The organism is Amycolatopsis sp. cmx-8-4 (assembly GCF_046548675.1).
Taxonomy (GTDB): Bacteria; Actinomycetota; Actinomycetes; order Mycobacteriales; family Pseudonocardiaceae; genus Amycolatopsis.
The window spans coordinates 339,372-453,902 of sequence record NZ_JAEBDZ010000007.1 but is presented as its reverse complement, the minus strand read 5'-3'; the positions used below and the strand labels follow the sequence as shown (position 1 = coordinate 453,902).

Below are 114,531 nucleotides of genomic sequence, written 5' to 3'. Positions count from 1 at the left end.
GATGCCGGCGAACCTGACCGAGGCCGAGCAGGCCGAGCTGGACGCGGCCCGGGAAGCCTGGAAGGCCCGGCGGGGCTACCTGGACCTGCAGTCCCACACGCCCGAGACGATCGCCGCCGGGCTCACCGACTCGCCGGTCGGGCAGCTGGCGTGGATCGCCGAGAAGTTCGAGGCGTGGACGAACCCCAACGGCGGGATCGGCCGCGACCGGCTGCTGACGACGGTCAGCCTGTACTGGTTCACCCGCAGCGGCGCGACGGCGGCCCGGTTCCTCTACGAGGCCGCCCACTCCGGCCACGGCTGGCTGGCGCCGGCCGACGTCCCGGCGGGCTGGGCCGTGTTCGACAGCTCGCCCGTGGTCCGGCGGATCATGGACCCCGAGGGGAAGATCGAGCACTGGTCGGACTTCGCCGAGGGCGGCCACTTCGCGGCGATGGAGGCGGGTGAGCTGCTCGTGGCCGACATCCGCGCGTTCTTCCGCGAGCTGCGCCTGTGAGTGGCCATACTCGGCGGCGTGCAGTTCGCCATCCTCGGGCCGGTCGAAGCCCACGGTCCCGACGGGACGCCGGTCGCCCTCGGTGGGCCGCAGCTGCGCGGGCTGCTCGCGTTGCTGGCCCTCGACGCCGGGCGCGTCATCAGTGCCGAGCGGCTCATCGACGGCCTGCACGGCGAGCACCCGCCGGAGGGCGCCGCCGAGGCCCTGCAGTCCCAGGTCTCCCGGCTTCGACGGCGGCTGCGCGACGGCGGCGCGCCCGACGGCCTGGTCGAGTTCACCCCCGCCGGGTACCGGCTCGCCGTCGACCCCCAGGACGTCGACGTCCACCGCTTCGAGCGGTTCACCGCCCAGGCCCGGGAGACGGCGGATCCGGCGGCCAAGCTGGCGCTGTTCGGCGACGCGCTCGCGCTGTGGCGCGGCCCGGCGCTCGACGGGCTCGCGGACCCGCCGCGCGCGGCCCGGCTGGCGGAGCTGCGTGTGGCCGCGACCGAGGACCGGATCGAGGCCGGGCTGGCCCTCGGTCACCACGACCGGCTCGTCGCGGAGCTGCGGGAGCTGACTCGCGAACACCCGCTGCGGGAACGGCTCGCGGCCCAGCTGATGCGCGCGCTGCACGGCGGTGGCCGCTCCGCCGAGGCCTTGGCCGTGTTCGCCGAGACCCGGGAACGGCTGGCCGACGAGCTGGGCGCGGACCCGTCACCGGAGCTGGCGGACGCGCACGTCGCGGTCCTGCGGGCCGCCGCGCCCGCCCCGGCGCGCCGGGTTCCGGTGCCACTCAGCGGGTTCGTCGCGCGCGCCGAGCTCGACCGGCTGCGCACGACCCTGCGGGCCGCCCGGCTCGTCACGCTCACCGGGCCGGGTGGTGCGGGCAAGACCCGGCTCGCCGTCGAAGCCGCGTCGCGCGAGGCCGGCGAGGTGTGTTTCGTCGAACTGGCGGCGACGACCGAAGTCCCGCAGGCCGTGCTCGCCGCGTTGGGCCTGCGCGAACAGGGCGTGCTGTCTTCGGCCGCGGCGGCCGACCCGGCGGACCGGCTGGCCGCCGGCCTCGCCGACCGGCCACTGCTGCTGGTCCTCGACAACTGTGAGCACGTCGTCGCCGAGGCCGCGCGGCTGGTCCGGCGGCTGCTCGGCGCGTGCCCCGGCCTGCGGGTGCTGGCCACCAGCCGGGAGGCCCTCGGCCTGACCGGCGAGACGCTGGTGCCGGTCGGCGCGCTGGCCGCCGGCGCCGCCGAGCGGCTCTTCGGTGACCGGGCGGCGGCCGTGGTCCCCGGCGCGGTCCTCGATCCCGCGACCGTGGCCCGGATCTGCGCCGCGCTCGACGGCCTGCCCCTGGCGATCGAACTCGCCGCCGCACGGCTGCGGTCGCTGACCGCCGAAGACGTCGCCGCCCGCCTCGACGACCGCTTCCGGCTGCTGTCCCGCGGCGAACGCACCGCCGAACCGCGGCACCGCACGCTGCGCGGCGTCGTCGAGTGGAGCTGGGACCTCCTGGAGCCCGACGAACAGCGGCTGGCCGGGCGGTTCGCGGTGTTCGCCGGCGGCGCGCGCCTCGACGCGGTCGAGCGCGTCTGCGCCGTCCCGGACGCCGACGGCCTGCTCACCGGGCTCGTCGAGAAGTCGCTCGTCGAGTACGACGGCGGCCGCTACCGGATGCTGGAGACGATCCGGGCGTTCTGCGCGGAGCAGGGCACCGGCGACCACGCGGCGCACGCGAAGTACTTCCTCGACCTCGCCTGCGCGGCCGAGCCGAAACTGCGGGGCGCGGACCAGCTCACGGTCCTGGCGGAGCTGACCGCCGAGCACGCCGACCTGCACGCGGCGCTGCGCTGGAGCGTCGCCGAGGCGCCGGACGTCGCGTTGCGGCTGGTCGCGGCCCTGACGTGGTACTGGTGGCTGCGCGGACTGCGCAGTGAGGCCCGGCCGTTCGCGGACGCCGTGCTCGCCGCCGTCGGCCCCGAACCGCCGCCCGGGCTCGACGAGGAGTACATCGTCTGCCTGATCCACGCGTCGGCCACCGACGTCGAGATCGAGCCGATCCTGCGCCGGCTCACGGGATCGCTGCGGTACCCGTACCTGTTCCTGCTGTGGGCGTTTTCCCCGCGCACCAAGGCATCGGACGGCGAACGCCTCGCGGCGCTGATCGGCCCGGACACCTGGTCACGGGCGTTCGCGCGGATCGGCGACGGCCTGGGCGCGCAGTACCGCGGCCGGATCGACGAGGCCGAAGCGCACTTTTCGGCGTCCCTGCAAGGGTTCCGCGACCTCGGCGACCGCTGGGGGCAGGCGAGCGCGCTGGAGAAGCTCGCGGAGTTCGCCGACTGGCGCGGCGACCACACGCGGTTCCGCGAGCTGATGGACGAGTCCGTCCGGCTGGCCGGCGAACTGGGGGCGGGCGAGGACGCCGCCGACCTGCTGTGCCGCCGCGCGGACGGGATGCTGCGGGCCGGGGACACCGCGGCCGCGCGGGCCGACTACGAAGCCGCCGCCGAGCAGGCGTGGGCGGTGGGCACGACGTTGACGCTCGCGCGGGCCCGCGGCGGGCTCGGCGAGATCGCGCGGCACGCGGGCGACCTCGCCGCGGCCCGGCGCTGGTACGCCTCGGCCGTCGGCCTGGCCGTCGACCCGGTGACCGGCGGCGAGACGCGGATCGGGCTGTACACCGGTTTCGGTTGGACGGCCGCGGCCGAAGGCAACCTCGACGAGGCGACCGAGCTGCACCAGGAGGCTTTGGCGACGGCGTTGGAGCACGCGAACCTGCCGGGCGCGGCGCAGGCCGTCGAAGGGCTGGCCGGCGTGCTCGCCGCGCGGGCCGAGGACGAGCGGGCGGCGTTCCTGCTCGGCGTCGCCGTCGGGCTGCGCGGCACGGAGGTGACCGGAGACGCCGACGTCGCCGCGGTGACCGGGGCCGTCCGGACCCGCATCGGCGGTGACGCCTACGTCAAGGCCTTCGAGCAAGGCCGGGAAATGCCGCCTGACCAGGCACTTCAGGACTTCGGTCAGGCGCGGTTCGCGCTCGGTTCGTGAGCGGTCAGCGGCCGCGCCCACGCTGCTGAGCATGACGAACAACCGAGAAATCCTGATCTCCGGCGCCAGCGTCGCCGGCCCCGCCCTCGCCTGGTGGCTGCACCACGGCTTCCGCCCGACGATCGTCGAGCGTGCCCCGAGCCTGCGCGAAGGCGGCTACAAGGTCGACATCCGCGGTACCGCCGTCGACGTCGTCCGCCGGATGGGCCTGCTGGAGCAGGTGCACGCCGTCGCCACCGACATGCGCGGCGCGGGGTTCGTCAACAAGCGCGGCAAGCAGGTCGCGAAGCTGGACGCCGACACGTTCGGCTTCCGCGACGGCGACGACACCGAGATCCTGCGCGGCGACCTGGCGAAGATCCTCTACGAGCACACCCGCGACGACGTCGAGTACGTCTTCGGCGACTGGATCACCGGCCTCGACGAGCGCGCGGACGGCGTCCACGTCACCTTCGCCCACGGCGCGCCTCGCCGCTTCGACCTGGTCGTCGGCGCCGACGGCCTGCACTCCGGCGTCCGCGCGCTGGCGTTCGGCCCGGAGGAGCGGTTCCTGAAGCGGTTCGACGCCTACATCTCGATCTCGACCGTGCCCAACAGCTTCGACCTCGACCGCTGGGAGCTGCTGCACTCGGCGGCGCCGGGCAAGATGGTCAACGTCTACAGCACGGCCCGCGCCGCCGACGCGAAGGCCGCGTTCTGGTTCAGCGGCACGGACCTGCCCTACGACCGGCGCGACGTCGGCGGCCAGAAGAACCTCGTCGCGGACCAGTTCGCCGGCCTCGGCTGGCAGGTCCCGGAGCTGCTGGAGTCGATGCGCGCGGCCGACGACTTCTACTTCGACCCGGTGTGCCAGATCCTGATGGACCGGGTGTCGGCCGGGCGCGTGACGCTGGTCGGCGACGCGGGCTACTGCCCGTCCCCGGCTTCGGGCCAGGGAACGAGCCTGGCCCTGGCGGGCGCGTACGTCCTGGCGGGCGAACTGGCCGCGGCCGCGGGTGACTACGAAGTGGCGTTCGAGCGGTACGAGGCCGAAATGCGGCCGTACGTCGAGAAGAACCAGGCCCTGGCGCAGTCCGCGCTGCGCGGCATCATCCCGCAGTCCCGCGCGTTCGCTTGGTTCAACACCCGGATGATCAAGCTGATGCCCTACATGCCGGGCCGCAACCGCATCCTGGAGCAGATCGCCGGCCCCATCCGCCAGGCCGCGAACGCCTTGGTGCTGAAGGATTACGCGGTCGCGGCCTGACTTCAGAGCGCCGCGCGAACCTGCTTTCCGACCTCCTCCAGCTCGGCCCGCTCCCGCACCCGCCAGTCCGCGCTCAGGACGAAGCCGTCGTCCGCGTGGCGGGGGATCACGTGCAGGTGGACGTGGGGGATCTCCTGGCCCGCGGCGGTGCCGTCGGCCAGGAACAGGTTGATCCCCTCGGTCCGGATCTCCGTGCGGCGCAACGCGGCCGCGAGCGTCTGCGCGAGGGTGAACATCCGGGCCCCCGCCGCCGCGGGGAGGTCGGCCAGGCCCTCGTGGTGGGCCCGGGGGAGCACCAGCAGGTGGCCCGTCGACACCGGGCGCAGGTCGACGACGGCGATGAACTCGTCGTCCTCGTGCACGAGGGTCGCCGGGGCTTGCCCGGTGGCGATCGCGCAGAAGATGCACTTGCCGCCGGGCGTGGTCGCGGGGAGGTGGGGAGGCTTGGCCATGCCGCCGACCGTAGCGGGAAGATCAGCCCGCTGTCAGGTGCGCATCCGCCCAGTCCGCGAAGGACGTCAGCGGGATGCCGAGGGCCCGCGCGAACTCCGGGCGCGCGGGGTGGCCGATCTCGTTCGTCCACTCGTGCCGCACGGTGAACGCGGGCGCGCCGGCCGCGACGGCTTCCGCCGAGGTCATGTCGGGCGCGGTGATCTTCACGCCGTAGACGCGGGAGAGCACCTCCGCGACGCCCGCCATCGTCCGGCGCTCACTGGCGAGTTCCAGCTCGACGCCGTCGAAGCGCGCCGGGTCGGCGAAGGCCGCCGCGGCCGCGGCACCGATGTCGGCGACGGCGACGAGCGAGAGTTCCGTGCCCGGCTTGATGGTCGTCACCAGCCCGCCGCCGACGCCGTGGGGGAGCAGGAACGACGGCGGCAGGAAGTTCTCCATGAAGAACCCGGGCTTGAGCAACGTCCAGTGCGCGAAACCGGCTTCGCGGACGCGGTCCTGGATCGCGGTCTTCGTCTCCAGGTAGTGCTCCATCGACTTCCAGCGGCCCTCGGCCCAGCCCGGCGCCGAGCGGTGCTGCCCGGCCCCGGAGACCGACGCGTGCACGAACTGGGCCACCCCCGCGTCCCGGGCGGCGTCGATCAGGTTGCGGGCCTGGACCAGCTCGGAGTCGCCGTCGAGGTCGGTCAGGTCGGGCAGCTGCACGGAGAACACGCCCCGGACGCCCTTGAGCACCGGGCCGAGCGAACCGGGGTCGTAGAGGTCGCCAGTGACGAGCTCGGCGCCGAGCGCCCGGACGGCGTCGGCTCGTTCGGTGCCGGGATCGCGGACGAGGGCGCGGACTTCGGTGCCCGCGGCGAGCAGCGCGCGGGCGGTGGCGCCACCCTGCTTGCCGGTGGCTCCGGTGACGAGGACGGGGGACATGGGAGCTCCTTCGGACAGCTAAGTGGCGGGGCCCGCCACTTCGTGTCCGCTACGATAACCATGAAGTGGCGGCCCCCGCCACTTAATCTTCCGGAGGTCCTCATGAGGCGGTCCGACGCCCAGCGCAACTACGCGCTGATCCTCGCCGTCGCCGAGCGGGAGGTCGCCGAGCACGGCGCGGAAGCGTCCCTCGAGCAGATCGCCCGCACGGCCGGCGTCGGCTCGGCCACCGTGCGCCGGCACTTCCCGAGCCGGCGCGCTCTGCTGGACGCCGTGTTCCGCGAACGCGTCGACGCGCTGGACGGCCGGGCCCTCGCCCTCGCCGATGCCGCGGACCCGCGGGCCGCGCTGCTCGACTGGCTCACGGCGTTGACGGAGTACGCCGCCTCCGCGCGGGGCATGGCCGCGGCGCTGATCCCGGACGAGGATTCCGGCGGCGAGCACGTCTGCGGCCGCCTCACCGACGCCGGCGAACCGGTGCTGCGCCGCGCGATCGAGGCGGGCGCGGTGCCGGCCGGGGTGACGTCGGCGGACCTGGTCGCGGTGGTCACGGGCATCGTGCTGGCGACCGAGCACGGCCGTGACCCGGCGGGGGAAGCGTTGCGGTTGCTGGGGTTGGCGGTGCGGGGGATCAGCCCGTCATGAGAAGTCGTAGGCCGCGGTCAGCCAGCCGCGGACCTCGTCGTCCACATCGGACACTTCCCGCAGGCTCACCCGGTGCCCGACCCGCGGCCCGGCGGTGCCCCACGCCGGGCGGATCCGCGCCGTCTCGACCGGGCTCGGCAGGAACAGGTACAGCAGGACGTCGCGCGAGCGCGGCCGCACCTCGGCGAGCTTGCGCTCCCGCTTGAGGAACACGCCGATCTTGACCGCGTCCTCGTGGAAGCCGCCGAGGGTGCGCAGGTGGGCGGCGATCGCGTCGTACACCGCGCGCTGTGCCGGGGAACGCGCGGCGAACGTCTCGTCGACCGTGCACCCCGGCACGCACGTGTGCCCCTGACCGGCGCGCGCGAACTCGCGGTCGCACTGCGGGCACGTCCAGCGGGTCGGCACGCCGTCCAGGATGGCACTCACCGCGCGCCGGGACGACCCGTTGCCGGAGACGGGGTGCGCTGGTGCGCCGAGCCGCCGGCCAGGTACCGCTGGACCGTCGGCGCGATCTGTTCGACGAGATCTTCCTGGGTCAGCGCGACCACCGGCGGCAGGCGCAGGACGTACCGGGTCAGCGCCAGGCCGAACAGCTGCGTGACGACCAGCCCGGCGCGGCGGGGCGCGTCGGCCGGGTCGCCGAAGCGCAGCACCGCCGGGGTGACCTGGCCGGCGAACACCTCCCGGATCTTCTCGACCACGGCGTCGTCGGCCACCGCCGACCGCAGCAGCGTCAGCAGGATCTCGTCGGTCGGCGGCTGCTCCCAGAGCGCGAGGAACTGCCGCGTCAGCAGCTCGCCGACGGTGTCCGGATCGGCTTCGGCGAGGTCCGGCAGGTCCAGTTCGACGTCCACGGCCGCCGCGAACAGGCCGTCCTTGCTGCCGTAGTAGCGCATCACCATCGACGGGTCGATGTCCGCGTCGGCGGCGATCGAGCGGATGGTCGCGCGGCGGAAGCCGTCGGCGGCGAACCGGCGGCGCGCGGCGTCGAGGATGGCCGCGCGGGTGGCGTCCGACCGGCGGGGAGAGGGCTCGTCAACCATGCCAACAAGTGTAGGCCAACACTTGTTGACAAGCTAGCCCGGCGGTGCTTACGTGGATGCCAACAGTTGTTGGCAAAACTTGAGGAGACTGTCGTGAACCTGCCGAGCCGTACCGATGTGGTCATCGCCGGAGCCGGCCCCGCCGGCCTCGCCGCCGCGATCGCGCTGGCCGAGGCCGGCGTCGATTACGTGCTGCTGGACCGCCAGGCCGAGGGCGCGAACACGTCCCGGGCCTGCGTGATCCACGCCCGGACGCTGGAAGTGCTCGCCGAGCTGGGTGTCACCGAGCGGCTGGAGGAGCTGGGCGTCGTGGTCCCGACGTTCACGGTCCGCGACGGCGCCGCGGTGCTCGCGCGAGTGCCGTTCGGCGGGCTGCCGACGGCGTACCCGTACACGCTGATGGTGCCGCAGGACGTGACCGAAGCGGTGCTGCTGGCGCGGCTGCGCGAGGCCGGCGGCGACGCCCAGCGGCCGTACGAGGTCACCGCGGTCGCGGGCGACGACACCGGCGTCACGGTCACGGCCGGGACCTACACGATCCGGGCGCGGTACGTCATCGGCGCCGACGGCATGCACAGCGTGGTGCGCGAGCAGGCCGGGATCGGGTTCACCGGCGCCAGCTACCCCGAGTCGTTCGTGCTCGCCGACGTCCGGATGAGCTGGCCCCTGGCCCGTGAGGAGGTCAGCCTGCACCTGTCGCCGGAAGGGGTGACGGTGGTCGCCCCGCTGCCCGGCGCCGACGACCACTACCGGGTGGTCGCGACCGTCGCCGAGGCGCCCGAACACCCGGGCACCGCGGACATCCAGTCCATTGTGGACAAGCGTGGGCCGGAGGGGGCGCGGTCGCGGGTGACCGAAGTGCTGTGGAGCTCGCGGTTCCGGGTGCACCACCGGGTGGCCGACCACTACCGCGCGGGCCGGGTCCTGCTGGCCGGCGACGCGGCTCACGTGCACAGCCCGGCCGGCGGCCAGGGGATGAACACGGGCATCCAGGACGCCGTGGCGCTGGGCCGCCTGCTGGCCCGGGTGCTCGCCGGCGAGCCGGACGCGCTCCTGGACACCTACGAGCGGACGCGCCGCCCGGTCGCCACGGGCGTGGTGGCGTTCACGGACCGCATGACCCGCATGGCCACGCTCCGCCCCCGCCCGGCGCGCCTGCTGCGCAACACGGTGCTCAAGCTGGCCTTCGGCCTCCCGCCGGTCCGCGCGAAGATGGCCTACCAGCTGGCAGAGCTGGCCGCCCGCTGATCCGCTCCGCCCTGGCCGTGTTGGCCGTTCCGGTCAGTGTGTTGGCTACTCCGGTCGCCGTGTTGGCCACTCCGGGCGCCGTGAGGACCGAAGAGGCAGTCCGGCGCCACCGGGAGTGGCCAACTCAGCGACGGGAGTGGCCAACACGGCGACGGGAGTGGCCAACTCAGCGACCGGAGTGGCCAACACGGCGACGGGAGTGGCCAACTCAGCGACCGGAGTGGCCAACTCAGCGACCGGCGTGGCCAACTCAGCGACGGGGAGTGGCCAACACGGCGACGGGAGTGGCCACCACGGCGCGATCCGGCTCAGCGGGTCGGGGGAACGATCCCGTATTCGTGGATCTTCCGGTAAATCGTCGCCCGGGAGATCCCGAGGAGCTTGGCCGCGCGGACCTTGTTGCCGTCCGCGTCCTCCAGGCAGCGGACGATCGCGTCCCGCTCTATCGACTCGAAGCGGTTCAACGGCCTGCGCGTCACCGCGTGGAACTCGGCCGGGAGGTCGCCAGGGCGGATGGTGCCCGCTCGGCGGCGCTGGGCCACCGTGCGCAGCACCTGGCACAGCTGCCCGGTGTTGCCCGGCCACTCCGCCCGCATCAACAGGTGCAGCGCCGCCGCCGAGCAGGTGAGGCGGCCGCCGTAACCGAGTTTGCTCAGCACCAGCGGGACCAAGTCCGCCAGGTCCTCGACGTGGTGGCGCAGCGGGGGTACGCGCACCGTGCGCGGGAAGAACTTCAGCAGCTCGGCGAGCGCCGGCTTGGTCTCGGCCCCGGGCGCGAGCGTCGCCACCACCCACGGCGCGTCGTCGCGCTCGCGCAGTTCGCGCAAAGCCCCCGCCAACGCCGTCGCCGCGGAGACCGACAGGCGGTCGGCGTGGCAGATCACCAGCGTGCGGATCGGCGTCTGGGCGTGCTCGCGCAGCAACGCGGCCGTCCAGTCCGGGCCGGTCGCGGCCGCCGCGTCCACCGTGAGCAGCCGGGCCGCCGGGTGGTGGCGCTGGTGCAGGCCCTTGGCGAGCGTCAGCTTGCCCGTGCCGGGCTCGCCTTCGAGGGCGACCCACTCGCCGCGCTCGTGGCCGGCGTCGAGTTCGTGCCCGCAGCGCAGCCACAAGGGTGCCGAGCCGACGACGCCCGGCAGGTACATCGGCAGCATCGGGATCGACGCGGCGAGCGTCTCCTCGGCTTCGATCAGCTTCACCGACAGCACGCCGCCCGCGGTGTCGGTCTCGCGCTGGCCCGGCACGCGGCGGCAGTACACGCGCACGCGCAGGCCGCTCGACAGCGCGAGCATCGCCGACGTCCGCTGGCCGTCGGCCAGCGCCTCGGTGGCGTAGCCCAGCAGCAGCGACTGGTCGGCCGGGTCGAGCAGCTGGCGCGCCCGGTCGTTCATCATCACGATGTCCTCGTTGAACGCCAGCACGATGCCGGTCCAGCGGCGGCACGTCTGCAGGTAGGCCTGGAAGAGGATCATCTCGCGCAGGTCGCTGTGGCGCAGCAGGGCCTGGCGGATCTGCTCGGCGGTCGAGCGGGCCAGCGCGATGAGCAGGCCGCCCGCGTCCTTGTACCAGCAGGTCAGGTCGACGGCGCCGATCTTCTTGCCGGAGATCGGGTGGTGGATCGGGACGCCGGCGCAGGCGAGGTTCTCGAGGTGCTCGGCGTAGTGCTCGTGGCCGAACACGGTGGTCGCGCGGCCGTCCTCCAGCGCGGTGCCGATGCCGTTGGTGCCGACGGACTGCTCGCCGTAGCTGAACCCGGGCACCAGCTCGACGCGCTCCAGGTGCCGGCGCAGGTCGGCGTCGCCGGTGCGCTGGGTCAGGACGACGCCGCTGGCGTCGGTCAGGATCAGGCTGATGGGCTGCCCGTCGAACTGCTCGGTGAGCTTGCCCAGCACCGGTTCCGCGCCGCGCATCAGCGGGATGTCGAGGTTCTGGTCGCCGAGGAAGAGCGGGTCGATCCGGTCGGCTTCGACCTGGAAGTCCCGTGAACGCCGCCACGAGGCGAGGATGGTCTGCCGGACGGTGCCGGCCGGGACCTGTTCGGCGGTGAGGAACCGCACCCGCGTCCGGGCGAGCTCGTCGTCGGCGAGCAGCATGCCGGGCACCTTGTCGTCCACGTGACCTCCTGAATCCCGCGGCCCCGTGGGTGCGGGCACACCCATGTGCCGCCCGTCCAGCCTAAGCGCGTTAGGCCTTTCACGGTGTCTCAAATTGAGACGCTCCGGCCTCCCCGGCGGCGGTGCGATGAGGGGGCCGGGGACTTCGTGTCCGCCCATCCACCAGGAGGTGTGCCAGTGGCCGCCGATTCCGGGGAGACCTACAACCCGTGGACGATCGTGAACCTGGTTTTCACGCATCTGGCCGAACAGGGCCTGCACCCCGTGTTCGGCGGTGAGGGCCACCCCGGCGATCCGGCGGCGGCCCTGCTGCGCGCGCTCGGCATCACGCCGACCGTCGAGGGAGACGCGCGCGTGCGGAACGGTGTCCAGACCGAGCTCGCCGAACTGCGCGCCCGGATGTTCAGCGAGCGTGAAGCGCCCTGAGCAGCGGTTCTGTCTCAGATTGAGACCCGCGTCACGACGGGGCACCCCTTGAATGGTGAACGCAGGACGTGCGCCCCGACACCCGGCCGGGAAGGGAGCCGCTCGGCCGCCGTAGGCAGGAGCCACGGATAAGGAGTGATCTATGAGCCGCCAGAGTGTGGCGAAAGCCCACCAAAAGATCCAGGAACTGTCGTGGGAACCGGCGTACCACACCCCGGTTTCGCACTACGGGACCGACTACACCTTCCAGAAGGCCAAGAAGAAGGACCCGCTGAAGCAGGTCCTCCGTTCGTACTTCCCGATGCAGGAAGAAAAGGACCACCGGGTCTACGGTGCCGAAGACGGCGCGATCCGCGGCAACATGTTCCGCCAGGTGCAGGAACGCTGGCTGGAATGGCAGAAGCTGTTCCTGAGCATCATCCCGCTGCCGGAGATCTCCGCGGCGCGGGCGATGCCGCTGCTGTTCCGCACGGTGCCGAACCCGGAACTGCACAACGGCCAGGCGATCCAGATGATCGACGAGGTCCGGCACTCGACGATCCAGCAGAACCTCAAGCGCCTGTACATGCAGAACTACATCGACCCGGCGGGCTTCAACTCGAGCCTGCGCAACTTCCAGAACGACTACTGCGGCACCATCGGCCGCCAGTTCGCCGAAGGCTTCATCACCGGTGACGCGATCACCGCGGCCAGCATCTACCTCACCATCGTGGCGGAGACGGCGTTCACCAACACGCTGTTCGTCGCGATGCCGGCCGAAGCCGCCGCCAACGGCGACTACCTGCTGCCGACGGTGTTCCACTCGGTGCAGTCGGACGAGTCCCGGCACATCAGCAACGGGTACGCGACGCTGCTGATGGCGTTGTCGGACGAGAGCAACCACCAGCTGCTCGAGCGCGACCTGCGGTACGCGTGGTGGAACAACCACGCCGTGGTCGACGCCGCGATCGGCACGTTCATCGAGTACGGCACCAAGGACCGCCGCAAGGACCGGGAAAGCTACGCGGAGATGTGGCGCCGCTGGATCTACGACGACTACTACCGCAGCTACCTCGTCCCGCTCGAGAAGTACGGGCTGGTCATCCCGCACGACCTCATCGAGGAGGCGTGGAACCGGATCTGGAACAAGGGCTACGTCCACGAGGTCGCGCAGTTCTTCGCCACCGGGTGGCTCGCCAACTACTGGCGCATCGACCCGATGACCGACGAGGACTTCGAGTGGTTCGAGTACAAGTACCCCGGGTGGTACGACAAGTACGGCGCCTGGTGGGAGAACTACAGCCGGCTCGCGACGCCGAACGGGCACCACCCGATCGTCGCCGAGGACGTCAACTACGTTTACCCGCACCGCTGCTGGACGTGCATGGTGCCGTGCCTCATCCGCGAGGACATGGTGGTCGACGAGGTCGACGGCCAGCACCGCACCTACTGCTCGGAGACGTGCCGCTGGACCGACGCCGAGGCGTTCCGGCCCACCTACCAGGGCCGCAACACCCCGAACATGGGCAAGCTGGTCGGGGCCCGCGAGTGGGAGACGCTCTACCACGGCTGGAACTGGGCCGACGTCGTCACCGACATGGGCTTCGTGCGCGACGACGGCAAGACCATGGTCGCGCAGCCGCACCTCGACCTCGACCCCAAGAAGATGTGGACGCTCGACCACCTGCGCCGGATGCCCGAGGTGCAGTCGCCGAACGTGCTGCTCAACCAGATGAACGACGCGGAGCGGGCCGCGTTCCAGGCCGACTACAACCGCCAGGGCCCGGCCGGGCGCCCGGCGCCGCAGAAGGCCTGACGCGCCACGGGTCGTGAGTGTTTAGGGCGGTTCTAACCGCCCTAAACACTCACGACCCCCGACTCAGGGACGGGGCTGGCATGGCAGAGAAACATCGCGTGCGGTTCGAGCCCGTCGGGATCGAGGTCGACGTCGCCGAGGAGCAGACGATCCTGCGCGCCGCCGCCGAGCAGGGCGTGATGCTCATGCACGGCTGCAAGGAAGGGCAGTGCGCGGCCTGCAAGTCGTTCATCCTCGACGGCGAGGACGTCGAACACGACAAGTACTCGACCTTCGCGTTGCCCGACTACGAAAAGGAGGAAGGGTTCACCCTGCTGTGCCGGGCCCACGCCTATGAGGACCTCACGATCGAGCTGCTCAACTACGACGAGGAGATGATCCAGTCGGGGCTGCCGATCCAGGAGGCGGAGGTCGAGGTCGTGTCGAACGACAACGTCACCCACGACCTGCGCCACCTCGTCGTCAAGCTGACGGATCCGGAGCAGCCGCTGAAGTTCTTCCCTGGCCAGTACATGGACTTCGCGATCCCGGACACCGAGGAGTCGAGGTCGTTCTCGATGGCCAACACCTCGGCGCGCGACGGGCTGCTCGAGTTCGTCGTCAAGATCTACCCCGACGGGCTGTTCTCCACGTTCCTGGACACCCGGGTCGCGGTCGGGGACCGGCTGCGGATCACCGGCCCGTTCGGAGTGTTCACGTTGCGGGACAACCCGAGCGCGGATCTGGTCTTCGTCGGCGGCGGGGCCGGGATGGCGCCGATCCTGTCACTGCTGCGGACCATGGCCGAACGCGGCATCGAGCGGAAGGCGACCTTCTACTACGGTGCCCGGCGGCAGCAGGACCTCTGCTTCGACGCCGAACTGCGGGAGCTGCAGGAGAAACTCCCGGACTTCCGCTACGTGCCGGCGCTTTCGGAGCCGGGTGACGACGACTGGGACGGCGAAACCGGCTTCGTCACCGACGTCCTGCGCGCGGCCGGACTCGACCTGAAGGGCGCCGACGCCTACGTCTGCGGCCCGCCGCCGATGGTCGAAGCCGCGCTGGAACTGCTGCCCACGCTCGGCGTCGCCGACAAGCGCGTCTTCTACGACAAGTTCACCACCACGGGCGAATCCGACGCCTGACACCCGAGGACGGATCCCATGACAGCCACTTCCGAACGCAGTGTGCCGAAGCCGACGTTCACCGACGCCGAGGCGGGCGCCAAGGTCTTCCCGGACTCCACCGCTCGCCAGTACAACTACTTCACCCCGGCCAAGCGCAAGCAGAGCCACTACGAAGACGTCACCGTCGAGGTCCAGCCCGACCCGCGGCACTACCTCTCGCAGGGCTGGCTCTACGCCTTCGCCGACGGCAAGGCGGGTTACCCGCTGGAGTGGACCGCGATGAAGGCGTGGGGATCCGACCGCCCGGTGCCCGTGCGCAGCCCCGGCTCCGGCGGCAAGGGCTACGACTGGCCCGCCCACGGCTGGCACGAGTTCCGCGACCCCAACGAGGAGTGGGAGCTCACCCTCTACCGGTACAACGCGAACGTCGTGCGCCAGCTCAACCAGAACATCGACGCGGCGCGCCAGGCCAAGGCGTTCGAGCAGTGGAACCCCAACTGGGTCGACTTCGTCGCCAAGCACGTCGGCGCGTGGATGCACGTCGACCACGGCCTCGGCCTGTACCTCTACGCCAACGCCAACCGCCGCGCCCCGACGAACATGCACAACAACGCGATCTCGGTGAACAGCATGCACCGGATCCGCGCGGCGCAGGACCTGGCGCTGTACACGCTGGCGCTCACCGAAGAGGTTCCCGGCTTCGACGGCGGCGCGCACCTGACGACGTGGAACGAAGACCCGGCTTGGCAGGGCGTGCGGGAGACCGCCGAGCAGCTGACCGGGATCTGGGACTGGTGCGAGGCGATCTTCGCCTCGAACATCGTCTTCGAGCCGCTCGTCGGCGAGCTGTTCCGCAGCAACCTGGTGCAGCAGGCCGCGCCGGCGAACGGCGACTTCGTCACCCCGACGCTGATCGGGGCCGAGGAGTTCGACTTCTCCGAACGCGACCTCCGGTACACCAAGGCGATGTTCGACCTGCTGATCAACGACAAGGAGTTCGGCGACCAGAACAAGGCGCTGGCGCAGAAGTGGCTCGAGGACTGGGTCCCGCGGTGCATCTCCGCCGCGCGCGCCCTGCAGCCGTTGTGGTCGCAGCCCGACGCCAAGCCGATCCGGTTCGAGGACGGCCTCGACCGCGTCAAGAGCCGGTTCGCCGGCATCCTGTCCGATTTGGGTCTCAAAGCACCGGAGGAGCTGGGCCAGTGACCGTCTTCAAAACCTCGGAAAGCCCGTACAAGGTCAACAACACGGCCTCGAACATGTGCGGCTTCACCCTGATGAACAACCAGGTCGGCGCGATCATCGCGGAAGTCATGTCCGCCAAGGACAACGTGACCGTGACGCCGTTGCCGTCGATGATCCGCGTCGACGCGAAGGGCCGGACCGACCTGGTCTACGCCGAGGTCGACGAGGCCGCCGGCGAGGAAGAGGGCTGGTTCAACGCGGCCGAGTTCGAGGAGAGCATGTCCACCCACTACGGGCGGATGATCCACGAGGACGACCGCACGATCATGTTCGCCAACCCCGAGGACGCGGCCGAGTACCTCGACTTCGATCTCAAGGTCATCAACAAGTAGTTCGCACCAAGCAGCAGGCAGCGAAGCACTCGATCCGCTCAGGAGGGTCACCCGTGTACGAAAAAGATGGCGAAAAGTATTTCGTAGTTGACGCCCACACCCATTTCTGGGACGCCAGCCCGGACAACTGGGTCAAGGGGCAGGAGGAATACGCCAAGGGGTGGATCGAGTGCTTCCACGCCTACCAGGGCCTCGGCCCGAAGGAGACGCACTGGCCGATCGACCGCTTCCAGAAGTACTCGGAAGAGCTGATGATGCACGACCTGTTCGAGGTCGGGCACGTCGACACGGCCATCTTCCAGCCGACCAACCTGCGGCAGTGGTACAAGAACGGGTTCAACACGACCGAGGCCGACGGCGCGATGGCCGAACGGCACCCGGGCCAGTTCCTGGTGAACACGACCTTCGACCCGCGTGAAGGCGACGAAGGCATGAAGGCGTTCGAGGAACGCGTCAAGCGCTACGGCTGCAAGGGCGTCAAGCTCTACACGGCCGAGTGGCGCGGGGACTCCCGCGGCTGGAGCCTGAAGGACCCGGAAGCGGCGAAGTACCTCGAGAAGTGCGAGGAACTGGGCGTCAAGAACGTCCACATCCACAAGGGTCCGACGATCTGGCCGCTGGACAAGGACGCCTTCGACGTGTCCGATGTGGACCACGTGGCGACCAACTTCCAGGGCCTCAACTTCATCGTCGAGCACGTCGGCCTGCCGCGCATCGAGGACTTCTGCTTCATGGCCACCCAAGAGCGGAACGTCTACGCGGGGCTGGCTGTCGTCATCGGCGGCCTGATGCACGCCCGGCCGAAGTTCTTCGCGAAGGTCATGGGCGAGCTGATGTTCTGGATCGGCGAGGACAAGCTGATCTTCGGCGCGGACTACGCCATCTGGGAACCGAAGTGGCAGGTCGAGGGCTTCGTCGACTGGAACATGCCGCCCGACGACGAGCTGTCGGACTTCGCGCCGCTGACGGTCGACCAGAAGCGGAAGATCCTCGGGCTCAACGCGGCCCGGCTGTACGGCATCGACGTGCCGGAGGAACTGCGGATCAAGGACCCGGAGAACGTCGAGCCCGTCGGTGTGCCGAACTCATGACGGCACTCGACGATCGGGGTGTGCGGGCCGGCCACGCCGAGGTGTGGTCGGCCCTGGGCACCGTCCGGGATCCCGAACTGGACGAACCCCTCACCGACCTGGGTTTCGTGGCCCGCTGCGAGGTGAGCGCGGCGGGCCACGCCGTCATCCGGCTGCGGCTGCCGACCTACTTCTGCGCGCCCAACTTCGCGTTCCTGATGGTCGCGGACACCTACGACGCCGTCGCCGGGGTGCCCGGCCTGACCGGGCTCGACATCCGGCTCGACGACCACTTCGCCTCCGACGTCATCAACCGCGGGGTGGCGGCCCGGCAGGGGTTCGTCGCGTCGTTCGAGGGCGAGGCCGTCGACGAGCTCGACACGCTGCGCTACGACTTCGTGCGCAAGGCCGTGCTGGCCGGCACCGACCGGGTCTGCCGGACCCTGTCGGGCACCGGGCTGAACCCGGCGGAGCTGACGCTCGGCGAGGTCCCGCCCGGACCGGACCTCGACCGGCTGCGGGCCCGCCGCCGCGAGCTCGGCCTGCCCGCCGGCGACGGCGACCCGTTGCTGCTCGACCCGGCGACCGGCCGGCGGGTCGAGCCGGGCGACGCCCAGCGGCACCTGGCCTTCGCCCGGTTGACCCGCACGAGCATGGAGGCCAACTCCGGCGTCTGCCGGGGCATGCTGCGGGCCCGGTATTCGCTGACCGCAGAAGAGGAGGGCACGGGATGAAGGCCGTGCGGCTGCAGAAGTACCACCAGCAACCGGTGATCGAAGAGGTACCGGAGCCGCGCGCCACCGGGCCCTTCGACGTCGTGGTGAAGATCGGCGGCGCCGGCGTGTGCCGCACCGATCTGCACATCATCGAGGAGCAGTGGGCCGAGAAGTCCGGCGTCGCGCTGCCCTACACGATCGGGCACGAGAACGCGGGCTGGGTGCACGAGGTCGGCCCGGCCGTGACCAACGTGGAAGTCGGCGACACCGTCATCCTGCACCCGACGCCGACGTGCGGGCTCTGCCACGCCTGCCGCGCGGGCGACGACATGCACTGCCCGAACGGGAGCTTCCCGGGCATCGACAGCGACGGCGGCATGGCCGAGTACCTGCTGACGTCGGCGCGGGCGTGCATCAAGCTCGACCCGGCGACGCAGCCCTCGGACGTCGCGGCGCTGGCCGACGCGGGCATCACCGCCTACCACGCGGTGCGCAAGGCCGTCCCGCTGCTGTACCCGGGCACCACCTGCGTCGTCAACGGCGCCGGCGGCCTCGGGCACATCGGCATCCAGTCGCTGAAGGCGCTGACCGCGACCCGCGTGGTCGTGGTCGACCGCAACGCCGACGCGCTGGAGCTGGCGGCCACCCTGGGCGCCGACGAGACGGTGCTGGGCGACGGCAAGCAGGTCGACGCCGTGCTCGACCTGACCGGCGGCAACGGCGCGGAGGTCGTGCTCGACTTCGTCGCCGAGCAGGGTGCCCAGCAGGACGCGTTCGCGATGACCCGGCGCGCCGGGTCGCACTTCGTCATCGGCTACGGCAGCAACATCGACATCCCGACCATCGACATCATCTCCACCGAGCGCAACGTCATCGGCAACCTGGTCGGCACGTACAACGACCTGGTGGAGCTGATGGTCCTCGCGCAGGCCGGGAAGGTCACCCTCCACACGAAGAAGTACCCGCTGGACGCGGCTCTCGACGCACTGGCCGACCTCGATGCCGGACGCGTGCGCGGTCGGGCCATCCTCACACCCTAGGAGCAGGAAACATGGCGAAGGAACTTCGGTTCGGCTCGGACGCCCGCGACCTGCTTCTCGCGGGCGTCGACAAGCTGGCGGAAGCGGTCAAGTCCACCCTCGGTCCCAAGGGCCGCAACGTGATCATCGAGAAGATCACCGGTTCGCCGGTGGTCACCAACGACGGCGTCACCATCGCCCGCGAGATCCACCTGAAGAACCAGTTCGAGAACATGGGCGCGCAGCTGGTCAAGGAAGCGGCGATCAAGACCAACGACGTCGTCGGCGACGGCACCACCACGGCCACCGTGCTCGCCCAGGCGATCGTCCACGAAGGGATGCGGGCGATCACCGCCGGCGGCAACCCGGTGCTCGTCAAGCGCGGCATCGACCACGCCGTCGGGTTGCTGGTGGCCTACCTGGAGAAGCAGGCGCACCCGGTGGTGTCCGAAGCGGACTACGCGCGGGTCGCGGCGATCTCGGCGAACGACGACGACACGGTCGGCGCCGTCATCGCGAAGGCCCTGCACACCGTCGGCGACGGCGGCGTGGTGACGGTCGAAGAGTCGCCGATGATCGGGATGAGCGTCGACTTCGTCGAGGGCTTCGAGTTCGACAACGGCTACCTCTCGCCGTACCTGGTCACTGACCCGGGCCGGCTGGAAGCGGTGCTCGACGACCCGTACATCCTGATGTCCGCGGAGAAGATCACCAAGGTGCAGCAGCTGATGCCGTTGCTGGACAAGGTGATGCGGGCCCCGCGGCCCCTGGTGATCATCGCCGAGTCGATCGAGGGCACGGCGCTGTCCATGCTGGTGCACAACCACGTGAACGGCACGTTCCAGTCGGTGGCCGTCCGCGCGCCGGGGTTCGGCGACCGGCGGCTGCACAAGCTGGAGGACCTCGCCGCGATCGTCGGCGGCGCGGTGCTCTCGCGGACGTCCGGCTTCAGCATGGAGACGATGACGCTGGAGCACCTCGGCCGGGCCAAGCAGGTCCGGGTCACCGCGAACACCACCACGATCGTCGGTGGCGGCGGTACCTCCGACGCCGTCGAGTTCCGGGTCGGGCAGCTGCGGGCGGAGCTGGAGCGCGCGCAGTTCGGCATCGACGAGGACGTGCTGACCGAGCGGATCGGCGCGCTGACCGGCAAGGTCGCGGTCGTGCGCGTCGGGGCGGCGACCCCGGCCGAGCTCAAGGAACTGCAGCACCGGGTCGAGGACGCGCTGTCCGCGACGCGGGCGGCGATGGCCGAGGGCATCGTGGCCGGCGGGGGAGCGGCGCTCCTGCACGCCGAGAAGGCCCTGGAAGGCCTGGGGCTGGAAGGCGACCAGGCGATCGGGGTCGAGATCGTCCGCCGCGCCCTGGCGGAACCGGCGTTCCTCATCGCCCACAACGCCGGGCACCCGGCGCACGAGATCGTCGCGCGCACCCGGGAGCTCGGTTCGGACGAGGGCTTCGACGCCCTGAACGACCAGTTCGGCGACATGATCGCCCTGGGCGTCGTCGACCCGCTGCGGGTGTGCCGCTCGGCGATCCAGAACGGCGCTTCGGTGGCCGGGCTGCTGCTGACGACGAACTCGCTGATCGCCGAGGAGCAGACGCCGTGGGGCGGCAGCGCGGCGCTGATGACCGAGTTCGGCCCGCTGGACGAGGGCCTGCACCAGCCCTCGCCCGACGCGAGCACGCCGCAGTCCCTCGGGATGGGCCCCTCCGTCGGCTGATCTCGGGCCTGCGGAGTGTTGGGGGTCTCCCCGTCGGTGTCCTGAGCGCCGGCGGGGGACCTTCGCGTCGTGCGGGGCGCGCCGGATGCTGTCACCCTGGTGATCATGACGCATTACACGCTCGTCCAGACCCTCGCGACGGTCCAGGAGTTCGAGGCGAAGGGCTTCCTCGGCACGGTGGGCAAGATCGCCGCGGCGACGGTCATCTTCTTCATCGTGATCGGCCTGATCGTGGGCTTGCTGCTGGGGTTCTTCATCGGCCGCTCGGTGGGCCGCAGGCAGGGCCCGCGCTGAGCCTCAGGCCGACGCCGTGTCGTCCCTTCGATCACGGGTGATGGCTCTCCAATCACGGGTGATGGCTCTCCAATCACGAGTGATGCCCCTTGAATCACGGGAGATGTCCGGCTGAGCACGAGCCCGCAGCGGGGCGGCCAGCCCGAGGCGCGGTCCCGGAATGGCCACCACGGCGCCCGGAATGGCCAACATGGCGCCCGGAATGGCCAACATGGCGACGGGAGTGGCCAACATGGCGACGGGAGTGGCCAACATGGCGACGGGAGTGGCCAACACGGCGACGGGAGTGGCCAACACGGCTGTGGTGAGCCTCAGGTGACCAGGCCGTGTCGCGCGAGTTCGTGGCCGGCCAGGACCGCGATGACGTCCTTGTCCCGGGCGCGCCAGCCGGTCGCGATCTCGCCGGACTTCGCGAGGCGGCGCAGGGGTTGGGTGGTCAACGCCCGCAGCGCCAGCAGGTCCAGGCCCTCGTCGCCGAGCGCGCGCAGCTGGGCGGCCGCGGAGGCGCGGCGGGCGAAGTGCCAGCGCATCGGGAGCCACGTCGCGAGCAGCGTCAGCACCGGCAGGGCGATGATGATCGCCGCCATCCACCACGCCAGGTTCTCGACGGCTTCGATCTGCCAGCGGCCGGCGTCGGCGAACTGGGTGCCGACGTTCGAACCGCCGTGCAGCGCCTTGGCGAGCGCGTCGCCGATGAGCGGGATGCCGTCGGCGGAGTTCGCGGCCGAGTCGAACGTCCCGGTCAGCCCGGTGCCGGCACTGACGAGCCCGTCACCCGGCGCCCGCAGCTTCATGACCTCGTCGTACACCGTCGTTCCCAGCCACACCGCGAAGACGACGAGCAGCAACGCCAGCAGGTCGCTGACGAGCTGGGCGGTACGGCGGATCGGCCGTTCGGCGTAGAGCTGCATCGGGGACGCCTTTCGCGGTGGGGGAGCGCGGCCACGGCAACGTACCCGCGCACCCCCGGAGCGAACCGCGGGCCTAACGCCGGACGACCTCCGCGAGCCCGGTCAACGCCTGCGGCAACGGCTCCCGGTGCAGCACGCCGAGCCGTTGCGTCGCCCGGGTGAGCGCGACGTAGAGGTCGGCCGCGCTGTCGGCGAGGATCTTCGCCGGCTCCACGACCAGGACGGCGTCGAACTCCAGGCCCTTGGTCTCCGACGCCGGCACCGTGCCCGGGACCCCCGGCGGCCCGATGACGACGCTGGTGCCTTCGCGGCCGGCTTCGTCCCGGGCGAACTGTTCGATCACCGTGGCCAGTTCGTCGTCGGTGACCTGCCTCGACCACGGCCGGACGCCGCACGCGCGGACCGACTCCGGGGGCCGAACGCCGGGGGCGAAGTCCGCGAGCACCGCGGCGGCGACCTCCATGATCTCCGCCGGGGTGCGGTAGTTCACCGTCAGCGAACGGTAGACCCAGCGGCCCGGCACGTACGGCGCCAGCACCGCGTCCCACGACCGCGCCCCGGCCGCCGAGCGGCGCTGCGCGAGGTCGCCGACGACCGTGAACGACCGGCCCGGGCAGCGCCGCATCAGCACTCGCCAGTCCATTTCGGACAGTTCCTGGGCTTCGTCCACGACGACGTGGCGGTAGGTCCAGTCCCGGTCCGCCGACGCCCGCTCGACGAGGCTGCGCGTGTCCACCTCGACGAACCGGTCGGCCAGGTCCTCGGCGAACAGCAGGTTCTCGGCGGACAGCATGACGTCCTCGTCCATCTCCTCACGATCGAGCTTCATCGTCTCGAAGACGCCTTCGGCGTACTCGGCCTCGGCCTTCCGCTCCCGGGCCACGACCGCGGCAGCCGCCTTCTCGGCCGTCTTGTCGCGGCCCAGCAGGTCGACCAGCTCGTCGAGCAGCGGCACGTCCGACACCGTCCAGGCGTCGCCCCGGGCCCGGAACAGCGCCGAGCCGGCCGGGGCGGTCTCGTACAGCCGCGCCAGCAGCGTTTCCGGCGTCAGGACCGGCCAGAGCCGCTCCAGCGCGGCGGTGAACTTCTCGTCGGCCGCCAGCTCGGCGATCAGGTCCTTCCGCAGCGCCTCCCACTCCGCTTTGTCGTCACGGGACAGCCAGCCGCGGCCGATCCGGCCCATCGCCCGCTCGGTCAGCACGTATGTGACGATCTCCGTGAACACCGCGCGGGCCTCGTTGTGCGGCTGCCCGCTGTCGCGCGCTTCCTGCCGGGCCCACTCCGCCGTCTCGGCGTCGATCCGGACCGTGACGTCCCGCAGTTCGATGGGCAGCGGCTCTTCCGGCAGCCGCTGCCGATCGGCGACGGCGGCCGCGAGGACGTCGAGGATCTTCAGGGATCCCTTGAGCCGCACGGCTTCCGGCGTGTCCTCGGCAGTGACGTCCAGGCCGGGCACAAAACCGCCGGTGGTCGTGAACACGACGTCGGTCTCGCCCAGCGACGGCAGGACGCGGCCGATGTGGCTCAGGAACGCCGGGTTGGGCCCGACGACGAGCGCGCCGTGGCGTTCCATCCGCTCCCGCTGGGTGTAGAGCAGGTACGCGACGCGGTGCAGGGCGACCACCGTCTTCCCGGTGCCAGGGCCACCTTCGATCACCAGCACGCCCGGGTGGTCGAGCCGGATGATCTCGTCCTGTTCGGCCTGGATCGTCGCGACGATGTCGCGCATCCCCTCGCCGCGCGGCGCGTTGATCGCCGCGAGCAGCGCCGCGTCCCCCTCGTCGCCCTCGGCCGGCCGCCCGAGCACCTCGTCGGTGTACCCGAGCACGTGCCGCCCGCGCGTGCGGAACTGGCGGCGCCGGCGCATGTCCTCCGGGTTCGCGCCGGTGGCCGTGTAGAACGCGCGCGCCGCCGGCGCCCGCCAGTCGAGCAGCACCGGCCGGTAGTCGTCCTCCTCGTCGAACAGGCCGATCCGGCCGATGTAGGAGCGCTCGCCCGCGACGGCGTCCATCCGGCCGAAGCACAGCCCGTTGTCCACCACCTCCAGCCGCTTCGTCTCCCGGCCCAGCGCGCGCACGCCGACGTCGCGCTCCATGGCGCCGAGGCCCTTCCCGCCCAGCGCCGCGTCGTACTCGCCCTTCACCCGCGCGCGCTCGGCGTCGAGCCGCGTGTAGAGATCGGCCACGTACGCGCGTTCGGACCGCAGTTCTTCTTCGTACCCTTGTGCAGCCACATTCCCTCTTCGATCGGAAACTTCCCCGGCGGTCAGGCCGCGGGCCCGCCGAACCACTTCCGCAACGCGCCGGGCAGCGCCGCCGCGTCCTCCCCGGCCCAGACCACGTGCCCGTCCGGGCGCAGCAGCACCGCGGGCACGTCCAGCTCCTCGCTGACGTCGACGACGTGGTCGACCCGGTCTTCCCAGCCCGTGGCGGAAAGCCCGCCGGTCTGGTCGAGCAGCAGCCCGCGACCTTCGTGCATCAGGTCGTAGAGCCGCCCGCTCTTCAGCTGCACGTCGCGCAGGCGCCGGCCGAGCAGGTCGGGCCCGTCGCCGAAGTCGTAGCGGATGTCGACGGCGATGAGCTGCTCGGTCAGGTAGCGGCTCACGTCCTCGAAGTCCATCAGCTTCGTCAGGAGCTGACGCACGGCCTGGGGGCCGGGCTCCAGCGACGTCAGCTGCATCTGCGCGCGGGTGTTGACCAGCACCTGGGCGGCGACCGGGTGCCGCTCGGCCTCGTAGCTGTCCAGCAGGTCCGCCGGCGCCCAGCCGTCGACCTCGGCGGCCAGCTTCCAGCCGAGGTTGAACGCGTCCTGGAGGCCGAGGTTGAGGCCCTGCCCGCCCATCGGCGGGTGGATGTGCGCGGCGTCGCCGGCCAGCAGGACCCGGCCGACCCGGTACCGCTCGGCCTGCCGGGTGGCGTCGCCGAAGCGGGAGAGCCAGCGCGGCGAGTGCACCCCGAAGTCGGTACCGGCGGTGGACCGCAGCTGTCGCTTGAACTCCTCGAAGTCCGGTGGCGTCGAGCGGTCTTCGGCGACGCTGTCGGCGGGGACGACGAGGCGGTACAGGCCGTCCCCGATGGGCCCGACCCCGAACCGCTTCTGGGTCTTGCGGACTTCGGTCATCACGGCGGTCAGCGTCTCGGGGTCCTCGGTCAGCTCCATCTCGCCCAGCAGCGTGTCGACCCGGGTGGGCTCGCCGGGGAAGCCGACGCCGAGCAGCTTGCGCACCGTGCTGCGGCCGCCGTCGCAGCCGACGACGTAGCGCGCCCGCAGCTGCGTGCCGTCGGCCAGGTCGACGGTCACGCCGTGGTCGTCCTGGGCCAGTCCGGTCACTTCGGTGCCACGCCGGATCTCGACGTCCAGTTCGCCGGCGTGCTCGGTCAGCAGGCGTTCGGTCACGGGCTGCAGGATGCTGAGGACGTACGGGTGCGAGGTGTCCAGGTGGGCGGGCTGCGGCTTGCTGATGCCGGCGAAGAACCCGTTGAGCGGGTACTTCTTGCCGGCCGTGAGGAACCGCTCCAGCAGCCCGCGCTGGTCCAGCACCTCGATGGTGCGCGCGTGGATGCCGAGCGCGCGCACGACGGGCGAGGGCTGCGGCTCCTTCTCCAGCACGAGCACGTCCACGCCCTGCAGCCGCAGTTCGCTGGCCAGCATGACGCCGGTCGGTCCGCCGCCGGCCACGATCACGTCGAGCACAAAATCCCCTGTCCGTTCGAAGAAAGTCCTGGTCAGTACAGCGCCGGGGAACGTCCCCGGCACGAAGATCACCGGTGGTTCACACGGTCGTGGGCCTCGCGGCCCGTGCGAAGAGCAGGTCGGCGGCCACCGCCGTCCCGTCGGCGCGGATCGTGACGGCTTGTGCGCGGGCCCGGGTTTCGGGCGCCAGCGCGATCCCGAGCGCGGCCGACAGGGATTCGACGGTCGGCGCCGGGCCATCGTGCGCCACCCCGATGCCCAGGGCGGCGACCCGGCTCGCCCAGTACGGCTGGTCCGTCGCCTGCGGGACCACGACCTGGGGCACGCCGGCCCGGGCGGCCGTCGTGGTGGTGCCCGCGCCGCCGTGGTGCACGACGGCGGCGCACCGGCCGAACAGCGCCTGGTGGTTGACCTCGCCGAGCACGAAGCAGTCGTCCAGGTCGTCGGCCAGGCCCAGGTCGGCCCAGCCCTGGAGCACGAGGACCCGGCGCCCGTGCGCACGGACGGCATCGACGGCGACCTGCGCGACGTCCGCCGCCGCGTGCATGGGCATGCTGCCGAAGCCGACGTAGACCGGCGGCGGGCCCGCGGCCAGGAACGCCGCCAGCTCGGCCGGGAGCGCACGGTCGTCCGGCACGACCCACGCGCCGGTCTGCACGACGTCGAGGTCCGTGGCCCGCCACGGGTCCAGGACCGGGTCCGTCGCCAGCCACGGCCGCGCGCCGACGACGTAGTCCCGGACGTGGTCCACCGGCGGCAGGCCGTGCGCCACCCGGCTGGTGTTGAGCGCCGCCCCGAACAGCGCGTTCACGCTCTCGGCGTCCAGGTCCCACAACGCCCGGTTGCCGGTCAACCCGGCCGGGTGGGGCCGGCCCGCGTACGCCAGCGGCGCGTGGTGCGGGGACGGCAGCGTGGAGCTCTGGAAGGCCACGAACACCGAGCGGACGCCCAGCAGCTCGGCGATGGACAGCGCGCCGGCCGCGGTCGGCAGCATCCCGGTCGCCACCAGGACGTCGCAGCCCTCGGCGGCTTCGGTCACCACGTCGAACTGGGCGGCGATCAGCTGCGCCGCCCGCTCGGGCAGCGACGACGGCGCCGGCGCCGCCTGGGTCAGCTCCTTCGCCGACGGCCCGACCGGCACGTACGCCACGTCGACGTCGGCCAGCCGGCGCGCGAAATCCTCGTCGGCGGGTGCGCACACCCGCACCTCCGCGCCGCGGGCGCGCAGCGTCAGCGCGAGCCCCACCAGCGGTTCGACGTCCCCTCGTGACCCGTACGTCGACAACAACACACGCACTCGCAAACCCCCGTTTGTGGTCGAATCCAGCCACAGATCCCGGCTGAGGCCGATGATTCTGCGGCACGACCTGGGTCTTGCGGCAAGCCCCGGGGTGCGGTATACGTTAGTAGTGGAAGGGAGTGGTTACTCCTCCTTCCGGTCTCGCGGGTATCTCCGCAGCTCCAGCTTGTCTCCCTCCGCGGTCGTTCGTCGAGAGCCGTTCGCGCGAACCTGATCTATGACGGCCGTCATAGTGTGGGCTCGGGTGGTTTCGTGCTCTCATGGCACTATGACAGCTGTCATAAAAATCCGAGAGCTGGGCGATCGTCCGGCGGACCGGGAGTGCGTGGCCGCGCTGGTCGCGGCCTGTTCGCCGGGCAGTCTCCGGCGGCGCTTCATGATGGGCGGCCCGGCCGAGCCGGGCGAGATCTTCCGGCGCTACCACCGGTTCCTGCTCGCCGGCCCGCCCGGCGGCGTCGCGCTGCTGGCGACGTCCGGCGGGATTCCGGTGGGGCTGCTCAACTTCGTCGCGGAGACCCCCGGGGCGGCCGAGCTCGGCATCCTGGTCGCCGACGCGTGGCAGCGGCAGGGGGTCGGGAGTGCGCTGAGCCGCTGGCCGCAGGCGTCCGGGCGGTGGCCGGGGTGGACGGTGCGGGCGACCGTGCAGGCCGGGAACGCCGGCGCCGAGACGCTGCTGCTGCGGCAGGGCTTCCGCCCGGTGCCCGCTTACGAACGCGGCGAGCGCGACTTCGCGCTGGTCGTGCCCGGCTGGGCTACCATGACGAGTGTCATGAAGGAGGCCGTCGATGACGAGGACACCACGCGAGCGGATCGTGCTGAGCGCCGCGCAGCTGGTGCGGATCCAGGGCGTCGGGGCGACGGGTATGCGGGACGTGGTCGCGCACGCCGAGGCGCCGCGGGGGTCCCTGCAGCACTACTTCCCGGGCGGTAAGGACCAGCTGATGGCCGAAGCCGTCGCCTGGGCGGGCGGGTACGCCGCCCGCCGCGTCGCCCGGATCGCGGCCAAGCTCGAGGACCCGACGCCGGGCAAGCTGTTCGCGGCCATGGCCGCCCAGTGGCGCGACGAGTTCACCGCGACGGGCTTCGACGCGGGCTGCCCCCTGGTCGCGACGGTCGCCGACGCGGCGGCGACGAGCGAAAGCCTGCGCGACGCCGTCGGCAAGGCTTTCGACGGCTGGCAACGACCTTTGGCCGAGACGCTGTCGCAGTTCGGCGTCCCCACGGCTCGTAGCGCGTCCCTGGCGGTGCTCATGCTGAGCACATTGGAGGGCGCGATCGTCCTGGCGCGGGCACACCAGGACGTCGCCCCACTGGACACGGTGGTGGAGGAACTGCGGCCCCTGCTCGACGGCGCAGTGTCCACTGTGGACTAAAGCTCGCGGAAGAACTCGCGGATGTCTTGCACCAGCAGCTCCGGCGCCTGCAGGGATGCGAAGTGGCCGCCGGTGTCGTGCTCCGTCCAGCGGGTGATGTTGTTGGACAGTGCGGCCAGGCCGCGGATCGCGTGGTCGCCGCGGAAGTTCGCCACCGCCGTCGGCACGCCTGATGGCTGCGGGCGCTCGCCCCAGCCGTCCTGGCCCGCCTCCAGGTAGAGGCGCGCGGCCGAACCCGCGGTGCCGGTGAGCCAGAAGGTCGTGACGCTCGTCAGGATCGCGTCGCGTGACACCGGCGTCTGCCGTGTTGCCGTCGGGTCCCAGTCGACGAACCACTCGAGGTTCCACGCGAGCTGGCCGGCAGGGGAGTCGTTGAGCGCGTAGGCCAGCGTTTGCGGCCGGGTCGCCATCTGTGTGGCGTAGCCGGAATGCGCGTACCACCAGACTTGGTTCTCCTGGGCCCGCTTGCGGTCCTCTTCGGACAGTCGGTCGAGGTCGCCGGGCGCGGTCGGGACACCGGCGTTGGCGACGGCGTTGACGTGCACGCCGAGCACCGCCTCCGGAGCCGTCCGGCCGAGTTCGGGGGAGACGATGCTGCCGAAGTCACCGCCCTGGGCGCCGTAACGCTCGTACCCCAGCCGCCGCATCAGCTCGGCCCACGCCCGCGCGATGCGGCGGGTGTTCCAGCCCGGCTCGGTCGTCGGCCCGGAGAACCCGAAGCCGGGCACCGACGGCGCGACGACGTGGAACGCGTCGGCCGGGTCGGCGCCGTGGGCGCGCGGGTCGGTGAGCGGGCCGAGGACGTCCAGGAAGTCGGCCACCGTGCTCGGCCAGCCGTGGGTGAGGATCAGCGGCGTCGCGTCCGGCTCGGGCGAGCGGACGTGCAAGAAGTGCACCCGCTGGCCGTCGATCGTGGTCGTGAATTGCGGGAACGCGTTGAGCTGGGCCTCCTGCGCGCGCCAGTCGAAGCTCGTCTGCCAGTACTCCACCAGCTCGGCCAGGTAGGGCTCGCTGACGCCGTAGGCCCAGCCGGCGCCGGGCAGCTCGCCGGGCCAGCGGGTGCGGGCGAGCCGGTGGTGCAGCTCGTCCAGGTCGGCCTGCGGGACGTCGATGCGGAAGGGTTCCATGGCTGTAGCGTTCCGCGCGTGTAGGACAGGATCGGTCCTAGTCGTCTGGCATTCTCGGACGCATGCGGGAAACCCCTGGCCGGCTGCTCCGGTTGCTGTCGCTGCTGCAGATGCACCGGGACTGGTCCGGCACCGAGCTGGCGCAGCGCCTGAGCGTGACGACGCGGACGGTCCGCCGCGACGTCGACCGCCTGCGCGAGCTGGGCTACCCGGTGCACGCGGCGATGGGCCCGGTCGGCGGCTACCGCCTCGGCGCGGGTGCCGAGCTGCCGCCGCTGCTGCTGGACGACGACGAGGCCGTCGCGGTCGCGGTCGGCCTGCACGGCGCCACGTCCGGCGGCGTCGCCGGGCTGGAGGAGGCGTCGCTGCGGGCGCTGAACAAGCTGGAGCAGGTGCTGCCGTCCCGGTTGCGGCACCGCGTCTCGGCGTTCGACGAGGCTTCGGTCGCGCTCCCGGTGCGCGGCCCGGTGGTCGAGGCGGCCGTGCTGACCGCCGTGTCGGCGGCGATCCGCGCGGCGGAGACGCTCCGCTTCGACTACGTCAGCCACGACGGCACCGAGTCCCGCCGCGACGTCGAGCCGCACCGGCTCGTCTCGTGGGGACGCCGCTGGTACCTGGTCGGCTGGGACACCGGCCGCGCGGCCTGGCGCACCTTCCGCGCCGACCGGCTGACCCTGCACACCCCGAACGGCCCGCGCTTCACCCACCGCGAGCCCCCGGACGGCGACCTCACGGCGTACCTGACCCGCACGATGGGCCGCGAGCTGTGGCCCTACCGCGCCCGGCTTGTCGTGGCGGCTCCAGCCGAAGAAATCCGCGGCCGGGTCGACGGCGACGTCACGCCGATCGACGACCGGAGCTGCCGGCTGGAGCTGGCTTCGGACTCCTTCGACCTCATCGCGTTCGTGGTGTCCACCTTGGACGTCCCGTTCAAGGTGGAGTCACCACCCGAGCTGGTCGAACGCCTGCGGACGCTGTCGGCGCGCTACGCCGACGCCGTCACACCAGGCTAGGCACCCGCTCCGCCTCCAGCGGCGGTCCCGGCGGTGTGCCGTCCCCGAACGGGTGGCCGCCCAGGTGCTCCCGGCCGTGCGGGGTGAGGAAGCCCGACAGGTCCGGGCCCAGCGGGACGATGCCGCTCGGGTTGATGTTCCGATGCACCACGTAGTAGTGCTCCTTCGTCTGCGCGAAGTCGATCGTGTCGCCGAAGCCGGGCGTCTGGAACAGGTCGCGGGTGTAGGCCCACAGCACCGGCAGCTCGGTCAGCTTCTGGCGGTTGCACTTGAAGTGGCCGTGGTAGACCGCGTCGAAGCGGACCAGCGTGGTGAACAGGCGGACGTCGGCCTCGGTGATCGTGTCGCCGACCAGGTAGCGCTGGTCCGCGAGGCGCTCGGACAGCCAGTCCAAGCGGGCGAACAGCTTGTTGTACGAATGCTCGTACGCCTCCTGCGACCGGGCGAAACCGCACTGGTACACCGCGTTGTTGACGTCGGTGAACACCTTCTGCGCCACGTCGTCGATCTCGTCGCGCAGCTTGTCCGGGTACAGCTCGGGCGCGCCGTCGCGGTGGTACGCCGTCCACTCGGTGGACATGTCCAGGGTCATCTGCGCGAAGTCGTTCGTGACGACCTGGCCGGTCGGGACGTCGACGAACGCGGGCACCGTGATGCCGCGTGGGTACTCCGGGTCGCGCTTGAAGAACGCCTCCTGCAGGCGCTCGATGCCGAGCACCGGGTCGCGCCCGCCGGGATCGAGGTCGAAGCTCCAGCTCCGCTCGTCGTGGACCGGCCCGGCCATGCCCATGGACAGCGCGGGTTCCAGGCCGAGCAGCCGCCGCACGATCACCGCGCGGTTCGCCCACGGGCACGCCCGCGCCACGACCAGCCGGTAGCGGCCGGCCTCGACCGGCCAGCCGTCGCGGCCGTCGGCGGTGATCCGGTCGGGGATGTAGTTGAGGTCGCGCTTGAACTCGCCGTCTGTCATCTGTTCCTCAGCAGTCGTCGGTCGGGGGAGTGACGTCCAGCGCCGCGGCCAGCCGGGCCAGTACCGGCCCGGCGGTCCGGATGTCTTCGACGCTCAGGTGGTCGAACACCGACGCCCGGGCGCGGGCGAGGTGGGCCGGGTAGGCCGCCTCCAGTCTGGCCAATCCGGCGTCGGTCAGCACGGCGTTGGACGCGCGGCCGTCCTCCGCGCACTTGCGCTTCTCGACCAGGCCGCGGCGGGTGAGGTCGTCGACGACCCGGCTGATCCGGCTCAGCGAAAGACCGGTGGCCGCGGCCAGCGCGGAGATGCGGAGCAGGCGGTCCGGCGCCTCGGACAGCGCGACCAGCACGCCGTAGTCGGTCATCGCGAGGCCGGTCTCGGGCAGGAACTGGTCTTCGAGCGCCCGCGGCAGCGCGGTCGTGATGCGCATCAGGGACCGCCAGAACGGGGCCTCGTCGTGGTCGAGCGCGGACTGTTCACCCATACCGGCGAGTCTAGCGAAAGCTTGCTTGCGCAACCAGTAAAAATGAGTACAGTGTCGTTGAGCCCTCAATCACTGGGGGGCGCCACCACGAGGAGAGAAGACAGCATGACCAGCGCGACCACCTACCCCCAGCTGACCGGTGAGTACACCCTGGACGCCGCCCACTCGCGGATCGGGTTCAACGCCCGGCACGCCATGGTGACCAAGGTGCGCGGCAGCTTCAACGAGTTCACCGGCACCGCCACGATCGATGGTGACGCCCCGGAGAAGTCGTCCGCCCAGGTGACCATCCAGGCGACCAGCATCGACACCCGCAACGCGGACCGCGACGGGCACCTGAAGAGCAACGACTTCCTGTCGATGGACGAGTACCCGACCATCACCTTCACCACCACCGAGATCAAGCAGACCGGTGAGACCACCTTCGACGTGACCGGTGACCTGACCGTCAAGGACGTCACCCGTTCGGTGACCATCCCGTTCTCGTTCGAGGGCTCCGCCAAGGACCCGTTCGGCAACGACCGCGTCGGCTTCGAGGGCTCCACCACGATCAGCCGCAAGGACTACGGCATCACCTGGAACGCCGCCCTCGAGACCGGTGGCGTGCTGGTGAGCGACAAGGTCACCCTCGAGTTCGAGATCTCGGCGATCAAGAACGCCTGACCCGTGCTTTGAAAGCCGTGAATGGCCCATTGAGGGACTTAGAGTCCCTCAATGGGCCATTCACGGCTTTCGGCTACCTGGGGACATTCGTCGCGCGCAGGTTCTCGATGCCGACGTCGAGCGCCGCTTCGAGGTGGTCGATGCGGCCGGTCGACAGCATCACCACCACGCCGCCCTGGATGCCGGCCAGCAGGGCGGCCGCGGTGCGTTCCGCGTCGACGTCCGGCGCCACCTCGCCCGCGTCACGCAGGTGGCGGATGCCGGCCGCGATCTCGTCCTGCCACTGGCGCAGCATCTCGCCGACCACCGCCTGCGCCCCCGGCGTGGCGCGGCCCAGCTGGGAGATCAGCACGTTCAGCGGGCAGTGCTGCCCCCGCCCGCGGTAGTGCGAGACGACCGTGTCGCGCCAGCGCCGCCACGCGGCCCACGACGTCAGCCGGCCCAGCTGCGGCTGCTGCACGGACAGCACCTGGTCCGCCTCGAACCGGGCCACGGCCAGCAGCAGCTCGTCCTTGCCGCCGGGGAAGTAGTGGAACAGCTGGCTCTTGCTGGTGCCCGTCCGCGCCCGGACGTCGTCGAGGGTCGTGACGGCGACCCCGCGCTCGCGGATCTCGGCCGCCGCGCCTTCGATGATCCGCTGCCGCGTCGCGACGCCCTTCGCGGTCAGGGGCTTCGCCTGGGTTGGACTCACGGGTCCACTTTAATCCGCTGTCGCCGTCGCGGCCAGGCGGTCACACACTGGGTCGACGAGGTGTGCACGCACCTGCGCGACACCTCGAACCGGGCCGAGCTGTGGCAGCTCCTGGCGTCGCACCTGCGGCCGGGCACGCCGGGCTTCTGGCCGGGGCGGATCTGCGAGGTGCGAGGGTGCGCGACGCGTTGTTCCGGGAGGTGCGATTCCGGGGCGGCGCGCGGTTCTCGGCCACCCGCTTCAGCAGCCACGCCGACTTCGCCGGCGCGACGGCGGGTGCGTTCCGCTTCGCCGGGGCGAGCGCTCGCACCGAGGTCCGCGCGGTCCGGACGTGGGCCCGCGGGCGTGAGCCTGGGGGAGCCGCAGCGGCCCGGGCACTGGGCCGCGGTGCGTAGGACGGGTCGGAGCCGCGCAGGGCGGCCCACCAGAAGCCGAACGCCGCGACCAGGACGGTCACCGCCAGCCAGCCCGCCACCCCGGTGCCGTCGACCAGCGCCCAGAACACGCCGACCACCGGGGCGACGGCCAGTACCGGCAGGTCGGCCCGCAGCTGGCGGCGCAGGGTGACCGGGCGACGGGCCGCCGCCGCCCGTTCCTCGTCCGGCTCGGCCGGGTTGTCGAGGCGACGGCCGCGGGGCTCGGTGGTGCGGAGGCCGCCCGCGGGGTGGAACGTCGTGCCGCCGGCGCGCACCAGCACCCGGCGGTCGCCGCTACTGCCCTTCATGAGTCATTACGCCCGTCGTCGGCGCAGCATAAGGGGAGTTGACGGTTCATTTCGCGCTCGGCAAACAATCCGATAGTTACGATCCGGCGTTGAGCGTGAGCGTCTCGTTATCTTTCGCCGGATACCCGACGTAGGTATGTTGCGCGCCTCGCGGGAGCGGGTGTATCAGGGTTTCCTGATCGGCAGCCGCGCGTTGTCGCGCAGGAACAAGGGGATGCGGTCCGCCGGGGCGGCCGCCTCGACACTCGTCCCGCCCGGGTGCCGGTCCCCGGTGACGGCGTCCGTCCACAGTCCGCCCCCGGGCAGGTACACCGGCCGGCCGGTGGCGCCGGCTTCGAGCACCGGTGCCACCAGCAGGTCCGGGCCCAGCAGGAACTGGTCGTCGGCGTCCCACGCGCCGGCGTCGGCGGGGAAGTCCACGAACAGCGGCCGCATCGGCGGCACACCCTGCTCGTGCGCCACCCGCATCTGCGCCATCAGGTAGGGCCGCAGCCGTTCCCGCAGCCGCAGCGCGTCCTCGATGGCGGCCAGCGCTTCCGGACCGTACGACCAGGCCTCGTTGGGGCCGCCGGTCATCTCCGGCCCGAACGGCGGGCGCGGGTCGCGGAAGCCGTGCAGCCGCAGCAGCGGGCAGCAGACGCCGTACTGGAACCACCGGACCAGCAGTTCCCGGTACGCCGGCGCGTCCGGGTCGCCGCCGTGGAAACCGCCGATGTCCGTGGTCCACCACGGGATCCCGGACAGCGCGACGTTCAGGCCGGCCCGCACCTGCGCCCGCAGCGACGCCCAGGTGGCCGGGACGTCACCGGACCACAGGGCGGCGCCGAAGCGCTGGCTGCCGGCCCACACCGAGCGGCTGAGCAGCACGACCTCGTCGTCGCCCTCGCCGCGGATGCCGTCGTGGAACGCCTGCGCGTGGACCTGCGGGTAGAGGTTGACGACCTCCGAGCCGGGCCCGGCGTGGAAGGCGAGGTTGTGCGGGTGGCCGGGCCGGATCTCCGGCTCGTCCCCGTCCAGCCACCACGCGCGCACGCCCAGGTCGTAGTAGTTCTCCTTGACCTTCTCCCACAGGAACCACCGGGCCGCCGGGTTCGTCGGGTCGTAGAACGCCACCGGCAGCTCGACGTCGAAGCCCTTGTCCTTCCACGGCGCGTGGGCCGCGACCCCGCTCTCGGTGGCGACGAGCAGGCCGTTCTCGTGCATCTCGGAGTGGTTCTCCGACAGCGGGCTGACCGACGGCCAGACCGACACCATCAGCTTGACGCCGAGGGTTTCCAGCTCCCGCACCAGCCCGGCCGGGTCGGGCCACTCGGCCGGGTCGAACCTCCAGTCGCCGAGGTGCGTCCAGTGGAAGAAGTCCGCGACGATCACCGACAGGGGCAGGCCGCGGTCGTGGTACTCGCGGGCCACGGCCAGCAGCTCGTCCTGGGTGCGGTAGCGCAGCTTCGACTGCCAGAACCCGGCCGCCCACGCCGGCAGCATCGGCGCGTGCCCGGTGGCGTCGGCGTAGTGGCCGAGGATCTGCCGCGGGCCCTCGCCGGTGGTGACCCAGTAGTCGAGCTGGCGGGCGTCGTCGGCGACCCAGCGGGTGCCGTTGCCGGCCAGTTCGACCCGGCCGGCGGCGGGGCTGTTCCAGAGGAACCCGTAGCCGCGGCTGGACAGCAGGAACGGCACCGACACCTCGCCGTTGCGCTGCACCAGGTCCAGGACCAGGCCCTTCTGGTCGAGCCGGCCGTGCGGGTGCTGGCCGAGGCCGTAGAGCCGTTCGTCGTCGTAGGCGGTGAAGCGCTGTTCGAGCCGGCCGTAACCGTTGCCCGACGGCGTGAAGACCCGGGCGCCGGGCCACCAGAAGTGCGCGCGCTGCTCGGACAGCAGCTCTTCGCCGGTGTCCGTGCGGACGAACCGCAGCTGCGCGTCGGCCCCGGTGTCGGTCTCGGCGATCTCGACGAGCGCGGTGAGCGCGCCGTTCACCACCCAGGCGGACCGCCCGCCCGCGCCCGCGGTGCCGGCGGACGGCTTCGCGGGCAGGAGCGCGCCGGGGACGTCGTCGAGGATCCGGTGCCGGCCCACCCGCACGCGCAGGCTGTCGGCGCCCCACGGTTCGATGAGCAGCACCTCGTGCCGGACGCGGACTTCGAGCGAGCGGCCGTCTTCGGTCGTGGCGATCACGGGGGCCTCCTCAATCCTTGACGGCGCCGCTGGTCAGGCCGGCGACGACGTAGCGCTGGGCGACGACGAGCAGGACGGCCGCCGGGATCGCGGCGAGGACGGCGGTGGCCATGACGCCGTTCCAGTCGGCGGACTGGTTGCCGACGAACCGGTAGATGCCCACGGTGATCGGCTCGAACGTCCGCCCGGTGGTGAGGGTGACGGCGAACAGGAAGTCCGCCCAGGCGAACAGGAACGCGAACAGCCCGGCGGTGACCAGCGCGTTGCGGCTGACCGGGAGGATGATCGAGAAGAACGTCCGCCAGTAGCCGGCACCGTCCACCCGGGACGCCTCGGTCAGCTCCTTCGGCACCGAGATCATGAAGGCGCGCAACAGGAGTACCGCGAACGGGATGGTCGCGGTGGCGTCCGCCAGCACCAGCCCGGGGTAGCTGTCGATGAGCCCGAGGTTGCCGAACACCGTGTAGAGCGCGTTCGCCATCACGATGCCCGGGATCAGCTGCACGATGAGCAGCACGAACACCAGCACCGGCCCGCCGCGGACCTTCAGCTGCGCCAGCGCGTACGCCGCGGGTGCCGCCACCACCAGCGACACGGCCACGGTGCCGAGCGCGACGACGACGCTGGAGACGAGGTTCGGTCCCTGCGTCGCGAGGGCCTTGCGGTAGCCGTCGAGCGTGCCGCCGGCCGGGAAGAACGCCGGGTCCGGCCGCAGGAGCGCGCCGCTGGGCTGCAGGGACGCGTTGAGCATCCAGTACAGCGGGAACAGCAGCACCGCGACGATCACCACGCCGGCCGCGGTCTTCACGCCGCAGCCTCGGCCAGGGTCGCTTTCGCCGAGCGCAGGTAGAGCAGGCCGAACGCGGTCGCCACCAGGATCAGCAGGTTGCCGACGGCGGCGCCCTGCCCGAACGCGAAGTCGTGGAAGGACAGCCGGTAGGACCACGTGGTGAGCGTCTGGGTCGCGTCGGCCGGTCCGCCGCCGGTGACGACCATGATGACGTCGAACACCTTGATCGTGTAGACCAGCCCGAGCATCAGCACGATCCCGGTGACCGGGCGCAGCAGCGGCCAGGTGACGTACCGGAACCGCTGCCACGCGCCGGCGCCGTCGAGCGCGGCGGCTTCGTGCAGCGACGCCGGGATCGCGCGCAGCCCGCCGTGCAGGATCACCAGGTTGAACGGGATGCCGATCCAGATGTTGGTGAGGATCACCGCGGGCAGCGCCCAGGTCGTGCTGCTCAGCCACGGCACCGCGCCGACGCCGATCAGCCGCAGCCCGGCGTTGAGCACGCCGTGGTCCTGGTCGAACATCCACCGCCACACCGCGCCGCTGACCACGAGCGGCAGCAGCCAGGGCAGCAGGAGCAGCGACCGCAGCAGCGCGCTGCCGAGGAACCGGCCGGCGAAGAACACGGCCAGCGCGAGGCCGACGCCGAACTGGAAGACGAGCGAGCCGGCCGTGAACAGGACCGTGTCGAGCACCGCCGTCGAGAAGAGCGGGGCGGTCAGCACGGCGGCGTAGTTGGCCAGGCCGACGAAGGGCGCTTCGCCGGTGTAGAACGACTTGACCGTGTAGTCCTGCGTGCTCATCACCAGGTTCGCGACCAGCGGGTACCCGAAGAACACCACGACGTAGGCCACGGCGGGCAGCAGGAACGCCCACGCGGTCAACGGGCTTTCCCGCCGCGGTCTTCGCCGGGCCGCGAGCGTCACGACCCGGCCGCCTGCTGCGCGGTCTTCAGCGCCTGGTCGGCGGGCAGCTTCCCGGTCAGCGACGCCTGGATCGCGTCGGCCAGCGCCTGCGAGACCTTCGGGTACTTCTCGCCGAGCTCGGCGGTGCGGGAGCGGGCCGAGCCGACCTCGTCGACGAACGCCCGCATCTCCGGCTGCTCCGCGCCGAACTTCGCGGCCACGGCCGTCTTCGACGGGACATAGGCGTGGGCCTTGCTCCACTGCAGCATGGCCGGCTCGGCGACGATGCAGGTCAGCACCTTCCCGGCGGCCTGCTGGGTCGGGCCGCCGGTCACCGGCACCGCGCCGGCCTCGCCGCCGAGGGCGACCACCGGCTTGGTGCCCGCCGTCGGCACCGGGATCGGCACGACGCCGTAGTGCAGCGACTTCTCGCCGTCGAGCCGGGCGAGGTTCCACGAGCCGTTGACCATCATCGCCGCGTTGCCCGCCACGAACTGGTCGGCGACGTCGTTCTGGTTCCACGTCACCACGGACTTCGACGCCGTCCCGCTCGTCACGAGGCCGGTGACGTAGGCCAGCGCCTGCGTGCTCCGCGGCGAGTCCAGCTGGGACAGTTCGGCGCCGTTGCTCCAGAAGAATGGGAGGAACTGCCAGGTGCCCTCCTCCGACGGGATCGCGGAGAAGGCGAGGCCGTACTTGCCGTCCTTGGTCAGCTTCGCCGCCGCGGTCTTCAGGTCGTCCCAGGTGGACGGAGGCCGCACGCCGGCCGCGGCGAGGAGGTCCTTGTTGTAGATCAGCGCCAGGCCGTTGACGCCGGGCGCGACGCCGTAGATCTTGCCCTGGTAGGTGCCGGCCTTGACGATGCCCGGGTAGTAGCCGTCCGCGGAGATGCCGTAGTCGGCCAGCGGGGTCAGCGCGCCGGTGGCGGCGACCTGCTGCACCGTCGGGTTGTCCGTGAAGAGCAGATCCGGCAGCGTCTTCGAGCTCGCGCCCTGCAGGATCTTCGGCAGCATCTGCGCGGTCGGCACCGTCTGCCGCTCGATCCTGATCCCGGTCTGCGCGGCGCAGGCGTCGAGGACCTGCTGCCACGCCGCGGATCCCTGCTCGTCGGCGTAGTAGTCGAGCTCGGTGACCGACGTCGCGGCCGGGGCGGCCGACGGCCGCGGGGCGGGGCTGGGGCTGCAGGCGGCGAGGAGCGCGGCGCTCGCGACCAGGAAAAGGGCGCGACGGGCTACGGACATGGTGATTCTCCTTCGACGGCGGAGCAGAGCCGGGTCAGGTGCGCGGCGCGTCCGTGCTCTCGCGCCGGGTCAGCCGCGGGTCGAGCAGCCGGATCTCCGGCGTGGTGTGACCGCCGAGCCGGCGCATGGTCATCTCCACGGCCTGGGCGCCGACCTCGTCGGCCGGGATGGCCACGGAGGTCAGCGTGACCGGGTGCTGCTCGGCCATGCTGTCCGGGCAGACGGCGATCACCGAAATGTCCTGCGGGACGCGGAGACCGCGCTGCCGCAGGTGCGTGAGGAGTCCCGGCAGGACGGCTTCGTTGTGCACGACGAGGCCGGTCAGGCCGGGGTCGGCGGCGAGCAGGTCGTCCACGCAGGCGCTCACGGCTTCGTAGGAGTGCGCGCACGGCCGGTTCGTCGCACGGATACCCCGGTTCCGCGCGGTTTCGTCGAAGCCCCGCAGGAACCGCGTCGCGTAGCTGGTGCCACGCCGGTAGACGGCGGGGGAGGGGCCGATGAGCGCGACCGAGCGGTGGCCGAGGTCGGCCAGGTGCGCCACGCAGGCCGAACCGGCGGCGGTGAAGTCGAGGTCGACGCAGCTCAGCCCGGCCGGGTGGTCGGGCACGCCGATGAGCACCACCGGCAGGTCGAGCGCGATGAGCATCGGCACCCGCGGGTCGGCGGCCTCGACGTCCATCACCATCAGCGCGTCCGCGATCGCCGACGACGCGACCCGCTGCAGCGCGGCGGGTCCCTCGTCCTTGGTGAGCAGCAACAGGTCCTGGTCGTGGGCACGGGCCGCGGTGACCGCCGCGGCGACGAACTCCATCACGACGGCGACGTTGAGGTCCGTGCGCAGCGGCACGACCAGGGCCAGCACGTTCGTCTTGCTGCTCGCGAGCGCGCGGGCACCCGCGTGCGGGTGGTACCCGAGCTTGCGGATGCTTTCTTCGACCAGCCTGCGGGTCTTCGGCGAGATCGAGCGCTTGCCGCTGATCACGTACGACACCGTGCTGGGGGCCACCCCCGCGGCATTGGCGACGTCGTTGATCGTGACCACGGGCGGCCTCCTGGAGACATGGGGCAGGGGAAGAGCGAGTCGAAGCGCATCGACGATGGGACGAAGGTAGGGGAGACCCGCCCGGAACACAAGGACTATTGCCAGTCGGCCAACAATTCGATTCACCTTCGACGTGGATGTCACACGTCGAATTCGTCGAACACTCTTGATACTCGCTGTTTCAGCAGGTCGAGGCGGGGTTCTTTAGGAAATTGAGATTACCTGGGAGCGTGTCCAGGAAGACTTGACCTTGTCCGGATCGGGTGCTTATGGCGGCCGCCGATCGAATCGTTTCGACGAATCCTCAGGCGGGTCCGCCTTACCGGGAATCCGGTTTTCGGCCTACTCCCGCGTAAGGCAGGACGTTGATCGCGGGATCGTCGGACATGTCGCCGGCGCCCTCGGGGTGCCACATCGCGCAGCCGACCAGGCCCGGTTCGACCAGGTCGAAGCCGTCGAAGAAGCGCAGGACCTGGTCGTGGGTGCGCGGGAACGGCTGGTTCTGCGGGTTCTGCCGGGTGGTGTAGACCTGCACCGCCTCGTCGAGGCGGGTCGACTCGGTATCCGCCGCGACGTGCGTCAGGGCCAGGAAGCTGCCGGGCGCCAGCCGTTCGCGGTAGCGGGCGAGGATGCTCACCGGGTCCCACTCGTCGGGCACGAAGTGCAGCAGCAGCAACATGAACAGGCCGGTCGGCTGGTCCGGGTCGAGCAGCTTGCCCGCGCCCGCGAAGATCTCGTCGACGTCGCGCAGGTCCGCCTGGAGCACCGCGCAGCGGTCGTTGTCCTGCAGCAGCAGCTCGCTGTGCGCCACCGCGACCGGCTCCCGGTCGACGTAGACCACGCGGCACGACGGATCGGCCTGCTGAACGATCTCGTGCAGGTTCCCCACGGTCGGGATGCCCGCGCCGACGTCGAGGAACTGCCGGATCCCGGCGTCGACCATGTACTTCGCCGCGCGCCGCAGGAACGCGCGGTTGAGGCGTGCCGCGTCGCGGATGCCCGGCATGATCTCGAGGATCTGCTCCCCGAGCGCGCGGTCGGCGGCGAAGTTGTGGTCGCCGTCGAGCCAGAAGTCGTACACCCGCGCGGGGTTCGGCACCGTGGTGTCGACCTCCGACGGTACCCAGCCCAGTTCCCCGGTCACCTGACCTCCACCCCTCGCGGATCCGTTGCGGCATCGATGACGGCATTCGGTTGGGGGCGGAGTGTAGCCCCGCTCAGCCGTTCGTGTGGCGGCACTGCCGGTGTCCCGGTCGCCGGTCCTAGGGTGTCCCCGGTGACGAACGACCCGCGCGCCGTCCCCGGTCGCCGGCCGGTGCTCGGGCACACCGTGGCGCTGCTCCGCGATCCGTTGAAGCTCTTCACTTCCCTTCCCGCGTACGGAGACGTCGTCGAGCTGCGGCTCGGGCCGCTGCCCGTGCACGTCGTCACCACCCCCGAACTGGCCTGGCGGGTGCTGGCCACCGACGCGGACAAGTTCGACAAGGGCCTGGTCTTCGACAAGATGCGCCCGCTCTTCGGCGACGGCCTGGCCACGTCGAACGGCGAGCACAACCGCCGGCAGCGCCGGATGGTCATGCCCGCCTTCGGCCGGACGCGGATCGCGGGCTACGCCGAGAACACGATGACGGCGCTGGCCGACGAGCTGGCCGGGTCCTGGCGGCCGGGCGAGGTCGTCGAGTTCGACCAGCGGATGCAGGACCTGGTGCTGACCATCGCCGGGCAGACGCTGTTCTCGACGGCCCTCGGCGACGACGTGCTCGCCGAGATCCGCCGCTCGATCCCGGTCATGCTGAAGTACGTGCTGGTCCGCGCGTTCTCGCCGAAGTTCGTGGAGCGGCTGCCGATCCCGGCCAACCGCCGGTTCGACGCCGCCGCGGCCCGGCTGCGCGAGGTGATCGGCGCGACCGTCGTCGCCGCGCGGAAGGAGGGCGCCGACCACGGCGACCTGCTGTCGATGCTGCTGGCGGCGCGCGACGAGGACACCGGCGAGGCCATGTCCGACCGGCAGGTGCACGACGAGGTCATCACGATCCTCACCACCGGCGCCGAAACGACCGCCGTGGCGCTGGCCTGGTTCTTCCACGAGCTCGGGCAGCACCCGGACGTGGAGCGCCGGTTCCACGCGGAGGTCGACGAGGTCCTCGACGGCCGTCCCGCGCGCTTCGACGACCTGCCGGAACTGGTCTACACGCATCAGATCGTCAACGAGATCGTCCGGCGCACCCCGCCGCTGATCCTCATGCGCCGGGCCCGCGAAGACGTCGAACTCGGCGGCGTCGTCATCCGCGCGGGCAGCGAGGTCGCGGTCAGCCAGCACACGCTGCACCGGGATCCGCGCTGGTTCCCCGATCCCGGCCGGTTCGACCCCGATCGGTGGACGCCCGGACAGACCGCGGAACTGCCGAAGGGCGCGTACATCCCGTTCGGCGCCGGGGCGCGGCTGTGCCCCGGGCACGTGTTCGCGCCGACCGAGATCGGCATCGTCGCCGCGACCATCGGCGCGCGCTGGCGGCTGGTCCCGGTGCCGGGCAAGAAGGTCCACGCGCAGCTCAAGGCCACGATGCAGCCGAACCGGCTGCCGATGACGGTCGTGCCCCGGCGGACCTGACGGTGCCCGATCGGCTACCTGCTGTAGTGTTTCGGGGTCCTCAGCTCGTCACCCGTCCGGAGGGAAGAACGGCGTGAGACTGCCGGTCAAGCTGACGTCGGCGTTGTTCGCCTGCGTCGTCCTGCTCGGGTCCCTGACCGCCGCGGTACCCGCCGAAGCGGCCGCGATCTCCTGCACCGACACGGATCTGCCGGTCACCGGGCCCGGGCTGCCGCCGCTCGTGCCGGGCGCGCCGGCGTCGGTGCACGGTCGGTTGTGCCTGCCCGCCGGTGCCGTGCCGGACGCCGTCCAGCTGCTCGTGCACGGCGGCACGTACAACAGCGCGTACTGGGACCTGCCGTACCAGCCGGAGCGCTACTCCTACCAGCGCGACATGGCCTCGCACGGCTACGCGACGTTCGCCGCGGACCAGCTCGGCGCCGGCGGCAGCAGCCGCCCGCTCAGCCTGCCGCTGACGGTGCAGGCCGAGGCGGAGGCACTGCACGAGGTGGTCGGCCACCTGCGCGCCGGGCACGCCGGCGGCGCCGCGTTCGCGAAGGTCGTCATCGTCGGGCACTCGGTCGGGTCCGGGGTCGTCGCCGTCGAGGCGGGGACGTACCACGACGTCGACGGCGTGATCCTCACCGGCATCACGCACCTGCCCGCGCTGCCGGTGCTGGCCCTGGGCGCGGCGCTCGGGCTGCAGCCGGCGTTGCTCGACGGCCAGCTGGCGCACCTGGGCAGCGACCCGCTGTACTTCACGACGCGGCCGGGCGCGCGGGCCGGGCTGTTCTACGCGGCCGGCGACGCCGACCCGGGCGTGATCGCGGCCGACGAAGCCACGAAGGACCAGGTCTCGGTGCCGGGGATGGGCACGGTGGCGTTGTTCGGCATCGTGCTGCCCGCCACGTGGGGCATCACCGTGCCGGTTTTCCAGGTGGTCGGCGAAAAGGACGCGCTTTTCTGCGGGCTGCTCGCGCTTCGCGACTGTTCGAGCGCGGCGACACTGCGGCCCCAGGAGGCGCCGTATTACCGGGATCCGTCGAAACTGTCGATGTTCGTGCTCCCGGGCGCGGGGCATTCCGTTGCCCTGCACCAAAACGTCGGACTGTACCGGGACGCCACCCGATCGTGGCTGCGTGACCGGATCGGCGTAACCGCACAGGGTTATCACTCGATTGGATGAACACTGATCAGTGCGCGTGACGCCTTTTCGCGCCAAGATATATCGGTTCCCCGAGCCGGAGTGCGCACTAGACCCTTGGACAGGCTGAAGTGACTGCTCCCCATCCCCGCGGCGGCGCCCCGCGCGCGAAGCCGTCCGCCGAACGAGCGGCCGGACGGCTCCGTACCCTCGCGCGCAAGTGGGGCTACCTGGTCAGCACCACGGCGTACCTGCCGCACACGCCCGACGAGATCGAGCAGGAGCTGTCGATCCTCACCGGCCGGCTCTTCGAGGCGGTCGCGAGCGACCCGCCGGGTGCCGGCGAAGCCGCGGCGGCGGGCGGGCGCCTGGTCGAGCTGCGCTGCGTCGGCCCGGAAAGCCTGCGCCGCAGCATGGAGGTGCTCGGCAAGGGCCTGCTGCGCGAGCCGGAGCTGCACGGCGTCGCCAAGCTGCCCGAGCGGGTCGTGCTGGTGCTCGGCGCGCTGAGCTCCGGCTACAGCGAAGCGCTGCGCGAGGACATCCAGAAGCGGCAGGAAGGCCTGAGCCGCGCGTTGCTGAAGGTGGAGCAGGAGACCCGGCGCAAGCAGGTCGTCACGCGCGCGCAGTTCGAGGAGGTCTTCGCCGGCTCGGCCAGCGGCGTCGCGGTCTCCGACCTGGACGGCCGGGTGCTGCGCGCCAACCCGGCGCTCGCCAAGACGCTCGGCCGCGCGCCGGCCGAGCTCGCCGGGCGGACCCTGTTCGAGTTCGTCCACCCCGACGACGTCGAGGTGCTGCGCGAGGGCTACGCGGACCTGCTGTCCGGCCGGCTGCACCGGCTGCGGGCGGGCCGCCGGCTGGTCGGCCGGGACGGCGAGCCGATGTGGGCCACGTTCGTCGCGGCGGTGGTCCGCGACGCCGTCGGCGAAGCCCAGCAGCTGATCACCCTCGTCGACGACGACACCGAAGTGGCGCTGCTGCAACGGCGGCTCAGCCACCAGGCCCTGCACGACGTCCTCACCGGGCTGCCCAACCGGCAGTTCTTCGGCACCCGCCTGGAGAACGCGCTGCGCGAGGCCGACCAGGCCCGCGGCGTCACGCTGTTCCACCTCGACCTCGACGGCTTCTCGCTGATCACCGGCGGGCTCGGCCAGGACCTCGGCGACAAGCTCCTGCGCGGCGTCGCGGCGAAGCTGGAAGTGGTGTTCGAGGCCGAGGACGCGCTCATCGCGCGGATCGGCGGCGACGAGTTCGGCGTGGTGGTGCGCAACGGCGAGGACACCCCGGACGTCGGGACCATGGTCCGCCGGATCAACCACGAGCTCGCCGAGCCCGACTACGTCGACGGCCGCCACGGCGTCGCCCTCTCGGCCAGCATCGGCGTCGTGCACCGGCCGCCGCGCGACATCGCGCCGGCCGAGCTGCTCCGCGCGTCGGACCTGACACTGCGCCGCGCCCAGCGCGCGGGCAACCAGTGGGGCCTGTTCGACCGCGAGCTGGATCACCGTGACCGCCACGAGTTCGGCCTCGCGGCGTCGATGGCGGGTGCCTGGGAGAACGGCGACGTCGAGATCGCGTACCGCGCGCTGGTGAACCTGGCCGACGAGGACGAGCCGGCCGCGATCGAGGCGCGGCTGCGCTGGACCCACCCGGTCGAAGGCGAGCTGTCGCACGAGACGTGCGTGCGGCTGGCCGGGGAGACCGGGCTGGCGCTGCCGCTGGGCACGTGGCTGCTGCGCACGGCGGCCGAGCACCTGACGGCGGCGGGCATCGAGGTGCCGCTGGTCGTCGAGCTCGGCCCGCACCAGGCCGCGGACCCCGACCTGGTCGGCGAGGTCCGCGGCGTGCTGGCCGACACGGGCATGCCGGCGGACCGCCTCCGCCCCGGCTTCCCGGCGTCGACGTTGCTCGCCGAGACGGGCGACGCGGTCGACAACCTGAAGGTGCTCGCGGAGATCGGCATCCCCGCCGAGATCCACGCCTTCGGCGCGGCGGGCGACGTCACGTTCCTGGCGGACCTCCCGATCCGCACGGTCCGCGTCGCGCCGTCCCTGGCGGCGCGCCGGAACCACCCGCTGGTGGAGCGGTCGCTGGCCTCCCTGATCGAGGTGGCCCACCTGACGGGCGCGAAGGTGACGGTGGCCGGGGTGGAGACGCGCGAGCAGGCGGCGTGGTGGCGGGAGCGGGGCGTGGACTACGCGTCGGGCCCGGCGTTCGCGGACCTGCCGGACGGCTTGGCCGACTGAACGATGTCGCGGGTACGACCAGCCCTGGCGGGGACTTGCGCGGTGGCGCGGGTGGTCGTGAGTGGTAATTCGGGTTAGAACCCTCATTGCCACTCACGAGCAGCGGGCGCGACGGTGGCGGGGGTGGAGACCGCGCGGACCTGCTACCCGGCCTGCGCCCTCAGATCCGCACCAGCACCTCGTCCAGGGACTTGCGGCGCAGGTCCGGGACCACGCAGTCGTCCGCCGGGTAGCCGACCGGGATCACCGCGAACGCCCGTTCGTTGCGGGGGCGGCCCAGCAGGTCGCCCAGGAAGCGCATCGGGGACGGCGTGTGCGTGAGCGCGGCCAGCCCGGCCACCTGCAACGCCGTCAGCAGCATGCCGACCGCGATGCCCACCGACTCGTCGACGTAGTAGTGCTTGTGGACGCCGCCGTCCTCGTCGACGGCGAACCGCTGCTGGAACACGACGATCAGGTACGGCGCGTCGGTCAGGTGCGGCTTCACCGCGTCCGTACCCAGGGGCCGCAACGCGTCCAGCCACGCCTCGCCGAGCCGGCCGTCGTAGGAGATCTTCTCTTCGGCTTCCGCGGCCTCGCGAATCCGCCGGCGCACCGCGGGGTCCGACACGAGGACGAACGTCCACGGCTGCTGGTGCGCGCCGCTGGGGGCGGTGGAGGCCACGGCGATCGCGTCGAGCACGGCGCCTTCGGGGACCGGATCGGGGGAGAACATCCGGACCGAGCGGCGCTGCTCCATGCGCTGCCGGAGTTCGGCAACGTTCGACGTGGCTTCGGCGGCGGGCAGGCGGGCGGGCCGGTAGGGGACCGGGTGATAGGTCATGCCCGGAATTGTGGCGGGGAACACCCTCGGCGCAGCAGGGCCGAACGTACGATTTCCGGCCCAGCGACGTTCGACCAGCGGACAGTTAGGGCGGCCTTGCCTTCGATATTACGCCGAAGAGCGCAAGGTAAGTAGGCCGTTCGGTCCTGTCGCGTGAAGTGACCCCGTCATTACTCTCCAGTAGAACGAAGTGGTGCCGATCACAGCCGTTCACAGTCGCCGGAGGAGGCCCCATGGCGTCGCGCGTCCGACAACCGGTCTCCGAAGACCGGCGCGATCCGCGGCTCAGGCACATCACCGGCTGTCTCACCTGCACCCTCAAATGCGCGTACTGCGGTCTCCCGGTCCGGCTTGCCGGGCCGGGCGACCACCCCGGCTACGGCGTCGTCGAACAGATCGCCGGCGACGGGCCCACCCCGGACCTGGTGCTGCTGCACCGGTTCTGCCGCAGCGCACTCGGCCGCTGCCGGACGCGGGGGTGCGTGCTGCGGCGCGCCCACCTCGGCCGCGCGACCGAACAGTACGAAACCGGCCGCCGCCGCCCCGGGCGCTACCAGCGCCTCGGCGTCCGCCGGTCGCCCGACCTCGATCTGTACCGGAAACACTGGCGGGTCGCGAAGATGCGGTACGCGTGCAAAGCGTGCCGCTACTACACCGGCTCGCACTGAGCCGTCCCCCAGCGCCTTCCCGCCACGCACGTCACGGAGGACTCGTGCTCGTTCGCCTCATCCTCGGTCTGCTCATGACCGTCGTCGGTCTCGCCGTCGCCGGCAAGCGGGTGGTCTTCCTGTACCACCTGATCAAGGCGGGCCAGCCCGACACCAAACGCTCCGACGACCTGGGGGCCCGCGTCTTCGCGCAGGTGCGCGAGGTGTTCGGCCAGCGCAAGCTCCTGAAGTGGTCGGTGCCCGGCCTGGCGCACCTGTTCACGTTCTGGGGCTTCGTGATCCTCGCCTCGGTGTACCTCGAGGCGTACGGCGCGCTGTTCGACGAGCGGTTCGCCATCCCGTGGATCGGCCACTGGGCGGTGCTCGGCTTCCTGCAGGACTTCATCGCCGTGATGGTGGCCGTCTCGCTGGGCGTGTTCGCGGTGATCCGGATCCGGCAGGCGCCCGAGCGCAAGGACCGGGCGTCGCGCTTCTACGGCTCGCACACCGGTGGCGCGTGGCTGATCCTGATCATGATCTTCAACGTCGTCTGGACGATGTTCTTCTTCCGCGGCTCCTCGTCGGCGTCCGGCAACTTCCCGTACGACTCGGGCGCGTACGTCTCGCTCGGCGTCGGGAACCTCCTCGAGCCGCTCGGGCACGCGACGACCGAGGTGCTCGAGACGCTCGGCCTGCTGCTGCACATCGGCGTCATGCTGGTGTTCCTGTCGATCGTGCTCTACTCCAAGCACCTGCACATCTTCGTGGCGCCGATCAACGTCTCGGCCAAGCGGCTGCCGGACGCGCTCGGCCCGCTGCTGCCGATGGAGTCGGCGGGCAAGCCGATCGACTTCGAGGACCCGGGCGAGGACGACACGTTCGGCCGCGGCAAGATCGGCGACTTCACGTGGAAGGGCCTGCTGGACTTCTCGACGTGCACCGAGTGCGGCCGCTGCCAGTCGCAGTGCCCGGCGTGGAACACCGGGAAGCCGTTGTCCCCCAAGCTGCTCATCATGGGCCTGCGCGACAACATGTTCGAGGAGGCGCCCTACATCCTCAGCGGCGAGGAGCACGCGGACGCCCGCCCGCTGGTCGGGACCGAGGCCGACAACGGCGTCATCGACCCGGACGTCCTCTGGTCCTGCACCACCTGCGGCGCCTGTGTCGAGCAGTGCCCGGTGGACATCGAGCACGTCGACCACATCGTCGACATGCGCCGCTACCAGGTGATGATCGAGTCGGCGTTCCCGACCGAGCTCGGCGGCCTCTTCAAGAACCTGGAGACCAAGGGCAACCCCTGGGGCCAGAACAACTCCGAGCGGCTGACCTGGACGAAGGACCTCCCGTTCGACGTCCCGGTGTTCGACGGCGAGCTGGCCGACGACGTCGAGTACGTCTACTGGGTCGGCTGCGCGGGCGCGTTCGACGACAACGCCCGCAAGACCGTCCGCGCCACGGCGGAGCTGCTGCACATCGCCGGCGTGAAATACACCGTGCTGGGCAAGGAGGAGTCCTGCACCGGCGACCCGGCGCGGCGCGCGGGCAACGAGTTCCTGTTCCAGATGATGGCCCAGCAGACGGCGGAGACGCTCAACGCCGTGTTCGAGGGCCGGGAGCCGCGGCTGCGCAAGATCGTCACGACGTGCCCGCACTGCCTCAACACGCTCAGCCGCGAGTACCCGGACCTGGACGGGCACTACGAGGTCGTCCACCACACCCAGCTGCTCAACCGCCTGGTCCGCGGCGGCCAGCTGACGCCCGTCAAGGCCGCCGAGGACGGCCCCAAGGTGACCTACCACGACCCGTGTTACCTCGGGCGGCACAACAAGGTCTACACACCGCCGCGCGAGCTGGTCGGCGCGACGGGCGCCACGCTCGAGGAGATGCCCCGCCACGCCGACCGCGCGCTGTGCTGCGGCGCGGGCGGCGCGCGGATGTGGATGGAAGAGCAGATCGGCAAGCGCATCAACCTCGAGCGCGTCGACGAGGCCATCGCCACCGACGCCGAGACGATCGTGACCGGCTGCCCGTTCTGCCGCTCCATGCTCACCGACGGGCTGGTCCAGCGCCAGAGCGAGCAGAAAGCGGAGAACGTCGACGTCCGCGACGTCGCCCAGCTGCTGCTGGAGCGGGTCAAGGCGCCGGAGGCCGCGCCGAAACCCTGACCTTCGCGTATCTTCCGCCCGTTTCCCGGCTCTGTCCGGAGTCGGGAAACGGTGGGAGGGGCGATGGGACAACGGGAAGCGGCGACGGTCGAGACCGTCGGCGGCGCCGTGGCGAGACTGGCGGTGCGCCGCGGCTCGTGGCTGGTCGGGCGCGGGCCGGACGCGCACCTGAGGCTGTATTCGGACCGGGTGAGCCCGCGGCACGCCTGGCTCCGCCGCGACGCGCGCGGCACGTGGGTGGCCGACGCGGGGTCGCGGGCCGGGACCCGGGTCAACGGGGACGCGCTGGCCCCGGGCCGGGCCCGGCTGCTGCGCGACGGCGACCGGCTGGAGTTCGGGCCGATCACCGCCGTCTACAGCGACACTGCGCCGGCGGACGAGGCCGCGCCGCCGGTGTTCTCCAAGGTGGTCCGGACAGCGGGGACCGGCCGGGTGGCGCTGGTGCTCGGTCCGGTCCTGGTGGTGACCGGGTTCGGGCTGGGTGCGTCCAGGCTGCTCCGGTACTTCGCGGCCGGACCGGAGGTGGGCCTGGGCGGCACCCTGCTGACCGTGGGCGTAGTGGTGACAGTGCTCGGGCTGGTGCTGGCTAACCGTCCACAGTGGAAGTGACCACCGCGGGCTTCGTGGTGTCCGCCGGGGTCTTGCTCCCGAGTTCCGCCGTCGGCACCCGGTAGGTCTCGCGGGCCGTCGCGGCGGCGATCGCGGCCACCACGCAGACCGCCGCGGTGAAGATGGAGACGCCCAGCCAGTCCGACTTGCCGGAGCCGATCGCCGCCACCACGCTCGGGGCGAAACCCGCGACCGCGAAGCCGATCTGGGTGCCGATCGCCATGCCCGACAGGCGGACGCGGGCGCTGAACATCTCGCCGTACAGCGACGGCCAGACGCCGTTGACGCCCGAGTACGCGACGCCGAACAGGACGATGCCGAGCACGAACAGCAGCGCGTACGAGCCGATCGAGATCGACCACAGGTACGGGAAGATCAGCACGCCGCAGGCGAGGCAGCCGGTGATGAACACCGGCTTGCGGCCGACCCGGTCGGCGAGCCGCGCCAGCAGCGGGATCGCCGCCAGGGCCACAATGTTCGCGAGCACACCCACCCACAGCATGGGGGTGCGCGCCAGGCCGATCGTGTTGACCGCGTAGCTCAGCGCGAAGACGGTGAAGATCGTGCTGACCGAGGCGATCGTCGCCGCGACGATCACGCGCAGGACGTCGGCCCAGTGGGTGCGGAAGAGGACCGCCACCGGCAGCTTCGCGACGTCGGTGCGGGCGAACACCGGGGTCTCGTCGAGCTTGCGGCGGATGACGAACCCGACGACCACGACGGCCGCGCTGCACCAGAACGGGATCCGCCAGCCCCACGTCAGCAGGTCGGCCTGGGGGAGGGCGGCGACCGGCAGGAAGATCGCGGTGGCCAGGATCTGCCCGGCCTGCGTGCCGCTCAGGGTGAAGCTGGTGAAGTACGCGCGACGTCGCTCCGGGGCGTGTTCGAGCGACATCGAGTTCGCGCCGGCCTGCTCGCCGGCCGCGGAAAGTCCCTGCAGCAGGCGGAGAACGACCAGCAGGATCGGCGCGAGCACGCCCACGGTGGCGTAGGTCGGCAGGCAGCCGACGGCGAACGTCGAGAAGCCCATCAGGAGCAGGGTGAACACCAGGACGCGCTTGCGGCCGAAGCGGTCGCCGACGTGCCCGAGGATGAACGCGCCGACCGGGCGGGCGGCGTAGCCGACGCCGAACGTGGCCAGCGCGAGCAGGGTGCCGGTCGCGGGGGAGGAGGCGGGGAAGAAGACCTTGTTGAACACCAGTGCGGCGGCGGTGCCGTAGATGAAGAAGTCGTAGTACTCGAGCGCACTGCCGATCCAGGCGGCCAGCGCCGCCTTGCGGGGCATCGATGCGGTCACGGGGTGCTCCTGACGTCCGTGCTTCGTTGCTCAGAGTCGGCGGGGAAGCGGTGCCAATGTACGATCTGGTTAGTTAACACAGAGTGCGAGAAGGCGCCCTGAGTGTCAAGAGATCCTTTTCGGGCGGCTCGTCGCCCGGGCCGGCATGTCGCGGCCGAAGATCGCCTGGAAGCAGTGGCGGCTCGCCGACCGGATCACGCAGGACGAGCTGACCGGCAGGTGGATGTCCAGCGGGTCTGCCTACGCGCGGAACTGGCCGGTAACTGTGAACTCACTGGTTCGTACACTGACCCGGAGGAGTGCTCTCGTCCGAGGCATGGTCGTGCTGCAGGCCGCCCGGAATGCCGCGTCACGCGCGAACTCGGTGCCGCACGACCGTGACGAACACGGCCGGTTCCCGCATTTCTTCCGCGCTCGCGGGCGCGCGCGTGTTCTTCGACGTGGTCCGGCGGAGCAGTGGCCGGCGCGGTTTCGGCGTCGTCGACGCGCCGGTGCGGACGGCCGCGCGCCGCGCCCACCGGCACCCGGTCCCACCAGTCGAAACGCTCGTCGAACCGCCGCCCCGGGACGCTCCCGGGCCGGATTTCTTTCGCCCGTGCCGGGATATTCCGGCGTGTCGGAATACCCGTTCGGGCCGGTGAAAAACGTCCGGGACGCCTTCCTATTCGGACGACTTCCGCCACCTTTCTCACCGGCGCCGGTAACGGTGCGACTACTCCCCGTCAGAGTGCCTGGAGCGATTACAACGTCTTGGCAACCGCCTTGACAGGGCCTGTGGTACGTACCACTCTAACCCCAACATTGGTCTACACCATTTGGGGCGCCTGGCCACCGTGGCCGGGCATCGAAAGGACGGCAACGAGTGAAACGCTGGCTCAAGCTGGCGGCGGGCGCCGCCGCACTGACCCTCGTGACCGCGGGCTGCGCGGGTTCCAGCGGCACTGACACCGCCGCTTCGTCGAGCGGTGCTCCCGCGCAGATCACCGGGGACGTCACGGTCTGGCTGATGACGGGTTCCGCGCCGGCCACGCTGACCGACGCGCTCAACAAGGAATTCGAGGCCGCCCACCCGGGCGCCAAGGTCAAGTACGAAGTCCAGCAGTGGGACGGCATCCAGCAGAAGCTGACCACCGCGCTGGCCAGCGGTGCGCCGCCGGACGTGATCGAGATCGGCAACACCCAGACGGCGGCGTTCGCCTCGCAGGACGGCGTGCTGACCGACCTGACCGCCGACAAGGACAGCTTCAACGGTGCGCAGTGGCTGAAGGGCCTCGCGGACTCGGGTGCCTACGACGGCAAGACCTACGGCGTCCCGTTCTACGCGGCCAACCGTGAGGTCATCTACCGCAAGGACATGTTCGAGCAGGCCGGCATCACCAAGACGCCGACGTCGAACGACGAGTGGATCGACGCGATCACCAAGCTGAAGACGAAGTTCGGGTCCGACCCCGACTTCCAGCCCTTGTACATGCCGGGCCAGAACTGGTATGCGCTGCTCTCGTTCATCTGGGACAACGGTGGCGACATCGCCCAGGCCGACGGCAAGAACTTCAAGGCGACGCTGGACAGCGCCGGCGCGAAGGCGGGCCTGGACTTCTACAAGAAGCTCGTCGACACCTCCGGCACCAAGGCGCCGAAGGACGCCGACGAGGCCAAGCCGCAGCAGGCGACCGTCTACGGTGCCGGCAAGGTGGCCATGATGATCGGTCTTCCGTGGGAGCTGCCGACCGCGGCCAAGACGGACCCGAGCCTGACCGCCAAGACCGGCGCGTTCGCGATCCCGAGCAAGACCGCCGGCCAGAGCGCCCCGGTCTTCCTGGGCGGCTCCAACCTGGCGATCCCGGCCAACAGCAAGAACGTGGCCGCCGCCAAGGAGTACATCAAGCTGCTCTCCAGCCCGAAGTACCAGAGCCAGCTGGCCGCCGCGGGCGTCGTGCCCGGCACGTCGACCGACCTGACCGGCCTGGACAAGGACCCGCTGGGCACCGTGATGGCGAAGGCCTCCACCAACGGCAAGGCCGTGCCGGCCAGCCCGAAGTGGGGTGACGTGGAGTCCGGCCAGAATCCGGTCAAGGACATGCTGACCGCGTACCTGACCGGCAAGAAGACGCTCGACCAGGCGACCGCCGACGCCAACGCAGCGCTGAACAAGCTCATCGGCGGATGACAGCGACCGCCAATGTGACGATGCCGGCGGGGGCGACCCCGCCGGCATCGCCGCGCGCCACGCGGGCCAAGAAGCGCAGGAAGGGCCGGTTCGGCGACCGGATCCTCCCGTACCTGCTGCTCCTGCCCGCGCTCGCCGCGATCCTCGTGCTGCTCGCCTGGCCGCTGGTCCAGGTGCTCGCGATCAGTTTCCGCAAGCTCGACATCGGCCAGCTGATCTCCGGCAAGACCGTGTGGATCGGCTTCGACAACTACACCAACACGCTGTCGGACCCGGAGTTCTGGACCATCACGGTCCGGACGCTGGTGTTCACCGTGTCCATCGTGGCCGCCACCATCCTCGGTGGCCTGCTGCTGGCCGTGCTGATGCGCCACCTCGACCCGGTCGTGCGGATCATCGTGCAGGTGACGCTCGTGCTGGCCTGGGCGACCCCGGTGATCGCGACGACCACGGTGTTCCAGTGGATCTTCGACGAGCAGTACGGCATCCTCAACAAGACCCTCGACCGGCTGGGGTTCCACAGCTTCATCGGGTTCTCCTGGTTCTCCAGCGGCCCGAGCACGCTGTCGGTGATCGGGCTGCTCATCGTCTGGCAGGCCGTGCCGTTCGTGACGTTCTCGCTCTACGCGGGGCTCATCGGCGTCCCGCGCGAGCAGTACGAGGCCGCCGGCATCGACGGCGCCGGGCCGTGGCAGACGTTCCGCGCGGTCACCTGGCCCGCCATCCGGCCGATCACCACCATGGTGACCTTCCTGTCGGTGTTGTGGGACTTCAACGCCTTCGCCCAGATCTGGGCGATCCGCGAGGGCGGCCCGGACGGCGGGAGCACCACGCTGGCCGTCGTGCTGTACCTCAAGGGCATCGCGGGCAACCACTTCGGCGCGGCGGGCGCGATCGCGACCCTGATGCTGATCGTGCTGGCGCTCATCACCGGCCGGTACATCCAGCTGCTCACCCGGACCAAGGAAGGTGATCTGGCGTGAAGAAGCCGCTGTCACAGCGAATCGTGCTCTCGGTCGTCGGCCTCCTCGTGGCGCTGGCGGTCGTGTTCCCGACGTACTGGATGTTCGTCACGTCGCTGCGCACGCCCGGTGAGATCCTCTCGCCCAAGTACGACCTGATCCCGACGTCGTTCTCCTTCGGCAACTTCGCCACCGCGCTGACCAAGGACAACTTCCCGACCTACCTGCTCAACAGCCTGATCGTCACGGTCGGGTCGGTGCTGTGCGCGCTGGTCGCGGGAACACTGGCGGCCATCCCGCTCTCGCGGCTGCGGTTCACCGGCCGCAAGGGCTTCCTGGTCCTGGTCATGGTGGCGCAGCTGGCGCCGGTGTCGGCGCTGTTCATCCCGCTGTTCCTGCTGATGCGGGACGCCGGGCTGCTCAACACCCTGCCGTCGCTGCTGCTGATCTACTTCGCCACCACGCTGCCGTTCACGGTCTGGATGCTCTACGGCTTCGTCAACGGGATCCCGTACGAGCTGGAAGAGGCCGCGATGATCGACGGCTGCAGCCAGACCGGCGCGTTCCGCCGGGTGACACTGCCGCTGCTCGGGCCGGGGCTGGTCACGACGTCGGTGTTCAGCTTCATCACCGCGTGGAACGAGTACCTGTTCGCCCTCGTGTTCATCAGGGACAAGCAGAAGGAGACGCTGCCGGTGTGGCTGGCGTCGTTCCGCACGGCGTTCGCCACCGACTGGGGCGGCGTGATGGCCGCGTCGGTGATCTACGCGATCCCGGCGCTGGTGTTCTTCCTGATCGTGCAGCGCAAGCTCGTGTCCGGCGTGACCGCCGGCGCCGTGAAGGGGTAGCTGTTGTCTTCACCCGAGAAACTCGCCGAGGCCGTCCTCCTGCCCGGGTTCGCCGGGACCACCGCACCCGGCTGGCTGCGCAGACGCGTCGCCGACGGGCTCGGCGGGGTGATCCTGTTCGGCCGCAACGTCGTCGACGACGAGCAGGTCGCCGCGCTCACCGCTCAGCTGCGGGGCGAGCGTGACGGCGTCGTGGTCGGGATCGACGAGGAGGGCGGCGACGTCACCCGCCTCGACGTCGGCACCGGGTCGTTCGTGCCGGGGCCGCTGGCCCTCGGCGCGGCCGACGACCCGGAGCTGACCACGGCGGTCGCCGCCGCGCTGGGCGAACGGCTCGCGGCCTGCGGCGTCACGATCAACCTGGCGCCGTGCGCGGACCTGACCCTGGCGGCCGAGGACCCGATCATCGGCGTCCGGGCGTTCGGGTCCGATCCGGTGAAGGCGTCGCCGCATGTCGCGGCGTACGTCACCGGCCTGCAGAAGTACGGCGTCGCGGCGTGCGCGAAGCACTTCCCGGGCCACGGCGCGGCGACCGAGGACTCGCACGTCGCGCTGCCGGTGCTGCCGCGCACGCCGGAAGAGCTGCGCGAGATCGAGCTGGTCCCGTTCGCCGCGGCGATCCGGGCCGGCGTGCGCGCGGTGATGACCGGTCACCTGGTCGTTCGGGCCTGGGGCGACGAACCGGCCACGCTCAACCGGGTGGCGCTCACCGGCGTCCTGCGCGGCGAGCTGGGCTTCACCGGCGCGATCATCACCGACGCGCTGGAGATGGGCGCGGTGTCCGGCGCGTACGGCCGCCACGACGGCCTCGGCCACTCGGCGGTCCGGGCGCTGATCGCCGGCGCGGACGCGCTCTGCATCGGCGGCGCGGCCTTCGAGGCCGACGCCCTGGACGCCATCAACGCGGCGATCGTGGCCGCGGTGGCGTCGGGGGAGCTGCCCCTCGAACGGCTGGCGGACGCGGCGTCGCGGACCGCCGCGCTGGGCACGGACCCCGCGCCGGCGACGGTCGGCCCGGTCGACCGCCGGCTCGGCCTGGAAGCGGCCCGCAAGGCCCTGCGCGTCACCGGTGAACCGCGGCTGGACGGCCCGCCCCTGGTGGTGGACGTCCAGACCGAGCCGACCATCGCGGCCGGCCCGATGCCGTGGGGCCTCGGCGCGCACCTGGCCGAGCTGGTGCCGGGGACGCGGGCGATCACCGCCGGCCCGGACGACCTCGACGCGATCCTCGAAGCCGCGCAAGGGTTCTCGAGCGTCGTCGTCGTGACGCGCGAGGCGCACCGGCACCCGCGGGTGCGGGAGCTGCTGGCGGCGTTGTCCACTGTGGACTTCATCCGCGTCGAGACGGGCGCGCCGGGACCGGTCACCGGGGACGGCCCGCGGCTCGACACGTTCAGCGGCTCGTACGTCAGCCTGCGCGCGGCGGCCGAGTACCTGGCCTGAGGTTCGGAACGGCCAACACAGCAACCGGAACGGCCAACACGCCGACCGGAACGGCCAACACAGCAACCGGAACGGCCAACACAGCAACCGGAACGGCCAACACAGCAACCGGAGCGGCCAACACGCCGGCAGGCGGTTCGCCGACGGGCCCCGCGTGCCGTGTTGGCCACTCCGGGCGGCGTGTTGGCCGCTCCCGTCATCGTGTTGGCTGTTCCGGGCGGTGTGTTGGCCGTTCCGGAAGGGGAGTGCCGAACGCTGGGACCGACGCCGGGGCCTGTCCTTTTTGCCGCATCTCCATGAGCCGCCCGGGCGTTTGTACGAGGCTTGTACCGGCGCTCGTCACTCTGTCGTCACAACGAAAACGACGGAGGACGGACTCATGAGAATTCGCATCGGCAAGCGGGCGGCCGGGGTGGTCGGCCTCGCCGCGGCGATCGTGCTGGTCGGCGCCACCCCGGCGCTCGCGGCCACCGGCATGGTGCACACCGACTCGGGCGCGCCGCTGACCGTGCGCTCGGCGCCGAGCACGGGCGCGAGCTCGACCGGCACGGTCGCCGACGGCACCGCCGTCGACATCGACTGCCAGACCACCGGCGAGTCGGTCACCGGCAAGTACGGCACCAGCACCGTCTGGGATCACGTTCCCGGCGGCTACATCACCGACACGTACGTCTACACCGGATCCGACGGGCGGATCGCGCCGGACTGCACCGACGTCCCGACCCCGCCGGCCTCGACCTGCTCGACCGCCGGACTGGGCGACGCGAACACGTGCGCCCAGGCCGTCACCAAGGCGAAGTCGCGGGTGCACACCACCAACGACCCGGCCTACGACGGCTGGTGCGACCGCATCAACGCCCAGAACTACGGCTTCTCCGCGAGCGGCTCGACCACGGCTTACGTGCACTGGACGCAGATCCCCGGTCAGTACAAGCACGCGGGCAGCACCGACGTCCCGGCCGGCGGCCTGGCGTTCTTCTCCAACGGCGGCTCGGGCCACACGATGATCTCCATCGGCGGCGGCAAGTTCCTGTCGAACGACATCAACGGCGCGGGCACCTACACCGAGACCACGATCGCGCAGATCAAGAGCAAGTGGGGCCAGACCTACCTCGGCTGGTCGCAGCCGTGGTTCAAGGTGAACCACTGACCTCGGTGACCACCTGACGCGCGCTGCGGGCAAAGCCGTGAATGGCACATCGAGGGACTCAGAGTCCCTCGATGTGCCATTCACGGCTTCCGGGTGGAAGCGGGTCAGCTGCCGGGGTTCACGTAGTGCAGCACGAAGATCCCGCCCAGGGCCGGGCGGTCCAGGCGTTCGTGGTCGGTCGCCACGTACTCGTCCAGGACCGCCAGGATGCGGCGGTCCAGTTCCCGGACCTCGCCGGGGGACAGGTGCAGCAGGAACTTCTCGTGCACCGCCACCGACTCCGGGCCCGACGCCCGCAGCTCCTCCTGGAAGATCTCGATCGGCGCGAACCGCGTCTCGAGGTCGGCGCCGGCCAGCGGGCCGTCGAGCCACCACGTCTCGTTGTTCGACCGGTACGGCTTCTCCAGGGCGCCGCTGGTCCCCGTGCGGACCGGGGCCGGCTCCAGCAGTCCGGCGGCGACCAGCTGGCGCACGTGGTGCAGGACCGTGCCGGGATCGCGGTCGAGACGGTCGGCGAGCTGCTTGTTCGTCAGCTCCTCGACCAGGCACATCCGCATGATCCGCAGACGCAGCGGGTGGCCGAGGGCCTTCGCCTCCTGCGGGGTCGCCGGCCGCCGCCGGCGGGGTTCGGTCATGAACGCAGCGTAGTCCATCGATCGAGTTCCGGCACATCGATGGAGAATTCCCCATTGATGTGCAATCCTCCACCACATGGAGATGAAGGGCCTGGGCGGCACCTATTGGCGGCTGTGGACGGCGGCCGGGCTGTCGAGCCTCGCCGATGGCGTCCTGAAGGTCGCGTTGCCGCTGGTGGCCGTCGGCTACACGCGGTCGCCGGCGCTGATCGCCGGGCTGGCCTTCGCCTTCACCCTGCCGTGGCTGCTCTTCGCGCTGCCCGCCGGCGCGCTGGTCGACCGGCTCGACCGCCGGCGGGCGATGCTCGGCGCGAACCTGGTGCGCGGCGGGCTGCTCGCCGTCGTCACGCTCATGACCGTCTTCGGCGGCGGCTCGATCTGGGCCCTGTACGTCGTCGCCGCGGGGGTCGGGTTCGCCGAGACCGTCTACGACACCGCCGCGCAGTCGATCGTCCCGCAGGTCGTCGGGCGGGAGCGGCTCTCGGCCGCCAACGGCCGGATGTACGCCGCCGAGCAGACGGCCAACGAGTTCGCCGGCCCGCCGCTGGCCGGGCTCCTCGTCGCGGCCGGGGTGCTCGCCGCGTTCGTGACGCCGATGGCGTTGTGGGCGGTGGCCGTGGCCGCGCTGCTGCTGGTGCGCGGGACCTACCGGATCGAGCGGCCCGGGCACACCACCCTGCGCGCGGACATCGCCGAAGGTCTCCGGTTCCTGGTGCGGCACAAGGTGCTGCGGACGTTCTCGGTCATGGTCGGCACGTTCAACTTCGCCACCGGCGCGACCTTCGCGGTGTTCGTGCTCTACGCGGTCGGCCCGGGCTCGGCGATGGGCCTGTCCGAGCCGGCCTTCGGGCTGGTGATGGCCACCAACGCGGCGGGCGGCCTCGCCGGGTCGTTCCTCGCCGAACCGGTGGAGCGCCGGCTCGGCCGGATCGGCACGCTCTGGGTGTCCTGGCTCGCCGGCGGCCTCACGATCGGCGTGCTCGCGGTGACGACGAACGCCGTCGCCGTCGCCGCCGGGTTCTTCCTCGGCGGCCTGGGGATCGTGATGTCGAACGTCGTCATGGTGTCGCTGCGCCAGCGCCTCACGCCCGACCGCCTGCTCGGCCGGCTCAACAGCAGCTACCGCCTGGTGGCGTGGGGCACCAAGTCCCTCGGCGCCCTCGCGGCCGGCGTGCTCGCCCAGGCCCTCGGCCTGCACGCGGTGTTCACCGTGATGGCCGTGCCGGCTTTCGCCGTCGTGGCCGGGCTCTTCGTGGTGACGGAGGACGCGCTCACGGCCGCGGAACGCGAAGCCGTACGCGCGTGACCGTCACGCGTGCGGGAACGGGAAGACGTTCAGCCGCTCTTCGGGCAGCGGAGTCGGCCGCCAGCCGAGGTCGACGGCGGCGCGCCGGATCCGCCCGTCGCCCCAGTACGGCGAGCCGGCCGGGAAGCGGGGCACCAGTCCCGGCACGATCGTGTGCGCGGCGTGGAACCCGGCGCTCGCGACGTCCCGCGTGGTCAGGTCGACGCTGATCACCTCGAAGCCCCGGTCCTCGACGCGTTCCCGGTAGGCCTTGAGCCCCCGCTCGCCCACCGACGGCAGCCCCTCCCACCGGCGCACCGGCAGGTCGAGCACCCACGGCGCCACCCGGGTCACGGCCCGCGGGTCGAGGGCCGCGTCGGCGTGCTGCCGCGCGAACCCGTCGGCGAGCGCCTGCTTGGCCGCCTCGAACGCGTCGGGCCGGGTGGCGGCGCCGATGGACAGCCGGCGCCGGGCCCGGTCGAGCACGGCCGCCGCGACGACCGGGACGCCGAACTCGTTGTCCAGCGGGATCAGCGTGACGTCATGGGTGCCGGCGGTGTCGGCGATCAGCGCGCGGAGCTCGGCCGGGACCGGCAGCCGGCGCAACCGCGGCGTGTTGGCCCACCAGAGCATCGTCGTGTCCTGCTCGAGCACCGTTTCCAGGCCCGAGGTCACGGCGTGTTCCCTGCTCGTACCACCGGCGAGGCCGGCGAGCAGGGGATCGGTGAACCGGGCGCCGTCGGGCTCGGGCCGGTCGGAGACGAGGCACGCGGGGACCCACAACGCCTCCCGCGTCGTGTGGGAAAAGGCTTCGATCCACGCGCATTCGGTGTCGGGCGTGAGCGGCGCGAAGGGAAACCCGGGGATGGCGTACTGCCGCGGCGAGTACAGGTTCAGGCGACGCGGGTCGAGCGCGGGCACGCCCTGGCGGCACAGCCGCAGGTAGCTGGCGTGCCGGAGCTCGCGGTCCGCGGGCAGCCAGCTGCCGCAGTAGCGTTCGACGGCCTTGCCGATCGCGGCGTCGCGGGCGACGTCGAAGTCGTGCCACGACGTGCCGACCGCCCGGCGGTCGTTGGCCCAGTCGGCGACCCGGTGCATGTCGGCGACGTCCACGGCGCACACCTTCAGGCGGGCGGGCAGTCCCGGCGCGGGCGGGATCTCGTGGACGGCGGTCACGATGCCGGTCCGGTCGTCGACGAGCAGGTCCGGGCGCGGGCCGTGCGCCGGGATCGCGCGGGTGCGATCCGGGAACGGCAGGACGGGCCGGGAGAGCACGCTCAGCCGGACGGGGTCGAGCTCGAGCTCGCCGGTGGTCGTCTCGGCGGGTTCGCCGGCGAGCCAGCGCTCCAGCTGGACGGCGAGCACGGTCAGCATCCAGCGGGCGTCGATCGGGCGGAACCGCCGCCCGGGCGGCGGGTCGGCGGTGGCGAAGGCGTCGATCACGCGCGGGTCGGGGGCCGCGGACCGCCGCCGGTCGAGCACGTCGGCGAAGTCGGGGCCGGGGCCGCCGGGGGTGATCGCGGGCCCGGCGATGCCCTGGCCGCGTTCGCAGCGGAAGGGCAGCAGCCGTACCCCGCGGTCGGCGCAGAACGCGTCGAGGGCGGTGAGCTCGGAATACGCCGGGTGGGTGAACGCGGCGACGACGACGGCGTCGGCCGGGTTGATGGGGAAAGGACCGTCGACGTCGGAGAGCGTCTGGACCCGCGCGTACCCCGCCGGGGCGAGGATCTGCGCGAGGGGCGCGGTCAGCTCGGGCGTCCCGGCGATGAGGACGGTGGTCGCGGCGACGCGGCTCGCGCCGTCCGTCGCGGGGCGGAGGCCGCCGTCGTCGGTGAGGACGTCGAGCAGGTCCGCGTAGCCGGGGTTCACCCCGGCGAGCAGCTCGGCCCGGGTGCGGGTGCCGTCGCAGCGCGCGATCCACGCGCGGACCTCCGCGGCCGGCACCGGGATCGGGTACTGGCCGCCGTTCGGTGTGATGAGCAGGCACAGGGCCGGCTCGAGGTCGTGGACCTCGACCCCGGTCAGTTCCGGGCGGAAGTCGTCGGAAAGCATGGCGGATCCCTTGTCGGAACGGAGCGTGCCGCGGCCCCGGGAGCGGGGGCCGCGGCACCGGGGATGCTGGGCTGTGACTGCGTTCCCTTCTGTGCGGTTGTGCTGTTGGTGCCAGTTTCGGCCGCGGGCGTGCGCGGTGACGTCTCCTGGAGTGCGATCCGCACGTCCCGGCCCGTGCGGAATCCACGGTCTTCGCGTGCGGGGCGCACGCGAAAGCGCCCCGCCACCCGGAGCGGGCGGCGGGGCGCTTCAGTCTGTCCTTTGTGGTCTGTCCGCTGTGGTCAGGCCCGGCAGGTCCGGCCGCGGTTGACGCAGTTGACCAGGCCGCTCATGATCCGCTGCGACATCACGTTCGCGAAGTCGTCGTGGTCGGAGAGCGGGTTGTGGTGCTCCTGCGGGAACGAGTCCACTTTGTACTGCTTCTTGACCTGGATGTCGTGCGGGATGTCGTAGGTCAGCGTGATCTGCAGCTGCGGCACGGCCTTGAAGCCCTTCGGGCACCAGCCGGCCTGGTCCGGGAACACGATGTGCGTGCGGTGGTTGGCACTGTCGATGTTCTGCCCGTCCCAGCAGCTCGGGAACGTGTGGATGCGCTTGACCTTGCTGTTCTGCGGGCAGATCGGGTACTTGTCGGTGACGCGGTTCTCGAAGCCGCTGCACGTCCAGCTCGCGCGGGCGTTGGCCGGCCCGTTGGTCGACACCTTCGCGTCGCCGTAGAGCACGCGCAGGAACTTCGGCATGGCCACGACCTTGCCCGTCGGGCTGCCCCGGAAGGTGAGCTGGACCTTCTGCGGCCGCTGGATCACGCCGTCGTTCTCGGGCAGCTCGTTGTTCTCGTCCTGGCCCGGCAGCGCGCCGCCCGCGGTGGTGCTCGGCGGGGGAGTCGCGCCGGTGCCCGGGTCCTTGCCCGGCTTCGGCGCGCACGGCGCGAGCCCGCCCAGGTCGCGCGGCTTCTGCGTGAAGCGGCCGATCGCGATGGCGATGCGCTCCAGGATCGCGGCGCGCCGGTCCTTGAGCGGCGTCAGGATCGCGTTGCGCACGAAGTCCGCGCCACCCTGGCCCTGCGTCGAGGCGACGCGCTGGTTGGCCTCGTCGGTCTGGCCGTCGAGCTGGTCCAGGTTGCTCTCGACCTCGGCCATCGCCTGGTCGGGGACGTCCGGCAGCTTGCTGGCGACGTCGGGGCAGGCGACCTGGACGGTCTTCGCCTCCTGGTCGGCCTGGGCCCGGTCGCCGTCCGGCGCCTTCGCGGGCTCGTTCTTCGCCTCTTCCTCGCCGGTGTCGATGCGCACGACCGGCCAGTAGTAGGCGGACTTGTCGCCGTTGCGGCAGGTGGTGCCGGCCTTGACGAGGCTCTTGTTGTTCGAGTCGGCGTTGGTCGACAGGTTGCCGACGTAGTCGTGCAGGTGCTGGGCGCCGTTGCGGACGCCGGGCTGGGCGATGAAGTTGTCGGGGTTGAAGTGGCCGTTCTCGTTGCGGCCGCAGTCGACGGTGAACGTGCCCGTCGCCGCGCCGCTGACCGGCCGCGGGTCGAACTGGTTCGGCGCCACCTTCAGGATGTCGACGAAGAGCGCGGGATCGACCTCGTCGGCGCTGGCCTGTCCGGTGTTGCCGGTCGTGGTGGCGACGACGATGCCGCCGACGGCCATCGCGAGGGCGAGACCGCCGGTGGCGATCTTCGTTCTGCGCGAAAGCCGATGCCGTCCTTGGGTGCGGGACATGGATCCTCCGGGTGTCGGGCTGGCGGGAAACGCGACACTGACCGGTACGAGCCCAGGGGCGTACCAGTCAGGAAAGGCGTCTGCAGGGAGGAACGACGCCCGGCCGCCCACTGACCCGACATCAGTGGGACGTGTGGTCACCTGCCCGTGACCACGCCGTCGACCGGGTGGTTATCGTTCCGTTATGGACGCTACACCGGGGTTTGACACCGGGCAAGAAGGTGTTTCCGACCATCACGAACCGTCAGGTCCGGTTTCCGTTTCCGTAGTCGGACGTGGTCGTGAATGGTCCCCGGAAATGCGCGAAGAATGGCGTGCGCGAATAGCGCCGTGCGCAAACCGCGCTCGCGGCGGCCCGCGGGTGCGTCACGCTGGGTAGCCGTCCGTGTACGCTGGTTGCGCTCTCAAGTAGTTGGTGACGGCGGTCATCCTGGGGCCTGGACCGGGTGGTTGTCCAGCTTCCGGGGGTGTGGCGAAACCCGCGGAAAATTCTTTGAACCGATCCGAACCGGCAGCCGTATCCCTCAGTGAAGCACCTCGAATGCCCACCGGTCGCCGCCCCGGCGATATCCATGGTGTACGCCCGGGACGCGCGATCAACGGGCGTCGCCGCATTCGGTGACGCCGCGACACGCTCTTTGTTCGTCGCCGCCCGGGAATTCAGCGCGGCGCGGCCGGAACCGCGGCAATCGACGTCAAGGCCGCACAGCCGCCTCGATGAGCGCGGCCGCCTCGGCGGCCGACCGCTCGGCGGTGTCGACGACGAGGCGGTCGCGCGTCCAGGGCTCGTACTCCCGGTTCACGATCTGCGGCCACGTCGGCGGCACGTGGCCGGGGATGCCGGTGTCGCGGGTTTCCGCGCGGCGCCGGTGTTCCACCGGGTCCGAGCAGACGATCTCGGTCTCCAGCACCCGCGCCCCGTGCGCCGTTCCGGTGTCGCGCCAGGCGTCCCGGGTGATCTCGAGGGAGTTCACGCACTCGGCGATCACGCTGACGCCGGTCCGCAGCAGGTCCGCGGCGACGTCGTAGGCGACGACGTACCCGACCGGCCCGAGCGGGTTGCCCAGCGGCGTGCTGCGGACGATCGCCTGCTCGATCGTGTCGACGCGCAGGTAGGAGAACCCGGTGCGGCGGGCCAGTTCGGTCGCCACGGTGGTCTTCCCGGACGCCGGCAGCCCGCCGACGACGATCAGCACTGGAGGCACCCGGGCATGATCGCACGGGGCGGCCGGTCAGTCCGGGTATCGCCCGCCGAGCCGTCGCCAGTGCTCGGCCAGCGCCGGCCGCACGGGAGCCGCCAGCACCTCGGCGAGCTGCGCGTCGGCTTCCCGGGCGGTGTTTTCGGTCGCCTTCCGCAGCTTCTCGTCGAGCTGGGCGGCCAGCTCGACCGATCCCGGGTAGGCCTGCTCGATCAGCCGCATCGCGACGCTCTCCCGGAGGCCCGTCTGGGCGTCGTCGATGGCGAGCTGATCGCTGCGCAGGCCGTCGGCCCGGCCCAGGTCGTCGGTGTGCCGGGCGTCGAGGACCAGCCCGGCCGGCGACGCCACCCCGTGGCGGACCGCGATCCGCAGCAGGTCGGCACCGAAGGCCAGGTCCGCGGGCGCCCACGGCAGCCCGTCCAGCTCGGCCGGGGCGCGCGAGACCGCGTCGCCGGGCGCGGCGCACCAGGACACGGTGCCCGGCGGGCACAAGCGGTAGAGCATCCGGGGTCCCGTCACGAAGTGGATTCGGCGCTCTTCTTCGCCCGCAGGTTCCGCCGCAGGGTCGTGAGCGCCCGGTGCTGGGCCACGCGGACCGCGCCCGCGCTGGTCAACCCCACCGCCACCGCCGTCTCCTCCGCGGTCATGCCCAGGATGATGCGCAGCACCAGGATCTCGCGCTGGCGCGGCGGGAGCGTGTCGAGCAGGCCGGACGACCAGTCGAGCGCGGCCGCGCGCTGGACCTCCTCGCCCGTCGGATCCGTGCCTTCCGCGCCCTCCGAACGGCCGGCGGGCGGGTCCGCGACCGGGCTGGTGCGGTCGCGGGAGCGGCGGCGGTGGAAGTCGGCGACCTTGTGCGCGGCGATGCCGAAGACGAACGGCAGGAACCCGTCGAGCTCGTACCGGTAGCCGGGCAGCGCGCGCACGACCGCGAGCAGCACCTCCTGGGCGCAGTCCTCGGCGTCGGACGAGCCGTCCTGCCACGAGCCGAGCCGGCCGAGGCAGTAGCGGAAGACGATCGGCCGCAGGTCGCGCAGCAGCCCCGCCACCGCGGCCCGGTTGCCGGCGACGGCCTGCCGGACGAGCGCGGTGTCGAGCGACAACGTCGCCGCGGGCGGGGAGTCACCCCCGGCGGAATGCGGCGGCATCGGCCTCACCTCTCCTCTCGGACGCACGCCGGCAACGGACGGTCACGACGGTAGGTCGCGACGCGTGTCCGCCACACCGGCCGGGCGCCCGTGCGGACCCGGGTCTTTCGGCACTGGCGGACGGCGCCGTCGTGTGGGTTCGTAGCCGGGCCGCGCGTGGCCGGGTCGAACGGCCCTACCGGCGACCCTCGGCAACGGATCACGCTGGTGGCCGGGAATATTCACAGGAGAAGCACAGGGACGAGATGGCTGACGATGTGGGCTTCGGGCTCTTGCTCGACCGGGCGCAGTGCCTCGCGCTGCTCCGGACGGCGAGCCTCGGCCGGGTGATCTTCACCCACCGGGCGATGCCGGCCGTCCGCCCGGTGCGGTTCACCGTCGTCGGGGAGAGCGTCGTGTTCGCCGTGCCCGAAGGCAGCCCCCTCTACGCCGGCGCGCGCGACGCCGTCGTCGCGTTCGAGGCCGACGACTTCGCCGCCGACCTCGGCGCGGGCTGGTTCGTCAGCCTGCTCGGCCGGGCCGGCGAGTTCCGGGACTCCTCGGCCGCGGAAATCGCCTGCCTCTGCCCGTGTCCGTCCCAGGCCGGGCGGCGGTTCCTGCAGATCCCGGTCGAGGCGATAACCGGTCACCGCATGGCCTGCCCGGCCGAGTAACAACGCCGTGGCACCGAACGACCCACCGGATGGACGAACCGGCTTGGGCCGACACGGGCAGTGACCTGTGGCACCCTTGACGGCCCGGGGAGACCCCCGGGAGTGGGCGACGCCAGCGGAGTCAACTGGAAGTGGCGGACCAAATCGGCATGCCGGCGATCCTCGCCGCGGTGGCCGGGATCGCGCGGGAGCTGGAGATGCCGGCGTTGCTGGAACGCGCGGTGACGACGGTGTGCGAGCTGGTCGGGGCGCGCCACGGCCGCGTCGAGGTGACCGGACCCGAGGGCGGCGTGGCCGAGTACGGCCGGCCCGGCACGAGCGACGGCGCGGTCGAAATCCCCGTGCGCGCCGGGCCGAAGATCTTCGGCACGTTCCGGATCGAGCCCGGCGAAGGCGGCTTCGCCGGCCGCCGGCGCGAAGTGCTGGGCGCGCTCACCGCGGCGACCGGGATGGCCGTCGAGAAGGCGCTGCTCGTCGACGGGATGCGCCGCCGCGAACGCTGGCTCGAGGCCTCCTACGACGTCACCAAGGCCCTGCTCGGCACGCAAGGCCTGCGCGCCACCCTGCGGCTGATCGCCGAACGCGCCCGCGTCGTGGCCGGCGGCACCGGCGGCGCGATCGCGCTGCCCGCGGGGCCGGGCCTGCTGGTGTTCGACGTCGTCGAGCCGCCGGGGGAGGACTCCGACCGCCTCACCGGGCTGACCATCCCGACCGAGGGCACCGCGACCGGGATCGCGTTCACCACGCGCCGGCCGATCGTCGTGCGGGACTACGGCGAGCACGTCCAGAACGAGCAGCGCGACCGCACCGGGCCGATGCCCGCGATGATCAAGGACCTGGACTCGGCGATCTCGGTGCCGCTGATCGTCGGCGAGGAGACCCTCGGGGTGCTGCTCGTGGCGAAGTTCCGCGACCGCTCGCCCTTCACCGACTCCGACGTCCAGCTGGCCGAGACGTTCGCCGGGCACGCCGCGCTCGCCGTCGAGTTCTCCCGGGCGCAGGAGGCCCGCCAGCAGCTCGCGGTCTTCGAGGACCGCGACCGGATCGCCCGCGACCTGCACGACCTGGTGATCCAGCGGCTGTTCGCGACCGGGCTCGGGCTCGAAGGCGTCAGCAGGCTGATCTCGGACCCGGGGGTCGGCGCGCGCGTCGCCGGGTTCGCCCACGACCTCGACGGCACGATCCGCGAGATCCGCAACAGCATCTTCTCCTTGCAGGCGCCCGCGCAGGCGCAGGGCAGCCTCCGGGCCGAGCTGCTGCGGGTGGCGGTCGACGCCCGGGACACGCTGGGCTTCGAACCGCGCGTCGGCTTCGACGGTCCGCTCGACGCCGCCGTGCCGGACGCGGTCCGCTCCGATCTGACCGCGTCGCTGCGGGAAGCCCTGACGAACGTCGCCCGCCACGCCGGCGCGACGTCGTGCTCGGTCGAGGTCACCGTGGACGGTCTCGGCACGCGGCTGGGCCTGGTGGTGCGCGACGACGGGATCGGGCCGCCCCCGGGCCCCGGGCGGGTCAGCGGGCTCGCCAACCTGGCGGCCCGGGCCGCGCGGTGGGGCGGGACGTGTGCGCTGGTGGCCGCCGACGACGGCGGCTCCCGGCTGGAATGGACGGCCGGGCTGCCGGCCCGGTCCGCCGGCGAACAGGGGACTGCGCGATGACGATTTCGGTGTTCCTGCTCGACGACCACGAGCTGGTCCGCACCGGGCTGAAGACCGTCTTCGAGTCCGAGACGGACATCGAAGTGGTCGGCGAGGCCGGCACGGCCGCCGAGGCCCTGGTCCGGATCCCGCAGGTCCGGCCGGACGTGGCCATCCTGGACGTCCGGCTGCCCGACGGCCAGGGCGTCGAGGTCTGCCGCGAGATCCGCTCGACGCTCGAGCCGCCGCCCGCCTGCCTGATGCTCACGTCCTATTCGGACGACGACGCCCTGTTCGGCGCCATCATGGCCGGCGCGGCCGGGTACATGCTCAAGCAGGTCTCCGGCCGGTCCCTGATCGACGCCGTGCGCACGGTGGCCGTCGGCGGCTCGCTGCTGGACGCCACGCTCACCGCGTCCGTCATGAACAGGTTGCGGGGGGAGACGGCCTCGGCCCCGGATCCGCGGTACGAGCAGCTCAGCCCGCAGGAGCGGCGGGTGCTCGACCTGGTGGCCGAAGGCCTGACCAACCGGCAGATCGCGGAACGGCTTTTCCTGGCGGAAAAGACCGTGAAGAACTACGTTTCTTCCGTGCTGCACAAGCTCGGCGTCGAGCGGCGGACGTCGGCCGCGGTCTACGTGTCGCAACGGCGCAACGAACCGGGACGATCGGGCTGATCTCGCGACCGATCGGACGAAACCGGTGGGGCGTCCGACGTATCTGGGCGCGAATGGAGTACACCTGTCGGGGTGACCGCACGGGCCGCACGGGACTCGTCGCGGGGTGGAGGGGACGGCATGTCGGGGTTTTCGAGCGGGGACTACGTCACGCAGCAGATCCACGCGCTCGCGAAAGCGGTGCGCGAGGAAGGGGCCGGCGGCGTCGGCACCCACAGCTTCCAGCTGGCCGAGCACCTGGCCGCGGAGGGCGGCGTCCACCGCGGCGACATCCTGACCGCCACGGCGACGCTGCTGGCCATGACGGCGTGGTGCGACGGCGCGGCCGACGCGGCGCTGCGGTTCGCGGAACTGGCGGGCGAGTGTGACGACGACTCCCGCGAGCTGGTGACGCACCTGCTGACGCTGGAGATCGGCGCCGATCAGGGCTGGCTGCCGGAGGCCCAGGTGGAGGCGCTGCTGGAGTACGCCCGCCGCAACCGGCGGCGCGACCTCGTGACCCGGGTGCAGGCGCTGGCCACGGGCCCGGGAGGCCGTCACCGCCGGGACTAGCTCGACCGACCCGCGGCCTCTCGGCCACCGACCTTTGTCAGACGCGCCCTACCGCTCCGGGTCCCACTCCACGAGCTGGTCGAAGAGCCGCCGGTTGCCGTCGAGCGTGAGGGAGTCCAGCGGAATCCGGCCGTAGAAGGCCAGGACCAGGTCATGGGCCGTGCCCCGGGCGGTCGCGTCCGGGGCGTCGCCGGCCGCGGGTGCCGGCAGGCGCTCGGCCCGTGCGCCGTCGGCGGCGAGCCGGTGGCGCCAGGACCGGCCCTCGGCGGCGTGGTAGTCGACGACCGCGGGCTCGTGCGGCCAGGCGACCGTCGTGGTGGAGAAGGTGGACAGGAACTCCTCGGCACCGTCGAGGGCCACCTCGTCCGGCAGCGGCCGCGGCGCGCCTGCGGTGACCTGGGCGTCGTAGGTGTGCACCGCGACTTCGTGGAGCTGGCGCCGGGCGACGGCACCGCAGGTCAGCGGCGACTGCGTCGTGCCCCACCACGCCCAGCAACCACGATCCGGCCCGGCCTCGCGCAGCGCGTCGAGCAGCTCCCGCGTCGACGCGGCCGACCAGGCCAGCAGAGCCTCGCGCTCCCGGGGCGGCGCCGAGGCGTCCCGCGGTGCGGCCTTGGCCGTGGCACCGGGCCCGGCGGCGATGGTGGCCGCCCAGGCGTTGCGGCCATCGCCCAGGTGCCGCACCAGGTCGAACAGCGTCCACTCGGGACAGGTCGGCACCCGCACGTCGAGGCCGGGCGCGGCGCCCACCGCGGCGCGGAAGGCCGCCGAGCGTTCGTCGATCAGCTGCAGCAGGTCGGGGAAGTCCAGGGTGGTGTGCACCCCGGGTGTCTAGCACCGTGCTCCGGCGCCCGGCCAGCGATTTCCGCGGCCGGCGCCCTGACCTGCGAGTTGCAGGATTCTCGCAAGGAAGCCTGCACCTCGGTCCGCCACCCTGACGCCGAGGCCCCGCCTGAACCGGGCGCGGCCCGCCGAGGGTGGAGGTTCCAAGTGGAGATCAGGAGACGGATCGCGACCGCGGTCGCGGTCATCGGGCTGGTGGCGACCACCGTGTTCGGTGGCGCGGCCACGGCGTCGGCCCAGACATTCCCGGACAAGGCGCCGCCCGGGTACGCGGGCCCGTTCCCCACCTGCAAGGGGGCCTTCCTGGAGCAGATCGACATTCCGCAGACCACCGGTTACATCAAGGTCTGGTACTCGTCCGCGGGCAGCGGCACGTTCTGCGCGATGACCTTCGACAACCTCGACGGCAACCACCACATCGAAGTAGTCCTCCAGCACGCCGGCTGGACGACCCAGTGGTACGACTCCGACGACGACTACGAAACCTACGCGGGCGGGATCTACGTCTCCGACGCGAACACCCTGTGCGCGAAGGTCTACGGGGAAGTGACCGTGAACGGGGTGCCCCACCCCAGCGGGTGGAACACGATCTGCAAACCACCGGCGGCGTGACCCGAGGGGGCGCCGGGGTCGCTGATCCCGGCGCCCCGGCGAGGCGTCAGCTGACCACCACGCAACTGGCGCGGTTCTGCCAGTTGACGCTGCCGAGCCGGAGATCGGCGCTCTGGTCGATCCACGTGCTGCGGGTGCCGCTGCTGGGGCAGTCCCGCGCGTCGTAGAGCCGGACGTCGCAGGAGTGCGCGGTGTGCACCGAGCCCGCTCGGTTGTCCCAGCCCCAGCCGTTGAGGTTGTACAGGCCCTCGGTGTCGGTGGTGGACGCCGTGCAGTTGCCGTAGCGGTAGAACGTGATGCAGCTTCCGGAGTAGCCGGTGTTGTCGTAGAGCGTGAACGCGGAGACCGTGCCGGCGGCGTTGCCGACGTTCGTGCACGCCAGTGGCGCGGCCGACGCCACCTGCTCCCCGATCGGCCCCACGACCAGCGCTCCCGCGGCGACGGCCGCCACGCCGAGCACCCGGGCCACCGCCCGCACTCCCGCTCGCTTCGTACGCATCCTCTGATCCCCTCCCCGCGCCGGCGGTCCCGGCGCAACGCTGAGGTGATCGTGGAGGGCCGATCGTGTGATTTGCTTGCGGAGTTCCTGCATTTCGCCGGTCGAGCGGCTATGCCTGGTTCGGTGGGTCCGATCCGGGGAGGGTTCGGTGACAGTTCTTCGCGTGCTCGGCGAGATCGCCGTCGAGGTCGACGGCAGGCCGGTCGACCTCGGCACCACCCGGCAGCGCTGCCTGCTCGCGGCGCTGGCCGTCGACGTCGGCCGGGTCGTTCCGGTCGACCGGCTGGTCGAGCGGATCTGGGGCCCCGACCTGCCGCGCCGGGGCCGGGCGACGCTCTACAGCTACGTCTCCCGGCTGAGGCAGGCGCTGGCCGAGGTGGACGGCCTGGACATCGTGCGGCGATCCGGCGGGTACGTCCTGACCACCGGAGACGCCGGACCGGTGCTGGACCTTCCGCTGTTCCGGACGCTGTGCGCCCGGGCCCGGGCCGAACCCGATCCGGCGGCGGCACCCGGGCTGCTGAGCAGGGCGCTGGAACTGTGGCACGGGGAGGCGCTCACCGGCCTCGACTGCGCATGGGCCGACGCGGAACGCCGGAAGCTGGGCGAGGAACGGGCCGCCGCGCAACGCGCGCTCGTCGACGCGCGGCTGCGGGCGGGCGAGGGCGACGCGCTGGTCGCCGAGCTCGCCACGCGGGTCGTCGACCATCCGCTCGACGAGCACGTCGCCGGGCAGTACATGCGCGCCCTGCACCAGGCCGGGCGCGGCGCCGACGCGCTGGAGCACTACCACCGGATCCGCACGCGCCTGGTGGAAGAGCTGGGTACCGACCCGGGCGCCGCGCTCCAGGACCTGCAGCAGGCACTGCTGAACACCACGCGCACGGCCGGGGGCACGCCGGCGGTGTGCCACCAGCTCCCGCGAGCGCCCCGGCCGTTCGTCGGCCGCGACGAGGACCTGGCCCGCCTGGACGCCCTGCTGGACCCGCGCGCGCCCGGCGGCACGGTGGTCATCTCGGCGATCGCCGGTGCGGGCGGCATCGGCAAGACGTGGCTGGCCCTGCACTGGGCGCACCGCCACACCGACCGGTTCCCCGACGGGCAGCTGTACGTGGACCTGCGCGGCTTCAGCCCCGACCACGCGCCGATGGCGCCGGCCACCGCGATCCGCGGGTTCCTCGACGCGCTCGGGGTCGAACCCCGGCAGGTGCCGATCGACCCGCACGCCGGCGCGGCGCTGTTCCGCAACCTCGTCACCGGCCGGCGCATGCTGCTCGTGCTGGACAACGCCGCGGACACCACCCAGGTCACCCCGCTGCTGCCGGGCGGGGACACCTGCACCGTCCTGGTGACCGGCCGCACCCAGCTCACCGGACTGGTCACCGGGCACGCGGCCCACCACCTCCGCCTCGACGTCCTGACCGAGCACGAAGCCCGCCTCCTGCTCACCAGCCGGCTCGGCGCCGCCCGCACGACGGCCGAACGGGCGGCGGCGGACCGGCTGATCGCCTTCTGCGGCGGGTTCCCGCTGGCGCTGGGTATCGTCGCCGCGCGCGCCCAGCTGCGGCCGGACCTCCGGCTGGACGTGCTGGCCGGCGAACTGCGGGACGCCGGGCTCCAGGCCCTCGCCGACGACGACCCCACCGCCAGCCTGCCCACCGTGCTGTCGTGGTCGCTCGACGCACTGGCGCCGGAGCAGGCGAGCGCGTTCGCCCTGCTCGGAGTCGCGCCCGGGCCCGACCTCGGGCCCGAAGCCGCCGCCGCCCTGCTCGACCGGCCCGCGGCGGACACCCAGCGGATCCTGCGCGGACTGGAACAGGCGTCACTGCTCACCCGGACCGGTCGCGGCCGCTGCCGGCTCCACGACCTGATCCGCCGGCACGCCACCCTCACGGCGGCCGGGCTTCCCGCACACGTCCGCGCCGCCGCGCAGCACCGGGTCGTCGACTTCTACCTGCACACCGCGTACCGCGCCGACCGGCTCCTGAACCCGCACCGCGAACCGGGACACCCGGCGCCGGCCGCTCCCAAGCACGCCGTGCCCGAGCTGCCCGACGACGCGGCGGCGCTGAGCTGGTTCGACACCGAGCACGCTTGCCTGCTGGCGGCCCTGGACACCGCGTCCGGGAACCGGCGCCACCGGACGACGTGGGACCTGGCCTGGGCGCTCGAGACGTTCCACCGGCGGCAGGGACACCTGCACGACCGGCTCGGCACCTGGCAGGTCGCGATGACGGCGGCCGGGCACCTCGCCGACCCGGCGACCCGGATCCTCACCCACCGCCTGCTCGGCCGCGCCCACGCCGACCTGGGCGCCCACGCGCAGGCGAACGTCCACCTGCGGGAAGCACTGACCCTGGCCGAGCGGCACGACGACACGACCAACCAGGCCCACACCCACCGGACCCTCGCCGCCGCGTGGGGCGCCCAAGGTGACCTCCACAAGGCCCGCGAGCACGCTCTGCAGGCGTTGCGCATCAGCCGGGACGTCGGCAACCCCGACTGGGAAGCCGGTGCGCTCAACGCGATCGGCTGGTACGCGGCCCAGCTCGGCGCCTACGACGAAGCCCGTGAGCACTGCGAAGCCGCCCTGGACCTGTTCCGGCGTCAAGGAAACGCCGAGGGACAGGCGACCACTTCGGACAGTCTCGGCTACATCGCGCACCGCGTCGGGCACCACGCCGAGGCGGTCGGCCACTACCGCGAGGCCATCGGCCGGCTCCGCGAAATCGGTTCCACCACCGAGGAAGCCGGTACTCTGGACCGGCTCGGCGCCGCGTACGAGGCACTCGGACGGCACAGCGAAGCCGGTGAGACGTGGCGGGATGCGCTCACGCTCTGCCGACGCCAAGGCCGCGACGAAGACGCCCGCCGCGTGCAGCGGCAACTCGACGCGCTGGAGCGGACCACGGCACCGGTGCGCTGACCGTCGCTAGGCGACGACGCCGGTCAGCGCGAAGAACTCCTGCCGCGTCTTGGGTTCTTCGCGCACCAGGCCGTGCAGCGACAAGGTGACGGTGAGCGCGCCGCTCGCCCGGACCCCGCGCAGGGACATGCAGAGGTGCTCGGCTTCGACGAGACCGGTGGCCCGGCCCGCGGGATCCTGGCGCTGCGGGCCCGGGAGCTGGGGGAGGAGCGGGGGGCCGCCGCGGCCGACCTCACGGCGGCACTCGAGGCGCACGGGTTCGAGCCCCGGACCGAGGAAGGCGAGGTGCTGCTGGGGAACTGCCCGTTCCACCGGCCGGCCCGGGCGCACCCGGAACTGGTCTGCGAGATGAACCTCGCGCTGGTGGCGGGGCTGCTGACCGGCGTGGGTGCGCCGGAGCTGACCGCGCGGCCCGACCCGCGGCCGGGGCGGTGCCGCGTGCGGCTGACGGCGTCCCAGGCGCTGACCTAGCTGCGTGCGGCCAGGACGAACAGGAACGCGCCGAAGACGACCAGTGCCGCCGACACGACGCGGTGGAGGTGCTGCTGCCGCAGCCGCTTCGCCAGCCGCGTACCGACGAGCGCGCCGGCCCCGGCGATGCCGCCGAGCAGCGTGCCGAGTCCGAAGTGGACGGAGCCGTGCGCGGCGTAGCCGAGCGTCGCGAAGCCGACGAGCGGCAGCTGGATCAGCTGCCCGGCCGCCACGGTCGTCAACGCCGGGACGCCGAGCGCCAGCAGCGCCGGGACGAGCAGCACCGGCCCGCCGGTCCCGGTCAGCGCCGAGCCGAACCCGACGACCACGCCGATCGCGACGGTCGCGGCGGCGGGCAGGTCCTCGCGCACCCGGGACGTCTTCCCTCGGAACCAGAGGTTGTACGCGCCGGAACCGGCCGTCACGACGGCGAGCACCAGCCACAGCACGGCGGCCGGGAGCAGCCCGTTCACCAGCGCGCCGGCGGCCGCGGCGGGCGCGGCGCCGAGGGTGAGCAGGCCGCCGAACCGCCACGGCATGGCCTGCTGGCGGGCGTACCCGAGGGTGCCGACGAGCCCGGTGAACAGGAAGGCCCAGCTGCTGGTCCCGGCCGCGGCGTGGACGTCGAGCCCGCCGAGCCAGGTGAGCGCGGGCGGCAGCAGCACCCCGCCGACGCCGACGGTCCCGATCAGCACCCCGACGGGCACCGCGACCAGCAGCACGACCCACACGCCTCGACCGTAGTACGCACCGGACTTGCCCGGGGCCTACTTCGCGGGGGCGACGCCGAGCCGGTCCGCGACCGCCGTGGTGATCGCGCTGGCGCCGGTCTCCGTGCCGGGCTTGATCCACGGATCGTCCGGCTGCGTCCCGGCGATCGTGCGCTCGCCGATGAACTGGCCGGTGACCGGGTCGATGATCAGCTGCCGCAGCTCGTGCCGGTCGTCGAGCCCGAGCGCGACGCCGGTGCGGCCGTCGAGGTTGGCCTCGGCCGCGAGCACCTTCATACCCGGGATCTTCGCCAGCGCCCGGTACCACTCGGCCCGCAGCTGGGCGGGCATCATCCCGCTGCGCAGGATCTCGGTGCCGAAGTGGAACATCGCGGTCGGCGTCGACCCGCGGCCCTTGGTCAGGTCCTGGAGCTTCTTGTACAGCTGCGCGGGATCGTGCGGCAGCGTCGCGTAGAAGGCCGGGCTGTCCCAGTCCGTGGGGTCGTCGCACTTCTTGGCCGGCTTGGACTTCGGGAAGAAGTCGCCGCAGCGGCCCTGCCACTGACCCTGATCGGTGTCGGTGATCTCCGGTTCGGGGGCCTGCGCCTGCGGCACCGAGCCGCCGAGGAACTTCCCGGTGCCGAGGATCTTGCGGTTCTCCTGCCAGACGTCGTGCTCGTCGGCCGGGATCCACCGCTGGATCTGCTGTTCCCACAGGTAGGAGTAGCCGGTCGCGTTCCCGGTCTGGACGCCGCGCCCGACCCAGGTGTGCTCGACGACGTACCGGAACTGCCCGGGAGCCAGCGGCTGGTCGACGGCGCCGACGCTGATGTCGGCGGCCCGGGTGAGCACCTGGACGGCCGACATCAGCCGGATGTCCGGCGACGACCCGGGGGAGGACCCAGAGGAAGACGCGGGGGCGGGCCCGGACGGCGCCGGCCCGGCGACGGGCGGCTCGGACGAGCCGGTCTGCACGACGACGACGGTGGTCACCGCGACCACTCCGGCCACGGCCGCGGCGACGGGCACCGCGAAGCGCGAGACCCGGCGCGGCCGGAGGGGAAGCACGGTGGCGCCGGCGTCCAGTTCCGCCATCAGCTTCGCGCGGGCCGCGGTCAGGTCGGCGGGCGCGGTGCGGGCGTCGTGGTGCAGCCGCTCGAGGGTCTCGTCGAGCTCATTCATGGACATTCTCCTCGGTGGGGACGAGCAGGGCCTGGAGGCGGTGGCGCACGCGGTGCAGCCGCGACCGCACGGTGCTGGCGGGGACGCCGAGCGCCTCGGCGACTTCGGCCGGTTCGAGCCCGGCCCAGGACGTGAGCAGCAGGACGTCGCGGTCCTGTTCGGACAGTGCGGCCAGCTCGCCGGCGAGGGTGCGCAGCCGCGCCGCGGCGTCGACCCGGCCGGCTACCTCGGCGTCGTGGTTCTCGGCGGGCCGCTCGTCGGCCCCGGCCCGCGCGGTCAGCTGGAAGCCGCGGACCTCCTGGCGGACGTGGTTGCGCAGCAGGTTGGTGGCGATGCCGTAGAGCCAGCCGCGGATCGGCGCCTTCTCGGGGTCGTAGCTGCCGCGTCTTCGCAGCGCGACGACGAACGTCTCCGCCACGAGGTCGTCGGCGGCGTGCACCCCCACCCGGCCCGCGAGGTAACCGCGCAGGGGGTGGGCGTACTCGTCGAAGAGCCGCGCGAAGACCTCTTTCGGGTCCCGCGCGGCGAGGTCGGGCCGGTCCAGCCGTTCGACGATTCTGGTCACGGTAGTTGTTGTCGCGAGCGCTCGCCCGTGTCCCCGATTTCGCGTCCGGATGAGACGCAGGCCACATTCCGGCCGGTTCGCGAGAACACGGCCGGGGCGCGCCGACAAGAGCCGGGTATGCACCGACGAAACGTGATGCTGCTGGCCGGGCTGTGTGCGGGGGCGGTCGTGGCGATGCTGGTCGCGGCCGCGACGCTGCGCCCGACCGGCCCCGCGGCTGCCTCCGCGCCGGCGCTCGGGACGGCGCCGCCGCTGACGACCAGCGTCGCGACGACAGCGACCTCGGCGCCGCCGCCGAGCACCACGCACGCCAAGCCCACGCCGACGCCGGACGCGTCCCGCCTGCCGTCCGGCGGCGAGCTGGCGAAGCTGCTGCCGGGCAAGCTCAGCGTGCTCGTCCACGACCGCAAGAACGGCGACGACCTCGTCTCCTAATGCCCGGACGCGACCTACACGTCGGCGTCGCTGGTCAAGCTGCTGATCGCGTTCGAGGCCCTCCGGCGGGGCGTCCCGGCCGGCACCGTCTCGCAGATGCTGTCGCGCAGCGACGACGACATCGCGAGCCAGCTGTGGTCGAAGCTCGGCGGGCCCGCGCTCGTCACGAGCTGGGCGGCGCGGATCGGCATGACCTCGACCCGTCCGCCCGCTGATCCCGGGCACTGGGGGAGCACCGTGGTGACGGCGACCGACCTGGTCCGGCTCTACGAGTACCTGATGGACGACGCGCCGGAAACGACCCGGCAGGTCGTCCTCCACGCGCTGGACGGCGCGACCGAGCACGGCGCCGACGGCTTCGACCAGTACTTCGGCATCCCCGGCACCGTCACGGCCGCGGACTGGGCCGTCAAGCAGGGCTGGTCGTGCTGCGATCCCGGCCGCGAACTGCACACCAGCGGCCTCGTCGCGGGCCGGCGCTACATCGTCGTCGTGCTCAGCGCCCAGTCCGCCGGCACCGGCTGGCCGGAGGCGTCGGACCGCGTGACGGCCGTCGTGAAAGCGCTCTCCGAGCCGCTCGGCTGGGCGAGGTGAGCCTTCAGCCGGAGTCGGCGTCGAACCGCAGCTTCGAGGTGATCCGGTAGCGGTCGCCGCGGTACACCGACCGGGTCAGCTCGACGATCCGGCCGGCGGTGTCGCGGGTGACCCGCTCGACCTGCAGGATCGGCGCGTACACCGGGACGTCCAGCAGCTCGGCCTGCTCGGGGTTCGTCACGGCGGGTTCCATCGTCTGCTCGGCCTCGGCCACGGTGATCCCGAACCGCTCCCGCAGCAGCCGGTAGAAGTTCCCGGCCTCCATGTCGGCCGGCGCCAGCCCGGGCACGAGCTCGGCGGGCAGGTCGAGGCGTTCGATGGCGATCGGCTCGTCGTCGACGTAGCGCACGCGCGTCACCCGCAGGACCGGCGCGCCGGTGGCGACCTCCAGCCGCGCCGCGCGCGGGGCGCTCGCGGGCGCCGTCGTGAACGCGACGACCTCGCTGGTCCAGTTCCCCTCCGCCGGGGGCACGCCCAGGCCCGCGGCGCTGCCGGCGAGCTCCTGGGTGACCTTGTGCGGGCTGGTGAACGTGCCGCGGCCGCGCTGGCGGACCAGCAGGCCGGTGCGGGTCAGCTCGTCGATGGCCGCGCGGACGGTCGGGCGGGACACGCCCAGCTCCTGCGCCAGGTCGCGTTCCGAGGCCAGCCCGGTGCCCGGCCCCGCCTTCTCGATCACGTTCAGCAGGTGGCGGCGGACCCGGTCCCGTTTCGCGGTGGGCGGCCGGTCGGGTCCGAGCGCGTCTGCGGTCAAGTTCTCGGCTTTCGGAGTGCGGGGAGCCCGCCCGGGAACCGGACGCGCTCCTTCGGCAGGGCGTTCAGCGCGCGCAGCAGATCCAGGTGACCGGCCAAGCGGGCTTCGAAGTCAGCATAGTCGCGCGGGCCGGGGGACCAGGCCGACTCGGCGAGCGCGCACAGCCGCGGGAAGGCCAGCTGCCGCACGTGGTCGGGGGTCGGCGCGTGCTCGGTCCACAGCTGCGCCTGCGTGCCGATGACGCCGGGCCGGCCGCCGTTGTCCGGGTCGGCGGCGGGCAGGTTCCCTTCGAGGGGGTCGTAGGCGTGGACGTCGGCCAGGGTGGTGACGAGCTCGCGCGGCGGCTCGCCCGGCCCGTCGGTCTGCGGGTAGTCGAAGTAGGTGGACGTGTGCGGCGCCATGATCACCTGGTGGCCGCGGGCGACGGCCTGCGCGCCGTGGGCGGCGTCGCGCCAGCTGGCCACGGTCATCGCCGGCGGCAGGCTGCCGGGCGAGCGGCCCGTTTCGTCCCAGCAGACCGACTGCCGGCCCAGCTCGCCGAGGAACCCGTGCAGCTCGCCGAGGAACCAAGCGTGCAGCTCGGCGGTGTCCCGCAACCCGAGCGCCTGCGCGCGGGCGAGGGCGGCGGGCGCGGTCTCCCACTGCGTCGTCGGGCATTCGTCGCCGCCGATGTGCAGGTGCCGCGAGGGGAAGATCTCCGCGGTCTGCGTCAGGACGTCGCGGCAGAAGTCCAGGGCCGCGTCGTGCATGCCGAGGATGTCGGGGCTGATGCCCCATTCGGTCCACACCGGCAGCGGCCGCTCCGGGCGGTTGCCGAGCTCCGGGTAGGCGGCCAGCGCCGCCCGGACGTGCCCGGGCAGGTCGATCTCCGGCACGACCCGCACGCCGCGGGCGGCCGCGTGGCCGACCAGCCCGCGCAGCTCGGCGCGGGTGTAGAAACCGCCGTGCGGGACGCCGTCGAAGACCGTGCTGCCGGCCGCGCCGACCATCGACTCGCTGCGCCACGCGCCGACGTCGGTCAGCTTGGGGCGGCCGTCGATCTCGAGCCGCCAGCCCTGGTCGTCGGTGAGGTGCAGGTGCAGCACGTTGTACTTGTGCAGGGCGATGAGGTCGACGAACTCGTACAGGAAGCCCAGGGGCATGAAGTGCCGGGCGACGTCGAGCAGCACGCCGCGCCAGGCCAGCCGCGGCCGGTCGCGGATCCGCAGGCACGGCCAGCGGTCCGGGCCGAGCTGCCGCAGCGTCTGGACGCCGTGGAACAGCCCGGCTTCCGCGCTCGCCACGAGCGTCACGAGGTCTTCGGTGACGTCCAGCTCGTACTCCTCCGGCCCGAGCCCGGGCCGCAGCGACAGCCGGATCTCCGGGCCGTGCCCGGCGTCGACGAAGCCGGTCAAGAGGTCGGCCGCGCGTCCGGCACCGGGACCGGCGACGACGCGCACCCCGGCGTCGAGCGCGAAGAACCCACTGTGCCGCTTCAGTTCCGCGGGCCGGGGGACCAAGGAGAGCACTAGCCCTTCACCGCGCCCGCGGTCATGCCCTCGACGAGGTGGCGCTGGACGAGCGCGAAGAACACGACCACCGGCAGCGCGAACAGCGTCGACGCGGCGATCAGGCCGCCGTAGTCGGTCCCGGTGCTGGTGCTGAACGAGACCAGCCACACCGGCAGCGTGTAGCCGGACTGGTCCTTCATGATCACGTAGGCGAACAGGAAGTCGTTCCAGGCCGTGATGAACGCGAACACGCTGGTCGCGATGAGCCCCGGCAGCACGAGCGGCAGCAGCACCGAGCCCATGATGCGCCCGCGCGTCGCGCCGTCGACCATGGCCGCCTCCTCGAGCTCGACCGGGATGCCGTGGAGGAAACCCCGCAACGTCCAGATCGTGAACGGCAGCACGAGCGCCACGTAGGTGAGCGTGAGCCCGAACAGGTTGTTCAGCAGGTGTGCGCTCTTGAGGCCGAGGAACAGCGGGATGACCAGGGCGGGCACCGGCACCATCTGCAGGATCAGCACGCCGATGAGGAAGCCGCGGCGGCCGAAGAACCGGAACCGCGTCAACGCCGTCGCCGCCAGGAACGCCACGACGATCGCCAGCAGGACCACCGACACCGTCACGACGACGCTGTTGACGAGGTCGCGGGTGAAGCCCGGTTTCGCGAGCGCGTCGGCGAAGTTGCCGAGGGTGAAGTGCACCGGGAGGAACTGCGGCGTCGGGCTCAGGATATCGCCGCGCGGCTTGAAGGCCGTGTTCACCATCCAGTAGACCGGGAACACCCACACCAGGCAGAACAGCGTCGCCATGGCGTTGGTCCCGATCCGGCGTCCCCGTGCCATCAGAGGTCCTCTCCCGTTCGCACCAGCCGGCGCACGTACACGATGGTCATGGCCAGCAGCAGCAGGACCGAGACGACGGCGATCGCCGCGCCCTGGCCGAAGGAGTTGGTGCTGAAGGCCCGGGTGAACGTCCAGATCCCGAGCGTCGTGGTGCCCTGGCTGGGGCCGCCCTGGGTGAGGATCCAGATCTGGTTGAACACGGTGAAGTCCCAGATCACCGAGAGGATCGTGACCAGGCCGAAGATCGGCTGCAGGAACGGCCAGGTGATCGCCAGGTGGACCCGCCACGGCCCGGCACCGTCCAAAGTGGCCGCTTCGTAGTACGAGCGGGGGATCTGGGTCAGCCCGGCGTGCAGGGTGAGCGCCACGAACGGCACCGACTGCCACACCACCAGCAGCCAGACGAGCGTGAACGCCGACGCCGGGGTCGTCGTCCAGTCGTGCTGGGTGAAGTCGCCGAGGCCCAGCTGCGACAGCAGCCAGTTCACCACGCCGTAGCCCGGCTGGAAGAGCCACTGCCAGACCAGGGTGGACGCCACGTTCGGCAACGCCCACGCCGCGATCAGGCTCATCGTGACGGCGATCCGCATCCGGGGCCCGAGCCGCCGCAGCATCAGCGCGACGCCCGTGCCGATCACGAGCGTCCCGGCGACGAGCGCCGCGCAGAACCCGACCGTGCGCAGCAGCACCGGGACCAGCTGGTCGTCGCCGAGCACCGCGGCGTAGTTGTCCCAGCCCGCCCACCCGGCCGTGCCGGTGAACAGGGCGCGCAGGCCGTACTCCTGGAACGAGATCAGCAGCAGCCGGACCAGCGGATACCCCAGCACCAGCCCGAGGACGACGACCGCGGGCAGGAGCAGGCCGTAGGGCAGCAGCGGACGTCGTCGCTTCCGCCGGGGCGCGGGGCGCGGCGCCACGACCGGCGCGGGTCGCTTCAGGACCTTCACGACGTTCCTCCATCAAGGTGGGTGGGACGCCCGCGGTCAGGGGACGGCAGTCCACCGCGGACGTCCCACCCGGTCACGGGGCGGCGTTGAGCGCTTGGCTCAAGTGGGCGTCGAAGTCCCGCGCCGCGTCGGCCACGGACTTGCGGCCGGTCGCGATGTCGGCGAAGAAGGTGTTGACGGACTTGTCGCTCTCGATGGTCGCCCAGCCCGGCGTGGCCGGCGTGGCGCCGCTCGACTTCGCGGCGGCGTAGAACGCGGCCCGGATCGGCGGCAGCGTCGGCGTCACCTGGTCGATGATCTGCGGTGAGACCGGGGTCCAGCCGTCGATGCCGACGATCGCGTCGCGTTGCACGGCCGGGCTCGCCGCGGCCTTCAGGTAGGCGAGCGCGAGGTCCTGGTTCTTGCTCTTCGCGGCGATGCCGAGGTCGGAACCGCCGAGGAACACCGGCTGGCTCTTGCCCGGCGTCGCGCTGGGGAAGGGGAACGTGCCGAGCCGGTCCTTCAGCTCGGGCTTGTTCTTCAGCACGGTGTTCACGCTGGTGTCGAGGATGGCCCCGGCGCCCCCGGCGGCGAACATCGCGGCCTGGTCGGGCGCCTTGGTGTCGACGTTGCGCGACGCGGGCGTCGAGTAGGCGGACTGGAAGTCCTTCCACGCCTGGAGCCCGCGCTGCGCGGCCGGCGACTCGAGCGCGCCGGCCCACTTGCCGCCGGACTGCGTGGCCAGCTCGCCGCCCGCGTCCCAGACGAACTGCAGCGCGCCGTACCAGTACTGCCCGGGGAAGTGGAACGCGGAGAAGCCCGGTTCCGGGTGCTTCGCCTTGATCTTGTCGAGGTCGGCGGTGAGCTCGGTGAACGTCGTGGGCGGCGCGGCGACCCCGGCGTCGGCCCAGAGCTGCTTGTCGTAGATCACCGCGCGGTTGCCGGCGAACAGCGGCGCGGCGTAGATCTTTCCGTCCACAGTGGCCGGTTCCGCCAGGCCCGGGAGCCAGGTCTGGCCCGCGGCGAGGTCGTCGCGGTGCCCGGTGAGGTCGGCCAGCGCGCCGTTGGCGGCGAACAGCGAGACGTCGGTGTTGCCGATCTCGATCACGTCCGGCGTGGTGTCCTGGGCCAGCGCCGTGCTGATCTTGGTGTTGATGTTGTCCCACTCTTGGATCTGCACGGTCACCTTCGCGCCGGTGGCCTTCTCGAACGCGGCGTTGATCGCGGCGGTGGCCTGGTCGCTCAGGTCGCCGTTCATCAGCCACACGGTGAGCTGCCCGCCACCCGGAGCCGCGGCTGGTTCGGCCGAGGTGCCGCAAGCGGTCAGGGCGAGAGCGAAGGTGAGCGAACCGGCCACGGCGGCCAGGGAGCGTCTGTTCACGGGGGCAACCTCCTCGGGTGGTGAGGAGCTTGCAGGTGACCATTGGTAAAGTCAACGAAGTTAGGTCGTTTGGTCTAGACCTTGTTGTTTCTTGGATCGCAGGTCCCAGCGTTGCGTCGGCTGGTGACCATTGGTCACTTCTGGGTTTGCTGCGGCCATGCGCCGCGGCCGATGAGGTGCAGCACGAGCGCCGAGACGTTCCACGCGTCGTCGTCCCCGCGGTGGTGCCGGCCCTCCAGGGGCAGCCCGGCCATGGCCAGCGCGCGGTCCATGCCGACGGGCCGGGTCAGGCGGTAGGCGCGCGCGAAGCGGGCCTTCGCGTTGAGGTGGCGCAGGCCGAAGGGGTAGGTCGCCGGGTCGGCCGCGCACTGGCGCTCGAACTGACGGCGGTCGTAGTCACCCCAGCTGGCCCAGCCGCGCCGGGTCGTGGCGTGCTCGGCCGCGAGGATCCGGCACGCCTCGGCGAAGCTGACGCCGGTGTCGACGTCGGCCTGGGTGAGCCCGGTCAGCTCGGTGCAGAACGCGCCGACGGCCGAGCGCTCCGGGCGCACCAGGATCCGGTGCCGGTCGAGCCGAGCCCGCCGCGCGGGGTCGACGACGGTGAGGCCGATCTCGATGATCTCGGAGGCTTGCCCGGGCGGCGGCTCACCCGCCCAGCACGTCGCCTCGACATCGACGACGTTGAGCAGGGAAGCCATTCCCGCAGCGTATCGGGCGCCCGCCCGGCCCGGCTCGGGAAGATCCGCACGTTCCGGAGCCAGGCCGCGCGACGGGTGCGGTCCGGCCGCAGCGGAGCCGCTCGGGAGATCTGCGGGATTGGCGTCCACGCTCGCGCCCCCCGGCCGGGCGGTCGGCCTCGCGGGAGATGGGACCGCGCGGAAAGATCCGCACCTTCCGGAGCCGGGCCGCGCGGCGGGCGCGCGGTCCAGCGCGACGCGCCGCCGCAACGGTGCGGGTGGGGCGGTCGACCGAGACTCGCGGCGGCGCTCCGAAGAGCCCGCCGCCGCGGCTGGTGTCAGATCGCCGGCACCCCACGCGCGGCGGCCCGGGCGGCCGCGGCGTCGCGGCGCTCCTCGAACCGGGACGCCTGGGCGTTGAGCGTCTTGAGGAAGTCCGCCAGCTCCTGGCGCGCCGTCTCGCCGACCTCGCCGAGGCCGGTCAGGTCGAAGATCTTCCAGTAGCGCAGCAGCGGCATCACGACGTCGTCGTGGTGGATGCGCAGGTCGTAGATGCCGGCCTTGGCGATCAGGGCGGCCTTGCGGACGAAGCTGGGGATGACCGCGCCGGGCATCGCGAAGTCGACGACCTCGTCGGTGATGGCGCGGACCATGGCGTCGGGCGAGATCTCCAGCGCGGCCTTGACCAGGTTGCGGTAGAAGACCATATGCAGGTTCTCGTCCGTGGAGACCCGGGCGAGCAGCTTCTCGGCCAGCGGGTCCTGGGTGTAGCGGCCGGTGTTGCGGTGGGACAGGCGCGTCGCGAGCTCCTGGAACGACACGTACGCGCAGACGTGCAGCAGCGGCTTGTCGCCGGTTTCGTACCCGGCCTGCATGGTCTCCATGCGCATCCGCTCGAGCTCGACCGGGTCGACCGCGCGCGTCACGAGCAGGTAGTCGCGGATGGCGATACCGTGGCGGCCCTCCTCGGCCGTCCAGCGGTGGACCCAGGTGCCCCACGCGCCGTCGCGACCGAAGGCGCGCTCGATCTCGCGGTGGTAGCTGGGCAGGTTGTCCTCGGTGAGGAGGTTGACCTCCAGCGCGGTCCGGGCGATCGGCGTGACCCGCGACTGCTCCGGGTCCCACGCCTCCCCACCGAGGTCGGCGAAGTCACGCCCCTGGCTCCAGGGGACGTACTCGTGCGGCATCCATTCCTGGGCGGCCGCGAGGTGGCGGTTGAGGTTTTCCTCGACCGTGCCCTCCAGCTCGAACATCAGGCGCGTGCTTTCGGGGACCGGCATAACGAACGTCCTTTCCGTCACCTACGCGACCGTAACTTACGGTGCCGTAGGTAATGGCAACGTACGCGAGCCCCGGTCGGTTCCCGGGACTGGATATCGTGAACGCGGCGGGGGTACGAACGGAGGGGGCCAGGTGGCGGAACGAACGCGGCCGGGGGAGCGCCAGCCGAGCCTGGCCGATGTCGCGGGCCTGGCCGGCGTGTCGCACATGACCGTCTCCCGGGTGGTCAACGAGAGCGGGCCGGTGCACCCGGACACCCGCGCGCGGGTGCTGGCCGCCGTGCAGAAGCTCGGCTACCGGCCCAACTCGGCCGCCCGGACGCTGGTCACGGGCCGGTCCGGCACGCTCGGCGTCGTGGCGCTGGAGTCCAACCTCTACGGCCCGGCGAGCACCCTCTACGGCATCGAGAACGCCGCCCGCGAGGCCGGTTACGGCGTCGCGATCTGCAGCGTCAGCCGTCCAGGGCGGTCGTCGATCGGCGACGCGGTGGAGAACCTGCGGCGCCAGGCCGTCGAGGGGATCGTCGTCATCGCCCCGCACGTGACGGCGGCCCGCGCGCTGGCCGCGGCGCCCGCGGACATCCCGGTGGTCGCGGTCGGCGGCGGCGAGGGCGCGCCGGTCCCGGTGATCTCCGTCGACCAGTACGACGGCGCCCGCCGCGCGACCGAGCACCTCCTGGCCCTGGGGCACACGACGGTCTGGCACCTGGCCGGACCCGAGGACTGGCTGGAGGCGCGCGACCGCGAACGCGGCTGGCGCGACACCCTCGAACGCCACGACCTGCGGGTTCCCGAGGTCGTCCGCGGCGACTGGAGCCCGCGCTCGGGCTACGACGCCGGCCGCGCGCTCGCCGGGGTGCGCGGGCTCGGCGCCGTCTTCTCGGCCAACGACCAGATGGCGCTGGGCCTGCTGCGGGCGTTCACCGAGGCGGGCCTGCGGGTCCCGGCGGACGTCCAGGTGGCGGGCTTCGACGACGTCCCCGAGGCGGCGTACTTCTCCCCGCCGCTGACCACGGTGCGGCAGGACTTCATCGAGGTCGGCCGCCGCACGTTCGGGCTCCTGGAGACCCGGATGGCCGGCGGCGAGATCGGTGCGCGCCACCTCGTGCCCGCGGAGCTGATCGTGCGCGAGAGCACCGGCCCCCGCTGACCCCGGCCCTCGTGAGGGTTCAGGGCGGTTCCAACCGCCCTGAACACTCACGACCTGCGTCCGTTCGCACTATCGACCGACCTCCGGCTTGATCCATCCTGGTGTCGTATCTTGACTGCTTCTGTTGAGGTTCCCTAGCGTTCGTGTTCGATTCTGCGTGAATCCGACATTCTGGTTCACCGTCGATCCAGGAGGACCTCGCCATGCGCACCGCCCGGACGCTGTTCGCCGCCCTGCTTTCGGTCGTCTTCGCGCTGGCCGGGGTGCTCGTCCCGCAGCAGGCGTCGGCCGCGCCGCCGCCGAAGGCCGCCCACAGCGTCACCTACGACGGCTACTCCTTCCTGGTCGACGGGACCCGCACCTACCTGTGGTCCGGCGAGTTCCACTCCTACCGGCTGCCCAGCCCCGACCTGTGGCTCGACATCTTCCAGAAGATGAAGGCCGCCGGCTTCAACGCGACGTCGCTCTACTTCGACTGGGGCTACCACTCGCCGCGCCAGAGCGTCTACGACTTCACCGGGGTCCGCGACCTCGACAAGCTGCTCGACATGGCCCAGCAGGCCGGGCTCTACGTCATCGCGCGGCCCGGGCCCTACATCAACGCCGAGGTCGACGGCGGCGGCTTCCCGACCTGGCTGTCCACCACGCCCGGGCACACCCGCAGCGCCGACCCGGTCTACCTGAAGTACTCCGACGAGTGGCAGACGCAGATCGACCGGATCATCGCGCGCCACCAGCTGACGAACGGCACCGGCAGCGTGCTGGCCTACCAGGTCGAGAACGAGTACTACAACGGCGACGCCGACGGCCGCGCCTACATGCAGCACCTGGAGGACAAGGCCCGCACCGACGGCATCACGGTTCCCTTGGTGGGCAACAACAACGGCACCTTCAACGCCGGTGACGCCGCCCTCGACGTCGACGCCGCCGACTCCTACCCGCAGGGCTTCGACTGCTCCAACCCGGAGAAGTGGAACGGCGTCCCGGACATCAGCTACGACCACGTCCCCGGGAAACCGCTGATCACCGCGGAGTTCCAGGGCGGCGCGTTCGACCCGTGGGGCGGGCCCGGCTACGCGAAGTGCGCCCAGCTGATCAACGACAAGTTCGCGAACGTCTTCTACAAGCAGAACATCGCCGTCGGCGCCACCGGCCAGAGCTTCTACATGCTGCACGGCGGCACGTCCTGGGGCTGGAGCGCGATCCCGCAGAACTACACGTCCTACGACTACGGCGCGGCGATCACCGAAGCCCGCCAGTACGACCCGAAGTACACCGAGGACAAGCTGATCGGCTACTTCACCCAGTCCGTCGCGCCGCTGACGAAGACCGAGGGCCTCGCCGCGGCGCCGGTGACCGACCCGGCGCTCACCGACACCGCCCGGATCAACCCGGACACCCGCACCCAGTTCCACACCCTGCGCCACACCGACTCGACGTCGAACGCGAAGAACACCACGAGCCTGGCCCTCGACCTCGCCGCGCACGCCGGTTACAGCTACGACGACCGCGCGACCGAAGTCGGCTACACCGGCACCTGGACCCACGCCGGGCCGGAGGTCGACTACACCGGCGGCGACTACCAGCACACGGAGTCGTTCTCCGAGGTCACCGGCGACAGCGTGAGCATTCCCTTCACCGGCACCGGGATCCGCTGGGTCACCTCGAAGGACCCGAGCCACGGCATCGCCGACGTCTACCTCGACGACGTCAAGGTCAGCACCGTCGACCTCTACGCGGCGAGCAAGCAGAACCAGGTCACCGGCTACGAGGTGCGCGGCCTGCCCGCCGGGGCGCACACGCTCAGGATCGCCGTGACCGGCCAGAAGAACGCGCAGGCGACCGGGCCGTTCGTCGTCGTGGACGCCGTCGACCTGCTGTCGGCGAGCACCGACTACTACCCGGTCGTCCCGCAGCAGCCCGGCACCGGCCTCACCCTCGACGGGCGCCAGTCCAAGATCGTCGTCGCCGGGTACGACCTCGGGCAGACGCGGATGCAGTACTCGACGTCCGAGATCATGACGTCCGCGACGATCGGCGGCCGCGACCTCGCGGTGCTCTACGGCGACCACGGCGGGCCGGGCGAGACCGTCCTGCGGTTCGCGCAGCAGCCCAAGGTCCAGGTCCTCGACGGCACGGCCACCTCCACCTGGGACGCCGCCCGCGGCGACCTGCGGCTGAACTACACCCATGACGGCCTGACCCGGGTGCTCGTCAGCGCCCCGGGCAAGAAGCCGCTGCTCCTGCTGCTTGCGGACAAGGCGACGGCCGGGACGTTCTGGCGCCAGGACACCTCGGCCGGTCCGGTGCTCGTGCTCGGCACCGACCTGCTGCGCATGGCGACCGCCCGGCCCGGTTCCCTCGACCTGACCGGTGACAGCGGCACCGACGGCGCGTTCGAGGTCTTCGGTGCCGGGAGCATCACCTGGAACGGGCAGCCGGTGAGCACCCGGCCGACGTCCAGTGGCAGCCGCACGGGCGTCCTGCCGACGGCGAAACCGGTGACCCTGCCCGCCCTGACCGGCTGGAAGCACCAGCAGGAGTCGCCGGAGAGCGCGCCGGGCTTCGACGACTCGGCGTGGCCGGTCGCCGACAAGACGACCAGCAACAGCAGCACCGCCGTCGGCACGAAACCGGTGCTCTTCGCCGACGACTACGGCTTCCACACCGGCAACACCTGGTACCGCGGCCGCTTCACCGGCGACGGCAAGCAGACCGGCATCACGCTGAACAGCCAGAGCGGGGGACCGGCGGGCGCGTTCTCGGCGTGGCTGAACGGCGTCTTCCTCGGCAGTGCGACGACCCAGCAGCACACGTTCACGTTCCCGGCCGGTGCCCTGAAACCGGGGGACAACGAGATCTCCGTCCTCACCGTGAACATGGGGCACGAGGAGGACTACGGCGCGGCCAACGGCAGCAAGGCCGCGCGTGGCCTGACGTCGGCGCGGCTGACCGGCTCCGCGCTGACGTCGGTGACCTGGCGGCTGCAGGGCGTCCGGGGCGGGGAGCAGGGCCTCGACACCGTCCGCGGCCCGCTCAACACCGGCGGCCTGTACGGCGAGCGCGCCGGCTGGTCGCTGCCCGGGTTCCCGGACGCCGGTTGGAAGCCGGCGACACTGCCGGCGAAGGACAGCACGCCGGGCGTCTCGTGGTACCGGACCACCGCGAACCTCGACCTGCCGCGCGGCCAGGACACCTCGCTCGGCCTGACGATCACCGACGACCCGGGGCGGCAGTACCGCGCGCTGCTGTTCGTCAACGGGTGGCAGCTCGGCCAGTACGTCAACTACCTGGGGCCGCAGCACAGCTTCCCGATCCCGAACGGGATCCTGAACCCGAACGGCCACAACACGATCGCCGTCGCGGTGTGGAACCTGGACGGCAGCACGGGCGGCCTCGGGAACATCACCTGGACGAACTACGGTTCGCACCGCTCGCCCTTGTCCGTGCGGCAGAACGCCTCGCCCGGCTACGACGGCCGGTACACGATGCCACCGGCGCCCACGGCCGCCGTCTCGCTGTCGGTGCCGGACACCGCGACGGCGGGGCAGTCGTTCACGGCTTCGGCCATCGTCCGGATCCCGGCGGGGGCGCCGCCGGCGTCGGACGTCCGGCCGGTGCTGACCGCGCCGGCCGGGTGGACGGTCGGCGCGGCGGCACCGCCCTCGGTCGCGCGGATCGACGGCGGCGCCTCGGCGACGTTCACCTGGCCGGTCACCGCACCCTCCACAATGGACACCTCGGCGCTGGCGGTGCGCGCCGGCTACCGGCAGGCCGGACGGCCCGGGAGCGTGACCGACGAGCGGATCGTCGGCGCGGTCCCGGCCGCGCCGCCCGCCGGGCAGGACGCCGTGAGCGACCTGCCGTTCCTGACCGCGGCCAACGGCTGGGGCCCGGTGGAGCGCGACACGAGCAACGGCGAGGCGAACGCGGGCGACGGCAAGCCGATGACGATCGCCGGGGTCTCGTACGCGAAGGGCCTGGGCGTCCACGCGCCGGGCGACGTCCAGCTCTACCTGGCCGGCGCCTGCACCCGCTTGACCGCCTCGGTCGGCGTCGACGGTGAGGTCGGCTCCGCGGGCAGCGTCAGCTTCAGCGTCTCGGTGGACGGCACGACCCGGGTGACCACGCCGGTCGTGCACGGCGGCCAGGCGGCGGTCCCGATCGACGTCGACGTCACCGGCGCGCAGGTCCTGGACCTGCAGGTGACCGCCGGCGGCGACGGCAACGGCAACGACCACGCGGACTGGGCGCAGCCGGTGCTGACCTGCGTCACGCCGCCTGTTCGGTGAGGACGGGCGCCGGGCGCAGCGAGTACGTCGCGCGGACCGCCCGGCGCTCCTTCCACAGGTGGTACAGCGCCAGCCCGAAGATGACCGTGCCGATGACGTTCGCGATGAAGTGCCACCAGACGCGGTAGGTGGTCAGGCCCGGGCCGGGGTCGATGAGGCCGAAGAACGTCGACAGGCCGATCGCGCGCGAACCGAACGCCACCGACACCGTCAGCGCGAGGTGCTCGAGCCCGTGGATGCCCTGCATCCAGACGCCCATCTTCCCCCAGCGGCGCGCCTGGGTCTTCGTGGCGCGGCGGGTGATCACCATGACGCCGGCCAGCCCGGCGAGGAAGATGAAGTTCCCGGTCAGGTGCAGCAGTTCCATGCCGAAGGTCGGCCGGTTCGGCAGCACCATCTGCAGGCCGTTGGCCAGGCCGGTGCCCCACGGCGTCATCCAGGACGGCGAGTTCGGGTGGCCGAGCCAGTACCCGACCTGGGCGACGTGCTCCTGGAGGTGCCCGAGCTGCCCGACCACCCCGACGCCGATCAGCGCGACCGAGCCGCGGTAGACCCACGGGCGCACCGGCCCGCGGTTGGCGTAGGCCAGGACACCGACGGCCGCCCACATGGCGAGCGCCCACAGCACGATCAGTATCGCGCCCGCGGTGTCCCACCCCGACATCGACGACATGGGCATGGTCATGACGGCCTCCAGTTCCCCCGGTCCGGATCAGAGACTAGCCGGACGGCGGCAGCCGAACTTCTTCCACCGTGCCGCCGCGGAATCGGGCAAACCGTTACAGGACAACGCTTTCCGGGTCACGACAGGACAAGCCGGACGGCGAGTGCGGTGATCACCGCGCTCGACGCGAGCGCCGTCACGAGCCGGCCGCGCGGCCCGGTCAGGACCCGCCCGAGCAACGCCCCGCCCCCGGCGAGGAGTGCCTGCCAGCTCGCCGACGCGGCGAACGCGGCCAGCACGAACACCGCCTGGTCGAGGGTGGTGACGGCGGTGCCGGCCCGGTCGCCGACGACCAGCGCGGTGAAGTAGACGACCGTGGTCGGGTTGACCAGGGTGATCCCGAGCAGGCTGACGTACGCGCGCCCGGCGCCGAGCCGGGTCACCGGCCGGTTCGCCGCCGGCCCGCGACGCAGGGCGTGCACCGCGCCGCGGATGGCGAGCACGATCAGGATCGCCGCCGAGGCCAGCTTGAGCGGCTGCGCGATCGGCGTGATCACCCCGGCGATCACGGCGCCGCCGAGGACCGCCACCAGCGCGTACAGGCCGTCGGCGGTCGCGACGCCGAGGGCGGCGGCGAGGCCGGTCGTGAGCGACGTCCGGGCGGTGAGCGCGACGAGGTAGGTCGCCACGGCGCCGACCGGGATGGCGATGCCGTAGCCGGCCAGCAGGCCGGCGACCAGCGCGCCCGTCACGACGCGACGGCGTCGGACCTCCGCGGCCGGCACGGCTGCTGCTGGACCGGCGCGGACATCGCGGCGACGGTCGGCAGGAGCGGCATGCGGTGCGTGGTCATGGCGCAGATGGTGCCGACACCCGGCCGACGACGGCAACCGCTTTTCACGCTGCCGCCCGCTCCGGGGACCGGCTCGGCTTCAGCCGGTGGCCGCCGGTGGGCTGTGCTTCAATCGGCCGGAAGCACGGTGGCGCGAGAAAGGGCTTTCACGCATGCGGGTCGACCTCAGTGGGAAGACGGCACTGGTCACCGGGTCCACCCAGGGCATCGGGTCGGCGATCGCGAAGGGACTGGCTACCGCGGGCGCGCGGGTCGCGATCAACGGCCGCGGCTCCGACAGCGTCCAGGCCGCCATCACGCGGCTGAAGCAGGAGCTGCCCGACGCCGACCTGGTGGCCGCCCACGGGGACGTCTCGGAGGAGGCCGGCGCGGCCCAGGTCGTCGAGGCCGTGCCGGACGCCGACATCCTCGTCAACAACCTCGGCATCTTCGGCGCCCAGGAGCCCCTCGAGATCACCGACGCCGACTGGCGGCGGTACTTCGAGGTCAACGTGCTCGCCGCGGTCCGGCTCACGCGCGCCTACCTGCCCGGGATGACCGAGCGTGGCTGGGGCCGGATCCAGTACATCGCCAGCGACTCCGCGATCGTGATCCCGGCCGAGATGATCCACTATGGAGTGTCGAAGACGGCGCTGCTCGGCGTCTCCCGCGGGTTCGCCAAGCACGCGGCCGGCACCGGCGTGACCGTCAACGCGGTCATCGCGGGCCCGACGCACACCGGCGGCGTCGAGGACTTCGTCTACGAACTGGTCGGCAAGGACCTGCCGTGGGACGAGGCCCAGCGCGAGTTCATGAAGAAGCACCGGCCGCAGTCGTTGCTGCAGCGGCTGATCGAGCCCGAGGAGATCGCGAACCTGGTGGTGTACCTGAGTTCGACGTTCGCGTCGGCGACCACCGGCGCGGCCGTCCGCGTCGACGGCGGGTACGTGGACTCGATCGTGCCGTGAGTGCGGCGCCGGGGTACCCCGCGCGGGGGTCGCCCGGTCGAGCGCGCCGCCTGTCGGGATCCGGCCGCGTGGTTCATGATCATCAGTATGGAGCAGACCAGGACACCAGTGGCCGTACGGCGGGTGCTCTTCGGAGCGGTGATGGGCGCGGCCTTGGTGGCCGCCGCCTGGGTGGCGCTCTGGCTGGCGATGCACCTCTGACCGCCGCCGGGCGGTACCCGGCGGCGGCCCGGGGTCAGGGGGTGACGGTGATGTTCGTCAGCCCGGACGTCGCGTTCGTGACCGTGTTGGACGCGTACACCACGTTCGGGTCGGCCGCGCACTTCGAGACCGAGCTGATCTTGATCGCGTAGGCGCCGACCCCGCCGAGGTCGGACTTGTTGTTGCGCCAGACGTTGCCGCAGCCGTTGTCGAACGACGGTGACGTGCTGGTGTTGTGGTTCTCGTAGCCGTTGGCGAACACGCCCGGCGGGGCGAACGTGCCCGTGTTGTTCTCGATCGTGTAGCCGATGCCCTTGACGTCGATCCAGGAGTCCGCCGAGTTCTCGCCGGAGATGCCGCGGCCGTCGAAGGTGTTGCCGCGGATCAGCCCGCCCGTGGTGCCTTCCTTGACGTCGATCGGCTCGGCCGCGATGAACGGGCCGATGTGGTTGTCCAGCACCTGGATCCGGTCGCCGCGGTCGACGCCGCCGGAGTTGCCGTGGCAGGCCCAGTTCGAGTTGGCCGAACCGAGGTAGACGCCCTCGCCGTAACCCGGCTGCACCAGGCCCGTGTAGGTGATGGTCGAGTTCTTCAGCACGCTGTCGGCCGACGAACGCCGGAAGTGCACCGCCTCCTCGTCGACGTGGTTGACGTTCACGCCGTCGATCGTGGTGTGCGGCGAGTTGTCGACGACGATGCCCTTCTTCGCCTCCTGCACGGTGAAGCCGGTCAGGTTCCAGTACGGCGCGCCGGACAGCCACAGGCCGTAGCCGGAGTCCCAGCCCGCGGTCGGCACCGGGCAGTCCGGCGCGTCCCCGGTCGGGCCGTCGTTGATCAGGATCGCGCCGGCCGGGCCGGACAGCGTGATCGGCTTCGCCGCCGTGCCCGCCTTCGTCGTGACGAACGAGCCGCGGTAGGTGCCGGCCGCGAGCTTGATCGCCTGCCCCGGCGCCGCGTTCGCCAGCGCGGCCTGCAGCTGGGCGGCCGTCGAGACGTTCACGGTGTCACCGCTCGGCGGGGGAGTGGTCGTCGTGGTCGGCGGGGGCGTGGTGGTGGTCGTCGTCGGGGTCGTCGGCGTGGTCGTGACCGGGCCGCCGCCGGTGCACGAAGCGCCGTTCACCGTGCACGCGGCGGGCACGCCGGCGCCGGCGACGTTGAAGCCGAAGCTCGCGGTGGCGCCGGGCTTGACCGTGCCGTTGAACCCGGCGTTGGTGAACTTGTAGTGCTGCCCGCTCTGGGTCTTCACCGAGCTCCACGAGCTGCTCACCGACGACCCGGCGGGCAGGTCGAACTCGACGGTCCAGCCGGTGGAAGCCGCGTCACCGCGGTTGGCGATCGTGTACTCGCCGCCGTAGCCGCCGGTCCAGACCGAGGTCTGCGCGAACGTGGCGGACAGGTTCGCCGCCGCGGCCCGCGCGGGGCCGCCGCCGGTGAGCGCGACGGCGGCGACAGTGGCGGCAACGGTTGCGGCGCCGAGGAAAGCGGCATGGCGGAGCGGACTTCGTCGGGACACCCGTGACCTCCGGGAGGGGGGTTACAGCGGAGGTGTTGCGGCGTACACCCGGACTGTCCCTTTATAGGTCACGGATGTGACATGCGTCAACAAACTGAACGCCCATCACGGATGTGAACGACTACCCCGTGACGCTCGGCGAGCCCGTCTCGATGTGCCCGCTGAACCGGCGCAGGAACTTCGGGTCGGCGTCGAGCGTGGCCGACAGGTCGTACCAGCCGGACCCGTAGGTGACGGCGTTCCAGTCGTCGGTCACCGTCTGGCCCGCCGCGAGCGCATACGTCCACGGCCCGTCGGTGCGGTAGTGGTTCGCGGTCACCGTGACCTTGACGGCCGTCGTGCCGCCGTTGCGCAGGGTCAGCCGCAGCTTGTGGTCGGCGGTGTAGCCCGCGGTGACGTCGACCCCGGCGCCCGCGCTGTTCGCGTCCCCGGCGAAGACCCAGCGGAACCGGTTCGGCCCGTGCACCGCGACGCCGTACTTGCCACCACCGTAGGCCTGGATCCGCCAGGTGTCGCTGACCTGCTTGCCGGCGGCGACGTCGTAGCCCCACGGGCCGTCGGTCTGCCCGTCGTTGCGGTACGCGGTGAGCTGGACGGCCGCCGTGCCCTGGTTGGCGAACGTCGTGGTCAGGATCTGGTGGTCGGCGCTCAGCGACGTCGTCACGAGCGGCTGGTAGGGCAGCGCGCGGGCCGGGCGGGTGCCCGCCTCCTGCACCGGCGCCTGCTGCTTCCCGGTCGCCGGCGGCGCGGGTTTCGGCAGCTTGCGCTGGGTGTCGTCGGCCTGCTTGCGCAGCGCCGCGGTGTCGGGCAGCAGCGGGATCCGGACGTCGGTGGTGCCGAAGTCGAAGCAGCCCGTCAGGTCGCCGCACAGCGCCCGGCGCCACGCGCTGATGTTCGGCTCCGCGACGCCGGTCCAGCGTTCGAGGAAGCGGATCACGGACGTGTGGTCGGCGACCTCCGAGCTGACCCAGCCGCCGCGGCTCCACGGCGAGATCACCGTCATCGGCACCCGGGCGCCAAGGCCGATCGGCTGGCCGCCGATGTACTCGCCCGCGGTGCCGGACGGCGCGATCGGCGGCGCGACGTGGTCGAAGAAGCCGTCGTTCTCGTCGTAGTTGATGAGGACCACAGTGGACTCCCAGAGCTTCGGGTTGGCCCACAAGGCGTTCAGCACGGTCTGGGTGTACGCGGCGCCGTCGACCGGCCGCGCCTCGGGGTGCTCGCAGTAGCCGTAGGGTGCCACGATCCAGGAGACGCGGGGGAGTGAGCCGCTCGCGCAGTCGGCGGTGAACTCCGACAGGACGTGGTTGACGTCCTTGCCCTTGCCCGAATCCGGGCCCCAGGTCTTGAACACACTGCCCCGTTTGGACAGTTCGCTGGCGTAGTCCTGGTGGTAGGCCTTGAACAGCCAGAGCGGGTTGTCGCCGTAGTCGCCGACGAACGAGCCGCCCGCGTCGCCGACCTCCTTGCTGGCGTAGACCTTCCACGAGACCCCGTGCTGCTGCAGGCGTTCCGGGTAGGTCGTCCAGCTGAACACCGGCTTGTAGTCGGCCGGGTTGTAGTTCGCCGGGCCGCCGCCGTGGCCGTCGGCGTCGATCGTGCCGGTGAACAGGTAGAGCCGGTTGGGCGTGGTCGGGCCCTGCACCGAGCAGTGGTAGTGGTCGCAGACGGTGAACGCGTCGGCCAGCGCCCGGTGGAACGGGATGTCGCCCTGGCCGAAGTAGCCCATGGTCATCTCGCCCTTGGCGGGCACCCACGCGTTGTTCGCGCCGCCCGCGATGGCCCGGTGCTGATCGGCCCAGCCGTGGCCGAGGTCGCCGAGGTCCTGACCGTCCACCTTGGACGTGTCCACCCGGAAGGGCAGCAGGTACTTGCCGTCGGTGCGGCCGGAGTCGGGCTGGTGGAAGACGTCCTGGCCGCTCGGCTGCACGATCGCCGAGCGGTCGCCGAAGCCGCGGACGCCCTTCATGGTGCCGTAGTAGTGGTCGAACGAGCGGTTCTCCTGCATCAGGACCACGACGTGCTCGACGTCGGACAGGCTGCCGCTCGCACGCGGTTCGGCGAGCGCTTCGGCCATGCCCGGGGGCAGGGCGCCGAGCGCGCCGGCGGCGGCGACACCGCCGAGGAAGCTGCGGCGGGTGAGTCCGGAACGACGCGGGTCGGCCATCACAGGAGCCTCCAGGGGGACCTCGGCAGGGCAGCGACAGCCAGCCTAAGTGATCGAAGCTGCTCGCAACTACCTACGTTCGGACGTAATCGAGCATCGACTGTTCATGTTCTGTTCGGTTCGCGGTCCCGTCCCGTGACACTTTCCGGTGACCCGGAGGTGAACCGCCGCGCCACGGGGCATCTCTCCCAGCACAAACCCCTGGCGCACAGGGGGATTCCGGGAGGAGAGCACCATGAGGACCCGTATCGCCGCCATCGCGGCCGCGGCCGCGCTCGCCGTTTCCGCGGCCGTGGGCCTGGCCGCCCCGGCTTCGGCGGACCCCGTTCCGGGGAGCCCGAACCAGTTCTACGCCTACTGCTCGGTCGACCTGCTCGGCGTCCCGCTGGGCTGCACCGAGACCGATGCCGCGCACGCGTCGCACATCTGCGAGTACGTGGCCACCGGCGTCGGCCTCGGACTGGACTGTATCCAGCGCTGAGCCGCTCCGACCGGCACCGATTGCCCGAAAGTACCCGATGGTCCGGACCATCGGGTACTCGTCGGAAAATGTCCGACCGGTTAGCCTTGTTCTTCGCCAGGTACCCGTGGATACTTTGTTGCCATCCACAACAAATAGGGTGCCGGTGAGCCGCCAGCCGTCGCCCGCGGACCGAGAGGGGCGACAACGATGTCGACCGAGAACTCCGCCCGATGGCGGCGGACCGCCCGCCTGCTGGTGGCGCCCGCGGCGCTGCTCGTGGCCGGCGCACTGGTGGCCGCACCGCAGAGCCAGGCCGCTTCGGCCGTCCCCGCCAACCTTCTCGCCAGCTTCAGCGACGACTTCGACGGCCCGGCCGGTGCCGGCGTCGACGGGGCGAAGTGGGGCCACGAGACCGGGGACAACGTCAACAACCACGAACGGCAGTGGTACACCGACGGCACCGCCAACGCGGCGCTCGACGGCGAGGGCCACCTCGTGATCACCGCGAAGAAGGAAAGCAGCGGGAACAACTGCTGGTACGGGCCCTGCGAGTACACCTCGGCACGGCTCAACAGCTCCGGCAAGTTCGCCGCGTCCTCCGGGCACATCGAAGCCCGGATGAAGCTGCCGCGCGGGCAGGGCATGTGGCCCGCGTTCTGGATGCTCGGCACCGACATCGGCAGCGCCGGCTGGCCCAGCTGCGGTGAGATCGACATCATGGAGAACGTCGGTTTCGAGCCGAACACGGTGCACGGCACGATCCACGGGCCCGGCTACTCCGGCTCGGCCGGGATCGGCGCGCCGTACAGCGGGCCGAACTTCTCCGACGACTTCCACACCTACGCGATCGACTGGTCCACGGACAAGATCGTCTGGTCCGTCGACGGGAACGTCTACCAGACCCGCACGCCCGCCGACGTCGGCGGCAACCAGTGGGCGTTCGACCACGAGTTCTTCCTCATCCTCAACCTGGCGGTCGGCGGCTACTGGCCCGGCGACCCCGACGGCAGCACCCAGTTCCCGCAGCAGCTCGTCGTGGACTACGTCCACGTGAGCTGATCGCGCGGTGCGGGGCGGGCCCTCTGCCGTGCGCGCGGCAGAGGGCCTCCCGCGCCACTTTTGGTACAGAACCGGGACACTTCTGGTTCAGACCTGTCGAACAACCCCGACGGGACGGCGATCTTCTCCGGACAGAGTGATCGGTGTGCGCTCGAGTGGCGCACCCCGGCACCCGGAGGAGATCCATGGCCCGCTTTCGCATCCCGCCCGTCGCCGGCGGCCTCGCCGCCGCGGCGGCGGTGGCGCTCGCCGCGACCTGCTGGGTGGTCTTCCCGCCGTCGGTGGCGGGGCAGGCGAATCCGGCCCGCCCGGCCGTCACCCTGCCGCTGCCGTGGCCCGCGCAGGGCCAGGCGAGCGCCGAGGTCCAGGGCCTGGGCACCCTTGGGAGCCGCGGCGAGCGGACGCCGGTGCCGATCGCCAGCGTCACGAAGGTGATGACCGCCTACGTCGTGCTCAAGGACCACCCGCTCGCCCCGGGTGACGCGGGCCCGCGGATCACCGTCGACCAGCAGGCCGAGACCGAGTCGACGTCGGCCGAGGAGTCCACCGCGCCGGTCCGCGCGGGCCGCGCGATCAGCGAGCGCGACCTGCTGGCCCTGATGCTCATCCCGTCCGGCAACAACGTCGCCCGCCTGCTGGCCCGGTGGGACGCCGGGAGCCAGGACGCGTTCGTCGCGAAGATGAACCGCGAGGCCGCGGCGCTCGGTATGGGCAGCACCACCTACACCGGCGCCAGCGGCGTCGAAGACTCCACGACCAGCACCGCCGAGGACCAGCTGCGGCTCGCCCGCGAGGTGATGAAGGACGACACCGTCCGCTCGATCGTCGCGACGCCGAGTCTCAAGGTCGACGGCGTGCCGGGCGCGGTCGTCAACACGAACACCCTGCTCGGCCGCTCCGGCGTGATCGGGCTGAAGACGGGCTCGTCGACCGCGGCCGGCGGGGCCCTGATGTGGGCGGCCCGGGCGTCGAGCGGCGCGCTGATCCTCGGGGTGGTGCTGCACCAGAGCCCCGGCGGGACGCCGTCGGCCGGGCTGCAGGCCGCGCTGGCCACCAGCGAGACGCTCATCGCCGCGATCCAGCGGGAGCTCCCGGCGGCGACGCGATGACCGCCGTGACCGAACCGATCACCGTGCCGCCCGCGCCGGAGCGTCGTCCCGGCCCCTGGCGGCGTGGCCGCGTCATCGCGGTGTTCGCCGTGCTGACGGCGGTGCTGCTGCTCGCGCACCCGCTGGTGCCGAACTGGGCGGGCAACGCCGGTTCGCTGCTGGAGACCGTCCTGCCCTGGGCCGGCTTGCTCGTGGTCCCGCTGCTCGTGGCGGCGCTGATCCGGCGTTCGGCACTGGCGTTGGTGGCGCTGCTGCTGCCCGCGCTCGTCTGGGGCGGGTCGTTCGGCGGCCGCGTCTTCGACAAGCGGGAGAGCGGCGGGAACTTCACGATCGTCTCGCACAACGTCAACGACGAGAACCCGGACCCGGCGGGCACCGCGCGCGCCCTGGCGGCGTCCGGCGCGCAGGTGATCGCGCTGGAGGAGCTGAAGCGGTCCGAGGTGCCGAAGTACGAGGACGCGCTCGCCGCGGCGTACCCGCACCACTCGGTGCAGGGGACGGTCGGGATCTGGAGCACTTACCCGATCCACGACACGGAACCGGTGGCGATCATGCCGTGGACCCGGGCTCTTCGGACCACTGTGGACAGTCCACAAGGGCCGGTCGCGGTGTACGTGGCGCACCTGCCGTCGGTGCGGGTGCGGCTCGACTCGGGCTTCACGGCGAACGGCCGCGACACCGCGCTCGGCCTGCTCGCCGACGCTCTTGCGGCCGAAACGGCGTCACGCAAGGTCCTGGTCGGCGACTTCAACGGCACGACCGACGACCGCGCGCTCACCCCGATCACGAGCCGGATGCAGGCGGCCCAGGACGAGGCCGGCGACGGCTTCGGCTTCAGCTGGCCGGCTTCGCTGCCGCTGGCCCGGATCGACCAGATCTTCGTGACCGGCGTCCGCCCGGTGGCGGCCTGGACCCTCCCCGCGACCGGCTCCGACCACCTCCCGGTCGCCGCGACCCTGACCCTGTAACCCCGCGCGTCCAGACCCGCAACCCGCGTGAGTTAGCCCGTAACTCGCGTGCGTGGGGCCGTAACTCGCGTGATCGGGGCCGTAACTCGCGAGTTCCGGCTTCAGTCACGTGAGTTCCGGCCTTGATCACGCGAGTCGCGGGTCTGAACACGGTGGTGACGGGTTTGAACACGGCGGTCGTGGCCGGTGGTGGTGGGTTCTTCACCGAAACCGCTGGTCGAACGCGTCGAAATCGCCGGTGGACCGGCGGGGCACGTGACGAGACCGTTACGCGGGCCGGGCTTGACCGGACGAGTGTTATCGCTAACACTGACTCCTCGCCGTCACCTGAACGAGTGACGGGGACCACGCCGATATGGACGAAAGGGGCAGTCGGTGGCCGAACGATCCCGCCCTGGCGGCCCCCTGAACGGGACCCGGCAGCCGAGCCTGACCGACGTCGCCGGCCGCGCCGGCGTCTCGCACATGACCGTGTCGCGCGTCATCAACGGGACCGGCCCGGTACGGCCCGCGACCCGCGCCCGGGTGCTCGCCGCGATCGAGGAACTGGGCTACCGCCCGAACTCCGCGGCCCGCGCGCTGGTCACCGGGCGCACCGGCACCCTCGGCGTGCTCGCGCTCGAGTCCAATCTGTACGGTCCGGCCAGCACGCTCTACGGCATCGAGAACGCCGCCCGCGAAGCCGGGTTCGCCATCACGATCTCCAGCGTCAGCCGCCCCGGCCGGTCGTCGATCGCGGACGCCGTCGAGAACCTGCGCGGCCAGGCGGTCGAAGGCATCATCGTCATCGCGCCGCACGTCACCGCCGGCCGGGCCCTGGAAGCCGCGCCCGAGGACATCCCGGTCGTCGCCGTCGGCGGCGGGGACGACGCGCCGGTCCCGGTGATCGCCGTCGACCAGCGCGACGGCGCCCGCCGCGCCACCGAACACCTCCTCGCCCTGGGCCACCGCACGGTCTGGCACGTCGCCGGACCGGAGGACTGGCTGGAGGCCCGCGACCGCGAGGCCGGCTGGCGCGAGACCCTCGAACGCCACGGCGCCCCGGTGCCCAAGGTCGTCCGCGGCGACTGGAGCTCGCGCTCCGGCTACGACGCCGGAAGGGTGCTGGCCGGGGAAAAGGACCTGGACGCCGTGTTCGCCGGCAACGACCAGATGGCCCTCGGCCTGCTGCGCGCGTTCGCCGAAGCCGGGATCTCGGTGCCGCGCGACGTCCGCGTCGCGGGCTTCGACGACGTGCCCGAAGCGGCGTACTTCACGCCGCCGCTGACCACGGTCCGGCAGGACTTCATCGAACTCGGCCGGCGCACGTTCGGCCTGCTCGTCGCGCGGATGAGCGGCGGCGAACGGCACGACCGCGCGCTGGTCGCGCCCGAGCTGATCGTGCGCGAGAGCACCGGACCGCGATAGCGGACCCCGGCTGATCCCCTGTGCGTCCCTGTGACTGTTAGCGCTAACAGAAGGAAGTGAACCGGCAGTGTCAGCAGAACCCCTCGTCGTCGGCATCGACTACGGCACGCTCTCCGGGCGCGCGGTCGTCGTGCGCGTGCGGGACGGTGCCGAGCTGGGCAGCGCCGTGACCGAGTACCGCCACGGCGTCGTCGACCGCGAGCTCCCGGCGACCGGGCGGACGCTGCCGCCGGAGTGGGCGCTGCAGGTGCCCTCGGACTACGTCGAGGTGCTGCGCACCTCCGTCCCCGCCGCCCTGGCCGCGGCCGGCGCGGACCCCGCCGACGTCGTCGGCGTCGCCACCGACTTCACCGCCTGCACGATGGTTCCGGCCACAGTGGACGGAACGCCGCTGTGCGAGCTGCCGGAGTTCGCGGCCGAGCCGCACGCGTACGTGAAGCTCTGGCGCCACCACGCCGCCCAACCGCAGGCCGACCGGATCAACGAGCTGGCCCGGGCGCGCGGCGAGAAGTGGCTGCCGCGCTACGGCGGGCTGATCTCGTCGGAGTGGGAGTTCGCCAAGGGCCTCGAAGTGTTCGAAGAGGCGCCGGACGTCTACGCGGCGATGCGGCACTGGGTCGAGGCGGCGGACTGGATCGTCTGGCAGCTGACCGGCACCTACGTCCGCAACGCCTGCACGGCCGGCTACAAGGGCATCCTGCAGGACGGCCAGTACCCCAGCCGCGACTTCCTCCGCGAACTGGCACCGGGCTTCGAGTCCTTCGTGGCCGACAAGCTCGACCACCCGCTCGGGCAGCTGGGCTCGCGCGCCGGGTCCCTCACCGCCGAAGCCGCCGCCTGGACCGGCCTGCCCGAGGGGATCGCGGTCGCCGTCGGCAACGTCGACGCGCACGTCACCGCGCCCGCCGCGCGGGCCGTCGAGCCCGGGCAGCTGGTCGCGATCATGGGCACCTCGACGTGCCACGTCGTCAACGGCGCCGACCTGCGCGAGGTCCCCGGCATGTGCGGCGTCGTCGACGGCGGGATCGTGCCCGGGCTGTGGGGGTACGAAGCCGGCCAGAGCGGCGTCGGCGACATCTTCGGCTGGTTCGCCGAGCACTTCGCGCACGACGACCACGAGCAGCTCACCCGGCTCGCGGCCCGGCAGGAGGTCGGCGAACACGGCCTGCTCGCGCTGGACTGGCACAGCGGCAACCGCTCGGTGCTGGTCGACCACGACCTCTCCGGCGTGCTCGTCGGGCAGACCCTGGCCACCCGCGCCGAGGACGTCTACCGCGCACTGCTGGAGGCCACCGCGTTCGGTACCCGCAAGATCATCGAGACGTTCACCGAGGCCGGCATCCCGATCACCGAGCTGATCGTGGCGGGCGGGCTGACGAAGAACGCCCTGCTGATGCAGATCTACGCCGACGTCACCAACCTCCCGCTGTCGGTCGTCGGCTCGGCGCAGGCACCCGCGCTCGGCTCCGCGATCCACGCCGCCGTCGCGGCCGGGGCCTACCCGGACATCCGCGCGGCGGCCGAGGCGATGGGCTCGGCCCGCTCCGCCGTCTACCAGCCGGTGCCCGCAAACGTCACTGCCTACGACGAGCTGTACGCCGAGTACACGACCCTGCACGACTACTTCGGCCGCGGCGCCAACGACGTCATGCACCGCCTGGCGGCCCGCCGCCGAGCGGTCGCGAAAGGACGGTCCTGATGTCCCTGACCGGCGAAGTCCTCGACACCGTCGCGGAGCTGCGGGCGACCGTGGCGAGCCTGCACGGCGAGCTGACCCGCAACGCGCTGGTCATCTGGACCGCGGGCAACGTCTCGGCGCGGGTGCCCGGCCGGGACCTGCTGGTCATCAAGCCCTCCGGCGTGTCCTACGACGACCTGTCGGCCGACACCATGGTCGTCACCGACCTGCACGGTGAGCTGGTGCACGGTGAGCTGGCGCCGTCGTCCGACACCGCCGCGCACGCCTACGTCTACCGCGAGATGCCGGAGATCGGCGGCGTCGTCCACACGCACTCGACCTACGCGACGGCGTGGGCCGCGCGTGGCGAGCCGATCCCGTGCGTGCTCACGATGATGGCCGACGAGTTCGGCGGCGACGTCCCGGTCGGGCCGTTCGCGCTGATCGGTGACGACTCGATCGGCCGCGGCATCGTCGAGACGCTGCGCACGAGCCGGTCGAAGGCCGTGCTGATGCGCAGCCACGGCCCGTTCACCGTCGGCCGCACCGCCCGCGACGCCGTGAAGGCGGCGGTGATGGTCGAGGACGTCGCCCGCACCGTGCACAAGGCCTTCGAGCTGGGCACGCCCGAACCCCTGCCGCCCGAGGACGTCGACCGGCTCTACGCCCGGTACCAGAACGTCTACGGCCAGCACTGATCTCGATGAGGAGAACGATGACTTCCGCGGCCAAACCGCAGCTCTGGTTCCTGACCGGGAGCCAGGCCCTCTACGGCGAGGAGACCCTCGAGCAGGTCGCCGGCCAGTCCCTGCGCATCCAGCAGCTCCTGGCGGGCGCCGGCGGGCTGCCGGCCGAGATCGTCGGCAAGCCGGTGCTGACCGAGGCCTCGTCGATCCGCCGGGTGCTGCAGGAGGCCAACGCCGACGCCGCGTGCGTCGGCGTGATCGCCTGGATGCACACCTTCTCGCCGGCGAAGATGTGGATCACCGGGCTGGACGCGCTGCGCAAGCCGTTGCTGCACCTGCACACCCAGCTCAACGAGGCGCTCCCGTGGTCCACGATCGACATGGACTTCATGAACCTCAACCAGGCCGCGCACGGCGACCGCGAGTTCGGGTACGTCCAGACGCGGCTCGGCATCCCGCGCAAGACCGTGGCCGGGCACGTCACCGACCCGGTCGTCGTGGCCCGGATCGACGCCTGGGCGCGTGCCGCGATCGGCGCGGCTCACCTGCGGAACCTGCGACTGGCCCGGTTCGGCGACAACATGCGCGACGTCGCGGTCACCGAGGGGGACAAGGTCGAGGCCGAGCGGCGGTTCGGCGTCTCGGTCAACACCTACGGCGTCAACGACCTGGTCGAGCTGGTCGACAGTGTGTCCGATGTGGACGATCTGCTGGAGCGGTACGCCGAGGACTACGCCATTGTACCGGAGCTGGCCGCCGGAGGAGCGCGGAACGAGTCGCTGCGCTACGCGGCGAAGATCGAGGCCGGGCTGCGGAAATTCCTCGACGACGGCGGGTTCGGCGCGTTCACGACGAACTTCGAGGACCTCGGCGGCCTCCGGCAGCTGCCAGGCCTGGCGGTCCAGCGGCTGATGGCCGACGGCTACGGCTTCGGCGGCGAAGGCGACTGGAAGACGTCCGCGCTGCTGGCCGCGGTCAAGGCGATGGGCACCGGCACCGGGCGCGGGACGTCGTTCATGGAGGACTACACCTACCACTTCGGGCCGGGCACGCCGAAGATCCTCGGCGCGCACATGCTCGAGGTCTGCCCCAGCATCGCCGCCGCGACGCCGTCGTGCGAGATCCACCCGCTGGGCATCGGCGGCCGCGAAGATCCGGTCCGGCTGGTGTTCGACGCCGCCCCCGGGCCCGGCGTCACCCTCGGCCTGGTCGACGTCGGCGACCGGTTCCGCCTGGTGGCCAACGAGATCGACGTCGTCCCGCCCGACGAGCCGCTGCCGAACCTGCCGGTGGCGCGGGCGGTGTGGCAGCCCGCGCCGACCTTGGCGACGTCCGCGGAGTCGTGGATCACCGCGGGCGGCCCGCACCACACCGTGCTCACGCAGGCCGTGGGCACCGAGACGCTGCGGGACTTCGCGAACCTGCTCGGCGTCGAGCTGCTCGTGATCGACGCGGCCACCACTTCGCACGACTTCGCGGACCGCATTCGCTGGAACCAGGCGTATTACCGGCTCGCACAGGGCTTCTGAGAAAGGAAGAGGAACAATGAAGTTCACCAGAACAATGGCGGGGATCGCCGCCGCGGGGCTCGTGCTCGCGCTGTCGGCGTGCGGTTCGAGCCAGAAGACCGCCGACCAGGCACCGGCCGCCAGTGCCGGTGGCGCGGCGGGCAGCCTGGTCGGCGTCACCATGCCGACCAAGTCGTCGGAACGCTGGATCCACGACGGTGACAACATCAAGGCCGCACTGGAGAAGCTCGGGTACAAGGTCGACCTGCAGTACGCCGAGAACGACATCCCGACGCAGGTCAACCAGATCGAGAACCAGATCACCAAGGGCGCGAAGCTCCTGGTCATCGCCTCGATCGACGGCACCGCGATCACCACGCAGCTGCAGGAGGCCGCCGACAAGAAGATCCCGGTGATCGCCTACGACCGGCTGATCCGCAACTCGCCGAACGTCGACTACTACGCCACCTTCGACAACTTCAAGGTCGGCGTCGACCAGGCGAACTCGCTGGTCAAGGGCCTCGGCACCGGCGCCGGTCCGTTCAACGTCGAACTGTTCGCCGGCTCGCCCGACGACAACAACGCGACGTTCTTCTTCAACGGCGCGATGTCCGTGCTCAAGCCGCTGATCGACAGCGGCAAGCTCGTCGTCAAGAGCGGCCAGACCGACTTCGCCCGCGCGGCGATCCTGCGCTGGGACCCGGCCACCGCGCAGCAGCGCATGGAGAACCTGCTCACCTCGACCTACACCGGCGGCGCCAAGGTTTCCGGTGTCCTCTCGCCGTACGACGGCCTGTCGATCGGCATCCTCTCGGCGCTGAAGAGCAACGGCTACGGCTCCGCCGGCCAGCCGTACCCGGTGGTCACCGGGCAGGACGCCGAGGTCGCGTCGGTCAAGTCCATCATCGCCGGCGAGCAGTACTCGACGATCTTCAAGGACACCCGCATCCTCGCCGACACCACGGTGAAGATGGCCGACGCCGCGCTCAAGGGCGGCAAGCCCGAGGTCAACAACACCACCGACTACGACAACGGCAAGAAGGTCGTGCCGTCGTTCCTGCTGCAGCCGGTGACCGTGGACAAGGCGAACTACCAGAAGGAGCTCGTCGACTCCGGCTACTACACGGCAGGTCAGCTGAAATGACCGAACTGCTCGGCATGCGCGGGATCACCAAGACCTTCCCCGGGGTGAAGGCGCTGTCGGACGTCACGCTGTCGGTGAACAGCGGCGAGATCCACGCGATCTGCGGGGAGAACGGTGCCGGGAAGTCCACCTTGATGAAGGTGCTTTCCGGCGTCTACCCGCACGGGACGTACGACGGCGAGATCCACTTCGACGGGCAGCGGTGTGAGTTCGGTTCGGTGCGCGACAGTGAGCGGCGCGGAATCGTGATCATCCACCAGGAGCTCGCGCTGTGCGGGCAGCTTTCGATCGCGGAGAACATCTTTCTCGGCAACGAACGGAACAAGCGGGGCTGGATCGACTGGAACCGCACCAACCACGAGGCCGACGCGCTCCTGAAGCGCGTCGGCCTCGCGGAGGCCCCCGTGACGCCGGTGCGGGACCTCGGCGTCGGCAAGCAGCAGCTCGTCGAGATCGCCAAGGCACTGTCCAAAGAGGTCCGGTTGCTGATCCTCGACGAGCCGACCGCGGCGCTCAACGACGAGGATTCGGCGCACTTGCTGGAGCTGCTGCGCGAACTGCGGGCCGACGGCGTCACGTGCGTGATCATCTCGCACAAGCTCGGCGAGGTGACCGCGATCGCCGACACCGTCACGATCCTGCGGGACGGGCGCACCATCGACACCCTCGACGCGGCCGGCCTGACCGAGGAACGCATCATCACCGGCATGGTCGGGCGCGACCTCGAACACCGGTTCCCGCCCCGGGAGCCGGACATCGGCGACGAGGTGCTGCGGATCGAGGACTGGACGGTGCACAGCCCGACCCAGGCGGGCCGGGTGGTCGTCGACCGCGCGAACCTCAGCCTGCGCCGCGGCGAGGTCGTCGGGCTGGCCGGGCTGATGGGCGCCGGCCGCACCGAGCTCGCGATGAGCGTGTTCGGCCGCTCGTACGGCAAGGACATCTCGGGGCGGGTGTTCAAGCACGGCGAGGAGATCGACGTCCGGACGGTGCGCGACGCCGTCCGCCACGGCATCGCCTACGCCACCGAGGACCGCAAGCGCTACGGGCTCAACCTCATCGAGGACGTCCAGCGCAACGTGTCCGCGGCGGGGTTGGGCAAGCTGGCCAAGCGGGGCTGGGTCAACGAGCACGCCGAGCACGACACGGCCAACGGGTTCCGCCGGGACCTGCGGATCAAGGCGCCGACCGTGCACAGCGTGACCGGGAAGCTCTCCGGCGGCAACCAGCAGAAGGTCGTGCTGGCCAAATGGATCTTCACCGACCCGGATGTGCTGATCCTCGACGAGCCGACCCGCGGCATCGACGTCGGCGCGAAGTTCGAGATCTACTCGATCATCAACGAACTGGCCGCGCAGGGGAAGGCCGTGCTGGTCATCTCCTCCGAGCTGCCGGAGCTGCTCGGGCTCTGCGACCGGATCTACGCGCTGTCGGCCGGGCGGATCACCGGCCAGGCGACCCGTGAACAAGCCACCCAGGAACTGCTCATGCACTACATGACGAAGGAACGGGAATGACCACGACCGAAGCGCGGCCCGACGCGCCACCGGTCGAGCACTCCGCCCGGCGGATCTCGATCAACCCGCGCCAGAGCGGCATCTACGTCGCGTTCGCGCTGATCGTGGTGCTGTTCGAGGTGCTCACCGGTGGTGCGCTGCTGGAGCCGCAGAACATCTCCAACATCATCGTGCAGAACTCCTACGTGCTGATCCTCGCGATCGGGATGATCCTGGTGATCATCTCCGGGCACATCGACCTGTCGGCCGGGTCGGCGGTCGCGATGACCGGCGCGGTGTCGGCGGTGCTGATGGTGAACTGGCACCTGCCGTGGTTCCTCGCGGTGCTGATCACGCTCGTCGTCGGCGCCGTGATCGGTGCCTGGCAGGGCTACTGGGTCGCCTACTTCGGGATCCCGGCGTTCATCGTGACGCTGGCGGGGATGCTCGTGTTCCGCGCGCTGACCCTGACGGTGCTGGGCAACCAGGGCATCGGCCCGTTCCCGGACGCGATCCGCACGTTGTCGAACGGCTTCACCGACGGCTACCTGGGCAACATCGCCCTCGGCCCGCTCGGCGGCGCCGACCTGGTGTCGCTGCTCGCCGGGGTCGCGGCCGTCGCCGGGATCGCGTTCACCCAGTGGCGCAAGCGCTCGGCCCGGCTGGGGTACGGCCAGGACGTCGACCCGTTCGCGATCTTCGTGCTGAAGATCGCCGGCGTGGCGGTGGTGGTGCTCGCGCTGGTGGTGCAGCTGGCCCGGTTCAAGAACCTGCCGTGGGTGCTGATCCTGCTGGCGGCGCTGGTGCTCGGCTACTCGCTGGTGGCCGGCAAGTCGGTGTTCGGCCGGCACATCTACGCCATCGGTGGCAACCTGCAGGCCGCGACGCTCTCGGGCGTCAAGGTCAAGTCGGTGACGTTCTGGATCTTCGTCAACATGGGCGTGCTGGCGGCCCTGGCCGGGATCATCTTCGCCGGCCGGTTGAACCAGGCGGGCCCGACGGCGGGCGTCAACTTCGAGCTGGACGCGATCGCGGCGGCGTTCATCGGCGGCGCGGCGGTGCAGGGCGGCGTCGGCAAGGTGGTCGGCGCGATCACCGGCGGCCTGATCATGGCGGTCATCAACAACGGCATGTCCCTGATCGGCGCCCCGAGCGAGCGGGTGATGCTGGTGAAGGGCGTCGTCCTGCTGGCCGCGGTGGCCTACGACATCTGGACGAAGCGCCGCGCCGCTTCCTAGGCCCCGCACCGAAAGCCGTGAAGGCCTCCTTGCCGGCTGTTATGGCCGGTAAGGAGGCCTTCACGGCTTTCAGCCTGCTACTGCGAGCACTTGCGGCCGCTGTTGATGCACTTGACGACCTGGTTCATCAGGCACTGGCCCATGACGTTGGCGAAGTCGTCGTGGTCCGAGCGGGGGTTGTGGCTCTCCTGCGGGAAAGCGTCCACTTTGTACTGGCCCTTGACCTGGATGTCGTGCGGGATGTTGTAGACGAGCTTGATCACCAGCTGCGGCACGTTCTTGAAGCCCTGCGGGCACTTGCCCTGCTGGTCGGCGAACACGATGTGCGTGCGGTGGTTCGTGCTGTCGATGTTCTTGCCGTCCCAGCAGTTCGGGAAGGCGTGGATCCGCTCGACCTTGCTGTTGGCCGGGCAGATCGGGTAGTGATCGGTCAGCCGGTCCTCGAAGCCGGTGCAGGTCCAGCTCGGCCGGGCGTTGGCCGGGCCGTTGGTGCTCTGCTTCGCGTCCCCGTAGAGGATGCGCAGGAACTGCGGCATCGCGACGACCTTCCGCGCGCCACCACTGGTGAACGTGATGGTCGCGGACTGGACGCGCTGGATCTCGCCGTCGTTGCCGGCGACCTCGTTCTTGTCGTTCACACCGGGCAGTTCCGCGGCCGCGCCGTCGGTCTGCTTCTGCTGCTTCTGGCCGGCCGAGGCGTTCTTGTCGCCGTTGGTGGCCTGGCCGCCGTTGTCGAGGCCGCCCTGGCCGCCCTGCTTGAGCGCGCACGCGGCGAGCCCGCCGAGGTTCGTCGGCTTGGCCGCGTTGCGCCCGATCGCGATGGCGATCCGGTCGAGCACGGCGGTCCGCTTGTCCTTGAGCGGGCCCACGACGGCGTTCTGGACGTCCTGCGGCGTCTTCAGGTCACCCTTGGCGATCCGCTTGTTCGCCTCGTCGATCTGCTGGTCGATCAGCGTGAGGTTGCGGTTCACCTCGTCCATCGCCTGGTCGGGGACGTCTTCGGGCAGCTGGCTCGCGACGTCCGGGCAGTCGACCTGCGTGGACGTGTTGTCCTTGGCCGCGCCGGCGCGATCGCTCGCCGGCACGCTGGCCGGCGGGTTCGCCTCGGCTTCTTCGTCTTCACCGGTGTCGATGCGTACGACCGGCCAGAAGTAGGCGGACTTGTCGCCGTTCTTGCAGGTCGTGCCGGCCTTCGACAGGCTCTTGTTGTTCGAGTCGGCGTTCGTGGAGAGGTTGCCGACGTAGTCGTGCAGGTGCTGGGCGCCGTTGCGGATGCCCGGTTGCGCGATGAAGTTGTCGGGGTTGAAGTGGCCGTTCTCGTTGCGGCCGCAGTTCACCGTGAACGTGCCGCGCGCGCCTTTCTGCTGCAGCGCCTTGTTCACGAAGTTGCCGGCGGGGACCTTCGCGATGTCCAGGAAGAACGACGGGTCGGCGGGGTCGGCGCTGGCTTCACCGGTCTTGCCGGCGGTGGTCGCGACGACGATGCCGCCGACGGCGATCGCGAGAGCGAGACCGCCGGTGGCGATCTTCGTTCTGCGGGAGACGCGGTGCCGGCCCGTGGCGGGGGATCGGGACATGGAGTTGTTCACCTCGTTAGGTTTTCCGGGTACGGCGAAGAAAGCTGCGTGCCCGGCTGGGAGAACGCGCGGAACCCGGGGGAGTGGCACCGCGCGCGGTTGTCGGGGACCGCGCCCGGTGTCACTGGTTCCGGCATTGGCTGAAACGGCCAGAAGCCGGGGGTGGTTCAAACCGCGATTCCGCCGTTATCGTTTCGTTATCTTAGGTTCGGTCGCTACTGTTCAGGTGACGCGAGCCGGGGGACGGATGACTGCTGTGTGGTCGTTGACGGAGCTGGAGGTCGTGTTCCGGCTGTGCTGGGACGAGCGGACCTGCGATCCGTCGGACGCGTGGGACGCGGCGAACCCCGCCGGCGGGCACTGCAGCGTCACCGCGATGGCCGTGGCGGAACTCCTCGGCGGCGTCCTGCTCTGCTCGGAGGTGTTCCGGCCCGACGGTGAGCGCGCCGGCCTGCACTACTGGAATCGCCTGCCCAGCGGTCTGGAACTCGACCTCACCCGGGAACAGTTCCGCGACGGCGAGCAGCTCGGCCCGGTGTCCGAGCACGAGCCGATCCGCCGTCCGACCGCCCGGATGGCGACGCGCTACGACCTCTTCGCGGCCCGCGTGCGCGCCCGGCTGGGTGGCTCGGTGCCGGAGGGAATCCCGGCCTGACGGCGTCGATCCGCTCCGCGGCCACCCGCTGAACGAGTCGTGCCACGATGGCCGCATGGCTCAGGAAACGAGTGAATACGACGGTTTCGCCGAGGCCTACACGGTCGAGAACGAGACCAGCCTGATGAACGCCTACTACGAACGCCCCGCGACCCTGGCGCTCGCCGGCGACGTGACCGGCCGGCGGATCCTCGACGCCGGCTGCGGCTCGGGCCCGCTCTTCGCGGCGCTGCGGGACCGCGGTGCCGTCGTGTCCGGCTTCGACCAGAGCGCCGCGATGCTGGACCAGGCGCGGAAACGGCTCGGCGACGACACGGACCTGCGCGTCGCCGACCTGGCCGACCCGCTGCCCTTCCCCGATGACGTCTTCGACGACGTCATGGCGTCCCTGGTGCTGCACTACCTGGAGGACTGGACACCGACACTCGCCGAACTGCGGCGCGTGCTGCGCCCCGGCGGCCGGCTCATCGCGTCGGTCAACCACCCGATGATGATCAACCTCACGCACCGTCAGGAAGGCCCCAGGCCCGACTACTTCGAGCGCTACACCTGGACCGACACGTTCGTCATGCGGGGCCAGGCCTGTCGGATGACCTTCTGTAACCGGCCCTTGCACGCGATGACCGATGCCTTCACCGAAGCCGGGTTCCGGATCGCCGTCATCCACGAGCCGCACCCGGTGCCGGAGGCGCGTGAGGTGTACCCCGACGACTTCCCGATCCTCGACACCTTCCCGAGCTTCCTGTTCTTCGTCCTCGAGGCCGGCTAGAGCCGCAGGCGGTCGCCCAGGTCGCGGATGTAGGCCGGGTCGCCGCTGCCCAGGTCCAGCTGGCGGTGGCGTTCCGCGGCGAACGCTCGGCCCAGTGCCGTCCGGTCCGATGTGGACATCGTGGCGCGCAGATCGTTCAGCAGCCCGCGTTCCTCGCCGCGGACGTGGGTGTCGACGAGGTTTTCCAGGCGCTGCAACGCCTTCTCGAAGTCGTCGGGGTCGAGGGCGGCCAGGAGGTCGTCGGCGAACAGCTCGCCGGGTGCTTCCGGGCGGACGATGCGCTCGGTCGCCGTCGCGTGGGCGACCAGCAGCGCCGCCAGCTCGGCGACCAGGGCCGGGCGGTCGGCTTCGGTGTTGCGCAGGTCGCGGAACAGCTGCTCGAACCGGCGGTGGTCGGCCAGCAGGACCTCGACCAGGTCCGAGCCGGGCGCGACGGCGGCCGGGCCGGGGCGCATCCAGCCGAACGTCAGCTCGACGGCCTGGCGCCAGTGGCCGTACTCGGTGGTGCGCCGCGCCGGGTCCATCGCCGGCAGCCACTGCCCGGCCCGGTGCCAGTTGCGCCGCAGGCCTTCCAGGTCCGGCCAGTACCCGACCGACAACCCGGCCGCGTAGGCCGCGCCGAGCGACACCGTCTCGGCCACCATGGGGCGGACGACCGGCACGTCGAGGACGTCGGCGACGAACTGCATGAGCAGGTTGTCCGCCGTCATCCCGCCGTCGACCTTGAGCGTCTTCAGCGCCAGGCCGGAGTCGGCGTTCATCGCGTCGACGACCTCGCGGGTCTGCCAGCCGGTCGCCTCCAGCACCGCCCGCGCGAGGTGGCCCTTGGTGATGTACGACGTCAGCCCGGCGATCACGCCGCGCGCTTCGCTGTGCCAGTGCGGCGCGAAGAGCCCGGAGAACGCGGGGACGATGTAGCAGCCGCCGTTGTCCTCGACCGTCCGGGCCAGGGTCTCGATCTCCGGCGCGCTGCCGATCAGCTCGAGGCCGTCGCGGAACCACTGCACCAGCGACCCGGTGACGGCGATCGAGCCTTCCAGGGCGTACACGGCGGGCTCGTCGCCGATCTTGAAGCCGACGGTCGTGAGCATGCCGTGGGTGGACAGCACCGGCGTCGGACCGGTGTTGAGGAGCAGGAAGCTGCCG

At 71.6% G+C, this 114,531-nt stretch carries 102 protein-coding genes and 2 pseudogenes (2 of these 104 running past the window's edge); 57 read left to right on the top strand and 47 right to left on the bottom strand.

Going from position 1 to position 114,531, the window contains the following annotated elements; genetic code table 11:
• The 3 genes in view from ACLJQZ_RS18250 to ACLJQZ_RS18240 are tightly spaced (at most 31 nt apart) and all read left to right on the top strand, a layout consistent with a single transcriptional unit that may run on beyond the window.
• Positions 1-496, top strand: partial view of an epoxide hydrolase family protein gene (locus ACLJQZ_RS18250; RefSeq protein ID WP_410621168.1) — the final stretch only. Its footprint begins 635 nt before the window's first position; the window shows 496 of its 1,131 coding nt (coding positions 636-1,131); the start codon falls outside the window, past its left edge; the stop codon is at positions 494-496.
• 18 nt (positions 497-514) lie between these two features.
• Complete coding sequence (locus ACLJQZ_RS18245) at positions 515-3,520, top strand: ATP-binding protein (protein ID WP_410621167.1); 3,006 nt, start codon at positions 515-517, stop codon at positions 3,518-3,520.
• A gap of 31 nt (positions 3,521-3,551) precedes the next feature.
• Entirely contained in the window at positions 3,552-4,766 is a 1,215-nt protein-coding gene (locus tag ACLJQZ_RS18240; protein WP_410621166.1) for an FAD-dependent monooxygenase, read from the top strand.
• A gap of 2 nt (positions 4,767-4,768) precedes the next feature.
• Here ACLJQZ_RS18240 and ACLJQZ_RS18235 read toward each other — a convergent pair whose 3' ends face one another.
• A complete protein-coding gene (locus tag ACLJQZ_RS18235; protein ID WP_410621165.1) occupies positions 4,769-5,218 on the bottom strand; it encodes an HIT family protein in 450 nt (149 codons plus the stop codon).
• 22 nt (positions 5,219-5,240) lie between these two features.
• Positions 5,241-6,140, bottom strand: a complete 900-nt coding sequence (locus ACLJQZ_RS18230) for an NmrA family NAD(P)-binding protein (protein ID WP_410621164.1) — start codon at positions 6,138-6,140, stop codon at positions 5,241-5,243.
• Between the two features lie 102 nt (positions 6,141-6,242).
• Between ACLJQZ_RS18230 and ACLJQZ_RS18225 the strand changes: the two genes are divergently transcribed.
• A complete protein-coding gene (locus ACLJQZ_RS18225; protein ID WP_410621163.1) occupies positions 6,243-6,785 on the top strand; it encodes a TetR/AcrR family transcriptional regulator in 543 nt (180 codons plus the stop codon).
• Here the strand turns inward: ACLJQZ_RS18225 and ACLJQZ_RS18220 are convergent.
• Positions 6,780-7,214: a DUF5655 domain-containing protein gene (locus ACLJQZ_RS18220; protein ID WP_410621162.1), complete on the bottom strand. Its 435-nt coding sequence runs from the start codon at positions 7,212-7,214 to the stop codon at positions 6,780-6,782. The genes ACLJQZ_RS18225 and ACLJQZ_RS18220 overlap by 6 nt on opposite strands.
• A complete protein-coding gene (locus tag ACLJQZ_RS18215; protein WP_410621161.1) occupies positions 7,211-7,831 on the bottom strand; it encodes a TetR family transcriptional regulator in 621 nt (206 codons plus the stop codon). The genes ACLJQZ_RS18220 and ACLJQZ_RS18215 overlap by 4 nt, the downstream gene beginning before the upstream one ends.
• Before the next feature lie 93 nt (positions 7,832-7,924).
• On the opposite strand from ACLJQZ_RS18215, the gene ACLJQZ_RS18210 reads away from it, so the two are divergent.
• Positions 7,925-9,079: an FAD-dependent monooxygenase gene (locus tag ACLJQZ_RS18210; protein ID WP_410621160.1), complete on the top strand. Its 1,155-nt coding sequence runs from the start codon at positions 7,925-7,927 to the stop codon at positions 9,077-9,079.
• 308 nt (positions 9,080-9,387) lie between these two features.
• On the opposite strand, the gene ACLJQZ_RS18205 is transcribed toward ACLJQZ_RS18210, so the two are convergent.
• On the bottom strand, positions 9,388-11,169 hold the full coding sequence (locus ACLJQZ_RS18205) for a sigma-54-dependent Fis family transcriptional regulator (protein WP_410621198.1): 1,782 nt from the start codon (positions 11,167-11,169) through the stop codon (positions 9,388-9,390).
• Positions 11,170-11,367: 198 nt separating this feature from the next.
• On the opposite strand from ACLJQZ_RS18205, the gene ACLJQZ_RS18200 reads away from it, so the two are divergent.
• The 10 genes from ACLJQZ_RS18200 (at position 11,368) to ACLJQZ_RS18155 (ending at position 20,917) form a co-directional block, all read left to right on the top strand.
• A complete protein-coding gene (locus ACLJQZ_RS18200; RefSeq protein ID WP_247052568.1) occupies positions 11,368-11,616 on the top strand; it encodes a hypothetical protein in 249 nt (82 codons plus the stop codon).
• A gap of 142 nt (positions 11,617-11,758) precedes the next feature.
• The gene (locus tag ACLJQZ_RS18195) at positions 11,759-13,411 is read left to right on the top strand and encodes a methane monooxygenase (RefSeq protein ID WP_410621159.1); all 1,653 of its coding nucleotides are present in this window, start codon (positions 11,759-11,761) and stop codon (positions 13,409-13,411) included.
• Between the two features lie 80 nt (positions 13,412-13,491).
• The gene (locus ACLJQZ_RS18190; protein ID WP_410621158.1) at positions 13,492-14,535 is read left to right on the top strand and encodes an NADH:ubiquinone reductase (Na(+)-transporting) subunit F; all 1,044 of its coding nucleotides are present in this window, start codon (positions 13,492-13,494) and stop codon (positions 14,533-14,535) included.
• An 18-nt stretch (positions 14,536-14,553) separates the two neighbouring features.
• Entirely contained in the window at positions 14,554-15,723 is a 1,170-nt protein-coding gene (locus tag ACLJQZ_RS18185; RefSeq protein ID WP_410621157.1) for a toluene hydroxylase, read from the top strand.
• Complete coding sequence (gene mimD / locus ACLJQZ_RS18180; RefSeq protein ID WP_326950413.1) at positions 15,720-16,094, top strand: propane 2-monooxygenase effector subunit MimD; 375 nt, start codon at positions 15,720-15,722, stop codon at positions 16,092-16,094. Before ACLJQZ_RS18185 ends, mimD begins: the two co-directional genes overlap by 4 nt.
• Before the next feature lie 53 nt (positions 16,095-16,147).
• On the top strand, positions 16,148-17,185 hold the full coding sequence (locus ACLJQZ_RS18175; protein ID WP_410621156.1) for an amidohydrolase family protein: 1,038 nt from the start codon (positions 16,148-16,150) through the stop codon (positions 17,183-17,185).
• Complete coding sequence (locus ACLJQZ_RS18170; protein WP_410621155.1) at positions 17,182-17,898, top strand: iron-sulfur cluster assembly protein; 717 nt, start codon at positions 17,182-17,184, stop codon at positions 17,896-17,898. Before ACLJQZ_RS18175 ends, ACLJQZ_RS18170 begins: the two co-directional genes overlap by 4 nt.
• Positions 17,895-18,920, top strand: coding sequence for an NAD(P)-dependent alcohol dehydrogenase (locus ACLJQZ_RS18165; RefSeq protein WP_410621154.1), 1,026 nt, complete (start codon positions 17,895-17,897; stop codon positions 18,918-18,920). The genes ACLJQZ_RS18170 and ACLJQZ_RS18165 overlap by 4 nt, the downstream gene beginning before the upstream one ends.
• Positions 18,921-18,931: 11 nt before the next feature.
• Positions 18,932-20,623: a chaperonin GroEL gene (groL, locus tag ACLJQZ_RS18160; RefSeq protein WP_410621153.1), complete on the top strand. Its 1,692-nt coding sequence runs from the start codon at positions 18,932-18,934 to the stop codon at positions 20,621-20,623.
• 105 nt (positions 20,624-20,728) lie between these two features.
• Positions 20,729-20,917, top strand: coding sequence for a hypothetical protein (locus ACLJQZ_RS18155; RefSeq protein WP_247052559.1), 189 nt, complete (start codon positions 20,729-20,731; stop codon positions 20,915-20,917).
• 311 nt (positions 20,918-21,228) lie between these two features.
• On the opposite strand, the gene ACLJQZ_RS18150 is transcribed toward ACLJQZ_RS18155, so the two are convergent.
• The 4 genes from ACLJQZ_RS18150 to ACLJQZ_RS18135 all read right to left on the bottom strand — a co-directional run bounded on the left by ACLJQZ_RS18150 (position 21,229) and on the right by ACLJQZ_RS18135 (position 26,818).
• Positions 21,229-21,828, bottom strand: coding sequence for a hypothetical protein (locus tag ACLJQZ_RS18150; RefSeq protein WP_410621152.1), 600 nt, complete (start codon positions 21,826-21,828; stop codon positions 21,229-21,231).
• Positions 21,829-21,901: 73 nt separating this feature from the next.
• Entirely contained in the window at positions 21,902-24,061 is a 2,160-nt protein-coding gene (gene helR / locus ACLJQZ_RS18145; RefSeq protein ID WP_410621151.1) for an RNA polymerase recycling motor ATPase HelR, read from the bottom strand.
• A gap of 32 nt (positions 24,062-24,093) precedes the next feature.
• Positions 24,094-25,521, bottom strand: a complete 1,428-nt coding sequence (gene rox, locus ACLJQZ_RS18140; RefSeq protein WP_410621150.1) for a rifampin monooxygenase — start codon at positions 25,519-25,521, stop codon at positions 24,094-24,096.
• Between the two features lie 79 nt (positions 25,522-25,600).
• Positions 25,601-26,818, bottom strand: coding sequence for a glycosyltransferase (locus ACLJQZ_RS18135; RefSeq protein ID WP_410621149.1), 1,218 nt, complete (start codon positions 26,816-26,818; stop codon positions 25,601-25,603).
• A gap of 379 nt (positions 26,819-27,197) precedes the next feature.
• On the opposite strand from ACLJQZ_RS18135, the gene ACLJQZ_RS18130 reads away from it, so the two are divergent.
• Complete coding sequence (locus ACLJQZ_RS18130; RefSeq protein ID WP_410621148.1) at positions 27,198-27,752, top strand: GNAT family N-acetyltransferase; 555 nt, start codon at positions 27,198-27,200, stop codon at positions 27,750-27,752.
• A complete protein-coding gene (locus tag ACLJQZ_RS18125; RefSeq protein WP_410621197.1) occupies positions 27,694-28,194 on the top strand; it encodes a TetR family transcriptional regulator C-terminal domain-containing protein in 501 nt (166 codons plus the stop codon). Before ACLJQZ_RS18130 ends, ACLJQZ_RS18125 begins: the two co-directional genes overlap by 59 nt.
• Here ACLJQZ_RS18125 and ACLJQZ_RS18120 read toward each other — a convergent pair.
• Complete coding sequence (locus ACLJQZ_RS18120) at positions 28,191-29,321, bottom strand: epoxide hydrolase family protein (protein ID WP_410621147.1); 1,131 nt, start codon at positions 29,319-29,321, stop codon at positions 28,191-28,193. The two genes, ACLJQZ_RS18125 and ACLJQZ_RS18120, sit on opposite strands and share 4 nt — an antisense overlap.
• A gap of 62 nt (positions 29,322-29,383) precedes the next feature.
• Here ACLJQZ_RS18120 and ACLJQZ_RS18115 point away from each other — a divergent pair, with 62 nt between their 5' ends.
• Positions 29,384-30,334, top strand: a complete 951-nt coding sequence (locus ACLJQZ_RS18115; protein ID WP_410621146.1) for a helix-turn-helix transcriptional regulator — start codon at positions 29,384-29,386, stop codon at positions 30,332-30,334.
• Here ACLJQZ_RS18115 and ACLJQZ_RS18110 read toward each other — a convergent pair.
• Both ACLJQZ_RS18110 and ACLJQZ_RS18105 read right to left on the bottom strand, forming a co-directional pair.
• Complete coding sequence (locus ACLJQZ_RS18110) at positions 30,321-31,304, bottom strand: glutathione S-transferase family protein (protein ID WP_410621145.1); 984 nt, start codon at positions 31,302-31,304, stop codon at positions 30,321-30,323. The genes ACLJQZ_RS18115 and ACLJQZ_RS18110 overlap by 14 nt on opposite strands.
• 7 nt (positions 31,305-31,311) lie before the next feature.
• Positions 31,312-31,788 carry a MarR family winged helix-turn-helix transcriptional regulator gene (locus ACLJQZ_RS18105; protein ID WP_410621144.1) on the bottom strand — a complete coding sequence of 159 codons (477 nt, stop codon included), beginning with the start codon at positions 31,786-31,788 and terminating at the stop codon, positions 31,312-31,314.
• Positions 31,789-31,893: 105 nt separating this feature from the next.
• Between ACLJQZ_RS18105 and ACLJQZ_RS18100 the strand changes: the two genes are divergently transcribed.
• Positions 31,894-32,451 (top strand): YceI family protein, encoded by a 558-nt coding sequence (locus ACLJQZ_RS18100; protein WP_410621143.1) that lies wholly within the window; start codon positions 31,894-31,896, stop codon positions 32,449-32,451.
• 73 nt (positions 32,452-32,524) lie between these two features.
• Here the strand turns inward: ACLJQZ_RS18100 and ACLJQZ_RS18095 are convergent, their stop codons facing one another.
• Positions 32,525-33,142 (bottom strand): TetR/AcrR family transcriptional regulator, encoded by a 618-nt coding sequence (locus ACLJQZ_RS18095; protein WP_410621142.1) that lies wholly within the window; start codon positions 33,140-33,142, stop codon positions 32,525-32,527.
• Positions 33,143-33,204: 62 nt separating this feature from the next.
• Here ACLJQZ_RS18095 and ACLJQZ_RS18090 point away from each other — a divergent pair, with 62 nt between their 5' ends.
• Entirely contained in the window at positions 33,205-33,537 is a 333-nt protein-coding gene (locus ACLJQZ_RS18090) for a pentapeptide repeat-containing protein (protein ID WP_410621141.1), read from the top strand.
• 494 nt (positions 33,538-34,031) lie between these two features.
• On the opposite strand, the gene ACLJQZ_RS18085 is transcribed toward ACLJQZ_RS18090, so the two are convergent.
• The 6 genes from ACLJQZ_RS18085 to ACLJQZ_RS18060 all read right to left on the bottom strand — a co-directional run bounded on the left by ACLJQZ_RS18085 (position 34,032) and on the right by ACLJQZ_RS18060 (position 41,157).
• Positions 34,032-36,035, bottom strand: a complete 2,004-nt coding sequence (locus tag ACLJQZ_RS18085) for a TIM-barrel domain-containing protein (RefSeq protein ID WP_410621140.1) — start codon at positions 36,033-36,035, stop codon at positions 34,032-34,034.
• 10 nt (positions 36,036-36,045) lie between these two features.
• Positions 36,046-36,786 (bottom strand): carbohydrate ABC transporter permease, encoded by a 741-nt coding sequence (locus tag ACLJQZ_RS18080; RefSeq protein WP_410621196.1) that lies wholly within the window; start codon positions 36,784-36,786, stop codon positions 36,046-36,048.
• Between the two features lie 53 nt (positions 36,787-36,839).
• On the bottom strand, positions 36,840-37,751 hold the full coding sequence (locus tag ACLJQZ_RS18075; protein WP_410621139.1) for a carbohydrate ABC transporter permease: 912 nt from the start codon (positions 37,749-37,751) through the stop codon (positions 36,840-36,842).
• Positions 37,748-38,971: an ABC transporter substrate-binding protein gene (locus tag ACLJQZ_RS18070; RefSeq protein ID WP_410621138.1), complete on the bottom strand. Its 1,224-nt coding sequence runs from the start codon at positions 38,969-38,971 to the stop codon at positions 37,748-37,750. The genes ACLJQZ_RS18075 and ACLJQZ_RS18070 overlap by 4 nt, the downstream gene beginning before the upstream one ends.
• A 34-nt stretch (positions 38,972-39,005) precedes the next feature.
• Positions 39,006-40,013: a LacI family DNA-binding transcriptional regulator gene (locus tag ACLJQZ_RS18065; protein WP_410621137.1), complete on the bottom strand. Its 1,008-nt coding sequence runs from the start codon at positions 40,011-40,013 to the stop codon at positions 39,006-39,008.
• A gap of 319 nt (positions 40,014-40,332) precedes the next feature.
• The gene (locus ACLJQZ_RS18060; protein WP_410621136.1) at positions 40,333-41,157 is read right to left on the bottom strand and encodes an SAM-dependent methyltransferase; all 825 of its coding nucleotides are present in this window, start codon (positions 41,155-41,157) and stop codon (positions 40,333-40,335) included.
• A gap of 132 nt (positions 41,158-41,289) precedes the next feature.
• Between ACLJQZ_RS18060 and ACLJQZ_RS18055 the strand changes: the two genes are divergently transcribed.
• From ACLJQZ_RS18055 to ACLJQZ_RS18045, 3 genes are all read left to right on the top strand, one after another.
• Positions 41,290-42,624, top strand: coding sequence for a cytochrome P450 (locus ACLJQZ_RS18055; RefSeq protein ID WP_410621135.1), 1,335 nt, complete (start codon positions 41,290-41,292; stop codon positions 42,622-42,624).
• Positions 42,625-42,697: 73 nt separating this feature from the next.
• A complete protein-coding gene (locus ACLJQZ_RS18050) occupies positions 42,698-43,789 on the top strand; it encodes an alpha/beta hydrolase (protein WP_410621134.1) in 1,092 nt (363 codons plus the stop codon).
• Positions 43,790-43,878: 89 nt separating this feature from the next.
• Positions 43,879-45,990 carry a putative bifunctional diguanylate cyclase/phosphodiesterase gene (locus ACLJQZ_RS18045; protein WP_410621133.1) on the top strand — a complete coding sequence of 704 codons (2,112 nt, stop codon included), beginning with the start codon at positions 43,879-43,881 and terminating at the stop codon, positions 45,988-45,990.
• Positions 45,991-46,150: 160 nt separating this feature from the next.
• On the opposite strand, the gene ACLJQZ_RS18040 is transcribed toward ACLJQZ_RS18045, so the two are convergent.
• A complete protein-coding gene (locus ACLJQZ_RS18040) occupies positions 46,151-46,813 on the bottom strand; it encodes a nitroreductase family protein (protein WP_328456200.1) in 663 nt (220 codons plus the stop codon).
• Between the two features lie 233 nt (positions 46,814-47,046).
• Here ACLJQZ_RS18040 and ACLJQZ_RS18035 point away from each other — a divergent pair, with 233 nt between their 5' ends.
• From ACLJQZ_RS18035 to ACLJQZ_RS18025, 3 genes are all read left to right on the top strand, one after another.
• Positions 47,047-47,481, top strand: a complete 435-nt coding sequence (locus ACLJQZ_RS18035; protein WP_247052531.1) for a hypothetical protein — start codon at positions 47,047-47,049, stop codon at positions 47,479-47,481.
• A 44-nt stretch (positions 47,482-47,525) separates the two neighbouring features.
• Positions 47,526-49,625 (top strand): (Fe-S)-binding protein, encoded by a 2,100-nt coding sequence (locus ACLJQZ_RS18030; protein ID WP_410621132.1) that lies wholly within the window; start codon positions 47,526-47,528, stop codon positions 49,623-49,625.
• 63 nt (positions 49,626-49,688) lie between these two features.
• Positions 49,689-50,234 (top strand): FHA domain-containing protein, encoded by a 546-nt coding sequence (locus tag ACLJQZ_RS18025; protein WP_410621131.1) that lies wholly within the window; start codon positions 49,689-49,691, stop codon positions 50,232-50,234.
• Here the strand turns inward: ACLJQZ_RS18025 and ACLJQZ_RS18020 are convergent.
• Both ACLJQZ_RS18020 and ACLJQZ_RS18015 read right to left on the bottom strand, forming a co-directional pair.
• Entirely contained in the window at positions 50,212-51,531 is a 1,320-nt protein-coding gene (locus ACLJQZ_RS18020) for an MFS transporter (RefSeq protein ID WP_410621130.1), read from the bottom strand. The two genes, ACLJQZ_RS18025 and ACLJQZ_RS18020, sit on opposite strands and share 23 nt — an antisense overlap.
• A gap of 105 nt (positions 51,532-51,636) precedes the next feature.
• Entirely contained in the window at positions 51,637-51,756 is a 120-nt protein-coding gene (locus ACLJQZ_RS18015; RefSeq protein WP_410621195.1) for a hypothetical protein, read from the bottom strand.
• 637 nt (positions 51,757-52,393) lie between these two features.
• On the opposite strand from ACLJQZ_RS18015, the gene ACLJQZ_RS18010 reads away from it, so the two are divergent.
• The 5 genes from ACLJQZ_RS18010 to ACLJQZ_RS17990 all read left to right on the top strand — a co-directional run bounded on the left by ACLJQZ_RS18010 (position 52,394) and on the right by ACLJQZ_RS17990 (position 58,101).
• Positions 52,394-53,698 (top strand): sugar ABC transporter substrate-binding protein, encoded by a 1,305-nt coding sequence (locus tag ACLJQZ_RS18010; protein WP_326950380.1) that lies wholly within the window; start codon positions 52,394-52,396, stop codon positions 53,696-53,698.
• Positions 53,695-54,681 (top strand): carbohydrate ABC transporter permease, encoded by a 987-nt coding sequence (locus ACLJQZ_RS18005; RefSeq protein WP_410621129.1) that lies wholly within the window; start codon positions 53,695-53,697, stop codon positions 54,679-54,681. The genes ACLJQZ_RS18010 and ACLJQZ_RS18005 overlap by 4 nt, the downstream gene beginning before the upstream one ends.
• The gene (locus ACLJQZ_RS18000) at positions 54,678-55,508 is read left to right on the top strand and encodes a carbohydrate ABC transporter permease (RefSeq protein ID WP_410621128.1); all 831 of its coding nucleotides are present in this window, start codon (positions 54,678-54,680) and stop codon (positions 55,506-55,508) included. Before ACLJQZ_RS18005 ends, ACLJQZ_RS18000 begins: the two co-directional genes overlap by 4 nt.
• A gap of 3 nt (positions 55,509-55,511) precedes the next feature.
• Positions 55,512-56,951 carry a glycoside hydrolase family 3 protein gene (locus ACLJQZ_RS17995; RefSeq protein ID WP_410621127.1) on the top strand — a complete coding sequence of 480 codons (1,440 nt, stop codon included), beginning with the start codon at positions 55,512-55,514 and terminating at the stop codon, positions 56,949-56,951.
• Positions 56,952-57,330: 379 nt separating this feature from the next.
• On the top strand, positions 57,331-58,101 hold the full coding sequence (locus ACLJQZ_RS17990) for a hypothetical protein (protein ID WP_410621126.1): 771 nt from the start codon (positions 57,331-57,333) through the stop codon (positions 58,099-58,101).
• Positions 58,102-58,205: 104 nt separating this feature from the next.
• Here ACLJQZ_RS17990 and ACLJQZ_RS17985 read toward each other — a convergent pair whose 3' ends face one another.
• Positions 58,206-58,736 carry an ArsR/SmtB family transcription factor gene (locus ACLJQZ_RS17985; protein WP_410621125.1) on the bottom strand — a complete coding sequence of 177 codons (531 nt, stop codon included), beginning with the start codon at positions 58,734-58,736 and terminating at the stop codon, positions 58,206-58,208.
• A 76-nt stretch (positions 58,737-58,812) separates the two neighbouring features.
• Between ACLJQZ_RS17985 and ACLJQZ_RS17980 the strand changes: the two genes are divergently transcribed.
• On the top strand, positions 58,813-60,042 hold the full coding sequence (locus ACLJQZ_RS17980; protein WP_410621124.1) for an MFS transporter: 1,230 nt from the start codon (positions 58,813-58,815) through the stop codon (positions 60,040-60,042).
• Positions 60,043-60,045: 3 nt separating this feature from the next.
• On the opposite strand, the gene ACLJQZ_RS17975 is transcribed toward ACLJQZ_RS17980, so the two are convergent.
• The 5 genes from ACLJQZ_RS17975 to ACLJQZ_RS17955 all read right to left on the bottom strand — a co-directional run bounded on the left by ACLJQZ_RS17975 (position 60,046) and on the right by ACLJQZ_RS17955 (position 66,138).
• Positions 60,046-62,073 carry a YcaO-like family protein gene (locus tag ACLJQZ_RS17975; protein WP_410621123.1) on the bottom strand — a complete coding sequence of 676 codons (2,028 nt, stop codon included), beginning with the start codon at positions 62,071-62,073 and terminating at the stop codon, positions 60,046-60,048.
• Positions 62,074-62,354: 281 nt separating this feature from the next.
• Positions 62,355-63,791, bottom strand: coding sequence for a DUF1996 domain-containing protein (locus ACLJQZ_RS17970; protein WP_326950373.1), 1,437 nt, complete (start codon positions 63,789-63,791; stop codon positions 62,355-62,357).
• A gap of 695 nt (positions 63,792-64,486) precedes the next feature.
• Entirely contained in the window at positions 64,487-64,996 is a 510-nt protein-coding gene (locus tag ACLJQZ_RS17965) for an AAA family ATPase (protein ID WP_410621122.1), read from the bottom strand.
• A gap of 27 nt (positions 64,997-65,023) precedes the next feature.
• Positions 65,024-65,509 (bottom strand): hypothetical protein, encoded by a 486-nt coding sequence (locus ACLJQZ_RS17960; RefSeq protein ID WP_410621121.1) that lies wholly within the window; start codon positions 65,507-65,509, stop codon positions 65,024-65,026.
• Complete coding sequence (locus tag ACLJQZ_RS17955; protein WP_410621120.1) at positions 65,506-66,138, bottom strand: sigma-70 family RNA polymerase sigma factor; 633 nt, start codon at positions 66,136-66,138, stop codon at positions 65,506-65,508. Before ACLJQZ_RS17955 ends, ACLJQZ_RS17960 begins: the two co-directional genes overlap by 4 nt.
• Before the next feature lie 245 nt (positions 66,139-66,383).
• Here ACLJQZ_RS17955 and ACLJQZ_RS17950 point away from each other — a divergent pair, with 245 nt between their 5' ends.
• From ACLJQZ_RS17950 to ACLJQZ_RS17935, 4 genes are all read left to right on the top strand, one after another.
• The gene (locus tag ACLJQZ_RS17950; protein WP_326950370.1) at positions 66,384-66,791 is read left to right on the top strand and encodes a pyridoxamine 5'-phosphate oxidase family protein; all 408 of its coding nucleotides are present in this window, start codon (positions 66,384-66,386) and stop codon (positions 66,789-66,791) included.
• Positions 66,792-66,940: 149 nt separating this feature from the next.
• The gene (locus tag ACLJQZ_RS17945; protein WP_410621194.1) at positions 66,941-68,449 is read left to right on the top strand and encodes a GAF domain-containing sensor histidine kinase; all 1,509 of its coding nucleotides are present in this window, start codon (positions 66,941-66,943) and stop codon (positions 68,447-68,449) included.
• Positions 68,446-69,105: a response regulator gene (locus tag ACLJQZ_RS17940; RefSeq protein WP_410621119.1), complete on the top strand. Its 660-nt coding sequence runs from the start codon at positions 68,446-68,448 to the stop codon at positions 69,103-69,105. The genes ACLJQZ_RS17945 and ACLJQZ_RS17940 overlap by 4 nt, the downstream gene beginning before the upstream one ends.
• A 120-nt stretch (positions 69,106-69,225) precedes the next feature.
• Positions 69,226-69,657, top strand: a complete 432-nt coding sequence (locus tag ACLJQZ_RS17935; RefSeq protein WP_247052513.1) for a hypothetical protein — start codon at positions 69,226-69,228, stop codon at positions 69,655-69,657.
• 48 nt (positions 69,658-69,705) lie between these two features.
• On the opposite strand, the gene ACLJQZ_RS17930 is transcribed toward ACLJQZ_RS17935, so the two are convergent.
• Complete coding sequence (locus ACLJQZ_RS17930; protein ID WP_410621118.1) at positions 69,706-70,479, bottom strand: maleylpyruvate isomerase family mycothiol-dependent enzyme; 774 nt, start codon at positions 70,477-70,479, stop codon at positions 69,706-69,708.
• 168 nt (positions 70,480-70,647) lie between these two features.
• Here ACLJQZ_RS17930 and ACLJQZ_RS17925 point away from each other — a divergent pair, with 168 nt between their 5' ends.
• Entirely contained in the window at positions 70,648-71,112 is a 465-nt protein-coding gene (locus tag ACLJQZ_RS17925; protein WP_410621117.1) for a hypothetical protein, read from the top strand.
• 46 nt (positions 71,113-71,158) lie between these two features.
• Here the strand turns inward: ACLJQZ_RS17925 and ACLJQZ_RS17920 are convergent, their stop codons facing one another.
• On the bottom strand, positions 71,159-71,611 hold the full coding sequence (locus ACLJQZ_RS17920) for a hypothetical protein (protein WP_410621116.1): 453 nt from the start codon (positions 71,609-71,611) through the stop codon (positions 71,159-71,161).
• A 148-nt stretch (positions 71,612-71,759) separates the two neighbouring features.
• Between ACLJQZ_RS17920 and ACLJQZ_RS17915 the strand changes: the two genes are divergently transcribed.
• Complete coding sequence (locus ACLJQZ_RS17915; protein ID WP_410621115.1) at positions 71,760-74,537, top strand: BTAD domain-containing putative transcriptional regulator; 2,778 nt, start codon at positions 71,760-71,762, stop codon at positions 74,535-74,537.
• A 6-nt stretch (positions 74,538-74,543) separates the two neighbouring features.
• On the opposite strand, the pseudogene ACLJQZ_RS17910 reads toward ACLJQZ_RS17915, so the two are convergent.
• A pseudogene (locus ACLJQZ_RS17910) lies at positions 74,544-74,690 on the bottom strand (GTP cyclohydrolase I); the annotation flags it as partial.
• Here ACLJQZ_RS17910 and ACLJQZ_RS17905 point away from each other — a divergent pair.
• Positions 74,673-75,008, top strand: a complete 336-nt coding sequence (locus ACLJQZ_RS17905; RefSeq protein WP_410621200.1) for a hypothetical protein — start codon at positions 74,673-74,675, stop codon at positions 75,006-75,008. The pseudogene ACLJQZ_RS17910 and the gene ACLJQZ_RS17905 sit on opposite strands and share 18 nt — an antisense overlap.
• Here the strand turns inward: ACLJQZ_RS17905 and ACLJQZ_RS17900 are convergent.
• Genes ACLJQZ_RS17900 through ACLJQZ_RS17890 form a run of 3 tightly spaced genes read right to left on the bottom strand, consistent with a single transcriptional unit; the run spans position 75,005 to position 77,465 of the window.
• Positions 75,005-75,739 carry a sulfite exporter TauE/SafE family protein gene (locus ACLJQZ_RS17900; RefSeq protein WP_410621114.1) on the bottom strand — a complete coding sequence of 245 codons (735 nt, stop codon included), beginning with the start codon at positions 75,737-75,739 and terminating at the stop codon, positions 75,005-75,007. The genes ACLJQZ_RS17905 and ACLJQZ_RS17900 overlap by 4 nt on opposite strands.
• A 36-nt stretch (positions 75,740-75,775) precedes the next feature.
• Positions 75,776-76,900, bottom strand: a complete 1,125-nt coding sequence (locus ACLJQZ_RS17895; protein WP_410621113.1) for a CU044_5270 family protein — start codon at positions 76,898-76,900, stop codon at positions 75,776-75,778.
• On the bottom strand, positions 76,893-77,465 hold the full coding sequence (locus ACLJQZ_RS17890) for an RNA polymerase sigma factor (RefSeq protein ID WP_410621112.1): 573 nt from the start codon (positions 77,463-77,465) through the stop codon (positions 76,893-76,895). Before ACLJQZ_RS17890 ends, ACLJQZ_RS17895 begins: the two co-directional genes overlap by 8 nt.
• 117 nt (positions 77,466-77,582) lie before the next feature.
• Between ACLJQZ_RS17890 and ACLJQZ_RS17885 the strand changes: the two genes are divergently transcribed.
• Both ACLJQZ_RS17885 and ACLJQZ_RS17880 read left to right on the top strand, forming a co-directional pair.
• Positions 77,583-77,900: a hypothetical protein gene (locus ACLJQZ_RS17885; RefSeq protein WP_410621111.1), complete on the top strand. Its 318-nt coding sequence runs from the start codon at positions 77,583-77,585 to the stop codon at positions 77,898-77,900.
• Positions 77,901-77,996: 96 nt separating this feature from the next.
• Complete coding sequence (locus tag ACLJQZ_RS17880; protein WP_410621110.1) at positions 77,997-78,494, top strand: hypothetical protein; 498 nt, start codon at positions 77,997-77,999, stop codon at positions 78,492-78,494.
• A 4-nt stretch (positions 78,495-78,498) separates the two neighbouring features.
• Here the strand turns inward: ACLJQZ_RS17880 and ACLJQZ_RS17875 are convergent, their stop codons facing one another.
• The 7 genes from ACLJQZ_RS17875 to ACLJQZ_RS17845 all read right to left on the bottom strand — a co-directional run bounded on the left by ACLJQZ_RS17875 (position 78,499) and on the right by ACLJQZ_RS17845 (position 85,841).
• The gene (locus ACLJQZ_RS17875) at positions 78,499-79,245 is read right to left on the bottom strand and encodes a GntR family transcriptional regulator (protein WP_410621109.1); all 747 of its coding nucleotides are present in this window, start codon (positions 79,243-79,245) and stop codon (positions 78,499-78,501) included.
• Complete coding sequence (locus tag ACLJQZ_RS17870) at positions 79,242-80,753, bottom strand: beta-N-acetylhexosaminidase (RefSeq protein ID WP_410621108.1); 1,512 nt, start codon at positions 80,751-80,753, stop codon at positions 79,242-79,244. Before ACLJQZ_RS17870 ends, ACLJQZ_RS17875 begins: the two co-directional genes overlap by 4 nt.
• A complete protein-coding gene (locus ACLJQZ_RS17865) occupies positions 80,753-81,577 on the bottom strand; it encodes a carbohydrate ABC transporter permease (protein WP_410621107.1) in 825 nt (274 codons plus the stop codon). The genes ACLJQZ_RS17870 and ACLJQZ_RS17865 overlap by 1 nt, the downstream gene beginning before the upstream one ends.
• Positions 81,577-82,524 carry a carbohydrate ABC transporter permease gene (locus ACLJQZ_RS17860; protein ID WP_410621106.1) on the bottom strand — a complete coding sequence of 316 codons (948 nt, stop codon included), beginning with the start codon at positions 82,522-82,524 and terminating at the stop codon, positions 81,577-81,579. The genes ACLJQZ_RS17865 and ACLJQZ_RS17860 overlap by 1 nt, the downstream gene beginning before the upstream one ends.
• A gap of 73 nt (positions 82,525-82,597) precedes the next feature.
• Positions 82,598-83,884, bottom strand: a complete 1,287-nt coding sequence (locus ACLJQZ_RS17855; RefSeq protein ID WP_410621105.1) for an extracellular solute-binding protein — start codon at positions 83,882-83,884, stop codon at positions 82,598-82,600.
• Positions 83,885-84,018: 134 nt separating this feature from the next.
• Positions 84,019-84,582: an exonuclease domain-containing protein gene (locus ACLJQZ_RS17850; protein ID WP_410621104.1), complete on the bottom strand. Its 564-nt coding sequence runs from the start codon at positions 84,580-84,582 to the stop codon at positions 84,019-84,021.
• A gap of 317 nt (positions 84,583-84,899) precedes the next feature.
• Positions 84,900-85,841: an acyl-ACP desaturase gene (locus ACLJQZ_RS17845; RefSeq protein WP_410621103.1), complete on the bottom strand. Its 942-nt coding sequence runs from the start codon at positions 85,839-85,841 to the stop codon at positions 84,900-84,902.
• Positions 85,842-85,974: 133 nt separating this feature from the next.
• Between ACLJQZ_RS17845 and ACLJQZ_RS17840 the strand changes: the two genes are divergently transcribed.
• Positions 85,975-86,991 carry a LacI family DNA-binding transcriptional regulator gene (locus tag ACLJQZ_RS17840; RefSeq protein WP_410621102.1) on the top strand — a complete coding sequence of 339 codons (1,017 nt, stop codon included), beginning with the start codon at positions 85,975-85,977 and terminating at the stop codon, positions 86,989-86,991.
• 203 nt (positions 86,992-87,194) lie between these two features.
• Positions 87,195-91,283, top strand: coding sequence for a beta-galactosidase (locus ACLJQZ_RS17835; RefSeq protein ID WP_410621101.1), 4,089 nt, complete (start codon positions 87,195-87,197; stop codon positions 91,281-91,283).
• Here the strand turns inward: ACLJQZ_RS17835 and ACLJQZ_RS17830 are convergent.
• Positions 91,264-91,968 (bottom strand): DUF6008 family protein, encoded by a 705-nt coding sequence (locus ACLJQZ_RS17830; protein WP_410621100.1) that lies wholly within the window; start codon positions 91,966-91,968, stop codon positions 91,264-91,266. The genes ACLJQZ_RS17835 and ACLJQZ_RS17830 overlap by 20 nt on opposite strands.
• A 116-nt stretch (positions 91,969-92,084) precedes the next feature.
• Positions 92,085-92,699 carry a LysE family transporter gene (locus ACLJQZ_RS17825; protein WP_410621099.1) on the bottom strand — a complete coding sequence of 205 codons (615 nt, stop codon included), beginning with the start codon at positions 92,697-92,699 and terminating at the stop codon, positions 92,085-92,087.
• 253 nt (positions 92,700-92,952) lie between these two features.
• On the opposite strand from ACLJQZ_RS17825, the gene ACLJQZ_RS17820 reads away from it, so the two are divergent.
• Positions 92,953-93,747 carry an SDR family NAD(P)-dependent oxidoreductase gene (locus ACLJQZ_RS17820; RefSeq protein ID WP_410621098.1) on the top strand — a complete coding sequence of 265 codons (795 nt, stop codon included), beginning with the start codon at positions 92,953-92,955 and terminating at the stop codon, positions 93,745-93,747.
• 235 nt (positions 93,748-93,982) lie between these two features.
• On the opposite strand, the gene ACLJQZ_RS17815 is transcribed toward ACLJQZ_RS17820, so the two are convergent.
• Both ACLJQZ_RS17815 and ACLJQZ_RS17810 read right to left on the bottom strand, forming a co-directional pair.
• Complete coding sequence (locus ACLJQZ_RS17815; protein WP_410621097.1) at positions 93,983-95,461, bottom strand: cellulose binding domain-containing protein; 1,479 nt, start codon at positions 95,459-95,461, stop codon at positions 93,983-93,985.
• Positions 95,462-95,582: 121 nt separating this feature from the next.
• Entirely contained in the window at positions 95,583-97,628 is a 2,046-nt protein-coding gene (locus tag ACLJQZ_RS17810) for a phosphocholine-specific phospholipase C (protein ID WP_410621096.1), read from the bottom strand.
• A gap of 235 nt (positions 97,629-97,863) precedes the next feature.
• Here ACLJQZ_RS17810 and ACLJQZ_RS17805 point away from each other — a divergent pair, with 235 nt between their 5' ends.
• The 11 genes and pseudogenes from ACLJQZ_RS17805 to mmsB all read left to right on the top strand — a co-directional run bounded on the left by ACLJQZ_RS17805 (position 97,864) and on the right by mmsB (position 110,384).
• Positions 97,864-98,109, top strand: a complete 246-nt coding sequence (locus ACLJQZ_RS17805) for a hypothetical protein (RefSeq protein WP_410621095.1) — start codon at positions 97,864-97,866, stop codon at positions 98,107-98,109.
• A 189-nt stretch (positions 98,110-98,298) separates the two neighbouring features.
• Positions 98,299-99,147, top strand: a pseudogene (locus ACLJQZ_RS17800) (family 16 glycosylhydrolase); the annotation flags it as partial.
• Between the two features lie 188 nt (positions 99,148-99,335).
• Complete coding sequence (locus ACLJQZ_RS17795; protein ID WP_410621094.1) at positions 99,336-100,259, top strand: D-alanyl-D-alanine carboxypeptidase family protein; 924 nt, start codon at positions 99,336-99,338, stop codon at positions 100,257-100,259.
• Entirely contained in the window at positions 100,256-101,227 is a 972-nt protein-coding gene (locus tag ACLJQZ_RS17790) for an endonuclease/exonuclease/phosphatase family protein (RefSeq protein ID WP_410621093.1), read from the top strand. Before ACLJQZ_RS17795 ends, ACLJQZ_RS17790 begins: the two co-directional genes overlap by 4 nt.
• A gap of 375 nt (positions 101,228-101,602) precedes the next feature.
• Positions 101,603-102,634 carry a LacI family DNA-binding transcriptional regulator gene (locus ACLJQZ_RS17785; protein WP_410621092.1) on the top strand — a complete coding sequence of 344 codons (1,032 nt, stop codon included), beginning with the start codon at positions 101,603-101,605 and terminating at the stop codon, positions 102,632-102,634.
• Between the two features lie 67 nt (positions 102,635-102,701).
• A complete protein-coding gene (araB, locus tag ACLJQZ_RS17780) occupies positions 102,702-104,333 on the top strand; it encodes a ribulokinase (protein ID WP_410621091.1) in 1,632 nt (543 codons plus the stop codon).
• Entirely contained in the window at positions 104,333-105,010 is a 678-nt protein-coding gene (locus tag ACLJQZ_RS17775; RefSeq protein WP_410621090.1) for an L-ribulose-5-phosphate 4-epimerase, read from the top strand. The genes araB and ACLJQZ_RS17775 overlap by 1 nt, the downstream gene beginning before the upstream one ends.
• A 17-nt stretch (positions 105,011-105,027) precedes the next feature.
• On the top strand, positions 105,028-106,527 hold the full coding sequence (gene araA, locus ACLJQZ_RS17770; RefSeq protein WP_410621089.1) for an L-arabinose isomerase: 1,500 nt from the start codon (positions 105,028-105,030) through the stop codon (positions 106,525-106,527).
• Between the two features lie 16 nt (positions 106,528-106,543).
• A complete protein-coding gene (gene chvE / locus ACLJQZ_RS17765; protein WP_326952738.1) occupies positions 106,544-107,650 on the top strand; it encodes a multiple monosaccharide ABC transporter substrate-binding protein in 1,107 nt (368 codons plus the stop codon).
• Complete coding sequence (gene mmsA, locus ACLJQZ_RS17760; RefSeq protein WP_410621088.1) at positions 107,647-109,167, top strand: multiple monosaccharide ABC transporter ATP-binding protein; 1,521 nt, start codon at positions 107,647-107,649, stop codon at positions 109,165-109,167. The genes chvE and mmsA overlap by 4 nt, the downstream gene beginning before the upstream one ends.
• Positions 109,164-110,384: a multiple monosaccharide ABC transporter permease gene (gene mmsB, locus ACLJQZ_RS17755; protein ID WP_247052487.1), complete on the top strand. Its 1,221-nt coding sequence runs from the start codon at positions 109,164-109,166 to the stop codon at positions 110,382-110,384. The genes mmsA and mmsB overlap by 4 nt, the downstream gene beginning before the upstream one ends.
• A gap of 77 nt (positions 110,385-110,461) precedes the next feature.
• Here mmsB and ACLJQZ_RS17750 read toward each other — a convergent pair whose 3' ends face one another.
• Complete coding sequence (locus ACLJQZ_RS17750; protein WP_410621087.1) at positions 110,462-111,961, bottom strand: DUF1996 domain-containing protein; 1,500 nt, start codon at positions 111,959-111,961, stop codon at positions 110,462-110,464.
• Positions 111,962-112,208: 247 nt separating this feature from the next.
• Between ACLJQZ_RS17750 and ACLJQZ_RS17745 the strand changes: the two genes are divergently transcribed.
• Positions 112,209-112,616 carry a hypothetical protein gene (locus tag ACLJQZ_RS17745; protein WP_410621086.1) on the top strand — a complete coding sequence of 136 codons (408 nt, stop codon included), beginning with the start codon at positions 112,209-112,211 and terminating at the stop codon, positions 112,614-112,616.
• 55 nt (positions 112,617-112,671) lie between these two features.
• Entirely contained in the window at positions 112,672-113,385 is a 714-nt protein-coding gene (locus ACLJQZ_RS17740; RefSeq protein WP_410621085.1) for a class I SAM-dependent methyltransferase, read from the top strand.
• On the opposite strand, the gene glpK is transcribed toward ACLJQZ_RS17740, so the two are convergent.
• Positions 113,382-114,531 carry the 3' portion of a glycerol kinase GlpK gene (gene glpK, locus ACLJQZ_RS17735; protein ID WP_410621084.1) on the bottom strand. 800 nt of this gene lie beyond the right edge of the window, so only the last 1,150 of its 1,950 coding nucleotides appear in the window; its start codon lies beyond the right edge, outside the window — the gene reads right to left on this strand; the stop codon is at positions 113,382-113,384. The two genes, ACLJQZ_RS17740 and glpK, sit on opposite strands and share 4 nt — an antisense overlap.

Coding starts and splice junctions, on each gene's coding strand:
- ACLJQZ_RS18240 (WP_410621166.1), top strand. CDS start 3,552: ATGACGAACAACCGAGAAATCCTGATCTCCGGCGCCAGCGTCGCCGGC.
- ACLJQZ_RS18235 (WP_410621165.1), bottom strand. CDS start 5,218: ATGGCCAAGCCTCCCCACCTCCCCGCGACCACGCCCGGCGGCAAGTGC.
- ACLJQZ_RS18230 (WP_410621164.1), bottom strand. CDS start 6,140: ATGTCCCCCGTCCTCGTCACCGGAGCCACCGGCAAGCAGGGTGGCGCC.
- ACLJQZ_RS18225 (WP_410621163.1), top strand. CDS start 6,243: ATGAGGCGGTCCGACGCCCAGCGCAACTACGCGCTGATCCTCGCCGTC.
- ACLJQZ_RS18215 (WP_410621161.1), bottom strand. CDS start 7,831: ATGGTTGACGAGCCCTCTCCCCGCCGGTCGGACGCCACCCGCGCGGCC.
- ACLJQZ_RS18205 (WP_410621198.1), bottom strand. CDS start 11,169: ATGCTGCTCGCCGACGACGAGCTCGCCCGGACGCGGGTGCGGTTCCTC.
- ACLJQZ_RS18195 (WP_410621159.1), top strand. CDS start 11,759: ATGAGCCGCCAGAGTGTGGCGAAAGCCCACCAAAAGATCCAGGAACTG.
- ACLJQZ_RS18190 (WP_410621158.1), top strand. CDS start 13,492: ATGGCAGAGAAACATCGCGTGCGGTTCGAGCCCGTCGGGATCGAGGTC.
- ACLJQZ_RS18185 (WP_410621157.1), top strand. CDS start 14,554: ATGACAGCCACTTCCGAACGCAGTGTGCCGAAGCCGACGTTCACCGAC.
- ACLJQZ_RS18170 (WP_410621155.1), top strand. CDS start 17,182: ATGACGGCACTCGACGATCGGGGTGTGCGGGCCGGCCACGCCGAGGTG.
- ACLJQZ_RS18165 (WP_410621154.1), top strand. CDS start 17,895: ATGAAGGCCGTGCGGCTGCAGAAGTACCACCAGCAACCGGTGATCGAA.
- groL (WP_410621153.1), top strand. CDS start 18,932: ATGGCGAAGGAACTTCGGTTCGGCTCGGACGCCCGCGACCTGCTTCTC.
- ACLJQZ_RS18155 (WP_247052559.1), top strand. CDS start 20,729: ATGACGCATTACACGCTCGTCCAGACCCTCGCGACGGTCCAGGAGTTC.
- ACLJQZ_RS18150 (WP_410621152.1), bottom strand. CDS start 21,828: ATGCAGCTCTACGCCGAACGGCCGATCCGCCGTACCGCCCAGCTCGTC.
- ACLJQZ_RS18130 (WP_410621148.1), top strand. CDS start 27,198: ATGATGGGCGGCCCGGCCGAGCCGGGCGAGATCTTCCGGCGCTACCAC.
- ACLJQZ_RS18120 (WP_410621147.1), bottom strand. CDS start 29,321: ATGGAACCCTTCCGCATCGACGTCCCGCAGGCCGACCTGGACGAGCTG.
- ACLJQZ_RS18115 (WP_410621146.1), top strand. CDS start 29,384: ATGCGGGAAACCCCTGGCCGGCTGCTCCGGTTGCTGTCGCTGCTGCAG.
- ACLJQZ_RS18110 (WP_410621145.1), bottom strand. CDS start 31,304: ATGACAGACGGCGAGTTCAAGCGCGACCTCAACTACATCCCCGACCGG.
- ACLJQZ_RS18105 (WP_410621144.1), bottom strand. CDS start 31,788: ATGGGTGAACAGTCCGCGCTCGACCACGACGAGGCCCCGTTCTGGCGG.
- ACLJQZ_RS18100 (WP_410621143.1), top strand. CDS start 31,894: ATGACCAGCGCGACCACCTACCCCCAGCTGACCGGTGAGTACACCCTG.
- ACLJQZ_RS18080 (WP_410621196.1), bottom strand. CDS start 36,786: ATGCTCAACGCGTCCCTGCAGCCCAGCGGCGCGCTCCTGCGGCCGGAC.
- ACLJQZ_RS18070 (WP_410621138.1), bottom strand. CDS start 38,971: ATGTCCGTAGCCCGTCGCGCCCTTTTCCTGGTCGCGAGCGCCGCGCTC.
- ACLJQZ_RS18040 (WP_328456200.1), bottom strand. CDS start 46,813: ATGACCTATCACCCGGTCCCCTACCGGCCCGCCCGCCTGCCCGCCGCC.
- ACLJQZ_RS18035 (WP_247052531.1), top strand. CDS start 47,047: ATGGCGTCGCGCGTCCGACAACCGGTCTCCGAAGACCGGCGCGATCCG.
- ACLJQZ_RS18025 (WP_410621131.1), top strand. CDS start 49,689: ATGGGACAACGGGAAGCGGCGACGGTCGAGACCGTCGGCGGCGCCGTG.
- ACLJQZ_RS18005 (WP_410621129.1), top strand. CDS start 53,695: ATGACAGCGACCGCCAATGTGACGATGCCGGCGGGGGCGACCCCGCCG.
- ACLJQZ_RS17990 (WP_410621126.1), top strand. CDS start 57,331: ATGAGAATTCGCATCGGCAAGCGGGCGGCCGGGGTGGTCGGCCTCGCC.
- ACLJQZ_RS17985 (WP_410621125.1), bottom strand. CDS start 58,736: ATGACCGAACCCCGCCGGCGGCGGCCGGCGACCCCGCAGGAGGCGAAG.
- ACLJQZ_RS17980 (WP_410621124.1), top strand. CDS start 58,813: ATGGAGATGAAGGGCCTGGGCGGCACCTATTGGCGGCTGTGGACGGCG.
- ACLJQZ_RS17975 (WP_410621123.1), bottom strand. CDS start 62,073: ATGCTTTCCGACGACTTCCGCCCGGAACTGACCGGGGTCGAGGTCCAC.
- ACLJQZ_RS17970 (WP_326950373.1), bottom strand. CDS start 63,791: ATGTCCCGCACCCAAGGACGGCATCGGCTTTCGCGCAGAACGAAGATC.
- ACLJQZ_RS17955 (WP_410621120.1), bottom strand. CDS start 66,138: ATGCCGCCGCATTCCGCCGGGGGTGACTCCCCGCCCGCGGCGACGTTG.
- ACLJQZ_RS17950 (WP_326950370.1), top strand. CDS start 66,384: ATGGCTGACGATGTGGGCTTCGGGCTCTTGCTCGACCGGGCGCAGTGC.
- ACLJQZ_RS17945 (WP_410621194.1), top strand. CDS start 66,941: ATGCCGGCGATCCTCGCCGCGGTGGCCGGGATCGCGCGGGAGCTGGAG.
- ACLJQZ_RS17940 (WP_410621119.1), top strand. CDS start 68,446: ATGACGATTTCGGTGTTCCTGCTCGACGACCACGAGCTGGTCCGCACC.
- ACLJQZ_RS17935 (WP_247052513.1), top strand. CDS start 69,226: ATGTCGGGGTTTTCGAGCGGGGACTACGTCACGCAGCAGATCCACGCG.
- ACLJQZ_RS17920 (WP_410621116.1), bottom strand. CDS start 71,611: ATGCGTACGAAGCGAGCGGGAGTGCGGGCGGTGGCCCGGGTGCTCGGC.
- ACLJQZ_RS17895 (WP_410621113.1), bottom strand. CDS start 76,900: ATGAATGAGCTCGACGAGACCCTCGAGCGGCTGCACCACGACGCCCGC.
- ACLJQZ_RS17885 (WP_410621111.1), top strand. CDS start 77,583: ATGCACCGACGAAACGTGATGCTGCTGGCCGGGCTGTGTGCGGGGGCG.
- ACLJQZ_RS17880 (WP_410621110.1), top strand. CDS start 77,997: ATGCTGTCGCGCAGCGACGACGACATCGCGAGCCAGCTGTGGTCGAAG.
- ACLJQZ_RS17865 (WP_410621107.1), bottom strand. CDS start 81,577: ATGGCACGGGGACGCCGGATCGGGACCAACGCCATGGCGACGCTGTTC.
- ACLJQZ_RS17850 (WP_410621104.1), bottom strand. CDS start 84,582: ATGGCTTCCCTGCTCAACGTCGTCGATGTCGAGGCGACGTGCTGGGCG.
- ACLJQZ_RS17845 (WP_410621103.1), bottom strand. CDS start 85,841: ATGCCGGTCCCCGAAAGCACGCGCCTGATGTTCGAGCTGGAGGGCACG.
- ACLJQZ_RS17835 (WP_410621101.1), top strand. CDS start 87,195: ATGCGCACCGCCCGGACGCTGTTCGCCGCCCTGCTTTCGGTCGTCTTC.
- ACLJQZ_RS17830 (WP_410621100.1), bottom strand. CDS start 91,968: ATGACCATGCCCATGTCGTCGATGTCGGGGTGGGACACCGCGGGCGCG.
- ACLJQZ_RS17820 (WP_410621098.1), top strand. CDS start 92,953: ATGCGGGTCGACCTCAGTGGGAAGACGGCACTGGTCACCGGGTCCACC.
- ACLJQZ_RS17810 (WP_410621096.1), bottom strand. CDS start 97,628: ATGGCCGACCCGCGTCGTTCCGGACTCACCCGCCGCAGCTTCCTCGGC.
- ACLJQZ_RS17805 (WP_410621095.1), top strand. CDS start 97,864: ATGAGGACCCGTATCGCCGCCATCGCGGCCGCGGCCGCGCTCGCCGTT.
- ACLJQZ_RS17795 (WP_410621094.1), top strand. CDS start 99,336: ATGGCCCGCTTTCGCATCCCGCCCGTCGCCGGCGGCCTCGCCGCCGCG.
- ACLJQZ_RS17790 (WP_410621093.1), top strand. CDS start 100,256: ATGACCGCCGTGACCGAACCGATCACCGTGCCGCCCGCGCCGGAGCGT.
- ACLJQZ_RS17775 (WP_410621090.1), top strand. CDS start 104,333: ATGTCCCTGACCGGCGAAGTCCTCGACACCGTCGCGGAGCTGCGGGCG.
- araA (WP_410621089.1), top strand. CDS start 105,028: ATGACTTCCGCGGCCAAACCGCAGCTCTGGTTCCTGACCGGGAGCCAG.
- chvE (WP_326952738.1), top strand. CDS start 106,544: ATGAAGTTCACCAGAACAATGGCGGGGATCGCCGCCGCGGGGCTCGTG.
- mmsA (WP_410621088.1), top strand. CDS start 107,647: ATGACCGAACTGCTCGGCATGCGCGGGATCACCAAGACCTTCCCCGGG.
- mmsB (WP_247052487.1), top strand. CDS start 109,164: ATGACCACGACCGAAGCGCGGCCCGACGCGCCACCGGTCGAGCACTCC.
- ACLJQZ_RS17750 (WP_410621087.1), bottom strand. CDS start 111,961: ATGTCCCGATCCCCCGCCACGGGCCGGCACCGCGTCTCCCGCAGAACG.
- ACLJQZ_RS17745 (WP_410621086.1), top strand. CDS start 112,209: ATGACTGCTGTGTGGTCGTTGACGGAGCTGGAGGTCGTGTTCCGGCTG.
- ACLJQZ_RS17740 (WP_410621085.1), top strand. CDS start 112,672: ATGGCTCAGGAAACGAGTGAATACGACGGTTTCGCCGAGGCCTACACG.